Below are 115,343 nucleotides of genomic sequence, written 5' to 3'. Positions count from 1 at the left end.
GCAGCGATGCCGAATACACGGCCTGTACCTGATTCAAAGCAGCAAATGGAATGGCTGCAATCCCGCATTAAAGAAACGGCAAATGTCCGCGTTCTCCCGTATGGATCCATTACCATAAGGGAGCTTGGCCAGGAATTAACGGACTTTTCAGGTTTAAAAGAAGCTGGAGCGTTCGCTTTAACCGATGATGGTGTAGGGGTTCAATCAGCGGCACTCATGCTAGAGGCGATGAAAAAAGCAGCTGATTGCAATTTGGCCATTGTCGCCCATTGCGAGGAAAATACGTTAATCAACAAAGGCTGCGTTCACGAAGGCAATTTTTCAAAAAAACATGGCATAAACGGCATTCCTTCTGTTTGCGAATCGGTTCAGATTGCCCGTGATGTTTTGCTTGCTGAAGCAGCCGGATGCCATTACCATGTCTGCCATATCAGCACGAAAGAATCGGTCAGAACGGTACGAGATGCCAAGCGGGCGGGAATCAATGTCACCGCGGAAGTGACGCCACACCATTTATTATTATGTGAAGAGGATATTCCCGGCCTTGATGCCAATTACAAAATGAATCCGCCACTAAGAAGCCGTGAAGATCAGGCGGCACTAGTTGAAGGGCTTTTGGATGGAACGATCGATTTTATCGCCACCGATCATGCCCCGCATACAGTTGAAGAAAAAAGTGAAGGTATGCAGCTTGCTCCGTTTGGAATTGTCGGATTGGAAACAGCTTTTCCACTTCTCTATACAAATTTTGTTTTAAAAAACATCCTTACGCTTGAAGAGCTGATTACATTGCTGACAATAAAGCCCGCAGAGGCGTTTGGCCTGCCATATGGAAAATTGGACATCGGTGCGGCAGCGGACATTGTGCTGTTAAATTTGCAAGAAGAGCGCTCAATAAATCCGGATGAGTTTTTATCAAAAGGGAAAAATACTCCATTTTCTGGTTGGAAATGCAAAGGCTGGCCAGTTATGACCATTGTGGAAGGAAAAATTGTTTGGGAAGAAGGGTGTGCGTGCATATGAAAAGACAACTCATATTAGAAGATGGAACCACTTTTATCGGTAATGCGTTTGGCAGCGATACAGACACAATCGGGGAAGTTGTTTTTAACACCGGGATGACCGGTTACCAGGAAATTCTTTCTGACCCTTCTTATAGTGGGCAAATTGTCACGCTTACATATCCACTTATCGGAAATTACGGAATCAACCGCGATGATTTTGAATCGATCACACCTGCAGTAAAGGGGTTTGTGGTCAAAGAAACAGCTGATTTTCCGTCTAACTGGCGTTCGGATTTAACATTGGATGAATATTTTAAACGAAAAAGAATCCCCGGAATTTCGTGTATTGACACAAGAAAGTTGACAAGAATCATCCGCCAGCATGGAACACTGAAGGGAGCCATTTGCAGCATTGAGCGCGATGCAGCGGAAGTGGTTGAATCGCTGCGTAAAGAAAAACTGCCGACGAACCAGGTCAGCCAAGTGTCAACAAAAAATCCATATCCAAGCCCTGGACGCGGCAAGCGCGTTGTTCTCGTGGATTTTGGCATGAAGCACGGCATTTTACGCGAATTAAACAAGCGTGATTGTGATGTCATCGTTGTTCCTTATAATACAACCGCACAGGAAATCCTTGAGCTTCGTCCAGATGGAGTCATGCTTTCAAACGGACCTGGAGACCCAAAAGATGTTCCTGAAGGAATTGAAATGCTTCAAGGGATTTTAGGGAAGGTTCCATTGTTTGGTATCTGCCTTGGCCACCAGCTCTTTGCCTTGGCGTGCGGTGCGGAAACAGTAAAAATGAAATTCGGCCATCGCGGCTCCAACCATCCGGTTAAAGACTTGAAAACGGGGAAAGTGGCCATCACCGCACAAAACCATGGCTACACAGTTGAAACGGAATCGATTCACAATACAAGACTGGAAATTACCCATATTGCCATTAACGATGGTAGTGTGGAAGGATTAAAGCACTTGGATTACGAGGCATTTACAGTGCAATACCATCCGGAAGCATCGCCTGGACCGGAAGATGCCAATAACCTTTTTGATCAATTTATTGAAATGATGATTTCAGAAAAACAGGAGGTTCGTTAACATGCCAAAACGTACTGATATTCAAACCATCCTTGTCATTGGCTCAGGACCGATTGTGATCGGCCAGGCTGCCGAATTTGATTATGCCGGCGCTCAAGCATGCATCGCTCTCAGAGAAGAAGGCTACCGCGTCATTTTGGTTAACTCCAATCCGGCAACGATTATGACAGATACCGAGATTGCCGACGTTGTTTATATTGAACCGCTGACCCTTGATTTTGTTAGCCGGATTATTCGCAAAGAACGGCCGGATGCATTGCTTGCCACTCTCGGAGGACAAACAGGGTTAAACTTGGCTGTTCAATTGGCAGAATCCGGGGTGCTTGCAGAATGCGGCGTTGAAATTCTCGGTACGAAACTGTCCGCAATTGAAAAAGCAGAGGATCGGGAATTGTTCCGCGATTTAATGAATGAACTTGGAGAACCAGTTCCACCAAGCGCAATCATTCATCAGTTTGAAGAAGCTGAGCGTTTTGTCGCTGAAATTGGCTATCCGGTCATTGTCCGCCCCGCTTATACTCTTGGCGGTACAGGCGGCGGGATTTGCCACAACCACCAGGAGCTTGAGGAAATCGTCACGAGCGGGTTAAAGAATAGTCCTGTCCATCAATGTTTGCTTGAAAAAAGCATTGCCGGCTACAAAGAGATTGAGTATGAAGTGATGCGGGATTCAAATGATAACGCGATCGTCGTCTGTAATATGGAAAACATCGATCCTGTCGGAATTCATACTGGCGATTCGATCGTTGTTGCCCCGAGCCAGACGCTGAGTGATCGGGAATATCAGCTTCTTAGAAATGTCTCTTTAAAAATTATTCGTGCCCTCCAAATCGAAGGCGGTTGTAATGTTCAGCTGGCGCTTGATCCCGAAAGCTTTCATTATTACATCATCGAGGTAAATCCAAGGGTAAGCCGCTCATCCGCTCTCGCTTCAAAAGCGACCGGCTATCCAATTGCCAAACTCGCTGCGAAAATTGCAGTTGGTTTAACGCTTGATGAAATGCTGAACCCTGTTACAGGAAAAACGTATGCCAGCTTCGAACCAGCCCTTGATTATGTCGTAACAAAAATACCAAGATGGCCCTTTGATAAATTTGAATCTGGCAACCGTTCTCTTGGAACGCAGATGAAAGCAACGGGTGAAGTGATGGCGATTGGCCGCAACTTTGAAGAGTCATTGCTTAAAGCGATCCGCTCTCTTGAAGCAGGCGTCTATCATTTTGAACTCACTGGGTCAACGGAGATCGATGATCAGCTTTTGGAAAAGCGGATCAAAAAAGCGGGTGATGAGCGTCTGTTTTATATTGCAGAGGCGTTAAAGCGGGGAGTGACAATCGAAACGATTCATGAATGGAGCAAAATTGATCTGTTTTTCCTTCATAAATTTTCCGGATTGATCGAATTTGAAAAAACGCTGTACACCCACCCTTATGATGCAGAAATGTTGCAGGAAGCAAAACAAAAAGGGTTTGCCGATCGGAAAATCGCCGAGCTCTGGAACACAACGGAAAATGAAGTGTATAAATGGCGGAATGAAAAAGGAATTACCCCTGTTTACAAAATGGTAGACACATGCGCTTCCGAGTTCGAATCGGAAACTCCATACTATTACGGAACGTATGAGGAAGAGAACGAATCAGTCAAAACGGAGAAAAAGAGTGTCGTTGTGTTAGGGTCAGGGCCTATCCGCATCGGCCAGGGAATTGAATTTGACTATGCGACCGTTCATTCGGTTAAGGCGATTAAAGAAGCTGGATATGAAGCGATCATCATTAACAATAATCCCGAAACAGTTTCAACCGACTTCAGCATTTCCGATAAACTTTATTTCGAACCGCTGACAATCGAAGATGTAATGCAAATTATTGACCTTGAACAACCAGAGGGTGTCGTTGTCCAATTTGGTGGTCAAACAGCGATCAACTTGGCAGCCAAACTAGTTGAAAATGGGGTAAAGATTCTTGGCACAAGCCTTGAAGATGTCGACTGTGCAGAAGATCGGGATAAGTTTGAACAAGCACTAAAAGATCTGGATATTCCGATGCCGCTTGGCAAAACTGCTTTATCGGTCAACGAGGCGCTTGATATTGCTGAAGAGATTGGCTACCCGGTACTTGTCCGCCCATCCTATGTTCTTGGCGGAAGGGCCATGGAGATTGTTTATCGGAAGGAAGAGCTGTTGCATTATATGGAAAACGCGGTAAAAATCAATCCGGAACACCCTGTTTTGATTGACCGCTATTTAACCGGAAAAGAGATTGAAGTGGATGCGATTTGTGACGGTGTCAATGTGTTGATTCCAGGGATCATGGAGCATATTGAGCGCGCTGGTGTGCACTCCGGCGATTCAATTGCTGTGTACCCGCCGCAAACTTTATCAGAAAGAGTGATCCAGCAGCTTGTTAACTATACGGAAAAATTGGCAAAAGGGTTAAACATCATCGGATTGTTAAACATTCAATACGTCCTTTCAGATGAAAAGGTGTACGTCCTCGAAGTCAACCCGCGCTCGAGCCGGACGGTACCGTTTTTAAGTAAAATAACAAAGGTGCCAATGGCGAAAATTGCCACAAAAGCGATTTTAGGGGTACCGATGACCGCCCAAGGCTATACACCGGGACTTTTACCTGAAAAAGAAGGAGTATTTGTCAAAGTGCCAGTTTTCTCGTTCGCGAAACTGCGGGATGTTGATATAACGTTAGGTCCGGAAATGAAATCAACCGGTGAGGTAATGGGTAAGGACAGCACGCTTGAAAAAGCACTGTACAAAGGTCTTGTCGCCTCCGGAATGACGATCCAAAAGTTCGGCACGGTCCTATTTACCGTAGCCGATAAAGACAAGCAGGAAGTATTGCAGCTTGCGGGACGCTTTGCGGCAAACGGCTATCAGCTGATGGCGACGAGCGGAACAGCTGAAGCACTACGCGCGAGCGGTCTTCCCGTCACAGTGATTGGAAAAATCGGCGCGGATGGACGCACACTGATTGATGTGATCCATCAAGGAGAAGTCCAATTGATCATCAATACGCTGACAAAAGGAAAGCAGCCGGAGCGCGACGGTTTCCGAATCCGCCGCGAAGCTGTTGAAAATGGGATTCCATGCTTAACTTCTTTGGATACTGCTGACGCGATTTTAAAGGTCATTGAATCGATGAATTTTTCCGCCGAAGCAATGGGAGAAGATCGTGCAAATGAGGGGGCTGTGTTTGCTTGAAACGAAAAGAGATGTGTGAAATCATTAGCCAAAAGGAAATTGCCCGTGATATATACGAATTAACCGTCAAAGGCGAGCTCGTCCAAGGTATCGCAGCGCCCGGTCAGTTTGTTCATATTAAGGTGAGCAACGGGATTGATCCGCTTTTAAGGCGGCCGATCAGCATTTCGTCTTATGATGCAACCAAGTTGGAGCTTACGATGATTTATCGCAAAGAAGGCCGTGGTACTTCTTTGCTTGCAGCAAAGAAACCCGGTATGAAAATCGATGTTCTTGGACCGCTCGGCAATGGTTTTCCTGTCAAAGAAACTAGGCAAGGTGAAACAGCCTTGCTTGTCGGCGGAGGAATCGGTGTTCCCCCTTTGTTTGAGCTGTCCCGGCAGCTATCGGCAAAAGGAGTCAATGTCATCCATGTACTCGGTTTTCAAACGGTTTCAGCAGTTTTTTACGAAGAACAATTTTCGCGATATGGGGATGTGTATGTTGCGACCGTTGATGGAACCTATGGAATGAAAGGTTTTGTCACTGATGTCATCCAAAAGCATCAATTGAAATTCGATGTAGTGTATGCTTGTGGCCCTGTTGCCATGTTAAAGGCGTTGGAGAAACATTATCCTGATAAAAAGGTTTTCCTTTCATTGGAAGAACGAATGGGCTGCGGGATCGGGGCCTGCTTTGCTTGTGTTTGTAAAAAAGGAAATGACCCACAAGGAACGGGCTATCGAAAAGTTTGCAGCGATGGACCTGTTTTTCGCGCCGGGGAGGTTTTGATATGAGCCGATTGAATATAGAGCTGCCCGGATTAAATTTAAAAAACCCCGTTATGCCGGCCTCAGGTTGTTTTGGCTTCGGAAAAGAATTTAGCGAATTCTATGACTTAAGCATTCTTGGCGCGATCATGATTAAAGCGACCACACCAGAACCGCGTTTTGGAAATCCAACCCCTCGGGTTGCCGAAACCTCAGCAGGCATGCTAAATGCGATTGGCTTGCAAAACCCGGGCCTCGAAAAAGTTCTTTCGGATGAGCTCCCAAGGCTTGCGCAGTATGATGTGCCGATTATCGCAAATGTAGCCGGTTCGGTTGAGGAAGATTATGTGAAAGTAGCAAGGGAAATATCAACCGCGGCGAATGTTCATGCGCTTGAATTAAATATTTCTTGCCCGAATGTGAAAAAAGGTGGGATGGCTTTTGGAACGGTTCCTGAGGTGGCAAAACAACTGACGAAAAAAGTAAAAGATGTTTCCGAAGTACCTGTTTATGTAAAACTTTCACCGAATGTCTCGAATATTGTCGAGATGGCAAAGGCTGTTGAAGCAGGTGGAGCAGACGGGCTGACAATGATCAATACGCTTGTTGGCATGCGGCTTGACCTCAAAACCGGCAAGCCGATCTTAGCGAATCGGACAGGCGGCCTTTCGGGGCCAGCGATAAAGCCAGTCGCAATCCGGATGGTTTATGAAGTGAGCCAGGCTGTAAACCTGCCGATTATTGGCATGGGCGGCATTGAATCGGCTGCTGACGTTATGGAGTATTTTTATGCCGGAGCCAGCGCAGTTGCCGTCGGAACAGCCAATTTCGTTGATCCGTATGTTTGTCCGACAATCATTGAAGAGCTCCCGGAATTGCTCGATCAATTAGGCTATGAACACATCAATGAATGCATCGGAAGGAGCTGGAAGCAGAATGGACCACTCACTTATTATCGCGCTTGATTTTGCGGATCGAAAGGAAGTCCAAAAATTTCTAAAACTGTTTGGAAATGAGCAGCTTTTTCTTAAAGTTGGAATGGAGCTTTTTTATAAGGAAGGCCCCGCGATGATTGCCGCGCTAAAGGATGCGGGGCACCGCATTTTCCTTGATTTAAAACTGCATGATATTCCGAATACCGTAAGAAATGCGATGAGAAACCTTGCCCAGCTTGAATGCGATCTTGTCAATGTACATGCTGCCGGCGGAAAAGAAATGATGGCTGCGGCACTTGAAGGGTTGGCTGCGGGGACTGCAGGCGGCCGTAAACGACCACGATGCATCGCCGTCACCCAGTTAACAAGCACATCGGAACAGCAAATGCAGCATGAACAGCTTGTTTCGGTATCCTTAAAGGATTCCGTGCTGCACTATGCCGCTCTGGCAAATCAGGCCGGTTTGGATGGCGTTGTTTGTTCTGCTTGGGAAGCTGAAGCGATTCGGGCTCAGATTGGTAGCCGGTTTTATACCGTCACACCGGGCATTCGGCTCGGGACAGATGAGGTACAAGATCAGAAACGGGTTGCAACACCGCAGTTTGCCCGAAATGCGGGCGTAAGTGCGATCGTCGTGGGCCGCTCGATCACGAGAGCAATAGATCCGCTTGAGAGCTATACGAAATGGATGAAAATGTGGAGAGGGGAACTAGAATGAAAAAAACGATTGCTGAAAAACTGTTAGAAATCAATGCTGTTGCCTTAAGACCAAACGAACCGTTTACATGGACATCCGGCCTGCGCTCGCCGATTTATTGCGACAATCGGTTAACGTTATCCTATCCTGCCGTTAGAAGGCTGATTGCTGCCGGCTTAAAGGATTTAATCGTTGAGCATTTTCCGCAGGTCGAGGTTGTTGCCGGAACAGCTACTGCGGGAATCCCGCATGCTGCATGGGTAAGCGATCTTCTTGATTTGCCGATGGTATATGTCCGTTCAAAAGCGAAAGGGCATGGCAAAGGTAATCAAATTGAAGGGAAAATTGACAGCGGCCAAAAAGTGGTTGTAGTGGAGGACTTAATTTCTACAGGCGGAAGTGTGATCACAGCGGTTGAAGCCTTAAGGGAAGCGGGCTGTGAAGTGCTTGGTGCCGTATCGATTTTTACATATGGACTTGCAAAAGGCAACGAACTGCTTAATCAGGCTGGTATTCGTACAGCATCCCTCACCGATTTTCCTGCACTGGTTGAAAAGGCAATAGCAATGGGCTATATCACAGAGGAAGACCGATCCAGCCTCCAGGATTGGAGCACCGACCCGGGCAGTTGGAGCAAAAAATGGGAAAACGAAAAATGAAAGAAAAAATGGCTCCTTAAGGTGAACGTTCCTTATGGAGCCATTGTGGCCTTATGCCATATTTCTTAATGTCAAAACCATTTCTTCATCGGGTGTGACATAGATGGTTTGCTGGTTTTCGTAAATGACAAATCCGGGTTTTGCGCCGCTTGGTTTTTTAACAAAGCGCACTTTTGTATAATCGACAGGCACAGAGCTTGAGTTTCGCGCTTTGCTGTAATAAGCCGCAAGAATGGCTGCTTCTCTGAGCGTCTTTTCATCAGGCTCTTTACTGCGAATGACGACATGGGATCCGGGAATATCCTTCGTATGCAGCCAAATTTCGTCGCGGGCAGCAAGCTTATTTGTTAAATAATCATTTTGCTTGTTGTTTTTGCCCACGATGATTTCCGTACCGCTCGTTGAAAGAAAACGATCGAGAACCGGTTTGTGATTCTGGCCTTTTTTTCCGCTTCGATTTTTCCGTTCACGGATATACTTGCCTTCAACCAACTCTTCACGGATTTCTTCAAGATCTTTCGGCGATGCGGATTCAACTTGCTGGAGCAAATTGTCGAAATACGCCGCTTCTTCTTTGGCAAGGGCAATTTGTTCTTCAACAACGGACAAGGCGTTTTTTGCTTTTTGGTATTTTAAAAAATACTTTTGCGCATTTTCCGATGGCGTTTTCCTTGGGTCGAGCGGGATGACAACCGTTCCGCCGTGTTCATCGTAATAATCGACAACTTCGATTTCTTTCATCCCTTTTTGAACCGCATAAAGGTGGGCTGTTAAAAGTTCGCCAAATCGCTGATATTTATCAGCTTTCTCTGCTTCTTTCAACGTTTTTTCTAGCTTGATGATTTTTTTCTCGTTTTTTTCTTTTTCGTTTATAATAAACCGTTCCAAATCATGCCCCTGCTGCTTTACGCGGTCGCGTTCGGCTTTGCCAAAATAATAGCGGTCAAGCATTTCGCTTAAGGCAGGATATGTTTTGCTCTCCCCTTTTAAATGGGCGAGCGGGAAAAGATAAAACGCTTCTTTCCCGCTATATTCAATGATGGCAGGTGAGATTTCCATTTTTTTTATTTTGTCAACTAATTGGATAAACGACTTCGGTACGGTCGTTCGATTAGCCAACCCGCTTGTAAAAATTACTTCTTTTGCAAAAAGCGGCGAGACCCCTGCAAACGTATCGACAATCTGTTTGTCAAGTTTGCCGGCGTTAAAATCGAGCCATTTTAACACATCTTCTTCGCTAGCGGTAAAAGGATCTTGCTTATGCTGCTCCGGCGGAAATACATATGGCTGTCCCGGCAAAATTGCCCTGTGGCTGTTAAGGGCAAAGGAGATATGCTTGATGCTGTCTAGTATGATGCCACGCGTTTTATCAACAAGGACGATATTGCTGTGGCGCCCCATCACCTCAACAATCAGCTGTTTATAACTAAGATCGCCGATTTCGTTGCGGCCTTTAATTTCAAAAATAATGATTCGGTCGGTCCCTACCTGGTAAACATCCTCCAGCAAATATCCCTCTAAATGTTTCCTTAAAAGCATGCAAAACATGGGTGGTTCGTTCGGATTCTCATATGTTTCGCCAGTCAGCTGCACCCTTGCATAGCTTGGATGAGCCGAAAGCAGTAATTTATGATTTTTACCGTTGGCGCGAATAACGAAAATGATTTCGTTTTTATACGGCTGATGAACTTTGTTGATCCGGCCGCCTTTTAACACACTGGCCAGTTCAAAAACCATTGACCTCGTAAATAAACCATCAAATGACATGAATAACATCCTTTACTCTTCATAATGATTGGAAATCGTTTCCTCTTGGCTTACGAAAATAAAGCCCTCACTTTAAACTGATTCCATTTTTTAATCATAACAAAACGAAAGCTTCTAACATAGAAAACGGCTGTTTAAGCACTTCTCTGCTTATCTCAATCTAATATAGCATTTTTTTGGACGAGGCTGAATAAGCTTTCTTAGAGAATCTGTTGTTGAATTTAAAGGGGGAAGTGAAATGACCGGATGAAATATCATGAAATGGACCTAAATGAGGTTGAACAATCGCTCTCAACTAATTTTTCGTCTGGATTGACTGCCGATGAAGCGAAAAACCGAATCAAGCAGCATGGATACAATGAACTGGATGAAGGGGAAAAGCAATCAGCTTTGCTCTTATTTTTTAGTCAATTCAAAGATTTTATGGTTCTGGTTCTTCTTGCTGCCACATTAATCTCCGGCTTACTTGGGGAGTACATTGATGCGATTGCTATCATTGCCATCGTCATTTCGAATGGCTTCCTTGGTTTTTTTCAAGAAAGGAAAGCAGAAAAATCGCTTCAGGCTTTAAAGGAATTGTCTGCCCCTCAAGTTTCTGTTTTACGGGATGAGCAATGGATCAGAATTCCATCTAAAGAAGTCACGATCGGCGATATGCTGAAGTTTTCAAGCGGAGATCGGATCGGCGCAGATGTGCGCATTATCGAGGCGAAAAGTTTGGAGATCGAGGAGTCGGCTCTTACTGGAGAATCGGTGCCTGCAGCAAAGCATTCGGATCCGCTTTCTGCGAGTAATCCGGGAATTGGCGATATGGAAAACACCGCCTTTATGGGGACGATGGTAACAAGGGGAAGCGGGATCGGGGTCGTTGTTGCGACAGGAATGGACACGGCGATGGGGCAGATTGCCAACTTGCTGCAAAATGCCGAATCTGCCCAAACACCGTTGCAGCGCCGTCTCGAACAGCTAGGGAAAATTTTGATTGTTGCAGCCCTTTTGCTTACCGTTCTTGTCGTCGCCATTGGCGTATTTCAAGGGCAAGAGCTTTACACCATGTTTTTAGCAGGGGTTTCGCTTGCGGTTGCTGCTATCCCGGAAGGATTGCCAGCAATTGTAACCGTTGCATTGTCGCTCGGCGTTCAAAAAATGATCAAAAAAAATGCGATTGTCCGCAAACTGCCTGCCGTTGAAACGCTTGGCTGCGCTTCGGTTATTTGCTCGGATAAAACCGGGACAATGACGCAAAACAAAATGACTGTAACTCATTTATGGAGCGGCGGAAAAACGTGGACGGTTGACGGTGTCGGCTATGAGCCGGAAGGTCAATTTTACACGGAAGATGAGCCGATTCAAGTCAGGAATGAAAAAGCGCTGCAGCAAATGCTTATTTTTGGAATGATATGCAACCACTCTGAACTCAAATTTAATGAGGATGAAATCATTCTTGACGGTGATCCGACTGAAGGCGCGTTACTTGTGAGCGCGATGAAAGCAGGCTATGATCGACCGGCGTTATTGGAAGAGTTTACGATTTTAAATGAATTTCCGTTTGATTCAGCAAGGAAAATGATGAGCATGCATGTGAAAGACTCAAAAGGCCGGCATTTTATTGTGACCAAAGGTGCACCCGATGTTCTTTTGGGGGCATGTGAATCAATTCTCTGGGACGACCGCAGCCAATATTTCGGCAAGGAGCTGCAGACGAAGGTTCAAAATGCCATCAACGAACTTGCTTCTAAAGCACTCAGAACCATTGCGATCGCATTCAAGCCAGTTTCGCCAAATACGGTTATTTTAAGCGAAAAAGAGGCGGAACAAAATTTGACCTTTATCGGTATTCAAGGGATGATCGATCCGCCGAGGCCGGAGGTGAAGGCTGCTGTAAAAGAATGCAAGGAAGCGGGAATCAAAACAGTGATGATTACTGGCGACCATGTGATTACGGCAAAGGCAATCGCCAGTCAGCTGGGAATTTTAACAAGCAAAAGCATGGTGTTGGATGGTAAAGCATTGTCAGAGATGAGTGTGGATGAGCTTGAGGAAGTTGTTGACAATGTGTCGGTTTTTGCCCGGGTTTCACCAGAGCATAAACTAAAAATTGTTAAAGCGCTGCAAAATAAAGGGCATATCGTGGCGATGACAGGCGATGGCGTAAACGATGCTCCTGCAATTAAAGCAGCGGATATTGGTGTGGCAATGGGGATTACTGGCACCGATGTGGCCAAAGAGGCTTCTGCACTTGTTCTGCTGGACGACAATTTTGCCACGATTAAAGCCGCAATCAAAGAAGGGCGAAATATCTATGAAAACATTCGTAAATTTATTCGTTATTTGCTTGCATCCAATGTAGGCGAAATTTTAGTGATGCTATTTGCGATGATTCTTGGGCTTCCCCTGCCGCTTGTTCCGATTCAAATTCTGTGGGTGAACCTTGTAACAGACGGTCTGCCGGCGATGGCACTAGGGGTAGATCGCCCAGAGGAAAATGTAATGAAACGCAACCCGCGCAGTCCTAAGGAAGGCGTCTTTGCCAGAGGACTCGGCTGGAAGGTAGTGTCGCGGGGCATATTGATCGGCATTGTAACCTTAATGTCGTTTATGATTGTATATAAAAATGACCCAGCAAGACTGCAATATGCACAGACAGTTGCTTTTGCTGCGCTTGTTATGGCCCAATTGATTCATGTGTTTGACTGCCGCAGCGAAAAATCGGTACTGTCGAGAAATCCATTCGGAAATCTGTTTCTTGTTTGGTCCGTTATTTCATCGCTTGCGCTTATGCTTGTGGTGATCTATTTTCCACCGCTTCAGCCGATTTTTCATACGCTGCCGATTGCGCCAAGAGACTGGCTGCTGATCATTGGTTTATCCGCAATCCCAACTTTTTTACTTGCAGGGACATTTTTGGCAAGAAAAACAAAATAAACTATGTTATAATCCAAAAGGTAGTAGAGAAGACTCTATTACCTTTTTGTTTTTTCTTACATAGAAGATTTTTTTCATTGAAGATTGGATGTGCATGAGATGGTTATCAGTATGACAGGCTTTGGAAGAAGCAAGGCAGAATCTGGGCCTTTCTCTGTAAATGTTGAAATGAAAACGGTCAATCACCGCTTTTGCGAATTTAATTTCCGAATGCCCCGCCAGCTTATTAAAATAGAAGATAAAATGAAAAAAAAGCTAAACCAGCAGATCCGCCGCGGCCGTGTCGAAGTGTATGTTACGCTTGAAGGCGAAGGAACCGTTACCCGTAAGGTTCTGGCTGATTGGCAGTTAATCGATGAGTTTTACCAGTTTGTCCTTGAAGCAAAAAATAAATATGGGATCGAAGGACAAATCACCTTAAAGGAATTGCTGAGCCGAGAAGAACTTGTCCATATCGAAGAAAGTGAAGCAGAAAATGAAGAATTGGAAAATCTTGTCCTAAAGGCGGTTGAACAGGCCGCCAGCCAGCTCAAACAAATGAGAATTGCGGAAGGAACTGCGATGAAAAAAGATTTGGAATCGAATCTAGGCCAAATCCTTACTGTAGTCAGTCAGTTAAAAGAATCTGCTCCGCTCGTTGTTGAAGCGTATCAGGAGCGGTTAACGAAAAGGATGCAGGAGCTTCTTCAGGGGCAAGTGGATGAAGGGCGAATTTTAACGGAAGTCGCGGTATTTGCCGATAAAGCGGACATCAATGAAGAAGTGACAAGGCTGAACAGCCATATACAACAATTTTTCCAAACGCTTGACGTGAATGAACCGATCGGTCGGAAACTTGATTTTCTTGTACAGGAAATGAACCGGGAAGCAAACACCATTGGATCGAAAGCAAATGATGCTCTCATTGCAAAAAAAGTCGTGGAATTGAAAAGTTTGCTTGAGAAATTGAAAGAACAGATTCAAAATATAGAGTAGTGCCTGTTTAGAAACGGTTTGACACGGTCAAAATATGTTATTGATGATTGGAGGAGCATCATGTCAATTAAATTGATCAATATCGGCTATGGGAATATTGTTTCTGCCAATCGTATTATTTCCATTGTCAGTCCTGAATCTGCTCCGATTAAAAGGATCATCCAAGATGCTCGTGACCGGGGAGTATTAATTGACGCTACATATGGCAGGCGAACGCGTGCGGTCATTGTAATGGATAGTGACCATGTCATTCTCTCTGCGGTACAGCCGGAAACCGTTGCCGGCAGGCTTTCGGGCCGTGATGAAATTTTTGATGAAGGGTAGGATTTAACATGCAGGAAAAAGGACTGCTGATCGTCCTTTCCGGGCCGTCTGGCGTTGGGAAAGGTACAGTTCGTAAAGCAATTTTTTCACAGCCGGATACGGCGTTTGAATATTCTATTTCGATGACAACAAGAGCGCCCAGGGAAGGAGAAGTTCACGGAGTTGATTATTTTTTCAAATCGCGTGAGGAGTTTGAAGAATTAATTCAGCATGGGAAACTGCTTGAACATGCTGAGTATGTTGGTAATTACTACGGCACACCGATTGATTATGTCAAAGAAACCCTTGATTCCGGGAAAGATGTTTTTTTGGAAATTGAAGTGAAAGGTGCCCGGCAGGTTCGTTCGAAGTTTCCGGAAGGTTTGTTTATTTTCCTGGCACCACCAAGCCTATCCGAATTAAAAAACCGGATTGTAACGCGCGGCACAGAAACGGATGATCTGATTCATAACCGGATGCTGACAGCCAGGGAAGAAATTGAAATGATGAGCCTGTACGATTATGTGGTTGTCAATGATCAAGTGGAGCTTGCCTGCGAAAAAATTAAGGCGATTGTGACGGCCGAGCATTGTCGCAGGGAACGCGTCCAGCATCGTTATTTAAAATTATTGGAGGTTGAATAAATTGTTATATCCATCGATTGATTCATTGCTTGAAAGAATTGACTCAAAATATTCGCTTGTTTCGGTTGCCGCAAAACGCGCGCGCTCGATGCAGCAAACAAAAGACGAACGGCTGCCAAAGTATGTTTCCCACAAATGTGTCGGTAAAGCACTTGAAGAAATTTTCAAAGGCGAGCTCACCTACAACGTTGCGAAAAAACAGGAAGCCGGAGAGTAAGGATGTTAATGTGAAAGGTCTGACATTAGTGTCGGCCTTTTTTCTTCGCCTAAAAATAGTTAAGATGTAGGATGAAAAACGTGAAATTTTGTCGATTTTCAGAGATAATGAAAAGAAAGACCGTTTATCGATCAGAAGGACGGGGGACTGAAAGTGATAGCAAATAAAAAAATTTTATTAGGTGTTACCGGAGGAATTGCCGCCTATAAAGCCGCCGCGCTGACAAGCAAACTCGTTCAAGCGGGGGCAGAAGTAAAAGTCATTCTAAGCGAATCCGCTGTCAAATTTGTTGCACCGCTAACGTTTCAAGCTCTATCCCGCAATGATGTCTATGTCGATACGTTTGAGGAAAAAAATCCGCATGTCATTGCACATATTGATTTGGCAGATTGGCCTGATTTGGTAATCATTGCACCAGCAACAGCCAATACGATCGCAAAGCTTGCACATGGCTTGGCGGACAATATGTTGACAGCGACCATTTTGGCAACGAACGCCCCGATCTGGATTGCACCGGCGATGAATGTACATATGTATGACCATCCTGGCGTGAAGAAAAACCTTGCCGTTTTAGCGGAGTACGGCTACCGTTTTATTGAACCAAACGAAGGATTTCTTGCTTGCGGTTATATTGGCAAAGGCCGTCTTGAAGAACCGGAAAAAATCGTAACCTTGGTAGACCAATTTTTTCTAAAAGACGCAAAACCGCTATTCGGGAAGAAAATGGTGATTACAGCCGGGCCGACAAGAGAAAAAATTGATCCTGTCCGGTATATCTCCAACCATTCCACCGGAAAAATGGGCTATGCAATCGCCGAAGCGGCAAGGGATGCTGGCGCAGAGGTTGTGTTAATATCGGGTCCTGTTCAGCTTCAGCCGCCGGCCGGGGTCGAGCTAATTAACGTTGAATCCGCAGACGAGATGTACAGGGCTGTGTTTTCTGTTTTTGATTCAGCTGATGCGGTGATTAAGACAGCCGCCGTTGCCGATTATCGACCAAAGTTTGCCGCTGACAATAAATTGAAAAAACAAGCTGGCAAACGCGTGATCGAGCTTGAGCGAACAAAGGATATCCTATTTGAGCTTGGGCAGCGAAAAGACAAACAGCTTTTGATAGGCTTTGCAGCAGAGACGGAGAATGTCGCCGAATATGCCAAAAAGAAATTACACTCGAAAAATGCGGACATGATCGTGGCCAACAATGTTAAAACCGCGGGCGCAGGCTTTGGAACAGATACAAATATTGTTACATTTTATAAACGAAACGGAACAGAACAAAGCTTGCCGCTCATGACGAAGCGTCAAGTCGCTGAAACATTAATCGAGGAATTGGTCATGCTTTTAAAGGATAATAGACAATGAAAGTTGCAAGTGTGATCGTTGATGTACCCGCAAAACAAACGGATAAACCGTTTGATTATCTTATCCCAGATAAATGGAAAGAGATCATTAAACCTGGAGTAAGGGTGATTGTACCGTTTGGACCGAGAAAACTTCAAGGGTTTGTCGTTCAGATAAAAGCCGAATCAGAGTTTCAAAAACTACGAGAAATTGCTGAACCGATGGATTTGATGCCGGTATTGAACAAGGAATTGTTAGTACTTGGGGATTGGCTGACCGAACATACGCTTAGTTTTCAAATTTTGGCTTTTCAGGCAATGCTTCCGGCTGCGCTAAAGGCGAAATATGAAAAAGTAATCAGACTAGCTGCAGGTGTTTCTCCAGAAATGCTAGCAGATCCATTGCCATCTTTTTTTCGAAAAAATGGAAAGGTGGCATGGGAGGATGCATTAAAATCGAACCTTGCTGCCATGCTTCAAGTGGAAGTGACAAAAGCGCATCTTGAAGTTGTTTACGAGGTAAAAGAACGAGTAAAAAAGAAACAGCAAAAATATATTTATCCCTTGCTTCAAAAAAGCGAATTGGAAGCGATGGTAGCACAAATTCCTGCAAGGGCAGAAAAACAGCGGCAACTGTTAAACTTTTTTCTCGAACACCCACAGCCAATTGAGCCAAAAACTTTATATGCTCTTGCTGGGGTTTCCTCCTCAACTGTCAATGTGTTGATGAAAAAAAACATTCTTGGAGAGATCGAGCGGGAGGTTTATCGCGATCCATTCGCTGATCGGGAATTTAAAAGAACAAGCCCACTGCCGTTAACGCCAGATCAAAAAAAAGCGATGGCTCCGATTCTAGCTTCGATTGAAGAACAAAGGCATGAAGTATTTTTATTGTACGGTGTCACAGGAAGCGGTAAAACGGAGGTTTATTTGCAATCGATTCAGGCAGTGATAGAAAAAGGAAAAGAGGCAATTGTGCTCGTACCTGAAATTGCGCTAACGCCGCAAATGGTCACCCGATTCAAAGGCCGGTTTGGGGATAAAGTAGCTGTGCTGCACAGCGGTTTGTCTGCCGGTGAAAAATATGACGAATGGCGGAAGATTCAACGGAAAGAAGTAAAAGTGGCTGTAGGAGCGCGTTCTGCCATCTTTGCTCCATTTGAAAATCTCGGCATTATTATCATTGATGAAGAGCATGAGACAAGCTACAAACAAGAAGAAATGCCGCGCTACCATGCAAGGGATGTTGCGATTAAACGCGGCAACACGTACAATTGTCCAGTTGTTTTGGGAAGTGCGACCCCTGCGCTCGAATCGTTCGCGCGCGCCCAAAAAGGGGTTTATCATCTGCTGCCGCTGCCCAACCGGATGAATAATAAGGAGTTTCCGCCTGTTCAAATTGTGGATATGCGCGAAGAGCTGCGAGCAGGGAACCGCTCGATTTTTTCAAACGTATTGATGGAAAAGTTAAAAGAAAGACTTGAAAAAAAAGAGCAAACAGTTTTGTTTTTAAACAAGCGCGGTCATTCTTCGTTTGTGATGTGCAGGGATTGCGGCTATGTTGTGAATTGTCCAAACTGCGATATTTCATTAACGTATCATAGTAAAAGCGAACAAATGAAATGCCATTACTGCGGTTTTGAAGGCTGGGTGCCTGCGAATTGCCCTGAATGCGCAAGCGAACATATTCGCTATTTTGGTACGGGCACGCAAAAGGTAGAGGCAGAACTGGGCAAAGTTTTACCAGAAGCACGGGTCATTCGAATGGATGTTGATACAACTGGCCGGAAAGGTGCGCATGAACGCTTGCTTTCCGAGTTTCAGGAAGGAAAGGCAGATATCCTTCTTGGAACGCAAATGATCGCCAAAGGTCTCGATTTTCCGAATATCACCCTTGTTGGTGTTCTTTCCGCCGATACGATGCTTCACTTGCCGGATTTTCGCTCATCTGAAAAAACGTTCCAGCTGTTGACCCAGGTAAGCGGCAGAGCCGGACGGCACGAGTTGCCTGGTGAAGTGATTATCCAAACGTATACACCTGAGCATTACAGTGTGCAGCTGGCCGGGAAACAGGATTATGATTTATTTTATCAGCAGGAAATGCAAATGCGTAAACTTCATAAATATCCGCCCTTTTATTATATTTCATTGATTACGGTCAGCCATGAGCAATTGATGACCGCTGTGTCAGTTACGGAAAAAATAACGAATTTTATTCGCTCCAGACTGTCAGACCAAACCATTATTCTCGGCCCGGTTGCGTCGTCAATTTCACGGATCAATAATAGATATCGCTATCAATGTTTGATAAAATACAAACGGGAACCAGATCTGTCAAGAACGTTAAAACAGGTACTGGATGTCTATCAAAAAAATCCAATTCACGGATTGCAAGTTTCCGTTGATGTCAATCCGTTTATTTTACTGTAAGGCTGATTTAGAAAAAATAAAGTTGCTTGTTAAGATATGAACCATTTTTGGCGACAATAAAATCAATCATTTTATAATCATACATCATTGCCATTTGGCAAAGAATGCGTACTGGAGGAACGTTTTTTGGCGATACGAAAAATTGTTACTTATCCTGCTGAAATTCTAGAGCAGCCATGCAGGGAAGTAACGAAGTTTGATCGAAAACTTGGAAAACTATTGGATGATATGTACGACACGATGATTCAACATGATGGTGTTGGCTTGGCTGCACCGCAAATCGGTCTGGATCTTCAAATCGCAATTGTCGATATTGATGATGAAACTGGAACGATCGAAATGATCAATCCCAGAGTCCTTGAAACTTCCGGCAGTCAAACTGGACCAGAAGGCTGTTTAAGTTTTCCGGGAATATACGGAGAAGTGACTAGACCGAATAATGTAAAGATTGAAGCTTTCGACCGCCGCGGCCGGAAATATCAGTTGGAAGCGGAAGAATTCCTTGCAAGGGCGATTCAGCATGAAATCGATCACGTGAATGGAATTCTTTTTACAAGCCTTGTAACAAGGTATCTAACGGAAGAAGAGCTGGAAGGGCAGGACGTGGAACAATGACAAAAATCGTTTTTATGGGCACACCAGATTTTTCAGTCCCGATACTAAGGCAGTTACTTCAAGACGGCTATGAAGTCATTGCCGTTGTCACTCAGCCGGATCGACCGGTCGGCAGAAAAAAAACGATGACGCCGCCGCCGGTAAAAGTGGAAGCTGTTAACCAGGGGATTCCTGTCTATCAGCCGGAGAAAATTCGCCAACCCGAAGAACTGGAAAAGATCCTAGCACTAAAACCGGATTTAATCGTTACGGCAGCCTTTGGGCAAATCTTGCCTAAAGCGCTTCTGGAGGCGCCAACGTACGGATGCATAAATGTTCACGCCTCCCTGCTGCCTGAGTTGCGCGGCGGCGCGCCGATTCATTATGCCTTGATTCAGGGGAAAGAAAAAACGGGTATTACCATTATGTACATGGCGGAAAAGCTGGATGCCGGCGATATTTTAACCCAAATCGAGGTTCCAATAGCCGAGGAAGACAATGTGGGCAGTTTGCATGACAAATTAAGTGCTGCCGGGGCGGAACTGCTCTCTGAAACCTTGCCGAAGCTGCTTGCCGGAACGATTGAACCCATTGCGCAAGATGATACAAAAGCGACGTTTGCGGCAAATATAAAACGAGAGCAGGAGCGGATCGACTGGAGCAATACCGGTGAGCAAATTTATAATCATGTCCGCGGTTTGAACCCATGGCCCATTGCGTTCACGACTCTAAATGGCCAAGTGATCAAAATTTGGAGTGTGGAAAAAGTAGCAAATACACCAACAGATACACCAGGAACCATTATAAAAATTGCGAGCGATGGTTTTGTTGTGGGAGCAGGCAATGAAACAGCAATTAAAATTAAAGAACTTCAGCCAGCCGGGAAAAAGAAAATGACTGCTGAGGAATTTTTAAGAGGAACGGGCTCGAAACTTGCACCCGGAATGGCAGTTGGAGATCAGCATGCGTAAACAGGCCAAAAACGTCCGGGAAACAGCGCTAGAATTGCTTGAAGCAATTGAAAAAAATCAATCATACAGCAATTTGCTCCTCCATCACGCGATTGAAAAGAACCATTTGCCGGCAAAAGACATCGGTCTTTTGACAGAATTAACCTATGGAACCTTGCAGCGGAAGATGACATTGGACTACTATTTGCAGCCGTTTTTAAAAAAAGGGAAAAAAATCGAGAACTGGGTTCTTCAATTGTTGCGGCTTGCTGTCTATCAAATGGTCTATCTTGACAAAATACCGGATCGGGCCGCCATTTTTGAAGCGGTTGAAATCGCTAAAAAGCGCGGCCATAAAGGGATTGCCGCAATGGTGAACGGCGTTTTGCGGAGCATGCAGCGACAAGGGCTTCCTTCTGTTGAGAAAGTGGCTGATCCGCTTGTCCGCCTTTCACTTGAGACAAGCCATCCCGAATGGCTGATCCGCAGATGGGCAGAACAATTTGGCTTTGAAAAGACAAAAGAAATGGCGGAAGTCAATCTAACGGCACCAACACAAACGGCAAGGGTCAACACAGCGAAAACGACGAGGCAAGAATGCCTTGACCGCTTGGAAGCTGAGGGTTACATCGTCGAGAAAAGCCCGATCATTCCTGTTGCCATCCGCTCATTGAAAGGAAACCTCGCTGCATCGGCAGTTTTTAAAGAAGGATTGATTACCATTCAAGATGAAAGTTCCATGCTCGTTGCCTACGCTCTCGGCGCCGAGGAAAATGAAACGATTCTGGATGCGTGTGCTGCTCCTGGAGGGAAAAGCACTCATATTGCCGAAAAAATGCAAAATACAGGAAAGGTTGTCGCCCTTGATCTTCACGAACACAAGGTAAAGTTAATTAACGACAATGCCAGCAGACTTGGATTGATAAATATTCAACCGTTGACAATGGACAGCAAAAAGGGATCGGAACAGTTTGAGCGGGAATCCTTTGACCGCATTTTGCTTGATGCCCCGTGTTCAGGTTTAGGGGTTATGAGAAGAAAGCCGGACATGAAATATACAAAAAAAGAGAATGATCTATTCCAATTAAGCAAGATTCAAATAGAACTTTTGACAGCAGTTGCGCCATTGCTGAAAAAAGGCGGCGTTCTCGTATACAGCACATGCACGGTTGATCAACAAGAAAACGAGAACGTTGTCGCCTCTTTTTTAAAGGAGAACCCGGAATTTGCAGGTGATTTGCAATTTAAAAATCGGATGCCTGAGGCGATTCAACCGCTGATTCATGGCTTTGACCTGCAAATTTTCCCGCAGGATTTCAGTTCGGACGGATTTTATATCGCATGTTTACGAAAGAAGGTGTAACGAAAGTTGGAACCAATACAGACAACTGAGATCAATACAGAAACAGAAATAAAAAAACGATCAATTTATTCACTTAAAGCCGAAGAATTAAAGGAGTGGCTGAGTGAAAACGGCGAAAAACAGTTTCGCGCCGAACAACTATATGATTGGCTTTATAAAAAAAGAGTCTCCTCCTTTGATGAAATGAGCAATTTATCAAAACACTTGCGCGAGCTGCTTCATCGTGATTTTGAGATTACAACCTTAAAAACCATTATTAAACAGCAATCAGCCGATGGCACGATCAAATTTTTATTTGAACTGCATGACGGTTATTCGATTGAGACGGTTTTAATGCGTCACAATTACGGCAATTCTGTATGTGTAACCACTCAAGTTGGCTGCCGAATCGGCTGTACTTTTTGCGCCTCAACCCTAGGAGGATTAAAGCGGCATCTTGAAGCAGGTGAAATTGTTGCTCAAGTTGTTAATGTTCAGCAGGCGCTCGATGAAACCGATGAGCGTGTAAGCTCAGTGGTGATTATGGGAATCGGCGAGCCATTTGATAATTATGACAACATGCTATCCTTCTTAAAAATTATCAATGACGAGAAGGGCTTAAATATTGGGGCGCGTCATATTACAGTATCGACAAGCGGGATTATCCCGAAAATTTACCAATTTGCCGATGAAAATTTGCAAATCAATTTTGCCATTTCCCTCCATGCGCCAAATACAGAATTGCGTTCAAAACTCATGCCGATCAATAAAGCATATAAACTGGATGACTTAATGAAAGCAGTGCGGTATTATATCGATAAGACGGGACGAAGAATCAGCTTTGAGTACGGATTGTTTGGCGGTGTGAACGATCAGATTGAACACGCCGAGGAACTATCCCGTTTATTGAAGGGAATCAAATGCCATGTGAATCTGATCCCTGTCAACTACGTTCCTGAACGGAATTACGTAAGAACGCCAAGAAATCAAATATTTGCTTTTGAAAAAGCATTAAGAAAAAATGGTGTAAATGTAACCATTCGCCGGGAGCACGGTCATGATATCGACGCAGCATGCGGACAGCTTCGTGCAAAGGAGCGGAAGGAAGAAACGAGGTAACGAAAATGAATGCTGTTTTTTTGACAGATCAAGGAAAAGTTCGGCAGCACAATGAAGATTCCGGTGGTATATTTCAAAACCTTGACGGGCACCGCCTTGCCATCGTGGCTGATGGGATGGGCGGTCACCGTGCAGGTGATGTAGCCAGCGGTATGACGTTAAATGAATTGAAGTACCGGTGGGAAGTAGCAAAGGGCATTACAACCGCAGAAACTGCGGAAGCATGGTTGAAAGAAGAAATCCTTAAGGTGAATGAGCTGATTTTTGCCCACGCAAAAAACAATTCCGAATGCGATGGGATGGGAACCACCATTGTTGCTGCCATTGCGACGGAAAATTTTGCTACCGTGGCTAACATTGGGGACAGCCGCTGTTATTTATTGAATGAGTCGGGATTCAATCAAGTTACAGAAGACCATTCTCTTGTCAATGAGCTGGTACGGCATGGCCAAATCACGAAAGAGGATGCCGAGCATCATCCAAGAAAAAATGTCCTGCTTAGGGCGCTAGGCACAGAAGAAAAAGTGCAAATGGATATAAAAACGATCATGTTTGAAGAGGGTGATTGTTTATTGCTCTGTTCGGATGGATTGTCCAATAAAGTAAGCGAGCAAGAAATGATGGACATCCTATCAAGCGAGAATTCGCTTGAACAAAAAGCGCATACGCTTGTTTCCCTTGCCAATGAATATGGCGGTGAAGATAATATAACCTTGGCAATTGTAGCGTTTTCCGGTGACATTAAAGGTGATAAGCAATGATGATTGGAAGACGAATAAGCGGAAGGTATAAAATTTTAGATTTGATTGGCGGCGGCGGGATGGCCAATGTCTATTTGGCGCACGACATGATTCTTGACCGAAATGTTGCCGTTAAAATGCTCAGGCTTGATTTAACGAATGATGAAGAATTTATCCGCCGCTTTCGCAGGGAAGCACAGTCGGCCACAAGTTTGAACCATCCCAATATTGTCAATATTTACGATGTCGGCGAAGAGGACGATCTTTATTATATTGTCATGGAGCATGTAGATGGCCAAACATTGAAACAATACATACTGCAAAACTCTCCAGTGGGAGTGGAAAAAACGATCAATATTATGAGACAGCTGACTTCAGCGATCTCACATGCCCATCAAAATCACATTGTCCATCGTGACATTAAACCGCATAATATTTTAGTTGATGCAAACGGAACGGTGAAAATCACCGATTTTGGGATTGCCATGGCATTAAGTGCAACAAGTATAACCCAAACAAACTCCGTGCTCGGGTCGGTTCATTATTTGTCGCCAGAACAAGCTCGCGGCGGGATGGCCAACAAAAAGTCAGACATTTATTCATTGGGAATTGTCATGTTTGAGTTGTTGACAGGAAGGCTTCCATTTTCAGGTGAATCGGCGGTATCGATTGCTTTAAAACATCTGCAATCGGAAACGCCATCTGTCAGAAGGTGGAATCCTGCAATTCCGCAGAGTGTTGAAAATATTGTCTTAAAAGCAACAGCCAAGGATCCATTTCATCGCTACAATAGCGTGGATGAAATGGATGAAGACTTGCGGACAGCATTGGATCCGGAGCGATTGGATGAACCGAAATTTCAAATTCCGGTCGACGATGAAGCAACAAAAGCTATTCCTGTCATTACAAATGACCGGCCTTTGAAAAATCTGGATGAAACGATTGTCCATCATTCAGATAAGCAAGAACAAGAAAAGGGAAAAAAGGCAAAGAAAAAACGGAAAAAATGGCCGATTGTCCTTGTTTCGATTTTTGCTATTTTGGCACTTCTTGGGATTCTTACGGTAACGGTATTGCCAAGCATGCTCACACCGAAAGATGTGAAAATACCTGATGTAAGCGGAAAAAATTTCGATGATGCCGTTGCCCTGCTTGCGTCTAAAGGTTTTAAAATTGGGCAAACGAATAACATCACCGATGAAACCATTCCAAAAGGAAAAGTGATTCGGACAGACCCTAATGCGGGGGTGACGGCAAAAGAAGGATCTTCCATTGATATTTACACGAGCGCAGGCAAAGAGAAAATCGAACTTTCCGATTACAGAGGGCGCCAATACGATGATGTTTTCAAAATGTTGGAATCCCAAAAATATAAAGATATTAAAAAAACAGAGGTTTATAGTGACAGTGATCCGGGGACGATTACAGAACAAAATCCTCCTGCCGGAAAAAAGATTGTACCTGAATACACCGTTTTGGAATTTAAAGTAAGCAAGGGGCCGCCGAAAATTGCTTTAAAGGACTTAACAGAATATAGCTTAAAAGGTGTGCAGGATTACGCCAGTGCTTCGGGATTGTCGATTGATACGTCAAAGCAAGATTACAGTGATACGGTTCCAGAGGGAATGGTGATCTCGCAATCCCCTGCCCCAGGGACAGAGCTTCAAAAAGGGGATAAAGTAACGGTGACCATTTCAAAAGGAAAAGCACCAACCCCGCCGCAGAAAGTTGTGAAAGAATTAACGATTCCATACGATGCCCAGGCGGCACAAGGAAAGCCACAGGAGGTACAAATCTTTATCGAAGATATGAACCACAATTTGACTGAACCGACGGAAACAATTTACATTACCGAAACGATTAAAAAGACAATTGAGCTCCAGGTTCAAGATGGTGCAGAGGCTGGATACAGGGTTATGCGCGACGGCAAAGTGATTATCGATGAGACCGTTAACCCTGCAAATCCAAATCCTTAAGGTTGATGGTTGTTTCGGATTTGGAAAAACAATGAACCGAGGTGGCAGCGTTGGACTGCCCTTTCGGTATTCTTGAGGGGAGTGTGGTTATGCCCGAAGGGAAAATTATTAAAGCACTTAGCGGTTTTTACTATGTGTTTGACCGTGGAAAAGTGTACCAATGCCGCGGCAGAGGTGTATTTCGCAAGCAAAAGATCAGCCCGCTTGTCGGAGACAATGTTATTTTTCAAGCAGAAAATGAACAGGAAGGCTATATCCTCGAAATCAAGGAGAGAAAAAATGAATTACTCAGACCGCCAGTCGCCAATATTGATCAGGCGATCTTAATTTCTTCTGCGGTTGAGCCTGATTTCAGTACAGTACTGTTGGACCGTTTTTTAGTTCTTGTCGAATTTAATCACATCCAGCCGGTCATCTGCCTAACCAAAATGGATTTGCTTTCGGCAGAAGCAGAGGGAGTCATTAAGGCATATGCGAATCAATACGAAGCGATTGGCTATGAGGTTGTGCTTACTTCATCAGAAAAAGGGATGGGCATCGATCGTCTGCTGCCTTACTTGGATGGAAAAATATCGGTTTTTGCCGGGCAGTCGGGCGTCGGGAAGTCTTCGCTGCTAAATGCATTAAAGCCTGATCTAGCTTTGAAAACAAGTGATATTTCTACCCATCTTGGCCGAGGCAAACACACCACCAGACATGTCGAACTACTACCGGTCGGAAATGGCTTGGTGGCTGATACTCCTGGTTTTAGCAGTTTAGAATTGCTTGATATTGAAGCAGAACAGTTAAGTGCTTGCTTTCCCGAATTGCAAAAGGCAAGTGAACAGTGCAAATTTCGCGGCTGCCTCCATTTGAAAGAGCCGAAATGCGCAGTCAAAGCTGGGGTACAGACAGGTGATATCCAGCCTTACCGCTATGACCATTATCTTGATTTTTTAAGGGAAATTAAAGAGAGAAAGCCGAGGTACTAAAGTATGGTAAAAATTGCACCTTCTATCCTTTCAGCCGATTTTGCAAAATTAGGTGAGGAAATTGCAGACGTTGAAAAAGGGGGAGCGGATTTCATTCATGTTGACGTCATGGATGGTCATTTCGTCCCGAATATTACGATTGGCCCATTGGTCGTCGAAGCCATTCGCCCGATTACGAAGCTTCCGCTCGATGTTCACCTGATGATTGAAAACCCTGATCACTATATTGAAGCATTTGCCAAAGCGGGTGCTGATTATATTACCGTTCACGTGGAAGCCTGCCGGCATTTGCATCGAACCATTCACTATATCCGGTCTTTCGGTGTTAAGGCCGGAGTGGTACTAAACCCGGCGACGCCGGTTGATTCGCTTCAGCATGTCATCAGAGATGTGGATATGGTGTTGGTAATGTCCGTCAATCCAGGCTTTGGCGGTCAGAAGTTTATTCCAGAAATATTGACGAAAATTTACCAAGTAAAAGAAATGGCAAAAGAAAAGAATCCAGCACTTGAAATCGAGGTGGATGGCGGAGTAAATGCTATGACAGCAAAGCTCTGTGTTGAAGCGGGGGCAACCGTGCTCGTCGCTGGATCAGCGATATACAACGAAAAAGACCGCGCCGGGGCAATAGCTGCAATAAGGGGATAAGGTGAAACTTCAATCAATGGAGGAGTTTTTCCATCCCCCCTGATTGTTAGTTGAATCAATCGGACTTTTACAGGCAGTTATCCCCAACCTTGCTTCTTTGATTGCTTTACTCCTCGAGGTGGGGGTTTACTGCCCGTTATGCGGAATAAAAGCTGGCTTGCGGCCGGTTTTTTTTATTTCAAAATTGGAAGGGTGTCGACGTCATTGATTATTAATATTTTAGCAGGGGGCCCGCAGGAGCTTTTGCCAAATCTAGCTGAATATAATCAAAACGGCTGTTTATGGATTGGCGTCGATCGCGGTGTGTTCACATTAATTCAGAGGGGTATCCAGCCGCATATCGCGTTTGGTGATTTTGATTCGGTTTCACAAGAAGAACTGCGTGAAATTGAAGCAAAGGTATCCAAGCTCTGCCGGTTTAAGCCGGAAAAGGATGAAACAGATATGGAACTTGCGCTTAACTGGGCGCTTGATCAAGAGGCCGATAGAATTCAACTATTTGGCGCAACGGGCGGGAGGCTTGACCATTTTTTTGCAAATGTTCAGTTATTAACAAAACCGGTTTTATCTGGAATATCGAAAGAAGTTTTCATGATTGATCGATCCAATATCGTATTTTTAAAAGGACCTGGAAAGCATTCGTTAAAGAAAAACAGCCGATATCATTATGTTTCATTTGTTCCTGTAGGGGGGGCGGTTGAAGGATTAACGCTTGATGGATTCAAGTATCCATTAAATGACTGTCATATTCCGCTCGGTTCCACACTATGTATTAGTAACGAACTTATTAGCAATTGTGGTACTTTTTCGTTTTCAGAAGGCATATTATTAGTGATAAGAAGCAGTGATTCTTAAGCTTTCTTTCATTTAGGCTATGCTTTATTTGCTGTTGATTTCCGCTCCAGGCACTCTTTTCCGCTCTCATGGTTATAATGAGCAAAATCAACCACATAGCCATATTTTTAGTACTTATTTCTATTCTTTGAATATGCTGTGTAGGGGAACAAAAAAGTTTTCGAGCTTCGTTTGAGATGGTGAGGAGGGACAGTATGAAATTTTATACGATTAAACTGCCGCGATTTCTTGGTGGACTTGTCCGGGCGATGATAGGAGCATTTAAGAAAAACGAATAGAGCGCTTGGGCATCTGTTTGCCAGAGAGACAGACAACCTTTCAAAAATGATCATTTCGCACCCTTTAAGGGTGTTTTTTTTTTTGGAACCCTTTTGTTACCGCTCAATCAAAAACATTGGCAGTCCCTATGAATTGTCCAACATCTTTCATTAAAAAAGACATCCTTTTGATAGGATGTCTTTTGATACGCTTAGACGCGTTCTACTTTACCGGATCTTAGCGCTCTTGCGGAAACCCAAACACGCTTAGGTTTTCCATCAACTAGAATACGTACTTTTTGAAGGTTCGCACCCCATGTACGCTTATTGGCATTCATAGCGTGAGAACGTGAGTTGCCGCTTGTTGTTTTTTTACCTGTAACGACACATTTGCGTGGCATATCTTTTCCCTCCTTACAAACCAAAAGCTGTCATGCTTTAACTGACATGGAATCATCTGTTTAAAAAGAAAAATGGCTTTAACCATATTTTCTGTCCTAAAGATACCTTAATAATTTATCACACTCCTAAATAGTTTGCAATAGTTGAACACAAAGCTTTCAAGAAAAAAGCCTTGACATTGCACGAAGTTTCCTGCTGAATAGAAGCAGGCAAGTAGAGACTTTTAAAATTGAAGTGACTATAGTAAAATGGCTGTAACCAAGAAGCATTTTCCAAAGGGGGAACGATTCATGTCCATTGAGTTGCAAACAAAGTTCGGACAAATTGATATTTCAAATGAAGTGATTGCCACCATCGCCGGTGGTGCGGCAGTTGATTGTTATGGAATCGTCGGTATGGCTTCTAAGAATCAAATTAAAGATGGGCTTACAGAAATTTTGCGGAAAGAAAATTTTACTCGGGGTGTTATTGTTCGCCAGCAAAACGAGGAAGTACATATTGATATGTATATCATTGTCAGCTATGGAACAAAAATTTCGGAAGTTGCCCACAACGTTCAATCAAAGGTGAAATACACCCTCGACAAAACTGTCGGACTTGCCGTTGACTCGGTGAATATATACGTTCAGGGAGTTCGCGTGATGAACTCGTAGTGAGGAGGAAATTTTTGTGCCAATTACCGCACTTGATGGAAAACGTTTTGCAGAAATGGTTATAAAAGGAGCGAACCATTTAGCTGCCAATGCGCAGATGGTTGATGCATTAAACGTCTTTCCTGTTCCGGATGGAGACACTGGAACAAACATGAAATTATCGATTACTTCCGGTGCTAAGGAAGTGCAACAGAATGTACAGGAGCATATCGGTAAAGTGGGCGCCGCGCTTTCGAAAGGATTGCTGATGGGGGCTCGCGGAAATTCAGGCGTTATTCTATCCCAGCTTTTCCGTGGGTTTACAAAGTCAATTGAGAATAAACCGGTCATTTCCGCAAGCGAATTTGCACTTGCGTTTGAAGCGGGTGTGGAAACCGCTTATAAAGCGGTGATGAAGCCTGTAGAGGGTACCATTTTAACAGTAGCAAAAGATGCAGCGAAAAAAGGGATCCAGGCTTGTGAAAAAACAGATGATATTATCATCGTGATGGAAGAGGTTTTAAAAGAAGCAAAGGCTGCATTAAAGCGCACGCCTGAACTTTTGCCCGTTTTAAGGGAAGTGGGTGTCGTCGATAGCGGAGGCCAAGGTCTGGTTTTCGTTTATGAAGGGTTCCTGGCAGAATTAACAGGCGAGAAGCTCCCGGATTCCCCGGATACGATGCCGAAAATGGAGGAACTGATCAGCGCTGAACATCATAAAAACGTGCAAAGCCATATCCATACAGAAGATATTGTCTTTGGCTACTGTACTGAATTTATGGTCAAATTTGAAAAAGACAAAGCAGCCAAAAACCCTTTTAAAGAAGACACCTTCCGACAAGATCTGAGTAATCTGGGCGATTCTTTGCTGGTTGTTGCCGACGAAGAGCTTGTTAAAGTCCATGTTCACACAGAGGAGCCGGGAACAGCGTTAAGCTATGGGCAGCGCTATGGAAGCTTGATTCATATTAAAATTGAAAACATGCGCCAGCAGCATTCCAATATTGTCGGAGAGACGCAAACGCCGCTTGTAACGGAAACAAAAGCAATACTGAAAGAAAAACAGGAATACGGCATTGTTACAGTGTCAATGGGGTCGGGACTTGCCGAATTGTTTACAAGCATTGGTGCCCATAAGGTAATTGAAGGCGGTCAGACGATGAATCCGAGCACAGAAGAAATCGTGCAAGCCATCAAAGAAGTGAATGCGAAAAAAATCTTTATTTTACCGAACAATAAAAACATCATTATGGCTGCGGAACAGGCCGCTGAAGTTTCCGAAGAAGAAGTGTATATAATTCCGTCAAAGACGGTACCCCAAGGTCTTTCCGCTTTGCTCGCTTTTAACCCGGGTTCTTCAGCTGAGGCCAACCAATCTGCAATGATCACAGCCTTGAAGAATGTTAAATCCGGTCAAATCACTTTTGCGGTTCGTGATACAACAATAGATGGACTTGAAATTGAAAAAGGTGATTTTATGGGCATTGCAGAGGGCAAGATTGTTGTTAAAGGAAAAGAAAAAATCCAAACCGCCCAGGAATTGCTTTCTAAGATGATCGATGACGATTCAGAAATTGTAACCATCATCCAAGGTGAAGACGTTTCGGAAGAAGAAGTTCAGGAAATGGAACAGTTTGTTGCGGAGAACTTTGAAAACGTCGAAGTGGAATCTCACAATGGCAGGCAGCCGCTTTACTCATTTATCTTTTCAATCGAATAAGGAACAGCTAAAATAGAAGGGGGTAATCCCTTCTATTTTTATGCCTAAAATTTTTGGAAAAATTGTGTCAATCATATGTTTTGATAAATTAAACGTTTCATTGGGGGAAAAGATCGGTGAAATTTAAAAGCGTATTTGATATTATCGGACCGATTATGATTGGCCCTTCAAGCTCGCATACGGCTGGTGCAGCAAGAATCGGCCGAGTCGCAAGAAGCTTGTTTGGCCGGGAGCCAAAGTGGGCCAATATCTCTTTCTACGGCTCATTTGCCAAGACCTATAGGGGACATGGTACAGATGTGGCCATCATTGGCGGAATTTTAGATTTTGATACATTCGACGAGCGGATTATTGAATCAATTGCCATTGCCAAAGAGCGAGGAATCAAGCTGCAATTTATTGAAGAAGATGCTGTACCTGTGCACCCGAATACGGCAAGAGTGATGATCGGGGATGAAAATGGTGAACTCGAGCTTGTTGGGATCTCCATTGGCGGCGGTAAGGTTGAGATTATCGAATTAAATGGATTTGAATTAAAACTTTCCGGAAACCACCCGGCGATTTTGGTTGTTCATAATGATCGTTTTGGAGCAATTGCGGGAGTTTCCAATGTTTTGGCTAAATATGAAATCAACATTGGACATATGGAAGTTTCTCGTAAAGAAAAAGGCAAACTTGCCTTAATGACGATCGAAGTCGATCAAAATATTGACGGTCAAGTGTTGTTGGATATCGAGCAGCTTCCCCATGTGCTGAAGGTTACGAAAATCGTGGATTAATCGGCTCTCAAGCTCTTTATATCGTTTTTTTTACTTTGACCAACGTACCACAAGGGGGGAAAAAAGTGTTCCGTAATGTTGCAGAATTAGTCGAACAGGCGACGCTTCAAAATAAAAAAATTTCCGAGATTATGATTGAGCAGGAACTAGATGTTACCGGAAGATCCAGAGAAGAGATCCTGGCACTGATGGATCGTAATTTGAAAGTAATGGAAGAAGCAGTTGAACGCGGGATTAAAGGGGTGAGATCGCATTCCGGGTTAACAGGCGGGGATGCGGTTCTGTTGCAGCAATATATTGAAAAAGGCGACTTCTTATCCGGTGAAACCGTGCTTGATGCCGTTAGCAAGGCGGTTGCCACAAATGAGGTAAATGCGGCAATGGGGACAATTTGTGCAACGCCGACCGCCGGATCGGCAGGGGTTGTTCCGGGAACCTTGTTTGCTGTTCAGAAAAAGCTGCGGCCGACAAGGGAAGAAATGATTCGTTTTTTGTTTACAGCTGGTGCCTTTGGCTATGTGGTTGCAAACAATGCATCGATTTCCGGTGCAGCAGGCGGCTGTCAGGCAGAAGTTGGTTCAGCGGCCGGTATGGCAGCGGCTGCAATCGTTGAAATGGCCGGCGGCACGCCATCTCAATGTGCAGAGGCGATGGCAATTACCTTAAAGAATATGCTCGGCCTTGTATGCGATCCAGTTGCAGGACTTGTTGAGGTGCCTTGTGTAAAACGGAACGCGATGGGCGCTGCAAATGCGATGGTTGCAGCTGATATGGCCCTCGCCGGGATTAAAAGCAGAATCCCGTGCGACGAGGTGATTGAGGCCATGTACAAAATTGGCCAAACGATGCCGACAGCATTAAAAGAAACAGCGCAAGGAGGGTTGGCGGCAACTCCAACAGGTCGGGCATTAGAAGCGAAGATCTTTGGAATTCCGCTTCAGAAAAAGTGAATGAAAACCTTATGCAATCGGTGACTGTTATAAAGGGTATTGGCCAAGAAACAGCGGAGACGCTAGCCGAGATGAAAATTTCAACGGTACTCGATTTGCTTGAGTATTTCCCTTATCGTTTTGAAGATTATCGCTTAAAAGATTTGGCAGAAGTAGCCCACGAAGAAAAAGTAACGGTTGAAGGGAAGGTTCACAGTGAACCTTCTCTTGTCTATTACGGCAAAAAGAAATCGCGGCTGACGCTTCGCCTCCTTGTTGGGAAATACTTAATTCAAGTCGTGTTTTTTAACCAGCCGTATTTAAAATCAAAGCTTGAGATCAATCAGACGATTACCGTTACCGGCAAATGGGATCAGCACCGGCAGATGATTACCGGAAATGAACTGCAAATAGGAGAAAATCAAAAAAAGAACGATTTTGAGCCGGTTTATCTGCTAAAAGGGAAGCTCTCAATGAAGGGGATCCGCAAATTTATTCAGCTCGCTTTTCATCAGTTCGGTCATTTGATTGAAGAAACATTGCCGGAACCGCTTTTAAAAAAGTACCGCCTTTATCATCGCCGGGATGCTTTAAGAGCGATGCACTTTCCGCGCAATCAGGAAGATGTAAAGCAGGCGCGGAGAAGGTTTGTCTATGAGGAATTCCTCCTCTTCCAACTAAAAATGCAAGCATTAAGGAAGTTTGAGCGGGAACATTCCCCAGGGTTGACGCAAAAATACAATCTTATCCAAGTCAAAGCATTTATTCAATCCTTGCCATTCCCGCTTACAAATGCCCAAAAAAGGGTCGTTAATGAAATTCTGGCTGATTTAAAATCACCTTTTCGGATGAATCGCCTGCTGCAGGGGGATGTCGGATCCGGGAAAACAGTTGTTGCGGCAATTGGTCTTTATGCGAGTATCAGCGCGGGATTTCAAGGTGCATTAATGGTGCCAACTGAAATTTTGGCTGAGCAGCATGCTGCATCATTAAAAGCGTTGCTTGAGCCTTTTGATGTAACGTGCGAGCTGTTGACTAGTTCTGTTAAAGGAAAAAAACGCCGGGAGATTCTTCAACAGCTTGAACAAGGGGAGATTGATCTCCTGATTGGCACCCATGCGCTTATTCAAGATGAGGTTGTTTTTTCAAAGCTTGGTTTTGTCATCACAGATGAACAACACCGCTTTGGTGTGGAACAACGCCGAATATTAAGGGAAAAAGGAGAAAGTCCCGATGTCCTGTTCATGACCGCAACCCCGATCCCTCGAACGCTCGCGATTACGGTTTTTGGCGAAATGGATGTCTCGATTATTGACGAAATGCCGGCAGGAAGAAAAACAATTGAAACGTATTGGGCAAAACAAGAGATGCTCGACCGCGTTCTTGCTTTTATGGAAAAGGAATTAAGGAAAGGACGTCAAGGGTATGTGATCTGCCCGCTCATTGAGGAATCGGAGAAATTGGATGTGCAAAACGTGATCGATGTCTACAGCATGCTGACAACTTATTTTCAAAACCGGTTTAAAGTAGGGTTGATGCATGGCCGCCTAAGTGCGGAAGAGAAGGAAGCGGTTATGCGCGAATTTAGCAACAATGCCGTTCAGGTGCTCGTTTCAACAACGGTTGTCGAAGTGGGTGTGAATGTTCCAAATGCCACCATCATGGTTATTTACGATGCAGAGCGCTTTGGACTTTCCCAGCTTCACCAGCTTCGCGGCCGTGTCGGCCGTGGGAGTGAGCAATCGTTTTGTATTTTGCTTGCCAATCCGAAATCCGAAAACGGTAAAGAGCGGATGCAGATTATGACAGAAACGAACGATGGTTTTGTGTTAAGTGAAAAGGACTTGGAGCTTAGAGGACCGGGAGACTTTTTTGGAAAAAAACAAAGCGGGGTTCCGGAGTTTAAGGTAGCAGACATGGTCCATGATTACCGTGCACTTGAAACAGCCAGAAGCGATGCGGTATGGTTGATTCAATCAAAGGAATTTTGGCATGCCGCAGAATTTCAACCCCTGCGCATCCGACTCGAAGCGTCCGGAGTCTTAGAAGGAGAAAAACTTGATTAACAAATTGTTCCTTTGTTTTTAAAGTAATGGTTGCAATCTGGGGAGGTAGATTTTATACTACTATTAGTACCTAGTCATAAGATCTCGGATGGTGTTTTAATTGAGAATCGCAAAGAAGGAACGTCAGAAGCTATTAACATCTACTATAAAAGAAAATCCATTTATCACTGATGAAGAGCTGGCGGAAAAATTTGCGGTTAGTGTGCAAACAATCCGTCTTGACCGCCTGGAATTGTCGATTCCGGAATTGCGAGAGAGGATCAAAAATGTTGCGGAAAAGCGATTTGAAGATGAAGTCCGCTCGCTCCCGCTTGAAGAAGTCATCGGTGAAATTATTGATATGAATTTAGACAAAAGTGCAATTTCGATTTTTGACGTAAAAGAGGAGCATGTTTTTAAGCGAAATAAGATTGCCCGCGGGCATCATCTTTTTGCCCAAGCCAACTCCTTAGCTGTCGCTGTCATCAATGACGAATTAGCACTGACAGCCAAAGCGAACATTCAATTTATCCGATCTGTCAAACAAGATGAGCGCGTCATCGCAAAAGCAAAAGTAAGAAAAATCAATGCAGATCATGGCAGAACATTCGTTGATGTCCAAAGTTTCGTCAATAATGAACTTGTTTTTCAGGGAGAATTTGAAATGTATCGCTCGTAAACGAACATGACGGCTAGCATAAAGGCGGAAACCACTTTGTTAAGGGATGAACAATATGAAAATAGCAATTGATGCAATGGGCGGCGACCACGCCCCGAAAGAAATCGTGCTTGGCGCAATGAAAGCTGTGGAAACCTTCGCAGATTTACAGGTTGTCCTTGTCGGTGATGAAGCGAAAATTTATGAGCGTTTGCAAAAACATAACCGGATTACCGTCATCCATACCGATGAAGTCATTTTGGGTACGGATGAGCCGGTGCGGGCCGTGCGGCGGAAAAAGAATGCTTCAATGGTGCTCGCTGCCCGTCAGGTTGCAGACGGTTTGGCAGATGCCTGCATTTCTGCGGGGAACACAGGGGCGTTGATGGCGGCCGGACTTTTTGTTGTCGGACGGATTGAAGGAATTGAACGGCCGGCACTGGCGCCAACACTGCCAACAGTCGGCGGCGAAGGTTTTTTGCTGCTTGATGTCGGCGCAAATGCCGATGCCAAGCCAGAGCACTTGCTGCAATACGCAATTATGGGCTCGATCTACTGCAGCAAGGTAAGAGGAATTGAAAACCCGCGCATCGGACTTTTAAATATAGGGACAGAAGAGAAAAAAGGTAATGAATTAACAAAAGAAGCATTTAAGCTATTGAAAGAAGCCCCGATCCATTTCATTGGGAATGTCGAAGCGCGAGATCTGCTTGAGGGAGCAGCCGATGTGGTGGTAACGGACGGTTTCACAGGCAATATGGTGTTAAAAACAATTGAAGGAACTGCTTTATCGACGTTTAAAATGCTGAAATCGGCTTTAACCGGCAGTGTCAAAAGCAAATTGGCGGCAGCCGTACTAAAACCCGATCTCATTCGATTAAAATCCAAAATGGATTACTCGGAGTATGGCGGTGCAGGTTTGTTTGGACTGAAGGCGCCGGTTATTAAAGCGCACGGATCATCAAATGCCCAGGCGATATTCAGCGCCATTCGGCAAACAAGGGAAATGGTTGAAAAAGAAGTCATTAGCCAAATGAAGCTAACGATTGAAAAAGCAGGCAAACCAAGGGAATAATATACGTAAAAGAGGTGTTGAAATGGGAAAAATTGCTTTTGTCTTTCCGGGTCAAGGCTCCCAAACGGTAGGAATGGGGAAAAGTCTTGCTGAACATCATTCAGATGTACAAGCCTACTTTCACAAAGCGGACGAAACGTTAAAGACTCCGCTAAGCAAGCTAATCTTTGAAGGTCCACAGGAAGAACTAACATTGACGGAAAATGCACAGCCGGCATTGCTGACAACAAGCATTGCAGTGCTGGAATTTTTCCGGACGACAGGCATTCAGCCTGATTATGTTGCCGGACACAGTCTTGGGGAATATACAGCACTTGTTGCTGCTGGGGCACTTACTTTTGAGGAAGGGGTATACCTCGTTCGCCGTCGCGGTGAATTTATGGAAAAGGCTGTTCCGAATGGTGAAGGAACGATGGCAGCGGTACTCGGACTTGAGCGAGAACCATTAACGGAAGTTACTAGTGAAGTAACACAAAGTGGGTATCCAGTGCAGCTCGCCAATCTCAATTGCCCTGGTCAGATCGTTATTTCCGGATCGGCGAAGGGTGTTGAATTAGCAGGGGGAAAGGCAAAAGAAAGAGGGGCGAAACGGGTTATTCCTTTAGTTGTCAGCGGTCCGTTCCATTCTTCATTAATGAAACCGGCTGCCGCCCAATTGCAAGCAGAATTGGCTCAAATTGAAATGAAAAATGCAGCGATTCCAGTGGTTGCTAATGTTTCGGCGGAGCCGATGAGCGATGCGTCAGAAATCAAAGAAAAACTGATTGAACAGCTTTACTCACCTGTTTTATGGGAAGATTCAGTACGGAAGATGCTGGAATTGGGTGTCGATACGTTTATTGAAATTGGTCCGGGCAAAGTCCTTTCCGGATTAATAAAAAAAATCGATCGGAATGCGAAAACGTATTCTGTTTCAGATGAGGAAACCGCACACGCTGTCATCGAATCGTTGAAGGAGGAGAATCGATGAATTTAGAGGGAAAATCGGCACTTGTTACGGGTGCGTCAAGAGGAATCGGCCGGGAAATTGCCCTTGAGCTTGCCAGACAAGGGTCAGATGTGGCGGTCAACTTTGCCGGAAGTGAAGCAAAGGCAAATGAGGTTGTCGATGAAATCAAAGCAATGGGCAGACGCGCATTTGCGGTAAAATGCGATGTTTCGAATTCTGAAGAAGTTGCCTCCATGGTGAAAGAAACGATTGATCAGTTTGGAAAATTAGATATTCTGATCAACAATGCAGGGATTACAAAAGATAATCTTATCATGCGAATGAAAGAGGACGAGTGGGATGATGTTCTGAACATCAACCTGAAAGGGGTTTTCCTTTGCACAAAAGCAGTAACTAGACAGATGATGAAACAGCGCTCCGGCCGGATTATTAATGTGGCCTCAATCGTTGGGGTCAGCGGGAATCCAGGGCAGGCGAATTATGTTGCTGCTAAAGCGGGCGTGATCGGACTGACGAAAACAACAGCGAAAGAATTGGCCGCGAGAAATATAACGGTTAATGCCATTGCTCCCGGTTTTATTACAACCGATATGACCGATAAATTATCGGAAGAAGTAAAATCAGAAATGTTAAAGCAAATTCCTTTGGCCCGTTTTGGAGAACCTAAAGATATTGCCAAAGTTGCCGCATTTCTCGCCTCTCATGACAGCGCCTATATGACTGGCCAGACGCTTCATATTGACGGCGGCATGGTGATGTAAATTTAAATCCCGCCAAGAGATTTTTTTTGCAATACATTTATTATTTTCCTGAAATACTCTATAATAGCTTGAGGGGAGGTGAACAAGCATGGCAGATGTATTAGAACGTGTAACAAAGATTATCGTTGACCGTTTAGGTGTTGATGAATCGCAAGTAACACCTGAAGCTTCGTTTAAAGATGATCTTGGCGCCGATTCCCTTGATGTTGTTGAACTAGTAATGGAATTGGAAGATGAGTTCGATATGGAAATTTCTGACGATGATGCTGAAAAAATCACAACTGTTGGTGATGCTGTTAATTACATAAATAGCAAAAAGTAATCGCCTGAATTTCTTTGCAAAGCTCCGTTTTCAAACGGAGCTTTCTTCTGTATTATAAACAATGACGGATTTTAAATCGCTTTTAAGAAAAACTGCAAGGTGGAGACGATATGCGTAAAAAAGGAAGGGAACATGGCATGCACACGCATCATGCAAAGGAAATTTTATTTAAGAATTTCCAGCAATCCATTGGGATTTCGTTTGCCGATGAGAAGCTGCTAATACAAGCATTTACTCATTCATCCTATGTGAATGAGCATCGCAGAAAGCCATATGAAGATAATGAAAGGCTTGAATTTTTAGGGGATGCCGTCTTGGAACTAACCGTTTCCCAATTCCTTTTCAAAAAATATCCGATGATGAGTGAGGGAGAATTGACGAAGCTACGGGCTGCTGTCGTTTGTGAACCATCCCTTGTTTCATTTGCCCATGAACTTGGGTTTAGCCAATATATTTTGCTCGGCAAGGGTGAAGAGCTAACCGGTGGCAGAGAACGGCCGGCATTGCTAGCAGATGTGTTCGAGGCGTTTATTGGCGCGCTTTATTTGGATAAAGGAATTGAAAAGGTAACAGAATTTCTGGAAAAGGTCGTGTTTCCTAAAATTAATGCGGGTGCTTTTTCTCATGTGATGGATTTTAAAAGCCAGTTGCAAGAGCTTGTACAGCGAGACGGAATGGGTTCGCTGGAATACCGGGTTCTTCAAGAAAAAGGGCCGGCGCATAACCGCGAATTTGTTTCCCGTGTTTCTCTAAATGGAGAAGAACTTGGGGTCGGTACAGGCAAATCGAAAAAAGAGGCGGAACAGCACGCCGCCCAAAAAGCAATGGAGAAATTAAAAGAAAAGCCTGGCATATAATTAGCCGTTTCTTCCGTTGCAATGGCGGACGTAAAAGGTTTTGGAAAGATATCAACAAGGCCCGGTACGGGAGGCGATACCATGTTTTTAAAACGATTGGATGTTATTGGTTTTAAATCATTCGCTGAGCGGATCAGCGTCGATTTTGTCAAAGGGGTAACTGCCGTTGTCGGTCCGAACGGAAGCGGGAAAAGCAATATAACCGATGCGATTCGCTGGGTATTGGGCGAGCAGTCTGCAAAATCGCTAAGAGGCACAAAGATGGAAGACATTATTTTTGCCGGCAGCGATTCGCGCAAACCACTGAATTTTGCCGAAGTAACGCTGACATTGGACAATGAGGATCAAGGCCTTGCGATCGAATACAACGAAGTCAGTGTCACCCGAAGAGTGTTCCGTTCCGGTGAAAGTGAGTTTTTGATCAATAAACAACCATGCAGATTGAAAGATATTATTGAATTATTTATGGATTCTGGACTTGGCAGAGAAGCCTTTTCTATTATCAGCCAGGGGAAAGTCGAAGAAATTTTGAACAGCAAGGCAGAAGAACGCCGCACCATTTTTGAAGAAGCAGCCGGCGTCCTTAAGTACAAAAACCGCAAGAAAAAAGCAGAAGGAAAACTATCCGAAACCCAGGAGAACTTAAACAGGGTCAACGACATTCTGCACGAACTTGAAGGCCAAGTAGAGCCGTTGAAAATTCAGGCCTCAATTGCAAAAGATTATTTACAGAAGAAGGATGAGCTCGAGAAAATTGAAGTGGCACTGACAGTATATGAAATTGAAGACCTGCATCGTAAATGGGAACATCTGTCACAACAGCTTGAAGGCCATAAGCAGGAAGAAATCAAACTTTCTGCCGAACTGCAAAAACGGGAAGCACATATTGAAGAAACAAGGGACCATATAACGGCTCTTGACGAATCGATTCAAGATTTGCAAAATGTTCTTCTTCATGCGAGCGAAGAGCTCGAAAAATTGGAGGGCCGCAAAGAAGTACTCAAAGAACGGAAAAAGAACGCATCACAAAACAAAGCCCAGTTGGAGCAGGCGATCGCCGAATTAACTGAAAAAGTTGACTTTCTGACGGCAAAACGCATGGAACAGGCAGCTGACGTTGACCGGCTTCAGCAAGAAGCTGGCACGCTTCAAAAGGAATTAAAAGAAAAGCAAGAAAAACTTGCATTGTTCGCTGAAAACATTGACGATCAAATTGAGTTGTTAAAAAGTGAATATATTGAGAAATTAAATGAACAGGCGAGTGCCAACAACGAGTGGAAAAACATCGAACAACAGCTAGAATTGCAAGAACGCAAAAACGTGAAGCTTTCCGATGAGAATGGGAAATACCTCTCAAGCCGCGAACAAGTGACAGCAAAAAAAATGTCTATTCAGGCTGCCCTAACCGAAACACAGCAGCGAATAAACGAACAGGCACAAGTGTTTCGAAACCACCAGCACAAGCTGGAAACGGTAAAAACTAATTACGAGAAGCAAGAGACAACCTTGTATCAAGCCTATCAATTTCTTCAACAGGCCAAATCGCGCAAGGAAATGCTTGAGGAAATGGAAGAAGACTACTCTGGGTTTTTTCAAGGTGTCAAGGAAGTATTAAAAGCTCGTGGAAAGCAGCTGGCAGGGATTGAAGGGGCAGTCGCCGAACTGATCCAAGTGCCCAAAAAATTTGAAACAGCAATTGAAACAGCCTTGGGCGGTGCTTTGCAGCATATTGTTGTTGATTCGGAACAAAACGCGAGGAAGGCAATTCATTATTTAAAGCAACATTCTTTCGGTCGGGCGACTTTTTTACCAATGAATGTAATTAAAGGAAGAATAATGACACCGGCCCAGCTTGAATTGATTCAATCCCATCCAGCTTTTGTCGGAACAGGGGCAAACCTGATCAACTTTGCCGGCCAATATGCTGAAATCGTCAACAATTTGCTCGGCACTGTCGTGATTACAAAAGATTTAAAGGGAGCGAATGAACTAGCTAAGCTGCTGCAATACCGCGTGCGCCTCGTTACCCTTGACGGCGATGTAGTGAATCCTGGCGGTTCAATGACAGGTGGTGCTGTAAAGCAAAAAGCCTCATCACTTCTTTCAAGAAAAGGCGAGCTCGATGAACTAAAGGGCAAGCTAAAGGAAATGGAAGAGAAAACTGTTCAATTAGAAGAGTCAGTAAAATCATTGAAAGAACAAACCCGACAGCTGGAACAGCAGACGGAAACAGTAAGGAGGAGCGGTGAACAGCTTCGCCTGCAAGAACAAGCACTTAAAGGCGATCTTCGCGAAGTAGAAGTTGAAGAGAAAAATCTAAACGAACGCTTAATGATGTATGACCTCGAAAAACAGCAATTTTCCGAGGAAAAGCAAGAGTTGATGAAGCGCCGGCATCAGCTGGAAACCGCTCTGGAAACATACAAGGACGAGATTGCAAAGCTTGATGAACTGATTCGTAAGCTTTCGGAGCAGCGTACAAGCAATTTGACCTCCAAAGAAGTCTTGCTTGACGAGATCAACGAGCTGAAAATCGCTTTTGCAGCCAAAAAGGAACAATATACGCATGCAAGCGAGCGTTTGGAAATGATTCAAGCTGATCTTGGTGAAAGCGAACAAAAGCGGAAACAATACCAAGAAGATCTCGATTTATTGACATCCGAAATGGAAGGCAGCTCTTCCGGAGAAGAACAGTTGGAAGCTGCGGCGAAAAGAAAGCAGCGCGATAAAGAAGAAACAATCAAGCTGATTGCCGCAAGAAGGAAGGAAAGGCTGGAGTTGCAAACACTCCTCGAGGATGCCGAGCTTGAGGCAAAAGAGTTTAAACGGCAGCATAAGTATATGACGGAAGTTCTTCAAGACGAAGAAGTGAAACTGAACCGTCTTGATGTTGAACTGGAAAACCGTCTCGGCCATTTGCGCGAGGAATATTTACTGTCATTTGAAGGGGCGAAGGAACAATTTCCATTACAGCTCCCTGTTGAGGAAGCGCGCAAAAAGGTAAAATTAATTAAGCTCTCAATTGATGAGCTAGGCAATGTCAACCTTGGGGCGATTGAAGAATACGAACGCATTTCCGAACGATACGCATTTCTTCTAGAGCAAAAAAACGATCTTCAGGAAGCAAAAGATACCCTTTATGATGTGATTGGAGAAATGGATACTGAGATGAAAAAGCGGTTCGAACACACCTTTCGCGGGATTCGCTCCCATTTTGAGCCAGTATTCCGCGCCCTTTTCGGCGGCGGGCGCGCCGATTTGCAGTTGACAGACCCAGATGATCTGCTAAACACTGGTGTGGAAATTGTTGCTCAGCCGCCGGGAAAAAAGCTGCAAAATCTTGGGCTGCTTTCAGGTGGGGAACGGGCTTTAACGGCTATTGCTTTGCTTTTTTCCATTCTAAAAGTCCGCCCTGTGCCTTTCTGTATTTTAGATGAAGTGGAAGCCGCTCTCGATGAAGCCAATGTGTACCGCTTCAGCCAATATTTAAAACGGTACAGCTCAGAAACACAATTTATCGTTATTACACACCGAAAGGGAACAATGGAAGAAGCTGATGTTCTGTATGGGGTGACAATGCAGGAATCAGGTGTTTCGAAATTGGTATCTGTTCGGCTTGAAGATACAAAAGAACTGATTGAATCTTAAGAAAGGATGGTGTGCCAATGAGTTTTTTTAAAAAATTAAAAGATAAAATCACAAAGCAGACCGATGCCGTCACGGAAAAATTTAAAACGGGTTTAACGAAAACGCGGGATAATTTTTCAGGAAAGGTCAATGCCCTTGTTGCCCGTTATCGTAAAGTAGATGAGGAGTTTTTTGAAGAGCTGGAGGAAATTTTAATCCAGGCGGACGTTGGCTTTGACACAGTGATGAAATTGATCGATGAACTAAAGCGGGAAGTCAAGCTCCGCAATATTCAGGATCCGAAAGAAGTTCAAAGCGTCATTTCCGAAAAACTTGTGGATATTTACAACAGCGGCGGAGAGGATTCTCCTGAATTGAATCTTCAAGAAGAAGGCTTAACGGTCATTTTATTTGTCGGCGTCAATGGGGTCGGAAAAACGACAACGATTGGAAAGCTCGCTCATAAGTTGAAAACGGAAGGCAAATCGGTGCTGCTCGCTGCAGGTGATACGTTCCGCGCTGGTGCAATCGAACAGCTGGAAGTATGGGGAGAGCGGGTCGGTGTCGATGTAATTAAGCAGGCCGAAGGATCAGATCCGGCCGCAGTTATGTACGATGCAATCCAGGCAGCTAAATCACGGCAAGTGGACATTTTGATTTGCGATACGGCAGGAAGACTGCAAAACAAAGTAAACTTAATGAAAGAGCTGGAAAAAGTGAAACGGGTGATCGAGCGAGAAGTGCCGGGAGCCCCGCATGAAGTCATGCTCGTCCTTGATGCGACAACAGGCCAGAACGCCTTGATTCAGGCAAAAACATTTAAAGAAGCAACAAATGTCAGCGGAATTGTTTTATCAAAGCTGGATGGCACCGCAAAAGGCGGCATCGTGCTTGCGATCCGCAATGAATTGAAAATTCCTGTTAAATTTGTCGGACTTGGAGAAAAAATGGATGACCTTCAAGCATTTGATGCTGAAAAGTATGTATATGGGCTGTTCGCCGATCAAGTAGAAGAAGCAACGGAGTAAGACGTTGCAATGCTTCTGTAAAGATATTATCTTGACAGATTGAAAATCCGTGTGTAAACTACATTTGTAAAGGCTTTTCACTTAACAAGGAGGGATGTGCATGCTTGAAAAAACAACGAGAATGAATTATTTGTATGATTTTTACTATTCGTTGTTAACCCCAAAGCAGCAAAGCTATATGTCTCTCTATTATTTAGATGATTATTCTCTCGGTGAAATTGCGGAAGAGTACGACATCAGCCGGCAGGCGGTGTATGATAATATTAAGCGCACAGAAGCAATGCTTGAGGAATATGAGGAAAAGCTGCTGTTATTTCAAAAATTTCAAGAGCGCAGCAAGCTGTTGGCAAAAGCCAAGGAGTTGCTGTATGAGGAATCCCCTGCTAAGCAGGCTTTATTGGACGTTATTGCCGAGCTTGAGAAATTAGATTAGGAGGCGGCATGCATGGCATTTGAAGGTTTAGCCGACCGACTGCAAAGCACCATACAAAAAATCCGTGGCAAAGGAAAAGTGAACGAATCAGACGTTAAAGAAATGATGAGGGAAGTTCGGCTTGCCCTTTTAGAAGCCGATGTAAACTTCAAAGTCGTCAAAGACTTTGTGAAAAAAGTAAGCGAGCGGGCTGTCGGCCAAGAAGTAGTAAAAAGCTTAACCCCTGGCCAGCAGGTAATAAAAATTGTTAACGAAGAACTAACGGCGCTGATGGGCGGGGAACAAAGCAAAATTGCCGTATCAACAAGGCCGCCAACTGTCATCATGATGGTGGGTCTGCAAGGGGCAGGTAAAACGACCACTACTGGAAAACTCGCAAATCTGCTTCGTAAAAAATACAACCGCAGCCCATTGCTTGTCGCTGCCGATATATACCGCCCGGCTGCGATAAAACAGCTTCAGACACTTGGTAAGCAGCTCAGCATGCCAGTGTTTTCCTTAGGAGATCAAGTAAGCCCGGTTGAAATCGCCAAACAGGCGATTGCCAAGGCAAAGGAAGATCATAACGATTATGTATTAATCGATACCGCCGGCCGCCTTCACGTGGATGAAGCCTTAATGAACGAGCTTAAGGAAATAAAAGAGCTGACAAAGCCTGATGAGATTTTCCTTGTCGTTGATGCGATGACGGGGCAGGATGCTGTAAACGTTGCCCAAAGCTTTAATGAGCAGCTCGGTTTGACTGGGGTTGTTTTAACAAAGCTTGACGGAGACACCCGCGGCGGTGCAGCACTTTCAATTCGCGCCGTAACCGAAACGCCAATCAAGTTTGTCGGTCTTGGCGAAAAAATGGATGCACTTGAACCATTCCATCCCGAGCGAATGGCATCACGGATCCTCGGCATGGGTGACGTGCTTACTTTGATTGAAAAGGCACAGGCGAGTGTTGACGAGGAAAAAGCGAAAGAGCTTGAGCAAAAAATGCGGACAGCAACGTTTACGCTTGATGATTTCCTCGATCAGCTCGGACAAGTTCGCAACCTCGGTCCGCTCGATGAGCTGTTAAAAATGATGCCTGGTGCAAATAAAATTAAGGGCTTGAACAATGTTCAAATTGACGAGAAGCAAATTGCCCATGTTGAAGCCATCATTCGTTCAATGACAAAAGAAGAAAAGACCCACCCGGAAATCATCAATTCAGGTCGCAAACGGCGGATTGCCAAGGGGAGCGGAAGAACTGTCCCCGAAGTAAACCGGCTGTTAAAGCAATTTGACGACATGAAGAAGATGATGAAACAAATGGCGGGCTTTCAGCAAAAAGGCAAAGGAAAGAAAAAAGGCGGCTTTAAATTCCCGTTCAATCCTTTTTAGGCTTGTAAAGAAAAAAGACTTTACAAACGATTGAAAAATTGGTATTATACTAACTTGTGTGAAACTATTCGGAGGTGCTTTTTTAAAATGGCAGTAAAAATTCGTTTAAAACGTATGGGAGCTAAAAAATCTCCTTTTTATCGTATTGTAGTAGCAGATTCTCGTTCTCCGCGCGATGGACGTTTCATTGAAACAGTAGGAACGTACAATCCGGTTGCTAAGCCGGCTGCATTGGAAATAAACGAAGAGCTTGCACTAAAATGGCTGCAAAATGGTGCAAAACCATCTGACACGGTTCGCAACCTTTTCTCTAGCCAAGGCATCATGGAGAAATTCCATAATGCAAAATTAAGCAAGTAATGATACGAACATGAAAGAATTAATCGAAACGATTGTCAAGCCCCTCGTTGATTTCCCAGAGGACGTTCATGTAGAGGCCGTGGAAGATGACATTAGTGTAACCTATCAGCTTTCGGTCAACAAGATGGATATGGGCAAAGTCATTGGAAAGCAGGGGCGGGTTGCAAAAGCGATACGAACTGTTGTCTACGCAGCGGGATCATCACAACAAAAAAAGATTTATCTTGAAATCGGTGAATAGCTTTTTGCATCTAGATAAAGGGAGGGATCACACCCTCCCTTTTTGCTAACTTCTTTTTTAGCTTACCAAAATCTTCGAATCATTGAGGGGAGCGCTAGAAGGCAATGAAAATACTGCAAACGGTTGTGGTGAAACAAATTTTAACCGAAGCCAGCAAGCAGAAATTGCTCGAAAAATACTTTGCCAGAAGGCTGCAACTGCAAAAAGAAACCGAACAATTGCAGTTTGAACTGAAACGGTTGGAAAAAACAAAAAAATTCCAATCAAGCGCCTTAAAAATCCATTTTGAAAAAGAAATGAAAAAGCGCCAGGAAAAAGACAAGTTACTTGAGTTTCAAATTGAACAATTACATATGCTACCAATAGGCAGTGAATTGAAGGAGAAAGAAGTCAAAGCTCTTGTAGATGTGGAGATCGGCGACCGCTGGGATGAACGATTGGGTCAAGTTTCGATCATTATCAAAGATGGCATCGTTGAGGATATACGATAGAGGTGATAGAGAAGTGGAAAAATGGTTCAATGTCGGCAAAATTGTCAACACCCAAGGAATTAAAGGAGAAGTGCGCGTCATTTCGACAACCGATTTTCCAGAAGAACGCTACAAAAAAGGAAACCGGTTATCACTGTTTTTGCCAAACTCGCAGCAGCCGACTGAATTAACGGTTAAAAGCCACCGTAAACATAAAAATTTTGATTTGCTGCTATTTGAAGGATATGAAAATATTAATGAGGTTGAAAAATTTCGCAACGGCCTTCTCAAAGTACCTGAAACCCAGCTGAGTGATTTGCAGGAAGGTGAGTTTTATTTTCATGAAATTATCGGCTGCCTTGTTTGTACAAAAGATGGAGTAGAAATAGGGAAGGTAAGCGAGATTTTAACCCCTGGTGCAAACGATGTCTGGGTCGTAAAAGGAAAAAACGGTAAAGAGCATCTAATTCCTTATATTGAGGATGTCGTCAAAAAAGTTGACACAAAAGAGAAAATCATATTGATTCACCCAATCGAAGGGCTGCTGTCATGATGCAAATTGATGTGCTGACTCTCTTTCCGGGAATGTTCTCCGGTGTCTTTGGCGAATCGATTTTAAAGAAGGCCCAAGAAAAATCAGCGGTGAACTTGCAAGTGGTTAATTTTCGTGATTTTGCCGATAACAAGCACAAAACCGTCGATGATTATCCTTATGGCGGCGGAGCAGGTATGGTATTGAAGCCGCAGCCGATTTTTGATGCGGTTGCCGCCTTGAAAGAGAAAGCGAAGACAAGCCGGCCACGGGTACTATTGCTTTGTCCGCAAGGGGAACAGCACACGCAAAAAAAGGCAGAGGAGCTATCAAGGGAAGACCACTTGATTTTTATTTGCGGTCATTATGAAGGGTATGATGAAAGAATTCGCACCCATCTGGTCACAGATGAGATTTCAATTGGAGATTATGTGTTAACTGGCGGGGAATTGGCGGCGATGGTCGTGATTGACAGTGTTGTCCGGCTGTTGCCTGAGGTTTTAGGAAACGCTGAATCCCATCAGCAAGATTCGTATAGTACCGGACTGCTGGAACATCCCCATTATACAAGACCTGTCGATTTCCGCGGGTTGAAGGTGCCGGAAATATTAATCTCCGGAAATCATAAGCTAATTGAAGAGTGGAGAATGAAAGAGGCGCTCAAAAGGACGTTTGCACGCCGCCCTGATTTACTTGAAAAAATGGAGCTGACGAATCAACAATCAAAATGGCTGGAAGAAATCAAAAAAGAACTGGAGTAGTAGTTGCAGCCCAGCTTCCGGTATGTTATGATATTTCTTGTGGCTTAAACTTGAACTAGTTTTAAGTCTGATAACGATGTTCCGCTGCCCTTTTTAAAGAAAGCGAGGCAAGAGCATCTGTTGGAAGGAGTTGAAAACGATGCAAAAAATTATTGAAGAAATCACAAAAGAACAACTTCGTTCGGATCTTCCGGCGTTCCGTCCTGGTGACACTGTACGTGTTCACGTAAAAGTTATCGAGGGTACACGCGAGCGGATTCAGGTTTTCGAAGGTGTTGTGATTAAGCGTCGTGGTGGTGGAATCAGCGAAACTTTTACAGTACGTAAAGTTTCTTATGGTGTAGGCGTTGAGCGTACATTCCCTGTGCACACTCCAAAAATTGCGAAGCTAGAAGTGATCCGCCGCGGTAAAGTCCGCCGTGCGAAACTTTACTACTTGCGCAACTTGCGCGGTAAAAAAGCTCGTATTAAAGAAATTCGCTAATGAAAAAATGAAAAGAGCTTGCACTGCAAGCTCTTTTTCTGTACATAGAACCTGCCGATTTTTCAATAATAAGTATGTTTGCAGCAATCAATTTGTTTCCGAAATAAAAACAAATTATTAAAGTTTGATTAAAAAGCTATTCCCATCGTGTTTATTCAATCGTTGTTATGTAAAATAAACAGTGAAACTATTTTTTTTGCGAAGATTGGTGGGGAACAGAATGACAAAGAAGAAAAATGAGCTGTGGGAATGGACAAAGGCATTATTGATTGCTGTCGTGTTGGCAGGAGTCATCCGATACTTCCTCTTTGCTCCAATAGTGGTTGATGGGCTGTCGATGATGCCGACACTGCATGATCAAGATCGAATGATTGTCAATAAATTGAGTTATGAAATTGGAAAACCAAAACGATTTGATATTATCGTTTTTCATGCGCCGGAGGGCAAAGACTATATTAAAAGGGTCATTGGTTTGCCCGGCGACCGGATCGAATACAAAAATGACACTCTTTACGTAAACGGAAAGGCTTATAAAGAACCTTATTTAGATCAGTACAAAAAACAAGTTGTGGATGGACCGCTAACGGATCCTTTCACTTTGAAAGAAAAAATCGGCCGCGACACTGTTCCGCAGGGTCAATTGTTTGTGATGGGCGACAATCGCCGCTTCAGCAAGGACAGCCGCCATATTGGTACGATTCCATTAAGCAAAGTCATTGGGAAAGCAAGTGTCGTGTATTGGCCGCTAAAAGATGCACGAATCGTAAAATTGAACTAAGTTTGGAGGTGGCAGCTTTGACGATCCAATGGTTTCCCGGCCACATGGCCAAGGCTCGCAGAGAGGTCACGGAAAAGTTAAAGTTGGTTGATATTATATTTGAATTGGTTGATGCAAGAATCCCCTATTCCTCGAGAAATCCGATGATCGACGAAATCATTCAGCATAAGCCGCGGCTTGTGCTCCTGAATAAAGCGGATATGGCGGATAAAGACGAAACAAAAAAGTGGCTTCGTTTTTTTGCTGACGAAGGGGTTTCGGCACTTGCAATCAATGCACAGGCAGGTGAAGGGCTGCGCGAAATCGTTCAAGCTTCCAATCAGCTTTTAAGCGAAAAATTTGCGCGTTTAAAAGCAAAGGGTGTAAAGCCGAGAGCGATCCGAGCCATGATTATCGGGATCCCGAATGTCGGAAAATCAACATTGATTAACCGCCTTGCCAAAAAAAATATCGCCAAAACAGGAAATACTCCAGGGGTCACAAAAGCACAAGCATGGATCAAAGTTGGCAAGGAACTGGAACTTTTGGACACGCCGGGAATTCTTTGGCCAAAATTTGAAGATCAGGAAGTCGGCTTGAAACTGGCAGTTACCGGAGCCATAAAAGATACGATTCTCAATTTGCAGGATTTGGCTGTCTTTTCGTTGCGGTTTCTGGAAAAAGCCTATCCAGAGCGCTTAAAAGAGCGATATGGACTGGAAGCCATTCCGGAAGATCTCGTGGTGCTGTTCGACCATATCGGCAAGCTAAGAGGCTGTTTAATGGGCGGAGGGACGATTGATTACGATAAGGTAGCTGAGCTTGTCGTAAGGGAAATTCGTGGGGAAAAGTTTGGCTCGCTAACGTTTGAAAGCCCGGAATATTTCCAATCGGACGAAACAGCCGATCATTGATTCATTGCTCTCCCTTCTGGAGGGCTTTATTTTTTTAAACGATTACCGATAAAAACGGAAAGAAGGTGAAAATGAGATGAAATGGACAATTGCCCAAGTAGAGAAAGAGCTGACTGCAATAAAGGATCCAAACCATTCCTTTTTTGCTGAAATTGAGAAGGATGAACGAAAAGGAGTTCAGCTGCTTGTGACTCGTTGGAAAAAAGAATGGCAAAAGCAACAGCACTTGCAAGCGAAATTCATTGAAATGAAGCGTTACGAAACGAAATGCCGGGCAGAAGGGTTCCGTTCGATTGCCGGAGTGGATGAAGTCGGCCGTGGGCCGCTTGCGGGACCTGTTGTAGCTGCAGCAGTCATTCTCCCGGAGAATTTTTCTTTGCCGGGGATTGACGATTCAAAAAAATTATTTGAGCAAAAGCGTGAAGAATACGCAGCAATTATCCGTAAACAAGCAGAAGCTGTAAGTGTTTCCTTTATCGAGCCAGCTGTTATTGATGCAATCAATATTTATCAGGCAACCAAAAAAGCGATGGCATCCGCGATCGCATCATTGGCAACCCAGCCGGACTTTTTACTGATCGATGCAATGAAATTGGATACGCCATACCCTTCTGAATCGATTGTTAAAGGGGACGCAAAAAGTATATCCATTGCAGCTGCATCCATTATTGCCAAAGTGGCAAGGGATCATTACATGAAACAACTCAGCAGGCAATATCCGGAATACGGCTTTGAGCAAAATATGGGGTATGGAACGAAAGAACATCTTCAAGCGATTAATCTGTTTGGGATTACCCCAGAACACCGTAAAAGCTTTGCGCCGATAAAAGAAATGTACATAAAGGTGTAAAAAGGAGGCGCCGAAATGAATCCACTGCAACTTTTAAAAACATTAACCAAATCTGGAACAACTGCGCCTTTAGGTGAAACAGCATTCCGTCCCGGCCAGATTGTTTTTGGAAAAGTAGTTTCTCTTTTTCCGAATCAAGTGGCAGAGGTAAAGATCGGATCGCAAAAATTAATTGCAAAACTTGAGGTGCCATTAGCCATAAACGACCAATACTGGTTTCAGGTTCAGCAAGGAGAGGGCGAAATCCACTTGAAAATTGCCGCGCAGGATAGCAGCAACCTTTCAGACAAACTGCCTTCAGATTTGCTCCTCAAGCAATTAGGCATTGCTGCTACTAAAGAAAGCAGAATGCTTTTGGAATATGCTGTCCAAAACCGTCTGTCGATTTCAAAAGAATGGCTGCATCTGGGAACAAGCTGGCTGAGAAATTTGCCGGATCAAGCCGCAGGGCTGGAAACAATGAAAAGGATGCTGGAAAAAGATTTCCCCCTAACAAAAACTGTTTTTACTGCTTTGGTGAGTGCAACAAACACCGAGCATATTCGCTCATTGATGGAACGGCTTGTGGATTTAGTAAAAACCAGTACATCACAAAGCGAATTGAGCGGAAATTTGCTTGCCGTGCTGAATAATCTGCTCGGGAAGGAAGAAGATTTGACGTCTTTTCAGCCTTCCCAACCAGATTGGAGAAATAGCGAAGCGGTTGGGCGGCATCTGAAGCAGCTCATGAATACAATCGGGTTAAATTATGAAAGCGAGCTTATACAAAAAGGAAATGACATTGGAAAGGAAGCAGACCAGTCATCGTTAAAACCATTGCTTCTCAAGTATTTAAATGAAAATCCAACCCCTGAGCAAAAACAGGCGGCGGAACAGCTACTTAGTCGGATCACAGCCCTCCAGTTGCTTTCAAGCGACAATGGAGTATTGCAGCAGTTCGTAGCCCAAATCCCGCTGTCTTTTCCCCAGTTTACAACAGAAGCAACGATCCAATGGAACGGGCGGAAACAAGCAGATGGGAAAATCGACCCCAATTATTGCCGGATTCTTTTTTACTTGGAATTAGAGACAATTGGCGATACGATTATTGACGTGCAGATTCAAAACCGGATCATGACCCTTGAGATAATGAATGAGCGTACTGATTTAAAAGAGATATCAAGCTCTTTGATCCATTCCTTAAAAGATCAATTGCGACGGCTGGATTATCACCTTTCTTCTTATTCCTTTTCGGTGCCCTCAGAAAAACAAGTGATTACCGAAAATTTGAAAAATTTGGCTATTCCGGCGATACACCATACCATTCGGGGGGTGGATCTCCGTATATGAGTGAAAAACGAAAATCCAAAAGGTTGGAGGCTGTGGCGCTTTCCTATCAGCAGCATGTTCACGATGCCCCTAAAGTAATTGCAAAAGGAAAAGGCAAAATGGCTGAAACCATTATTGAAAAAGCGAAGCAAAATCAAATACCAATCCAGGAGGATCCGTCACTCGTCCAGCTTCTGGCAGAGCTCAATCTAAATCAAAGCATACCTGAGGAATTATACCAGGCAGTCGCAGAAATATTTGCATTTATTTACCAAACAGATCGAAAAGCAGCAACTGCAGATCAAAAAAAGGATGACCGAACATAGTGTAAAAATTTTTTGATAAATAGGATTTTTTCGCATAATGATGGACAAAGTATGCAGCTTTATATAAAATGAAAGCGCAGTCTATAAAAGAAAGAGTCATCAAGGAGGATGGGAAATGAATATCCACGAGTATCAAGGAAAAGAAATCCTCAGAAAATACGGGGTTGCTGTTCCAAACGGAAAAGTCGCATTTACAGTGGAAGAAGCGGTTGAAGCGGCAAAAGAGCTAGGGACAGAGGTTTGTGTCGTCAAAGCGCAAATTCACGCTGGCGGCAGGGGAAAAGCCGGCGGTGTTAAAGTAGCAAAAAACCTTGAAGAAGTGCGTACATATGCAAATGGAATTTTAGGAAAAACATTGGTCACGCATCAGACAGGTCCAGAAGGAAAAGAAGTAAAACGATTATTGATTGAAGAAGGCTGCGATATTCAGAAAGAATACTATGTTGGTTTAGTGCTGGATCGTTCCACTTCCCGTGTCGTTTTAATGGCATCGGAAGAGGGAGGAACAGAAATTGAGGAAGTTGCAGCGAAATCTCCGGAGAAAATTTTTAAAGAAGAAATTGACCCTGTGCTTGGCTTAATGCCGTATCAGGCGCGCCGGATTGCGTTTAATATTCATATTCCAAAAGAATTCGTCAATCAAGCTGTGAAATTTATGATGGGCCTCTACAAAGTGTATGTTGACAAGGATTGTTCCATTGCTGAAATCAACCCGCTCGTTGTGACAGGGGATGGGAAGGTAATGGCCTTGGACGCAAAGCTGAATTTTGATTCCAATGCGCTGTACCGTCAGAAAGATGTTGTTGGGTACCGTGATCTTGAAGAAGAAGATCCAAAAGAAATCGAAGCATCAAAATATGATCTAAGTTATATTTCGCTTGATGGCAACATTGGCTGTATGGTTAACGGTGCAGGTCTCGCGATGGCGACGATGGATATCGTAAAGCACTATGGCGGCGACCCAGCAAACTTCCTGGATGTTGGCGGCGGTGCAACGGCAGAAAAAGTAACCGAAGCATTCAAAATTATCCTTTCAGACCCAAATGTAAAAGGGATTTTTGTCAATATTTTCGGCGGTATCATGAAATGCGACATCATCGCCGAGGGAGTTGTGGAGGCTGCCAAACAAGTCAGCCTGGAAGTACCGCTTGTTGTTCGTTTAGAAGGAACGAATGTTGAACTCGGCAAAAAGATTCTAAATGAATCAGGACTAAATATCATTGCTGCCCAGTCCATGGCTGATGGCGCACAAAAAATTGTATCATTGGTAGGGTAAAGGATGACTGCAGGCATCGTTTCGAGACATCACTGGATATTTGGAGGGGAATCAAGTGAGCGTATTTATTAATAAAGACACAAAAGTAATTGTTCAAGGAATAACAGGTTCAACTGCCCTTTTTCATACAAAACAAATGCTTGAATATGGCACGCAAATTGTCGGCGGGACATCTCCCGGCAAAGGCGGAATGGAAGTAGAAGGGGTTCCTGTATTTAACACCGTTAAGGAAGCGGTAGAAGCAACAGGGGCAAATGCCTCGGTTATTTATGTTCCAGCGCCGTTTGCCGCTGACGCAATCGTTGAAGCAGTTGATGCAGAACTGGATTTAACAATCTGCATTACCGAGCATATTCCTGTTCTTGACATGGTCAAAGTTAAGCGGTACATGGAAGGGAAAAAGACGAGGCTGATTGGACCAAACTGTCCTGGCGTGATTTCACCAGAAGAGTGCAAAATTGGCATCATGCCTGGCTATATTCACAAGAAAGGCCATGTAGGGGTAGTATCCCGTTCCGGTACTTTGACGTATGAAGCCGTACACCAGCTATCTCAAGCAGGCATCGGACAGTCAAGTGCAGTGGGCATTGGCGGCGATCCTGTGAATGGCACAAACTTTATCGATGTCTTAAAGGCATTTAATGAGGATCCGGAGACTTATGCCGTTATCATGATTGGCGAAATCGGCGGTACGGCTGAAGAAGATGCGGCGAAGTGGATCCAAGCCAATATGACAAAGCCGGTAGTCGGCTTTATCGGCGGACGCACGGCGCCTCCTGGAAAACGGATGGGACATGCTGGTGCAATTATTTCCGGAGGGAAAGGAACGGCTGATGAAAAGATCCGCGTCATGAATGAATGTGGCATTCGAACAGCCGATACGCCTTCTGTCATGGGTGAAACATTGATCGAGGTGCTGAAAGAAAAAGGCTTGTACGAAAAGTGCAAGACACATTAAACATAAATGAAAGTGTCCCCTCTCCTTAACATACATGGGGGGGCTCTTTCCCCTTTTAAAAATATGGCTAATGGAGGTTTACAATGGATGAATTTAAAAAAAGACTGATTCAACTGCTACATTATCCGAACGTCACATGGAACGCGGTTTACCAAATCTTGAAAAAAGATCCGACACTCAGTACACTGCACTACTTGCGTCCGCAAGATTTCAAGAAAAATACCTCTTCCACTAAGTTAAACTCCTTCAAGAATATCGAATTCGACCGCTATTCTGACCTCATTCATGAACAAATCCGCCAGTATAAAACAAATGAAATTCAGGTCATTTCCTTTTTTGATCCACAATATCCCGCTATTTTAAAAGAAATCTACCAGCCTCCGTGGGCTCTTTTTGCAAAAGGTGATATATCTCTTTTGAATAGGGAGCCAAAGCTTGCCGTTGTGGGCTCGAGGCAGGCAACACAGTATGGCAAGAGAGCCATCCGCCTGTTGCTGCCCCATTTAATTGAAAAAGGAATTGTAATTGTCAGCGGACTGGCAAAAGGAGTGGATGCGCTGGCCCATGAGTGTACGATTGAAAATGGGGGGAAAACGGTTGCAGTAATTGCTGGGGGATTGTATCATATTTATCCGAAAGACAATGTGGAACTGGCATCAAAAATGATGCAAAACCATCTCGTACTTTCGGAATATCCGCCAGATACGAAACCGGAGAAATGGCATTTTCCGAGCCGTAATCGAATCATCAGCGGACTTTCTGCCGGCACGTTATTAATAGAGGCAAAACAAAAAAGCGGCTCATTAATTACCGCCAACTATGCAGTAAATGAAGGCCGTGAAGTTTTTTCTCTCCCGGGAAGCATTTTTAATCCGTTTTCGCATGGTACGAATTCCTTGATTCAACAAGGGGCAAAGCTTGTAACAACACCGGAAGATATATTAGAAGAACTTCATTTTCAAAAATAGTTTTAAGCTGATTTTTCCCTGAAATGGGTAATTTTTTTGAAAAAGTAGTTGAAATGATTGTTAAAATGTTATACATTTTCCAACAGATATTCAAAAAAACACGTCGTTTTTTAAAGAGAAAGCATTAATACCATTTGACAAGAAATTTTATATGTTCAATAATAGTGGATAATTTATAAGATGAAAGAGTATAATTCTTTAAAAATTGGATGATAAAGTGTGGATATAGAATTCATGAGGATTTGGGATTTTGGCTATCGATTCTTTTCGCCAAGCATACAGGCTGATTAAAAAGAATTTTTGTCAAAAAGCTGCATATTCTCTTTAAGCAGCAGCACCTTGTGGTGAAATGCTTGTAAATTTCTGCTATCCCTCTTAAGGAGGATGACTGGATGTCAGATTTTCTTGTAATCGTTGAGTCACCGGCTAAGGCGAAAACGATTGAACGATATCTTGGAAAAAAATATAAAGTGAAAGCATCCATGGGGCATGTCCGCGATTTACCGCGAAGCCAAACGGGTGTTGATGTAGAAAACAATTATCAACCTAAATATATTACGATTAGAGGAAAGGGACCTGTTTTAAAAGAATTAAAAACAGCGGCAAAAAAGGCGAAAAAAGTATACCTGGCAGCCGACCCTGACAGGGAAGGGGAAGCCATTGCCTGGCATTTAGCACACAGCCTTGATGTAGATATTCAATCGGACTGCCGCGTTGTATTTAATGAAATCACAAAGGATGCCATTAAGGAGTCATTTAAACACCCAAGACCGATCAATATGGATCTTGTCGACGCACAGCAAGCACGGAGAATTCTGGATCGACTTGTCGGCTACAATATATCTCCATTGCTATGGAAAAAAGTAAAAAAAGGATTAAGTGCCGGTCGGGTACAATCGGTCGCAGTCCGGTTGATTATTGACCGTGAACAAGAAATTAAGGCGTTTATTCCAGAAGAATATTGGACGATTGATGGAGAATTCCTTAGAAATGGGAATCAATTTACCGCTAGTTTTTATGGAATAAATAATGAAAAAATCGATTTAAACTCAGAAGAAGACGTAAAACGCGTTCTTAACGAAATGAAAGACAATCAATTCACCGTCTCCTCTGTAACGAAAAAAGAGCGGAGACGAAACCCGGCTCCGCCTTTTACGACGTCATCGTTGCAGCAGGAAGCAGCAAGAAAGCTAAATTTCCGTGCAAGAAAAACGATGATGCTGGCACAGCAGCTCTATGAAGGGATCGAGCTCGGAAAAGAGGGTACAGTTGGTCTGATTACGTATATGAGAACGGACTCCACCCGGATTTCTGAGGTAGCTCAATCAGAAGCCGCGAATTATATTAAAATGGCTTTTGGTGATAGCTATTTAAAAGAAGAGCAGCGCAAGGAGAAAAAAGCAGCCAATGCTCAGGACGCACATGAGGCGATTCGACCATCCAGCACATACCGGGATCCCAACAGTGTAAAAGAATTTTTATCAAAGGATCAATTCCGTTTGTACAAACTAATTTGGGATCGATTTTTGGCTAGTCAGATGGCACAGGCCGTTATGGATACAATGACGGTTGATTTACACAATGGGCCTGTGCAGTTCCGCGCAACCGGCTCGAAAGTGAAATTTCCCGGATTTATGAAATTGTATGTGGAAGGTTCAGATGACCAGATTGAGGAAAAGGAGAAAATGCTGCCTGATCTGCAAGAAGGGGATCAGGTCATGAAAAAAGAAATTGAACCAAAGCAGCACTTTACACAACCGCCGCCAAGGTATACGGAAGCGCGGCTTGTCAAAACGCTTGAGGAATTAGGGATCGGGCGGCCATCCACATACGCTCCTACCTTGGATACGATTCAAAAACGGGGATATGTAAACCTCGATAATAAACGATTTGTACCAACTGAGCTCGGGGAAATTGTGATTGAGTTGATGATGGAATTTTTCCCTGATATATTGGATGTAGAATTCACAGCAAAAATGGAACAGGACTTGGATGATGTAGAAGACGGCAAAATTCATTGGGTGGAAATCATTGATGAATTTTATCAGGAATTTTCCAAGCATCTTACAATCGCAGAAAAAGAAATGCAATCAGTTGAGATCAAGGATGAGCCGGCTGGAGAAGATTGCGAACTATGTGGGAGTCCAATGGTTTTTAAAATGGGGCGATACGGGAAATTTATGGCATGCAGCAATTTTCCTGAATGCCGGAACACAAAACCGATTGTTAAAGAAATCGGCGTGACATGCCCGAAATGCAAAGAAGGGCAAATCATCGAAAGAAAGAGCAAGAAGAAACGGATTTTCTATGGCTGTACCCGTTACCCTGAATGTGACTTTCTTTCATGGGATAAGCCATTGCCAAGAAGCTGTCCAAAATGTGATTCCTTACTGGTCGAAAAGAAGCTGAAAAAAGGTGTACAGGTGCAGTGCACAGAATGTGACTATAAAGAAGAACCACAAAATTAAGGGTGAGCCCTGTGCTCACTCTTTTCAGCTAATCAGAATTTATATCCATAAATTCTGAACGCATAAGGGCAACTACGCCTCTGTCTTCGCTAAAGGCTCGCCAATCGGCGAGTTTTCTTTATTTGTGTGCTGACAAATGATTCTATTGTGACTCAGTTTCCTTGAATTCGTTAAAAATTTGCTTGGAAAGCGAAGCCTTTTGTTGAACGAAAGCCTGTTTTTAGGCAAAAATGGACATTGGCAAGGGAAAAGGGTAAAATAAAGCGGCAATGTGATGTTGGAGGTAATAAAATGAGCGATTTAACAATAAATGTAATTGGTGCGGGATTGGCCGGAAGTGAAGCAGCCTGGCAGATTGCAAAAAGAGGCATTAAGGTTCGGCTTTTCGAAATGCGTCCTGTCAAGCAGACACCGGCGCATCATACAGATAAATTTGCTGAGCTCGTTTGCAGCAATTCTTTACGGGCAAATACATTAACAAATGCAGTTGGAGTATTAAAGGAAGAAATGCGCAAGCTTGATTCGGTCATTATGGCTTCAGCCGATGCCTGCTCAGTTCCCGCTGGTGGAGCTCTGGCGGTTGATCGCCATGAATTTGCGGCAAGAGTTACTTCAATGGTGAAAAATCATGAAAATGTTACGGTTGTTAACGAGGAAGTAATAGATCTCCCGGAAGGACCGACAGTTATTGCGACAGGCCCGCTGACAAGTCCGGCTCTCTCTGCCCGGCTAAAGGAATTGACCGGCGAAGAATATTTGTATTTCTATGATGCGGCTGCGCCGATCATTGAAAAAGACAGCATTAATATGGAAAAAGTATACTTAAAGTCGCGTTATGATAAAGGGGAAGCAGCTTATTTAAATTGCCCAATGACGGAAGAAGAATTTGATCGCTTTTATGAGGCGCTTGTATCGGCAGAGACAGTGCCATTAAAAGAATTCGAAAAAGAAATCTTCTTTGAAGGCTGTATGCCGATTGAAGTGATGGCTGCCCGTGGCAAAAAGACAATGCTCTTCGGCCCATTGAAACCAGTTGGTTTGGAAGATCCAAAAACGGGAAAGCGACCTTTTGCAGTTGTTCAGCTTCGTCAAGATGATGCTGCTGGAACACTGTTTAACATTGTCGGGTTTCAAACCCATTTAAAATGGGGAGCGCAAAAAGAAGTCATTCAACTGATCCCCGGGCTTGAAAATGCGGAGATCATCCGCTATGGGGTTATGCATCGCAATACATTTATCAATTCGCCGAAGGTATTAAAAGCAACCTATCAATTCCGCGATCGCGAAGATTTATTTTTCGCCGGACAAATGACAGGTGTTGAAGGGTACGTCGAATCGGCAGCTAGTGGTTTAGTTGCCGGGCTTAACGCAGCCCGCCTTGTTCTTGGGGAAAGTCCGCTTGTTTTCCCTGCTGAAACGGCAATCGGCAGCATGGCCAGATATATTACGACAACCAATGCGTCCAGTTTTCAGCCGATGAATGCAAATTTTGGGTTGTTTCCAGAATTACCTGTTAAAATTAAAAATAAGCAAGAGCGAAACTTACAGCATGCAACAAGAGCATTGGAAACAATTCAGAACTTTGTGAAGGTTTTGTAAAATTTATTGCTTTTTGCTCAATAAATATGATAAGATTTAGTAGCCTTTTGCGAGGTGGCGGGATTGGCAAATGTGAACGTTTTAGTAAAGTTGTTTGTTGAATATTTACAAATGGAGAAAAATTCCGCACAATATACAATTGAACATTATCAATATGAAATCAGTGAATTCCTTATGTTCATGTCTGAACAAGGAATTGAGGATGTTTGTAGTGTTCAATACTTGGATGCGAGACTCTATTTAACTGTGCTGTATGAACGAAAGCTTGCGAGAAAAACGGTTGCAAAAAAAATTTCATCTTTGCGTAGTTTTTATAAGTTTTTGCTGCGTGAAAAATACGTTGAAGAAAATCCGTTTGCCCTTGTAACCATTCCAAAAGCTGAAAAAAGATTGCCTGAGTTTTTCTATGAAAATGAGCTCCAGCAATTATTTCAGGCTTGCGAAACCCAAACCCCGTTGGGCCAGCGGAATAAAGCTTTGCTTGAATTGTTATATGCTACTGGAATGCGGGTAAGCGAATGCTGCCAACTGAAGTTAAAGGATGTTGACTTCTTTTTATCGACAGTATTGGTTCACGGAAAAGGCCAAAAAGAGCGCTATGTCCCCTTTGGAAGACAGGCAAAGGACGCTTTGGAACAGTACATAAATTGCGGCAGAAAAAAGCTGATGACCGGAAATACGGTGCACGACCAATTGTTTGTCAATTACCGGGGCGGCAGTTTGTCGACAAGGGGTGTCAGGAAGATTTTAGATGGGATCATTGAAAAATCTGCTTTAAATAGTCATATACACCCGCATATGTTGCGGCATTCATTTGCAACCCATTTGCTGAATAACGGAGCTGACCTCCGATCAGTACAAGAACTGCTAGGGCATGCATTTTTAACATCGACTCAAATATACACGCATGTAACAAACGAACATCTCCGCAAAACCTATATGGCACACCATCCTCGGGCATAACGGAACAAATGTCCAAAAGGATATTGTTGGAGCATAATTGGCCTAAAACGAATGGTCCAACTAGATTGAAATTTCATTGTTTGCCTTGTATAAAATCAAAAGAAACGCCTAGGAGGATTCCGCGATGTCAGAATTTCATGCGACGACGATTTTTGCCATCCACCACAATGGAGAATGTGCAATGGCTGGCGATGGGCAAGTAACCTTTGGAAATGCAGTTGTAATGAAACATACAGCAAAGAAGGTAAGAAAAATCTTCAACGGCCGAGTTTTAGCCGGGTTTGCCGGCTCTGTGGCAGATGCCTTTACCCTTTTTGAAATGTTTGAGGGTAAATTGGAAGAATACAATGGGAATCTGCAGAGGGCTGCTGTTGAATTAGCTAAACAATGGCGAAGCGACAAAGTGTTGCGAAAACTAGAAGCCATGCTAATTGTCATGAATCAGGAAGCATTGCTCCTTGTATCCGGAACGGGTGAAGTAATTGAGCCAGACGACGGCATACTTGCTATTGGCTCTGGCGGCAACTATGCATTAGCAGCGGGGCGCGCAATGAAGCAGAATGCAGGCGGGCATTTGTCTGCCAAAGAAATTGCCCGAGCATCTTTGGAAATTGCCGCAGACATTTGCGTCTACACAAACCACAATATTATTGTTGAACAGCTATAAATAGGAAGGAGTCGAGAATGGATGGCAAATTCAACGAATCTAACTCCACGACAAATTGTTGAGAGGCTTGATCAATATATAATTGGCCAAAAAGATGCGAAGAAGGCAGTTGCTGTTGCATTGCGAAATCGCTATCGCCGGGGGCTTCTTGAGGAAAAGCTCCGCGATGAAGTCATCCCGAAGAATATTCTGATGATTGGACCGACTGGTGTTGGGAAAACAGAAATTGCCCGAAGGATTGCGAAACTCGTAAATGCTCCTTTCGTAAAAGTGGAAGCGACGAAATTTACGGAAGTCGGTTATGTTGGCCGTGACGTCGAGTCAATGGTACGCGATTTAGTGGAAACATCGATCCGGTTAGTGAAAGAGGAAAAAATGCTAAGCGTTAAAGAACGGGCAGAAGAAAGCGCCAACCAACGCCTTGTTGATTTACTTGTTCCATCCGCAAAGAAACAAAACAATTATAAAAATCCGCTCGAAATGCTTTTCGGAGGCGGGGGACAAAATGAAACAGAAACAGACCATTCTGAAGATTTTTCGATTGCGGAGAAACGGAAAGTGGTAAAAGAGCAACTCGCTCTTGGCCAATTGGAAGATAAGCTCGTTACCGTGGAAGTAGAGGAACAGGCACCATCGATGTTTGATATGCTCCAAGGTTCAGGCATGGAGCAGATGGGGATGAATATGCAGGACGCCCTTAGCAACTTGCTGCCAAAACGTCATAAACGCCGGAAAGTCACTGTTCGCGAAGCAAGAAAGATATTAACAAACGAGGAAGCGCAAAAGCTGATTGACATGGATGAAGTGACGCAGGAAGCAGTGTACCGAGCTGAGCAGTCCGGCATCATTTTTATCGATGAAATTGATAAGATTGCCAGCAAAAACTCGGGCGGCTCATCTGCGGATGTCTCCCGTGAAGGGGTGCAACGCGACATCCTCCCGGTTGTAGAAGGGTCGACAATTGTCACGAAGTATGGCTCTGTGAAAACGGATCATATTTTGTTTATTGCTGCCGGTGCTTTTCATATGGCAAAACCATCGGATTTGATTCCGGAGCTTCAAGGTCGTTTTCCAATTCGTGTCGAATTAACGAAACTGACAGTGGACGACTTTTTCAAAATTTTAATCGAGCCGGATAATGCATTAATTAAACAATATCAGGCATTATTGGCAACAGAAGGTATACAAATTGAATTTTCTGACGATGCTATTCGTAGGATTGCAGAAGTAGCATTTGAAGTAAATCAAAACACGGATAATATTGGCGCAAGGCGTTTGCACACGATCCTTGAAAAACTGTTGGAAGATCTTTCGTTCGAAGCCCCGGATATTTCAATGGAAAAAGTATTGATTACGCCGCAATATGTAGATGAAAAGCTTGGAGCGATCTCGAAAAATAGGGATTTAAGCCAGTTTATTCTATAATGAACCGTGTTTTATACGAGGGTTCCAGGGGAAAAGGAAATCGGTATACCGACTTTTTTGCGGAATCATGGAGTGGAAATGTAGGTTTAGAGTTGCAATTACAGGAGGAAGAAGTACATGGATTTATTAGCAAAAACAAGAAAAATTAATGCGTTGCTGCAAAAAGCGGCAGGAAAACCGGTAAATTTCAAGGAGATGGCGGAAACATTAAGCGAAGTGATTGAAGCAAATGTTTTTGTTGTCAGCCGCCGTGGTAAACTATTAGGTTTTGCGATCAACCAGCAGATCGAAAATGAGCGAATGAAAAAAATGCTGGAAGATCGTCAATTTCCAGAAGAGTACACGAATGGACTGTTTAATATTAAAGAAACATCGCCAAACTTGGATGTGGAGAGCGAATATACTGCCTTTCCTGTTGAGAACAAAGATTTGTTCCGCGAAGGATTGACAACGATTGTGCCGATTATTGGAGGCGGTGAACGTCTTGGTACACTTATTTTAGCTCGATTGCAAGAAAAGTTTCATGATGATGATTTAATCCTTGGTGAATACGGGGCTACCGTTGTCGGAATGGAGATTCTTAGGGAGAAAGCAGAGGAAATAGAAGAAGAGGCAAGAAGCAAGGCTGTAGTACAAATGGCCATCAGCTCTCTATCTTACAGCGAGTTGGAAGCAATCGAGCATATTTTTGAAGAATTAAACGGCCAGGAAGGGCTTTTAGTTGCTTCGAAAATCGCTGATCGAGTTGGAATTACCCGTTCCGTTATTGTCAATGCGCTAAGAAAGCTTGAAAGCGCTGGTGTTATTGAATCCCGTTCCCTTGGAATGAAAGGAACGTATATTAAAGTACTAAATGATAAATTCCTTGTAGAACTTGATAAACTACGGGCAAATTAACAAAAAAAGAATGCAGCGGTCTTATCCGCTGCATTCTTTTTTAGCTAATCAGAATTTATATGGATAAATTCTGAACGCATAAATTCAACTACGCCTCTGTCTTCGTCCAAAGGACTCGCCAGTCGGCGAGTTTTCATTTATTGCTATATAGGCCAGTGGGGAATTTGTCGAAAGGAGTGAGCGAAGTTAGGGATTTCTCTTGTTTACTCGACAATTCCAAAATAGTAAGTTACCCTGTCTATACAAGAAAATAGGTATTTTGACTGATAAAATTTAATCTAATCAACATAGACAGAGAATTACATTTTCATTACAATAGAAAAGAGATTGATAAATTTAGAGCATTTTCTACAAAATTTTTCATTTTTTTTACTTTGTTGAAAGAGGTGTATCACTTGAATTTATTTTCAAATACGATTACATCATTGAATCAGGCACTCAATTACGCTTCATTAAAACAAAAAGTCATTTCCCAAAATATCGCAAATGTTGATACGCCAAATTATAAAGCGAAAGATGTCAGCTTCAAAGAAATGCTGCAAAATCAACTCGAATCCGATATCAGTACATACAAAACAGACCCGCGTCACTTGGACTTTACCACCAATCCGTCTAATCAGCCGGGAGTCGTAACAAAGCAAAACGTTCAATACAACAACAATGGCAATAGTGTTGATATGGATCAGCAAATGTCAGACTTGGCTACGAATCAAATCTACTATGATGCGCTTGTTGAACAGCTGAACGGTAAATTTTCTGCATTGCAGAGCGTTATTCGAGGGGGCAAATAATCATGACCATTTTTCAAAGTTTAAATACATCTGCCTCAGCATTAACAGCACAGCGGCTTAGAATGGATGTTATTTCTTCAAATATGGCAAATGCTGATACAACCCGGGCAAAGCTTGTTAACGGCAAATGGCAACCGTATCAAAGAAAGATGGTCGTCCTTCAGCCGAAAGAAGGCGGGTTCTCATCCTATCTTCAAACTGCAATTAACGGTGGGACAAATGCAGCTGGAGGTGGTGTCATGGTGTCCAAAATTGTCGAAGACGCAAAGACACCATATAAAATGGTTTATGATCCTGAAAACCCGGATGCGAATCAAGACGGCTATGTTCAGCTTCCAAACGTAGATCCGCTTCGCGAAATGACAGATTTAATCAGTGCAACCCGCTCATACGAAGCAAATGTTACTGTTTTGAATGCATCAAAAGGAATGTTGATGAAGGCCCTTGAAATCGGGAAATAGTAAAGGAGATTTATAAATGAGCCAAATTTCTTTTCCATCCGTGCAGCAAGTTTTCACACCTGCTGCTGGAGGTGTGAAAACTGCTTCTACTACACCTTTCGAAGCACAGAAAAATTTTGCGTCCGTCTTAAAAGAATCAATTAATAATCTTAATCAGTCGCAGAATACTGCCGACCAATTGACACAAAAGCTGATCAACGGGGAAAATGTTGACCTTCACCAAGTATTGATTGCCAGTCAGAAAGCAAACATTACTTTGCAGGCAACCGTTGAAGTTCGCAACAAAGCAATTGAAGCCTATCAAGAAATAATGAGAATGCAAGTTTAATGGCATTTACAGGATTATAATGATAGCGGTTATCCACTGCTGAGAGCGAAACAGACAGAATAACCGGGGGAAAAACATGAAAGAAACAATCAATAAATATGTAAGCAAGCTAAAAACCTTCTGGTCGGGCAGATCGAAAAAACAAAAACGGATATACATGGGTTCAATCCTTTTACTTGCTGTGCTGATTGCCGCCGTCTCTTTTTTTGCCACAAGAACGACTCTTGTCCCTTTATATAGCAATCTTTCACCTTCTGAAGCGGGTACAATCAAACAAAGTTTGGATGCCAAAGGTGTAAAATCCGAAGTTGCCGACGGCGGGACAACAATCAAAGTGCCAAGCGATGTCGTTGATAATCTTAAAGTGCAGCTCGCTGCTGAAGGGCTTCCAAAGTCAGGACAAATTGATTATTCCTTCTTTAGCAAAAATGCAAGCTTGGGGACAACAGACAATGAATTTAATGTCATTAAGCTTGATGCGATGCAGACAGAGCTTGCCAATTTAATGAAAGGTATCGATGGGGTACAGGATGCCAAGGTAATGATCAACCTTCCTGATAAAGGGATTTTTGTCAATGACAAAGGTGAACAGGCATCTGCATCCATTGTTTTAACCGTTAAGCCCGGTTACCAGTTTAGTAATGAGCAAATCAAGGGACTCTATCAGCTAGTCTCAAAAAGTGTTCCCAACCTTCCTACTAATAATATCGTCATCATGAACCAATTTTTTGAGTATTACGATCTAAATAATCAGCAAAATTCAACGGGAACCGGCTCAACTTTTGCAAATCAGAGCGAAATTAAAAAGCAGATCGAGCGCGATATCCAGCGTCAAGTTCAAACCATGCTTGGCACGTTAATGGGGCAGGACAAAGTCGTAGTCTCTGTGTCGGCTGATATTGATTTTACCCAAGAAAAGCGGGAAGAAAACCTTGTTGAGCCTGTTGATAAAAAAAATATGAAGGGGATTGCGATTAGCGCCCAAAACATTAAAGAAACCTTTACGGGAAATGGAAGCCAGGCTGGTGGAACACCGCAATCACAAACAGCGACAGATCCGCTCGGTTCGAATTATCTCGCTGGCAGCAGCGGTAATGGTGATTATCAAAAAACAGACGACAAAGTCAATTACGAAGTCAACCGCATCCGCAGACAGATTGTTGAGAGCCCGTACAAAATCAGGGATTTAGGCATTCAAGTAATGGTTGAACCGCCAAAACCGAATGATCCAAAATCATTGCCGCAATCCAGGGTCAATGACATTTCCAATATTTTAGGAACCATTGTCAGAACAACCATTGATAAAAGCAGTACTGGAAAGCCTTTAACCAATCAGGATTTGAAAAACAGGATCGTTGTCTCAGTTCAGCCGTTTAATGGAAAAATGAATACAGCACCGCAAGCGCAAACGTCAATTCCGTGGTGGGTTTACCTTATTGGGGGAGTATTGCTCGCCGCTGTTATTCTCTTGCTTATTTTGTTCTTGCGAGCAAGAAAGAAACGAAACGAGGAGAAGGATATGGCGGTTGAATCAACTGAACCTGTATTTATTCCAGATGTAAACCAGGAACAGGAAACTGAAAGCACGTTGAGGCAAAAACAATTAGAAAAAATGGCAAAAGAACACCCGGAAGATTTTGCAAAACTATTGCGCTCCTGGATTGCTGAAGATTAGGTTTTAGGAGGAAAGAAGATTTATGGCAAGGAAAGAACAGAAGGAGTTATCTGGAAAACAAAAAGCGGCCATCCTCCTTATTTCTCTTGGACCCGATGTTTCAGCGAATGTTTACAAGCATCTTAGTGAAGAAGAAATCGAGAAACTGACATTGGAAATATCCGGAGTGAAAAAAGTTGATGCTATGGCAAAAGAAGAAATTCTTGAGGAATTTCATAATATTGCTTTGGCGCAAGATTATATTTCCCAGGGCGGAATTGGCTACGCAAAATCGATTCTTGAAAAGGCTCTCGGGCCCGAGCAGGCAGCCGTGATCATCAATCGGCTGACCTCCTCTCTTCAAGTTCGCCCATTCGATTTCGCCCGTAAAGCTGATCCGGCACAAATTCTTAATTTTATTCAAAATGAACATCCGCAGACGATTGCCTTAATTTTATCGTATCTTGATGCAGCGCAGGCTGGTCAGATTTTATCGGAACTCCCGCAGGAAATGCAGGCAGACATCGCGAGAAGAATTGCCGTGATGGACAGCACCTCACCGGATATTATCAATGAGGTTGAACAAATCCTTGAGCGGAAGCTTTCGGCTACGGTAACTCAGGATTACACTCATACAGGCGGGATTGAAGCGGTTGTCGAAGTCTTAAATGGTGTTGATCGATCAACAGAACGAACGATCCTGGATGCTTTGGAAATTCAAGATCCGGAACTGGCCGAAGAAATAAAGAAACGAATGTTTGTCTTTGAGGATATTGTTACCCTTGACAACCGGGCCATCCAGCGCGTTATCAGAGACTGTGACAATGAAGACTTGATGTTGTCGCTGAAAGTGTCAAGCGACGAAGTGAAGGAAATTGTCTTTAAGAATATGTCACAGCGGATGGTCGAAACCTTTAAAGAAGAAATGGAATTTATGGGTCCGGTTCGATTGCGCGATGTTGAAGAGGCACAGTCCCGGATTGTGTCCATTATTCGCCGGTTGGAGGATGCGGGGGAAATCGTCATTGCCCGTGGTGGAGGAGATGATATCATTGTCTAGATTAATTAAATCCCAGTGGATGGTTGCAGAAACAAAAGGGAAAAAAGTCATTTCAATTAAATCCTTTCAATCACAGTTTGAGGAAAACCCTTCAGAAGTATTAAGGCAAATGGATGCACAGCATGATGCCATTTTGGAAAAAGCAAAACAGGAAGCTGCACTCATTGTTGCTGAAGCAACCGAGAAAGCACAAGCGATCCGTGAACAAATTGCACTCGATCAGCAGGCCTGGGAGGAAGAAAAGCAGTTGCTAGTTGAAATGGCTCGGGAAAAAGGGTATCAAGAAGGGATTGCTTTAGGGAAAGAACAAGGCTGTCAGGAATGGCAGCAAATCATTATAGAAGCAAAAGAGGTCGTTAAACAAGCAAAACAAGAATATCAATCGAAAATCGCTTTAGCTGAAAAAACGATTCTTCATTTAGGAATGAAAACTGCAGAGCGGATAATTGGTACGAAGCTGGAGGAAACCGAAGAAACTTTTTTAGCGATCGTTAAGAGAACGTTAAATGAGGCAAAGGAATACCGCGAAATTCAACTCCATGTTTGTCCAAGCCACTACGGATTTCTAGTAGCACAAAAAGAAGAACTGATGACGGTTTTTCCAAAGGAAACTGATTTGTATATTTATCCGGATGAAAAGCTGTCAGCCGGAAGCTGCATTATCGAATCCGTCAATGGAAGAATTGACGCTGCAATTGATAGTCAACTGGATGAAATTAAGACAAAACTGCTTGATTTGTTGGACGGTGAAACCGGGTGAGGGCGGCTGACTTGCTTGACCATATCGATCGACTTGATACTTTTAGACGGTTTGGTCGGGTGAAAAGAGTAGTCGGTTTAATGATCGAATCGCAAGGACCGGCAAGCTCCATCGGCGATGTTTGTTATATCCATGTAGGTACAGCAAAAAAGCGAAAGATCCAAGCAGAGGTGGTCGGCTTTAAAGACGAGTTTGTAATTTTAATGCCCTATACCTCCATTCAAGAAATATCACCTGGTTGCTTAGTCGAGACGACAATGAAGCCGCTCGAAGTAAAAGTAGGTCAGAAGTTAATCGGCAGTGTAATTGACTCTTTAGGCCAGCCGCTTGATGGCTCGCTACTGCCAAAAGGACTGATGCCGGTAAAGACCGAGCAAGCGCCCCCCAACCCAATGCAGCGTCCTCCAATTACTGAGACGATCGAAGTTGGCGTTCGCATGATTGATAGTTTGCTAACGGTCGGAAACGGACAAAGAGTTGGCATCTTTGCTGGCAGCGGAGTTGGAAAAAGTACCTTGCTCGGAATGATCGCCCGTAATACGAAAGCGGATTTGAATGTGATTGCGTTGATTGGTGAGCGTGGCCGGGAAGTTCGGGAGTTTATTGAACGCGATCTAGGCGAAGAGGGATTGAAACGATCCGTTGTCGTTGTTGCAACCTCTGATCAGCCGGCCTTGATGCGGATAAAAGGAGCGTTTACAGCAACCGCAGTCGCTGAGTATTTTCGCGACAAAGGACTGAATGTCATGTTGATGATGGATTCCGTAACAAGGGTAGCAATGGCACAGCGGGAAGTCGGTCTTGCAGTTGGCGAGCCGCCGACAACAAAAGGATATACACCATCCGTGTTTGCAATCTTGCCAAAGCTTTTGGAACGAACGGGAAGAAATACTTTCGGCTCCATAACGGCTTTTTATACGGTACTTGTCGATGGGGACGACATGAACGAACCAATTGCTGATACAGTCCGCGGCATTTTGGATGGCCATTTTGTTTTGGACAGAGAGCTTGCCAATAAAGGACAATATCCAGCCATTAATGTCCTTAAAAGTATTAGCCGGATAATGAATAATATCGTCGCAACAGAGCATGCCCGGGCGGCCGAGCGATTACGAGAACAGTTTAGCACATATATCAATTCCGCTGACTTGATCAACATTGGTGCATATAAAAAAGGTTCATCGAAGGAAATTGATGAAGCGATCGCCATCTACCCGGAAATATTGTCCTTTATGAAACAAATGACGAATGAAAAAGTTTCGATGGAGGAATCCGTTAACCGATTACTTCAGCTTATGAAAGAAAGGGAATAAACAGTGGTATATCAATTCAGATTTGATAAAATCCTTCATATTAAAGAAACCGAAAAAGATGCAGCGATGGCAGAATACAGTGGTGCTGTCCGAAAATTTGAAGAAGCCGCCAATAAACTGTATGAATTATTGAAAAAAAAAGAAGATATGGAGCTCTACCAATCTGCAAAGTTGTTGAACGGACTGACTGTCTCTGAAATCCGCCATCATCAGCAATTTATTGGGAATTTGCAAAAAAGTATTGATTTTTACCAAAAAATGGTTATGAATGCTCGTGCCCGTATGAATCTGTTTCAAGAAAAACTGATGGAAAAAAACGTTGAAGTGAAAAAGTACGAGAGAATCAGAGAAAAAGACTTTCTTCACTATCAGGAAGAGGAAAAGTTTGCTGAAGGAAGGCAAATGGATGAGATCTCGATTCAACAATACATGAATCGGGGGAATTAAAATGGTGAAAAAACAAATGAACAATGAAGTAACCGAAAACGAAATCGAACAAAAAAAACCGTTTCAGTGGTTTGTTTTTGTGATTCTGATTCCTCTTTTGTTTGCGATTGCAGTAGCGCTTATTGTTTCGACTTTTGCCGGCATTAACGTCTTTAGCGCCGCAAAAGATTTAAGCGGTAAATTGCCTTTTGTTAGCAGTGTTTTTCCTAAAAATGCTCCAAGCACTGCAAATAAAAAAGCAGCGAACGACCTTATCAGTTTACAGGCTCAAGTTAAAGACGATGAAGCGAAAATTTCCCAACTGCAGGCAAAATTGCAAAGCAAGGATCAGGAAATTCAGAAGGCACAGCTTGAAAACAATCGACTTCAGCAGCAAATAGACAGCTTGAATGCAAGCCAAAAAGAAAGTAAGCGGGCGCTTTCCGATCTGGTGACAACCTATGAAACAATGTCACCGAAAAAGGCAGCTCCCATTATCGCGAAAATGACCGATGCTGAAGCACTGAAAATTTTATCAAGCGTTAAGCCTGAGATTCTTGCAAGTATCATGGAGAATATGGATCCTGCCCAGGCAGCAAGATTTACCGAACGATTGACGAATCAGAACGCTGCAAGTCAAAAAAGCACACCATAGATTTTCAGCTGACGAAAACGAAGAAAAGGGGGTGAATCTATGGTAGTTTCAGGGCTCGGATTGAGTGGAACCAAGGTAGCCGGTTCAACAGCCGTAGCTAACACCAATCCGGTTAAAAACTTCAGTCAAATCATACTATCTGCTTTAGGCAGCCAGCCTCCGCAGTCAAAAGGAAACAATGCCCAATTGGATATTCAAGGACAGTCCAAAGCTTCCGGTCTTCTTGCTTACTTAAATCTAGCGGACTTGAATACTATTCCTGGTGGGGGTGAACTGCTTCAACAGCTGTTTGCAAATCCCAACGCCGATTTATTGCAAATGGCCAAGGATTTCCTCGGAATAAATGAGCAGAAATGGACTGAAATTCTTGCACGTTTTGGCGCTGAGCCAAAAGAGAAGGCTGCGGACGGAGTTGATCTGCTCGAAGCTATTTTGGCCGGCCTTGCCGCGATGCCTGCCAATCAGCTGCTTTCAGCTTTAAATGAAAATACTCAGCTGATTGTCAAAACGGCAAAGCTAATGGATTTATTGGCAGCTGCAGAAAAAAATGGAACAGAGTTACCATCACTTCCATCTTTTTTGGAAAAAATTACCGAAAAAATCCAAAATTTTCCAGCGATTGATCCAGCTGAAAGAAGGAAGCAATACCTTCAGCAAACGTTTTCCAAAACAGCAGAGATGATCAATCAAGCGTCTGGAGCAGATTCTAAAACAGTGAGTTTGGATCAAAAAACCGGAAAGGTACAACCGGATTGGAATGGAAATCCTTTCGGAGCTTCCGTTTTGATAAAGCCGCAATTAACTTTAGCGCAGGCGGGTTTGCCAACTAAACCGATCTCTGCTGATGATTTGCAACAGCAATTCCAAGCAATCTTGGCGAAAAGCCAGTTTTTAAAAAAAGATGGTCTGCAAAAATTATTCATTAAACTTTATCCTGAGCAATTGGGTTCCGTAAGAATCGAACTGACGCAAAAGGATCAGATCATCGTTGCAAAAATCCTTACTTCAACCAATTTAGCGAAGGATGCACTTGAATCAAATGTAAATGGTTTGAAGCAGGCATTTGCCGCCCAGAACATTCCGATTGACCGCATTGAAATTGCTCAGCAGGCTTCGTTTCCTGAGCGTTCGCTGAAAGAGGGACATGAACAGGGAGACAATCAGCCACAGCAAGATCGGCAAAATCAGCAACAACGAGAAACTAGTGAAGAAGAAGATGGGTTTACCCTCTCGCTTGAGACAGCCTTATTAAATATGAAAGTGTAGGGATCGTGATGGCAACTACAATTGATTCTAGCTATTTGTTAACTAGCACACAAAACCAACCAAAAAAAACGGGATCAAGCTCGCTTGGCAAGGACGATTTTTTAAAAATCCTCATGACTCAATTACAAAACCAAGATCCGCTTAATCCATTGCAAGATAAGGATTTTATTGCACAAATGGCCACTTTTTCTACCCTGGAACAAATGACGAATTTGGGTGCAACAATGGATAAGTTTGTAAAGCAAAATCAGCTTCTCGAAGCTTCGGCTCTGATTGGAAAAACGGTTACCTATCAGAACGACCAGCAGCAAGAACAATCAGCCCGTATTAAATCTGTTTCTGTCAAGGATGGAAACGTTCTTTATCAATTGGATGATGCGGATAAAACAACAGTGGCAGCGGCTCAAATTACAAAAATTGAATGACCCATTGGATGTGATGAAATGGAAAGTGCTCGTGCTCATGCGGTTGCCTCTTCATTAATACCGGCACGTTGTCAGCCGGTTCAAAAAAAGCAGCCAATGAAACCATCTTTTTCACAACACTTGAATTCGGCTATACGGCCATTGGATACAAATCTGGTTGTCAGCAAACATGCGATGGAACGGCTTCAGCAGCGAAACATCCAAATTAGCGGAGATTGCTGGGCGAGAATTGAAGAAAAGGTTTCCGAAGCAAAAAAGATGGGCGTAAACGATTCTCTCGTTTTAGTCCGGGATGCAGCTTTGATCGTGAGTGCCAAAAATCAAACTGTTATTACAGCTTTGGATCGAAAAGAAGCGAATGCACAAATTTTTACGAATATAAATGGCACGATTGTGCTTGATTAATCAAATGGCTGGACCGTTAATCGGAAGCCTTAAGCTGTGGATTGACAGAAGCAGCGTAAACAGAAGGGAGAAAATAAAATGCTTCGTTCAATGTATTCTGGTATTAGCGGAATGAAAAACTTCCAGACAAAGCTGGATGTCATCGGCAACAATATTGCAAATGTCAATACATATGGGTTTAAAAAGGGACGTGTTACATTTAAAGATGCAATGAATCAAACGATTGCCGGAGCGAGTGCTGCCCAAAATAACCGTGGCGGAAAAAACCCAATGCAGGTTGGCCTTGGCTCGACGATTGCAAGTATTGACTCTGTGCAAACCCAGTCGAGTTTTCAAACGACCGGAAGAGCTCTTGATTTAGCAGTTTCCGGGGATGGTTATTTTATTGTGAAGCAAGGAAATGCCCAATATTTTACCCGTGCGGGAAATTTCTACCTTGATAATAATGGTACGCTCGTAAATGCGGATGGGATGAAAGTTCAATCCATTGAGAACGGGATTCTCAAAGATATCACCGTAAATGTAAATGCGGTTTTACCTGCAAAGCAGACGACGGCCATTACAATGGCTGGGAATTTGCCTCTTGATGCTAAAGGAGATACGAAACTTGTACAGCAAATTCAAGTTGTTGATGATTCAGGAACAGCTCATACCCTTGATATGACGATTAAATCGGTTAATCCGGCAACCGGTAATTGGGATGTATCGTTTACAGATAATACTCTTGACGATCCAGCCGGTAGTAGTGTCAATCAGCCAATCACGATCAATCCAAACAACCCGGCTGCTGACACTGCGGTTACATTGCAAGTCAATGACGGTACAGGAAAACCAAAGGCACTAACTGTGAATTTTTCGCAAAAAAATCTTACGATGACATCCGGGAGCATTGATGCCCAGGCAACAACGGACGGCAATTTACAAGGTTCGCTTGAAAGTTTCAATATCGGTTCGGATGGAGTGATTAACGGCGTGTTTTCGAACGGCTCTGTTCTTTCATTGGGACAACTTGCGCTTGCAAAATTCAGCAATCCGTCAGGGCTTGATAATGCCGGCGGAAATTTATTCCGCCAATCGGTAAACTCGGGAGTGGCCAATATCAATACGCCGGGCAACGGGCGCGGAACGATCGCAGCCGGCTCGCTTGAAATGTCGAATGTCGATTTATCAGAAGAATTCACCGAAATGATCGTTGCTCAGCGCGGCTTCCAGGCAAACACGAAAATCATCACAACTTCTGATGAAATTTTACAAGAGTTAGTAAACTTAAAACGATAAGTTAAGGGAGGAAGGGTTATAATTTTTTATAACCTTGCGAATAGCTGTGATTAAAGTAACGCGCTTAAATGGGAAATCATTTTGTTTAAATGCTATTTATATTGAAACGATTGAGGCCTTCCCGGATACAACGATTACGCTTGCCAATGGCAGAAAGTATGTTGTAAAGGAGACAGAAGAGGAGGCAATTCGATTGGTTACGCAGTTCTACCAATCGATTAACCTTCTCGGACATCTTCAATCGGAGGAGGAAGAACATTTTGAATAAAAAACTTGTCCAAACGATGACGCTGATCTTGCTGGTTATTGCCTTAATCGGCACAGGGGCAGTCGTTTATATCACGAAATACAGTGGCCAAAACAGCAAAGGTCCAACGATTGATGATGTTTTAAAATATTCGGTAGACGTTTCTGAAATTACGACAAATTTGGCTAGCGATAATTATGCAAAGATGGCGTTTAAAATTCAGACGGATAGCAAGAAAGCTAAAGATGAGCTGACGAAACGCGATTTTCAAGTCCGGAATATTATAATTGAAGAACTTTCTGAAAAAAAAGCGAAAGATCTTCAAGGAAAAGCAGGTAAATTGCAGCTGCAAGATGCCTTAAAGACAAAAATCAACAAAGTGATGCAGGATGGAAAAGTTGTTCAGGTATATATAACTGAATCCCTCCTTCAATAAAAAATAGTTTAGTTTACTAAGATGGGGAGGTGAGGAGGCTTGGCTGGAGAAGTACTGTCCCAAAGCGAAATCGATGCACTGTTGTCCGCCTTATCAACGGGTGAAATGGATGCCGATGAGTTAAAGAAAGAGCAGGCGGAAAAAAAGGTGCGGGTTTATGATTTTAAACGGGCACTAAGGTTTTCGAAAGATCAAATTCGAAGCCTAACGAGAATTCACGAAAATTTTGCTAGATTGTTAACGACATTTTTTTCTGCCCAGCTTCGGACATATGTACAAATTACCGTAGCTTCGGCCGATCAAATTCCGTATGAGGAATTTATACGATCGATTCCGAAAATGACCATCTTGAATGTTTTCGAAGTACCTCCATTAGAGGGCAGAATTATAATGGAAGTCAACCCGAATATAGCGTATGCCATGCTTGACCGGATGTTGGGCGGCCGTGGATCAAGTCTTAATAAGGTAGACACGTTGACAGAAATTGAAACAAAAATCATGTCCAATACGTTTGAAAGAGCGATCGAAAATTTACGGGAAGCATGGTCTGCATTATGTGAAATTGATCCGCTCTTAACCGATTTCGAAGTAAATCCGCAATTTTTGCAAATGGTCTCGCCAAATGAAACAGTTGTGGTAATTTCTTTAAACACGGTTATCGGAGAAACGAGCGGGATGATTAATATTTGCATTCCGCACGTTGTTCTTGAACCAATCATTCCAAGACTTTCCGTCCATTATTGGATGCAGGCAGAGAAAAAAGAAAGAGAACCAAAGCAAATGGCTGCAATTGAAAAAAGTATCCAAAGTGCGGAAGTTCCGATTAGTGTAGAACTCGGCCGTTCGGATATCTCGATTCACGATTTCTTGATGCTGGATACTGGCGATGTCATTGAATTGAATCAAGGGATTGATCAGCCGCTGATGATCAAAATTGGCGGAATTCCTAAATTCATTGGCCAGCCTGGGAAATCAAGCAAAAAATTGGCCATTCAAGTCTTGGATATTTTGAAAGGGGGAGACGGAGATGATGAGCGATGACATGCTCTCTCAGGATGAAATAGATGCCCTGTTAAGGGGAACAGGGGACGATGACTTTCAGGAAGACTTCGGGCTAGATGGGAATGAAATCCAAGACGATTTTCTCACACCAATGGAAAAAGATGCATTGGGTGAGATCGGGAATATTTCTTTTGGCAGTTCCGCTACAGCATTGTCAACCTTATTAAATCAAAAAGTGGAAATTACCACACCAAACGTCTTAATTGTTCTCCGGAAAAATTTAAGTGAGGAATTTCCGCATCCATATGTTGGCATTCAAGTGGGTTATACCGAAGGATTTTCAGGCAGCAACTTGCTGATTATCCAACAAAGTGACGCAGCCATCATTGCCGATCTCATGTTAGGCGGCGATGGAACAGCACCAAACGATCTTATGGGGGAAATCCAGCTAAGTGCGGTGCAAGAGGCAATGAATCAAATGATGGGTTCTGCCGCAACATCGATGTCAACGGTTTTTAATAAACGGGTGGATATATCTCCGCCGACAATAAATATTTTGGATGTATCGCAAGGAGAAGGAACCGATCAGCTTCCAGATGAGGAACAGCTTGTCAAAATTTCATTCAGGTTAAAGGTTGGTTCCTTGATTGATTCAACAATCATGCAGCTATTGCCGCTTCATTTTGCGAAACAACTTGTGTTTGAGTTGATGAATCCAGGGCAAGTTGCGGAAACAATGGCCAGCGCCTACCAGGCTTTTGGTAAAGATGAATCGTTTTCTTCGAATGGATCTGAGCCGAAAAAGTCTAAGGAAGCAGCAATGGAAGCGAATGCTGGATTTGATTATGGAACAGAGAATAGCTTTCAAAATCAGCAGTCGAATCAAGCGCAAGTGAATCAAACTTACAATCAGGCAGCCGCATATGCAAATCCAAATTCAGCACCGCAGCATTTGGGATCCGGATTTCAAGGTGCTGCACAGCCAACGATTCAGCCTGCGGTTTTCTCTGATTTCGAATCGCAGCATGCTGCAAATGTGGAAACGAAAAACCTCGATATGTTATTGGATATTCCGTTACAAGTAACAGTTGAGCTTGGGAGAACGAAACGCTCCGTTAAAGAAATATTAGAACTTTCAACTGGCTCCATAATTGAATTGGACAAGCTGGCGGGTGAACCAGTTGATGTTTTGGTCAACAACCGGCTGGTAGCCAAAGGTGAGGTCGTGGTCATTGATGAAAACTTCGGTGTACGGGTTACAGATATTATCAGCCAGAGCGACCGAATCAAGAAATTACGATAATTCAGGAGGATGAACCAATGGCACATAAAATATTGATTGTGGATGATGCCGCATTTATGCGAATGATGATTAAGGATATTTTAACGAAAAATGGCTACGAAGTTGTCGGCGAAGCTGCCGACGGCGTTCAAGCAATTGAAAAATACAAAGAAACCTCCCCGGATTTAATTACAATGGATATTACCATGCCGGAAATGGACGGGATTACGGCATTGAAAGAAATAAAAAAAATCAATCCAACCGCCAAAATCATTATGTGTTCGGCAATGGGACAGCAGGCGATGGTGATTGATGCAATTCAAGCAGGGGCGAAGGATTTCATTGTTAAACCATTCCAGGCTGACCGTGTGCTTGAAGCAATTTCTAAAACTTTAGGATAAATTTATCCCGCATTAGCGGGCAGTAAGTCCCCCATTGGTTGAAGTTTCACTTTATTAAAAATTAGAGGTGCAGCGCCTTGTTAAACATTCAAAAATGGTTAAAAGTAGCGCTTATTGTGATCATTACTCTGCTTGGTCCGCAACCAGCGGCTCAAGCAGAGCAATTGAACAACAGTGTAAAAGACTGCTTTCAAAATCCGAATAAATGCCAGGATCAGAACTTTTCTCCAACGAAACAACCGGTTCAAAAGGGATCAGCCACCACAGCCGCAACAGTGGGAATTACAATATGGGATTTTGTGAGAATGATCTTTGCGACGATTTTCGTTGTCGCGCTGCTGTATTTTTTATTGAAATTTATCAATAAGCGGAGCAAGTCGTTCAAATCAACACAGCTTGTCGAAAACCTCGGCGGAACCTCGCTCGGGGCAAATCGATCCGTACAAATCGTCAAAATTGGCAGCGGACTTTTTATTGTTGGAGTTGGAGAAAATGTCCAGATGCTGAAAGAGATTGATAATGTCCAAGAGCGTAAGGAAATTCTTGCAGAATACAACAACAAGATGGAACAGCTTGTCCAACCAAGCGATATTGTGACAAAGCTATTTGAAAGAACAAAAAACTGGCAGCCGCAAAAGGCAAAGAGTCTTCCGTTTTCTTCCTTATTAAAGACCCAGCTGGAAGAAATGGCAAACGGAAGAAAAAAGCTTTTTGAAGAAATGGAAAAGAAGGGGTCAGACGAACAATGAGCCAATTTGTGGACTTTTTTAGCAGCAGTTCCCCCGCAAATGTTTCAACATCGGTAAAGCTGCTGCTGCTCTTAACGGTGTTGTCGCTTGCCCCGAGCATTTTAATCTTAATGACAGCATTTACGAGGATTGTCATCGTTCTTTCCTTTGTCAGAACGGCGCTTGCTACCCAGCAAATGCCGCCTAACCAAGTGATCGTCGGCCTATCATTGTTTTTAACATTTTTTATTATGGCACCGACGTTTCAAGAGGTAAATAAAACGGCACTTACCCCTTTATTTAATGAAAAAATAACACTCGAACAGGCATATGATCGTGCTGCCGTTCCGTTCAAAGACTTTATGAGCGCTCATACGAGACAGAAAGATCTTGCTTTATTTCTTGATTATTCCAAAGCGCCTAAACCGAAATCAATTCAAGATATTCCGCTGACCACATTGGTGCCGGCATTTGCCATCAGCGAATTGAAAACAGCTTTTCAAATGGGTTTTATGATTTTTATTCCTTTTTTGGTCATTGATATGATCGTTGCTAGCGTGCTCATGTCAATGGGAATGGTCATGTTGCCGCCGGTAATGATTTCTTTGCCGTTTAAAATCCTTTTGTTTGTGATGGTGGATGGATGGTATTTAGTCGTTAAATCTTTATTAGATAGTTTTTAAGCAGGTGAAGTGATGAGTGCAGAAACAATAATTTCAATTGCTGAAAGAGGGATCTATACTATATTAATGGTTAGCGGACCGCTGCTCGTGTTATCTTTAGTCATCGGTTTGATCATCAGCATTTTTCAGGCAACAACGCAAATTCAGGAACAAACGCTCGCATTTGTCCCGAAAATTGTCGCGGTGCTTTTAGGACTTATCTTCTTTGGTCCATGGATGCTCAGTCATATGCTTTCGTATGCGAGCGAAATTTTTTCGAATTTAACGAGATTTGTAGGATGAAAAAATGAATGATTTACTTCCAAAGTTTCCGGCATTTCTCTTAATTTTCGTCAGGGTTACATCCTTTTTTGTAATGATGCCGCTGTTTTCGTACCGGACAATTCCGACTGTCCATAAATTGGGCATGGGGTTTTTCTTATCATGGCTAATGTTTTATTCAATTGAGCCGCCCGTTTTCGAAATCAACGGAACCTATTTTCTGCTGATCATGAAAGAGGCGCTCGTTGGTGTCCTGGTTGGTTTTACTGCATATGTGATTTTATCAGCGATCCAAATTGCTGGCGGGCTGATTGATTTTCAAATGGGTTTTTCGATTGCAAACGTGATTGATCCGCAAAACGGTACGCAAAGCCCACTGTTGGGACAGTATTTGTATACATTCGCCTTATTGCTGTTGCTATCTTTTAACGGTCATCATCTATTGATCGATGGAATATACAACAGCTACCGCTTCATCCCTATCGACCAGCCGTGGCTGCCGCTAGGCAATGCAAATGTGGTGAACTATATTGTCAAATCGTTCAGCACAATGTTTCTTGTTGCCTTTCAAATGTCTTTGCCGGTTGTTGGGAGCTTGTTCTTAGTTGACGTAGCACTTGGAATTGTCGCAAGAACAGTTCCACAGCTAAATATCTTTGTTGTCGGCTTGCCGGTGAAAATGGTTGTTGGTTTCATTGTTATCATCACGGTTTTGGGTGCACTGCTTGCCCTTGTCTCCCATTTAGTGGAGACAGTACTTTACACAATGCGGGACTTGATGCAGCTTTTTGGGGGTTCATAAATGAAGCTTTTGTCGCTTGATTTGCAATTTTTCTCGGGAGAAAAAACAGAAAAAGCTACGCCTAAAAAACGTCAAGAAGCGCGAAAAAAAGGGCAGACTGCAAAAAGCCAGGATATCAATACGGCGGTTGTTCTGTTGGCAGTTTTTTTCTATTTCCTGTTTGCCGGCAGCTATTTACGAAACGGGATTTTTTCTTTGTTTAAAAGTTCCTTTCAAGATTTTTTGCTGATGGATGCCACAGAAGGCAATGTAAAAGTTATTTTCCTGCGAATTTTAAAGGAACTCGCCCTTTATGTCGGACCGATCCTGTTAGTTGTGATGATTGCCGGTGTGGCTGCCAATTTTCTTCAAGTCGGCTTTCTTTTTACGAGCGAAGCAATACAGCCGAAGCTTGAAAAAATAAATCCGATCAGCGGGTTTAAACGGATTTTTTCAATTAGGGCGATTGTGGAGCTGTTAAAGTCCATTTTAAAAATAGGTTTTGTAGGGATTGTAACCTTCACGGTGTTATGGAAAAGAATGGATGAAATTTTGATTTTGTCACAAAAGCCAATTGGAACGGCTCTTGCAACATTAGGGAGTTTAACACTGCAAATGGGTTTGTTTGCCTCCGGAGCATTGTTGTTTTTAGCCATATTGGATTTTCTTTATCAAAAATATGATTTTGAAAAAAGCATTCGAATGTCAAAACAGGATATTAAAGATGAATACAAAAATTCTGAAGGTGATCCGCAAATAAAATCGCGCATCAAACAAAGACAGCGGGAAATGGCAATGCGGCGCATGATGCAAGAAGTGCCGAAAGCGGATGTTGTGATCACAAATCCAACTCATTTTGCGGTTGCAATCAAATATGATGAAACAAAAAGGGAAGCACCGTTCGTTGTTGCAAAGGGAGTTGACTTTACCGCGCAGAAAATAAAACTTATTGCAAAGGAAAATGAAGTCATCACGGTTGAAAACCGTCCATTAGCAAGGGCACTCTATAGTCAAACCGAAATTGGCGATACGATTCCGGAAGAATTTTTCAAAGCGGTAGCCGAAATCCTTGCCTTCGTCTATCGAACAAAAAACAAACTATAATTTTTTTATAGAGGATGTTAAAAAAACTGTAATCAGCAGGGAAAAGGAGGGAAGCCAATGTCGGTAAGAGACATGTCAGTGTTGTTAAGTGTTATTTTGATCGTAGCCATGTTAATTATCCCGTTCCCTACCTGGCTTCTTAGTATCCTAATCATTTTAAATATTACATTAGCATTATTGGTTTTGCTCATTTCCATGAATATGACCGAACCGCTCCAATTTTCTGTATTTCCGTCCTTGTTGCTGCTGTTGACGTTATACCGGCTCGGATTAAACGTATCAACAACAAGGGCTATTTTATCGAAGGGAGATGCAGGCGGTGTCGTTGAAACGTTTGGAACTTTCGTTGTCGGTGGCAACATCATCGTTGGACTTGTACTTTTCACGATACTAATTATTATTCAATTCATCGTAATCACAAAAGGGTCGGAACGTGTTTCTGAGGTTGCCGCCCGCTTTACGCTTGATGCCATGCCCGGAAAACAAATGAGCATCGATGCGGATTTAAATGCAGGAATGATTACGGAGCAAGAGGCGCGGCAGCGACGCGAAAAGGTTGGCAAAGAAGCCGATTTTTATGGTGCAATGGATGGTGCAAGTAAATTTGTCAAAGGCGATGCCATTGCAAGCATCATTATCGTTTTAATTAACCTTACCGTCGGGATCGTGATGGGAATGGTACAGCAAGGAATGGGGATTGCCCAAGCAGCCCAGCATTTCTCCTTGTTGACAGTCGGTGACGGAATTGTCAGTCAAATTCCCGCGTTGCTGATTTCAACCGCAACAGGGATTGTGGTTACAAGAGCTGCTTCGGACGGTAATCTTGGCAAAGATATTACTTCGCAGCTGCTGGCTTATCCAAAAATGCTCTATATCGCGGGAGGTACGATTTTCCTGCTTGGATTGTTTACCCCGATTAATGATGTGCTGACGATTCCAGTTGCCGGAGCGCTTGCATTTGGCGGTTATATGTTTTCTAAAATGCCGGAAGAGAAAAGTCAGCTCGAACAAATGGAAGAAGTATTGGAAGCAGATGAGCTGAAAAGTCCTGAAAGTGTAATTAGTCTGATCAATGTCGATCCAATTGAGTTCGAATTTGGCTATGGTCTGATCCCTCTGGCAGACGCCAATCAAGGAGGCGACTTGCTCGATAGAATTGTCATGATTCGCCGTCAGCTTGCAATTGAACTGGGAATCGTGATCCCGGTTGTCAGAATCCGTGATAATATTCAGCTTCAGCCAAATGAGTACCGTTTAAAGATTAAAGGGAATGAAATGGCCAAGGGTGAGCTGCTTTTGGATCATTATTTAGCAATGAGCCCGGGAATCGAAGACGATTCAGTTGAAGGAATTGATACAATCGAGCCTTCATTCGGACTGCCAGCGAAATGGATTACGGAGGAAATGAAGGAACGGGCAGAAATTTTTGGCTATACCGTCGTTGATCCTCCTTCCGTTGTCTCGACACATATAACGGAAGTCATCAAGACAAATGCACATGAATTAGTAGGACGTCAGGAAACAAAACAATTGATCGATCATGTTAAGGAAACCTATCCGATTCTCGTGGAGGAAGTAACTCCGGCTCCACTGTCTGTCGGTGATGTGCAAAAAGTTCTGGCAAAGCTTTTAAAAGAAAATGTTTCCATACGCAATTTGCCTGTAATCTTTGAAACGCTTGCTGATTTTGGAAAAATCACAAGCGATACCGATGTTCTCGGAGAATATGTGCGTCAGGCTTTAGCAAGACAAATCACGCTTCAATATGTCTCCGGGAATGAAACGTTAAAGGTAGCTACTTTATCAGGAAAAATTGAAAAAACAATTGCCGATGCGATTCAACAAACCGAACACGGCAATTATTTATCGCTGAACCCGGATATTTCCCAGAGAATATTGGAATCGATTGCTGCCCAGGTTGAACAATTTTCGATGGTGGAGCAAACGCCGATTATTCTTTGTTCGCCTGCAGTAAGAATGTATGTAAGGCAATTGACGGAGCGCTATTTTCCAAAAGTGCCGATCCTCTCGTATAATGAATTGGAAGCAAATGTTGAAGTACAAAGCGTCGGGGTGGTGAATTTCGATTGAAGGTAAAAAAGTTTACTGCTGAATCAATGGCGGAGGCAATGAAAATGGTTCGGAATGATCTTGGGAATGAGGCGGTTATTTTAAATTCCAGGATGGTTTTTCAGGGAGGATTCTTTGGTTTTTTCCGAAAGAAAAACGTTGAGGTTATTGCAGCGGTCGATCCGCAAGTAGGACCGAATGTAATGCCGGTGTATAAGGAAAAACCGAAAAAGGCACTGACGTCTGTCTCACAAAATGGGCAACTCGATGGCAGGAAAGGCGGAAAACAAAAAGATTCCCCACCAAGCGGGATCCCATCAGATGAATTACTGAAAGAAATTTTATCCGTAAAAAATCTGCTCAAGCAATCCACATTGGATGGATCCGGGGCGGTAAGCGCATATCCTCAGCCAATTCAAAAGCTGGTACGGCTTATGAACGAGCAGGAATTTTCAGCATCTTTGATAGAAAAATTCACAGCCGAGCTATTGGATCAATGGTTTAAACGGACGGAACAAAGTCCGGAACAAGAAATGCGTGCCTATCTAAAAAGGGGAATACAGGAATTTCTTTTCTTAGTCCCGTTTGGTGGGATTACATTTACAAAAAAATTTGTCAATGTGATTGGACCAACGGGGGTTGGAAAGACGACAACTTTGGCAAAGATCGCTGCTGACTGCGTTTTAAATCATCAAAAAAAAGTGGCTTTTATCACAACAGATACGTATCGAATTGCCGCCATTGAACAGTTAAAAACGTACGCGCAAATTTTAAATGTCCCCATTGAGGTATGCTACAATTTGGCTGATTTCCAGCAAGCGGCCGCTAAATTTGCCGACTATGATGTTATATTAATTGATACGGCGGGCAGAAACTTCCGAAATAAAAAATATGTGGAAGATTTAGTACAAGTCATTGATTTTAATCATGAGATGGAAACCTTTCTTGTGCTGGCTTTAACCGCAAAACAAAAAGATATGGAAGAAATTTACGAACAATTTTCGGGAATTACGATTGACCGGTTTATTTTTACAAAAGCCGATGAGACAAGTATATATGGCTCCATCCTCAATATGATTGAAAAATACAAAATTGGTGCCGCCTATGTTACAACCGGGCAAAATGTTCCAGATGACATGGTGATAGCGAGTCCGGAAACGATTACAAATTTATTCCTAGGGGTCAAATAAAATGAAAGACCAGGCAGAAGGCTTGCGCGTAAAGCTGCGGAGACAGGTAAGCGGTGGCAGTACAAAGGCGATTGCCGTTGTAAGCGGCAAAGGCGGTGTAGGCAAGTCGAATTTTTCATTAAACTTTGCCATCTCATTAACGAAACGTCGATATAAAGTACTGTTATTTGACATGGATGTGGGAATGGGCAATCTCGACATTTTGATGGGGAAATCTTCTGAAAGAACGATTGTTGATTATTTAAGAGGAACGGCAAGGTTAAGCGAGATTGTTACAGAAGGTCCACAAGGGCTTAAATATGTTGGCGGCGGTACAGGGTTAAGCCAGCTTGTTCAACTGGATCGGTTAGGAATGCTTTCCGAAGAATTGGACACCTTCCTGGAAGAGTATGACTACCTGATCTTTGACATGGGAGCCGGAGCGAATGAAGACACATTGAACTTTCTCTTGTCTGTGCACGAAATTTTTGTCATAACCACTCCGGAGCCGACATCAATAATGGATGCATATGCCATGATGAAGTATTTGCATTTATTGGATTCCAAGATCCCGTTTTATCTCGTGGCAAACCGTGCTCAATCGGTGAAAGAAGGAAAGGAGACGATTGACCGGCTTGCGGATGTACTGCGAAAATTTCTGCAGCGGGAATCAAGGGCACTTGGAATTCTGCCCGATGATCGTTCGGTTCAAAAAGCTGTATTAAGGCAAGTCCCATTTGTGTTGGATAATCCAAGGTCAGCTGCTTCTGCAGCGCTAGAGGGAGTTGTAAACCGTTACCTATCTAAACAATTTCAAGAAACCGCTCAAATGAAATCCGATACATTTGTTTCGAAGTTAAAGAAAATTCTTTTTGCGAGGTAGAACATCATCATGGAAAAAGTTAAAGTTCTCGTTGCGGATGATTCGGCATTCATGCGAAAACTTATTCAAGAAATTCTTTTAGCTTCAGATCAGATTGAGATAGCGGGTACGGCCCGAAATGGGAAGGACGTTATCGAAAAGGTAAAAAAATTAAAGCCGGATGTTGTCACGATGGATATTGAAATGCCTGTATTAAATGGGATTGAGGCTTTAAGAATTATTATGGAGGAGGACCCGGTTCCAGTTGTCATGCTTTCAAGTGCAACGCAAACAGGAGCAGAAAATACAATGCTAGCGATGCAATATGGCGCAGTTGATTTTATTGCAAAGCCATCAGGCCCGATCTCGCTAGATCTGCAAACAATCGAAAAGAAAATCGTTGAAAAAGTGCTCGAAGCGAGCAAGGCAAACCTTAAATGTTTGGTATGTCAGAAGCCAGAGGAAAATCTTCTATCCTCTCAATTGCTAAAAAGTAGTAAAATAGAACTAGCAAAGACCAGTTCTATACGGCAGGATGGATTGACATGGGAAGCGGCAGCGAAAAAAATTATCTGCATTGGTACGTCTACGGGCGGACCGAGAAGCTCTCCAAGCAGTCTTGACAAAATTGCCGGCATCGCTTAATGCGCCGATTGTGATTGTCCAGCATATGCCGCCCGGTTTTACAAAATCTCTTGCCAACCGGCTTGATTCTCTGGCAGAGATTAACGTAAAAGAGGCGGAAGATGGTGAAGTATTGCAGAACGGTACAGCCTATATTGCTCCTGGCGGCTACCATTTGCTTGTCAAAAGGATGAGTGCCGGGCTTATAGTAAAGCTCGAGCAAACCGAACTGCGCAATGGGCATCGCCCCTCTGTTGATATTCTGTTTGAATCAATCAGCCTTTTGGATGACTATGCAAAAGTGGCGGTGATTATGACAGGAATGGGATCAGATGGCACCCAAGGCTTGATTGCACTAGCCAAGGGAGGCAAGGTAAAAGCGATTGCGGAATCGGAAGAAAGCTCGATTGTATTTGGGATGCCGAAAGCGGCAATTTCAACAATGTTGGTTGATGAAATACAGAGTGTCGAAACTATTGCAAGAACAATTTTGAAATATGTTTAATGCCGAGGGGTGAATGTCACATGGATATGGGGCAATATTTAGAAGTTTTTATTGAAGAGAGTAAAGAACATATACAGGCGTGCAATGAACATTTATTGGAATTGGAAAAAAATCCAAAAGATTTGTCGATTGTCAATGAAATTTTTCGATCTGCCCATACTTTAAAAGGAATGTCTGCCACAATGGGCTATGAAGATCTTGCCAATTTGACACACCAAATGGAAAACATCCTTGATGCGATCCGGCAATCAAAGTTATCTGTTTCAGCTGAATTAATAGATATTGTATTTCTTGCAATTGATCATCTTGAAGAAATGGTTCAGTCCATTTCCGAAGGCGGAGATGGAAAAAGTGATGTTATCGAAGTAATTAGCCAATTGAAGCGGATCGAAAAAGGAAATCTGTCCATTATTTCTAGTGCAGAAAAGGAGGTTGCAGCCGCCGCTGTTGCAGAAGTGGCCAATCGACCTTCCAAAACCGTATACGATGAGTTTGAATATACAGTTCTGCAGCAATCGGCTGAACAAGGATTTGATACATACGAAATTACCGTTTCCTTAAGAGAGGATTGCCTTTTAAAAGCAGCTAGAGTGTTTATGGTATTTGAAGCACTTGAAAGCACAGGTGAAATTATTAAGAGCACTCCCCCAGTTGAACAACTTGAAGAAGAACAGTTTGACAACGAATTTACGATTACGCTCGTGTCAACTGAAAAAAAGGAAACAATTCAAAACCAAATCGAGCGTATTTCTGAGATTGAGAAAGTGGAAATTTCCCAGCTATCTGCAGCAGAAATCCGGCCGCTTATTTATCATGAAAGCGAACCAGAACGAGAACCTGAGCCAGAACGTACACTTGAAAAAGTTGACCAGCCGGAAACAGCAGCGGAAACGGAACATTATGATGGGAAAAAGCAATCAGCGAAAACGGCTGCGAGCAATAAGACGATTCGGGTAAATATCGAACGGCTAGACATTCTAATGAATCTGTTTGAAGAGCTCGTTATTGACCGCGGCCGTCTTGAACAAATATCCCGTGATTTGAATAATCAGGAACTTCACGAGACAGTTGAAAGAATGTCCCGAATTTCCGGAGACTTGCAAAATATTATTTTGAATATGCGCATGGTCCCAGTGGAAACCGTTTTTAACCGGTTCCCACGAATGGTTCGGCAATTGGCGAGAGATTTAAACAAAAAGATCCATTTGGAAATCGTCGGAGCAGAAACGGAACTTGATCGAACGGTCATTGATGAAATTGGCGATCCGCTTGTCCATTTATTGCGAAACGCGCTCGATCATGGGATCGAAACGCCAGATGTGCGTAAAGCACAGGGAAAACCGGAAGAAGGAAAGGTCATTCTAAAAGCTTACCATAGTGGCAACCATGTCTTTATTGAAATTGAAGATGATGGTGCGGGAATTAGCCGGGAAAAAGTACTTGAAAAAGCAATTGCCAAAAAAATAATACCTCCACAGGCAGCAGCAGGATTAACCGATCAGCAGGTGTTTGAATTGATTTTTGCATCCGGTTTTTCAACCGCTGAGAAAATATCAGACATTTCCGGCCGGGGCGTCGGATTGGATGTCGTAAAAAACACAATCGAATCTCTTGGCGGTTCAGTGACGATTGATTCTGTTATCGGAAAAGGTTCTATATTCTCTATTCAGCTGCCGCTGACATTATCGATTATTTCCGTCATGCTTGTTGGCATTCAAAAGGAAAAGTATGCGATTCCGCTTTCTTCTATTATTGAGACAGCCATTATTAAGGAAGAAGACATTTTGAACGCCCATAACCAAAAGGTCATTGATTTCCGCGGTAAAGTTGTTCCGCTCCTTTTCTTAAAGGATCTCTTTGAAGTTCCTGTTTCCAAAGAAACAAGCGGCCTTCATTCGGTTGTCATTGTCCGTAAAGGGGATAAAATGGCTGGCCTTGTTGTCGATTCTTTTATTGGACAGCAAGAAATTGTCCTAAAGTCGCTCGGCAACTATTTAGCCAATGTCTTTGCCATTTCCGGAGCCACTATTCTCGGCGATGGACAAGTCGCCTTAATCGTCGACTGCAATGCCCTAATTAAATAAGTTTTCGAACGAAAAAACGGAACATGACTGGAGTGAAGAGAAATGACAGTGACGCTTACACAGGAATTAAAGATTATTGTCTTTCAATTAAAAGAGAAAGAATACGCCATCCCTGTTGAACAAGTTCGTTCAATTGAAAAAGTTCAGCATATTACCCGGGTGCCCGGAGTTTCATCCTATATTAAAGGCGTCATTAATCTCCGCGGGCTCGTGACGCCAATTGTTGATCTCCGCAACCGATTTGGACTCGAAGAAAGCGATTATTCGGATCATACTCGAATCATTATCGCAGTTATTGGGGATGTTGAAGTCGGGCTGGTTGTTGACGCGGCCAATGATGTGTTAGATATTTCAAGAGATGCAATCGAACCGCCTCCAGAAATCGTTGGAGGAAAAGAAGCGGAGTATATTAATGGAGTTGTCAAAATTGAAAAAAGGCTGCTCATCTTGCTGGATCTTGAAAAAGTGATGAACATAGACCAAATTAAATAGAAAGCGCGAGGTACTTGGCGATGACATTTCTACAGCATTTTACCTCTTTGCATCTTGATATTTTGCGGGAAATCGGAAATATCGGGGCAGGCAACGCGGCAACCGCTTTATCAAAGCTCCTAAATAAAAAAATAGACATGAAAGTACCAAAAGTAGAGATTGTCAGTTTCGATGAGATGGTTGAAATGGCAGGGGGAGCAGAAAATATTGTTGCAAGTGTATTTTTGCGCATCGAAGGGGATGCATCTGGCAGCATGTTTTTTGTGCTGCCGCTGCCACAGGCAGAGCATTATGTCCAGAAGATGACAGGGGACACCGATTTCTCCTTTGAAACACCGCCTTATAATGAGATGGGGCTTTCCGCTTTGCAGGAGCTTGGCAATATTTTAAGTGGATCCTACTTAACGGCGTTGTCAGACTTTACAAACTTATCGCTTTATCCGTCTGTTCCAGGAATTGGAATCGATATGGTGGGCGCTATTATCAGCTTCGGCCTGATCGAACATTCCCAAGTATGCGACTTTGCGATCGTTATTGATACTGCCCTAAACGAAGAGGATGCTTCATTTCCTGAATGGCTGCGCGGCCATTTCTTTTTACTCCCGGATCCGGATTCATTTTCCATTCTTTTTCATTCCTTAGGGGTTGCGGCAAATGAATGATGAAATCCAGATTGCAAAGGTTGGCATCGCCGATATGAAGCTCGTTAGGCATCCGTATCACATCCGTACCTCTGGCTTGGGCTCTTGTGTCGGTGTTGTGATTTACGACCTTGATCGGAAAATGGCTGGTCTTGCCCATGTCATGCTTCCTGAATCATCTCTGGCAAAGACCCCGGAGTTTAATCCGGCGAAATATGCCGATACTGCCATAAAAGAGCTTGTACGACATTTGCTCTCACAGGGAGCAAGGCGTGAAACCTTAAGAGCAAAAATTGCCGGGGGAGCACAAATGTTTCAATTCGCGTCAACAAATGAAATCATGAGAATCGGCCCCAGAAATGTAGAAGCAGTCAAGAAGGAACTTAACAATCTCAATATCCTGTTGGTTAGTGAGGATGTCGGAGGAAATAGTGGCAGAACCATCGAATTCAATCCAGATAATGGCAAACTACATATCAAAACAGTTAATAAGGGAACGAAGGAAATTTGACAAACGAAAAGATCGATTTTGTACGGTAGTGAGGTCATGATTGGGTGATCCAACTGGTGGAGGTGTGGAATCATGGTACAGACATCCATAACAGAAGAACAATTGAATTGGGAGAAATGGATACAAGAGCGAAACCCGGCTGCTGGGAATTTCCTTGTGAAAAAATATTTGCCGCTCGTCAGCTACCATGTTCAGCGAATTTCTGTAGGGCTCCCGAAAAATGTGTCAAAGGATGAGCTGCGCAGCTTCGGGCTGATGGGCTTGTTTGATGCGTTGGAAAAATTCGACCACACACGCGAGTTGAAATTTGATACATACGCTTCATTTCGCATTCGTGGCGCAATGATTGACGGGTTGAGGAAAGAGGACTGGCTGCCAAGAGGCACAAGGGATAAGGCGAAAAAAATTGAAGCTGCATACGAAAAACTTGAACAGCAAAAGATGGGTAATGTGAGTGCAGCTGATATCGCCAAGGAACTGAACATGACCGAGGAAGAAGTATATGCTGCGACTTCGGAACAATTTTTCGCCAATGTTCTTTCAATTGATGAAAATTGGACTGAACAAGAAGAAAAAGAAGGCTTCACCTTTGTTTTACGGGACGACAATGTGCAAACTCCCGAACAAAAGCTAGTAAAAGACGAACTGTTGCAGGAATTGGTGGTGAACATAAGCAAACTGAGCGAAAAAGAGCAACTGGTAATCAGCTTGTTTTATCTTGAAGAACTCACACTTACCGAGATTGGTCAAGTATTGAACCTGTCCACGTCTAGAATTTCGCAAATTCATTCCAAGGCACTGTTTAAATTACGGCACTTACTTGAGAAACTTATTTTGTAAAATTGATATCCTTTTGATTTTTTAGGCAAAATTCCTAGTTTTATGCGGATAGAGGGATAATATGACTACATTTCTGTTACTGATCAGCCTTTTGTTAAACGGTGTTGCGATTTTTTCAATCATTTTATTATTTACCCGTCAAAATCGATTCCTTGAGGTTGAGAAAAAGCAAGAAAACATGATTAAAGAAATGGAAGAATTGATTTCTTCTTATTTATTTGAAATGAAGGAAGAGAATGAGGCCTTCCTAAGCAAGTTTCAAGCAACTGGCACTCCAATTCTTCGTGCAACCAATCCAGCTGCAAATGTGAACAAAACAACTCTAGCAGAGAAAACGAACCAAGAGGTAAAAATGGACAATGAGCCGGACAGCGACTGGAAGGAAAAAGCAGCGGGGGCATTGAAAAATCAAGCGGTAAAAGCCTATCAAAAATCCTCAAGGAAAGAGGCTTCAAGCAAGGAAACGCTTTCTGAACAAGTTTCTGTCAAGGGAATGGACACTAAAGCTGTTCATATAGGAGCTGAAAAGACGTCCCCTTCATCTCCTGATGATATTTATCGTGATTTATTTGTGAACCAAGTCATGATCTTACAAAACCAAGGTCTTTCAATCGCTGAAATTGCCAAAAAGCTTAATAAGGGCAAAACAGAAATCGAGCTGCTGCTAAAATTTTCTCAAAGTCGCCAACATTAACTTGATTGTCGAAAAAACATATGCTATATTATGAAATGGTGTTAAAACACACGCTCACGGATTTAGACAGTTGGTGCTGTTCGTGACAGTTTCTGTCTAAAAATGAACTGAGCGGAGGATAATAAAACCTAGGAGGAAAAAACATGTCAGTTATTTCAATGAAGCAATTGCTTGAAGCTGGTGTACACTTCGGGCACCAAACGCGCCGCTGGAACCCTAAAATGAAGAAATATATCTTCACTGAGCGCAACGGCATTTATATTATCGATCTTCAAAAAACAGTTAAAAAAGTGGAAGAAGCTTATAACTGGGTAAAAGAGCTTGCTGCTAACGGCGGAACATTCCTTTTCGTTGGTACAAAGAAACAAGCGCAGGATTCCGTAAAAGAAGAAGCAATCCGTTCGGGTATGTTTTATGTGAACCAACGTTGGTTGGGTGGAACATTAACAAACTTTGAAACCATTCAAAAGCGCATTGGCCGTCTGAAAGATATTGAAAGAATGGCTGAAGATGGAACATTTGATGTTCTTCCGAAAAAAGAAGTTGTTCAATTGAAGAAAGAGCAAGAGCGTCTTGAAAAATTCCTTGGCGGAATCAAAGACATGAAGCAGCTTCCGGATGCCCTTTTCATTATCGACCCTCGCAAAGAGCGCATCGCTGTAGCTGAAGCTCGCAAGTTAAATATTCCGATCGTCGGCATCGTTGATACAAACTGTGATCCAGATGAAATCGATGTTGTTATTCCTGCAAACGATGATGCAATCCGCGCAGTAAAACTTTTAACAGGCAAAATGGCAGATGCTATCTTAGAAGCGAAGCAAGGCGAAGAAACAGTAGCTGCAGCTGAATAATGAACAACATAAAAAGGTGATAAGAGGGAGCACCCTTTATCACCTTTTTTTAAAGCTATGCTATTTCAACATTGCTTTAATAGAAATGTTTAGATTAGTCTTACTAGGCAAAGATATGAATACATAGAATAAAAGGAGGATGTTTACAATATGGCAATTACTGCACAAATGGTAAAAGAACTACGTGAAAAGACAGGCGCAGGGATGCTTGACTGCAAAAAAGCGCTGCAAGAAACGAATGGAGATATGGAAAAAGCAATTGATTTTCTTCGTGAAAAAGGGATTGCAAAAGCTGCGAAAAAAGCGGATCGGGTTGCTGCAGAAGGTACAGCATATGTTTTAACAGAAGGAAACGATGCTGTTATTCTTGAGGTAAACGCTGAAACAGACTTTGTTGCAAAAAACGAAGGGTTCCAAACATTAGTTAAAGAACTGGCTAACCATCTTTTGAAAAACAAGCCTGCTAATCTTGACGAGGCACTGGCACAAACTATGGAAAACGGTGCTACGGTAAGCGATCATATTACTGCGGCAATTTCCAAAATAGGTGAAAAGATTTCGCTTCGCCGCTTCGCAGTAAAAACAAAAACCGATCAGGATGCATTTGGTGCATACCTGCACCTAGGCGGACGCATTGGCGTTTTAACGGTTCTTGAAGGATCAACAAATGCAGATGCCGCAAAAGATGTTGCAATGCATATTGCTGCATTAAACCCAAAATATGTATCTCGTGATGAGGTTTCCCAAGAGGAAGTTGAACACGAACGCCAAGTGTTAACTCAGCAGGCTCTAAATGAAGGAAAACCAGAAAAAATCGTTGGAAAAATGGTTGAAGGCCGTTTAAGCAAATATTTTGAAGAAGTGTGTGTGCTTGATCAGGCATTTGTTAAAAACCCTGACCAAAAAATTCGCCAATTTGTTGAATCAACAGGTGGAAAACTTCGTGAATTTGTCCGTTATGAAGTAGGGGAAGGCATTGAAAAACGCGAAGAAAACTTTGCGGAAGAAGTTATGAACCAAATTAAAAAATAATGGTAAATCGATTTTTGCCATCCAATCAGATGGCACAATAATGTTTTGCTAGAAAATAGGTTTCAATAGGGGACACGGTGTGTTCCCTATTTTTCGAAGTGAAAATTAACTGAAAACAACTTGGAGGTTCAAATGAACAGCCCTAAATACAAACGCGTTGTGTTGAAATTAAGCGGAGAGGCGCTTGCAGGAGAGACAGGTTTTGGGATTAACCCGGCAGTCATAAAATCAATCGCAGGCCAAGTAAAAGAAATTGCGGAATTAGGTGTTGAGGTTGCAGTCGTTGTCGGCGGCGGAAACATATGGCGGGGCAAAATCGGCGGCGAGATGGGCATGGATCGGGCAACTGCTGATTATATGGGAATGCTTGCTACTGTCATGAACTCATTAGCCCTGCAGGACAGTTTGGAACAGCTCGGAATTGAAACTCGTGTACAGACATCGATTGAAATGCGCCAAGTTGCGGAACCATATATCAGACGCCGGGCCATTCGGCATCTTGAGAAAAAACGGGTGGTTATCTTTGCAGCCGGGACAGGGAACCCGTACTTCTCCACAGATACAACTGCAGCATTAAGGGCTGCGGAAATTGAAGCAGAAGTGATCTTGATGGCAAAAAATAATGTTGACGGAGTCTATTCTGCTGATCCCCGCGTTGATCAAAATGCAACGAAGTACGATGAATTGTCCTATCTTGATGTAATTAAGGAAGGGTTAGCGGTAATGGATTCAACCGCATCATCTTTATGTATGGATAACGATATACCATTAATTGTGTTCTCGATCATGGAACAAGGGAATATCAAACGTGTCATTACAGGTGAAAAAATCGGAACAATTGTAAGGGGGAAATAAACATGCCAAAACAAGTAATCTCCACTGCGAAAGAAAAAATGACAAAAGCGATTCAAGCCTATACCAGGGAATTGGCAACCATTCGTGCCGGACGCGCAAGTGCTTCGTTGCTTGATCGTGTCACGGTTGATTATTATGGTGCGCCTACCCCCGTAAACCAGCTGGCAGGGATCTCAACACCTGAAGCAAGGCTGCTTGTAATCCAGCCATACGATAAATCGATTCTAGGCGAGATCGAGAAGGCGATTCTTAAATCCGATTTAGGGTTGAATCCGTCAAATGATGGTTCTATCATCCGGATTGCCATTCCACAGTTAACAGAAGAACGCCGCAAAGAGTTGGTAAAGGTTGTAAAAAAGGAATCAGAGGAAGCGAAAATTGCCATCCGCAACATCCGCCGGGAGGCCAATGATGATTTTAAAAAGCTTGAAAAAAATGGTGAAATTACGGAGGATGAGCTCCGCGGATACAGTGACGATATCCAGAAACTGACCGACGAGCATATTCATAAAGTTGAACAAATCACGAAAGAGAAAGAAAAAGAAATAATGGAAGTCTAAAATGTTCAAAGTGTTTTCTGAAGGGGACCCTCTTTTTAGGGGGTTTTTTCACTTTCTATACACACTGTTTTTTGAATGGATCAATGCTTATGTGCCCTACTTTTTAATACATATGTTCTTTAGTAGAGATATCTTATTGCTTTTTTGGTATGATAGTTTCATGCGGGAATTTCCAACAGGAGAAATAATGAAAACTTGCTGATTGGCGAGTCCTTTGGACGAAGATAGAATAAGTTGTAGAGAATGATCGATTTTCGGGGGATACTTGATCAACTTTTTTGAGGAGCCATGTTATGTTAAATAGAATAAAGCGATGGAAGAATCAAAAACCTGCTTCCACACTCCGAGACAGAGTAGAACAAATAAAGAAATTGCCAATTCCTGAACATGTGGCGATCATTATGGACGGAAATGGCAGATGGGCAAAAAAACGTGCTTTACCACGGATTGCCGGCCATCATGAAGGAATGAAGGTTGTCCGAAAAACGACGAAGCTGGCGAACGAATTGGGTGTAAAAACCTTGACTTTGTATGCTTTTTCAACTGAGAATTGGAAACGTCCAAAAAACGAAGTTGAATACTTAATGAAGCTGCCTGAAGAGTTTTTAGGTACCTTTCTTCCTGAACTCATTGAGGAAAATGTGCAAGTGAAAATGATGGGATATAAGGAAAGATTGCCGGTACATACGTTAAGAGCAATTCAAAAGGCAATGGACGATACGAAAGATAACAATGGGCTGGTGTTGAACTTTGCGCTCAATTATGGCAGCAGGGCAGAAATACTTGATGCCGTTAAACGAGTCTTAAACGATTGCCAAAGTGGTATAATGGAGATAGATCAATTGAATGAATCCGCTTTTTCGTCCTATTTAATGACGTCAGACATGGCAGATCCTGACCTCCTTATTCGTACAAGCGGTGAAATTCGTTTAAGCAATTTTATGCTCTGGCAGCTTGCTTACAGTGAATTTTGGTTTACCGATGTATTGTGGCCGGATTTTAGCGAAGAACACTTTCTTGAAGCCATTGAGGGATTCCAAAGCAGGCAGCGCCGTTTTGGCGGGATATGAAACATTTCCATTCGGTAGGGGGATTGGTTTTCCAAACGGGGGATCAATCACGCATTTGAACATAAAGGTGTTGAACTTGTAGATGAAGCAAAGAGTCATAACAGGAGTTGTTGCCGCGGCACTCTTTTTGCCAATCGTGTACGCGGGCGGCTTTCCTTTTATTTTACTAACATATGTACTGGCAACCGTCGGTTTATATGAATTATTCAAAATGAGGAAACTAAGTATTTATTCAATCCCGGGCATATTATCGATCCTCATGCTTTGGTTGCTTTTGTTTCCGCCGCAGTACGGTAAGATTATCGCCACATTTCCCTACTCGAAAACAGAGCTTGGCATTGCAATTGTTTTGTTGCTGTTAACGTATACGGTTATTACGAAAAATCTTTTTACGTTTGAAGATGTCTCGTTTCTCATTCTGTCCGTGCTGTATGTTGGAATTGGTTTTTATTTTTTCATTGAGACACGCCAAGCCGGGGGGCTGGTCTATCTGTTTTATTCTGTGTTCGTTATTTGGGCAACGGACTCTGGCGCTTATTTTATCGGCAAAGCGTATGGCAAAAAAAAGCTATGGCCTGATATCAGTCCGAATAAAACAGTTGGAGGATTTATTGGGGGGATTTTTAGCGCTTTGGTTGTTGCGCTATTGTTTAGCTTATTTACCGACATGAACGTTTCCGTATTATCATTAATGGGCATTACAATCGTTCTCTCTGTTTTTGGTCAAATTGGCGATTTGGTTGAATCGGCACTAAAACGCCATTTTGCCGTTAAAGATTCCGGAACGATCCTGCCGGGGCACGGCGGTATTCTTGACCGGTTTGACAGCCTGTTATTTGTTTGGCCGCTGCTGCATTTCTTTCATTTATTTTAGTAGTGGGTCGCATAAACAATAAAAAGATCATTATAGGGCTTCTACGCAGGGAGTTGACATTTGTTGAAAAAAATAAGTTTACTGGGGGCAACGGGTTCCATTGGCACCCAGACATTGGATATTATTCGTGAACATCCGCAAGAATACCGACTTGTAGCGATGTCAATTGGGAAAAATATATCTTTGGCGCGAAAAATCATTCACGAGTTTCAACCTGAAATTGTTTCTGTCCAAGGAAAACAGGAATATGATAAACTAAAGGCAGAATTTCTTGATACAAAGGTCGTGTACGGGGATGATGGCCAAGTTGAAATTGCCGTATACGACAATGCCGAAATTTTGGTTAACGCTGTTCTTGGAAGCGTTGGTCTTAACCCGACACTCCAAGCCATTGAATCGGGGAAAACAATTGCATTGGCGAATAAAGAAACGCTCGTGACAGCAGGACATTTGGTCATGGAAGCAGCAAAAAAAAGCAATGTTGCCATCCTTCCGGTTGATAGCGAACACTCTGCCATTTTCCAAGCATTACAAGGGGAAAATCAGAAGAACATTGAACGGCTTCTCATTACTGCATCCGGTGGCAGTTTTCGCGATCGCCGCCGTGAGGAATTAGAGAATGTAACAGTTCAAGAAGCGCTTAATCATCCGAACTGGTCAATGGGGGCAAAAATCACGATTGATTCCGCAACAATGATGAACAAGGGATTAGAAGTGATCGAAGCGCACTGGCTTTTTGATATTCCGTATGAAAAAATCAATGTGCTTCTCCATAAAGAAAGTATTGTTCATTCAATGGTTGAATTTCACGACAGCAGTATCATTGCCCAATTGGGTTCACCGGATATGAGAGTACCCATTCAGTTTGCTCTTTCGTATCCGGACCGCATGCCGCTTCCATCTGCGAAGCGATTGAATTTGTCCAGTATCGGACAGCTTCATTTTCAGGAGATGGATTTTGATCGTTTCCGCTGCTTGCGTTTTGCATACGAAGCAGGAAAAATCGGCGGAACAATGCCAACTGTGTTGAATGCGGCAAATGAAGTTGCCGTCGCTGCTTTTTTGGAAGGTAAAATTGCTTTTCTGGAGATTGAAGCGATCATTGAGAAGGCGTTAGGCGCCCATCAATCTATTGAGAATCCCGGTCTTGCGGCGATACAAGAAGTTGACAAAGAAACAAGACAGTATGTACGTACACTTCTATAAAAAAAGGTGGTTGGATCTTTGAGTACAGTTATTGCCTTTATTGTTATCTTTGGCGCACTTGTCTTCTTTCATGAATTAGGACATTTAATTTTTGCAAAAAGGGCAGGGATTTTATGCCGTGAATTTGCTATCGGTTTTGGTCCAAAGGTATTTTCAACCAAAAAAGGGGAAACGACCTATACGCTTAGGCTGCTGCCGCTCGGCGGATTTGTCCGAATGGCAGGCGAGGATCCTGAAATGGTGGAAATTAAACCGGGATATCGGATTGGACTGCTCTTGAATGAAAACGAGCAAGTAACAAAAATTATTTTGAATCATAAAGAGAAATTCCCGAATTGCCGGGTTATCGAAGTCGAACAGGCAGATATTGAAAAAAAACTTTTCATCAAAGGGTATCCCGATGATGAGTCAGAAAATTTGCATACCTTCCCGGTACATCCGGCTGCCGTGATTGTTGAAAATGGGGTGGAAACGCAAATTGCTCCACTTGATCGGCAATTTTCTTCAAAAACGCTCGGTCAGCGGACAATGGCTATTTTTGCTGGTCCGATGATGAACTTTATACTGGCGTTTGTCGTTTTCATCGTAATCGCACTATTTCAAGGCGTCCCAACAAATGATCCGAAACTTGGTGAAATCACACCTGATGGAGCGGCAAAAGCTGCCGGCTTAAAACAGGGGGACGTCGTTCAGAGCATAAATGGTTCAGAAGTTACCAGTTGGTCTGATGTGGTCGAGATTATTCGCCGCAATCCCGATAAACCGCTTAAGTTTCTAGTTGACCGGAGCGGAAAAGACATGGAAATCAGTGTAACTCCAATTGAGAAAACAATTGAGGGCAAGAAAACAGGGATTATCGGCGTTTACAGTCCGGTTGAAAAGTCGCCAGTCCAAGCGATTTCCTCCGGTTTTCAGCAAACGTATTTTTGGACAAAACAAATTTTTGTCATGCTGGGGAAATTGGTAACCGGCCAATTTTCAATCAATATGCTTTCAGGCCCTGTTGGTATTTATGTGTCAACGGATACGGTCGCCAAATCGGGTATTTTTAATCTGTTAAGATGGGGTTCGATCTTGAGCATCAACCTCGGGATTATGAATTTATTGCCGATTCCGGCGCTAGATGGCGGCAGGCTGATGTTTTTTGCCGTCGAAGCATTAAGAGGCAAGCCAATTGATAAGCAAAAAGAAGGAATGGTTCATTTTATTGGGTTTGCGCTATTAATGTTATTAATGCTCGTTGTTACATGGAATGATATTCAAAGGTTTTTCTTGTAAATTGTTTTGAAACAGTGATGCCCCTGTTATTCAAACGGGGGCTTTTTAAAAAGGTATATTAAAGCTTCTTTAAAAAAGCAATGTTGATGCAGACGAGGTGTAGTTAAATGAGACAAAGCAGGACACTGATACCGACTTTAAGGGAAATTCCAGCAGATGCGGAAATTAAAAGCCATCAGCTTCTCCTTAAAGCGGGATTTATTCGGCAAAATTCCAGCGGTGTATACAGTTATATGCCGCTTGGCAGAAAAGTGTTACAAAAAATTGAAGCAATTGTGAGAGAAGAAATGGACAAGGCCGGAGCAGTTGAAATGCTTATGCCAGCCTTGCAACAAGCGGAACTGTGGCAGGAATCGGGGCGCTGGTATACATACGGTCCAGAGTTAATGCGTCTAAAAGACCGGAATCAGCGGGAATTTGCTCTTGGTGCCACGCACGAAGAAGTGATTACAAGCCTTGTGCGTGATGAAGTAAAATCGTACAAACGGCTGCCACTTACGTTGTATCAAATTCAGACAAAGTTTCGTGATGAAAAACGTCCGCGATTTGGTCTCTTACGAGGACGAGAGTTCGTTATGAAAGATGCGTACTCGTTTCACTCCAATACGGAAAGCCTTGATGAAGTCTATCAGGCACTTTTCGAAGCGTATTCCAATGTGTTTCGCCGCTGCCAATTGAACTTTCGTGCTGTTATTGCGGATTCGGGCGCAATGGGCGGAAAAGATACACATGAATTCATGGTTCTCTCGGATATTGGGGAAGATACAATCGCTTATTCCGACACTTCTGATTATGCAGCGAACATTGAAATGGCTCCAGTCATCATGGAATACACAAAACGCGATGAAGCCGACAAAGAACTTGAAAAAGTTTTAACTGAGAATAAAAAATCAATTGATGAAGTATCAGAGTTTTTAACGGTATCACCGAACCAATGCGTCAAATCGCTGCTGTTTAAAATCGATGAGCAATATGTCCTTGTGCTTGTGCGCGGCGATCATGAAGTTAACGACATTAAACTAAAAAATTTATTCAATGCAGGGATTGTAGAGCTTGCAAGCCAAGAAGAAACGAAAGAAATCCTATCCTGCCCGGTTGGCTCACTAGGTCCGATAGGTGTCAGCCATGTCGAAATTGTTGCCGATCATGCCGTTAAAGCAATTGTGAACGGTGTATGTGGAGCGAATGAGGAAAACTACCATTACATCAATGTCGTTCCGGAACGCGATTTTTCTGTCAGCCAATATGCTGATTTACGGTTTATTCAAGAGGGTGACCCTTCACCGGATGGCCAAGGGACGATTTTATTTGCCAAAGGAATTGAAGTCGGCCATGTATTTAAACTGGGAACACGTTATAGCGAGGCGATGAATGCTACGTATCTTGATGAAACTGGCAAATCGCGACCAATGATAATGGGCTGCTACGGAATTGGCGTATCGAGGACGCTTACTGCTGTTGCAGAACAATACAATGATGAAAACGGTCTTGTCTGGCCGGCAAACCTGGCTCCATACCAAGTGCATGTGATTGCGGTCAATATGAAAGATGAGGAACAAGTCAAGCTTGCGGAATCGATCTATACTGATTTACTTGAAAAACATTATGAAGTATTGTTCGATGACCGCAATGAACGAGCAGGTGTTAAATTTGCCGATTCCGACTTAATCGGACTGCCGCTTCGGATTACAGTTGGGAAAAAAGCTTCAGAAGGAATGGTTGAAGTAAAGGTTCGCAAAACAGGTGAAACCTTTGAAGTTCATTATGAAGACTTGTTTGCAAAAGTGACCAGCTTACTCTATACGCTTTAAAAAGAAGGTACCGGTTTTCCGGTACCTTATTTTTCTATGCAGAACTTGTCGAACCAACACGAAACTGACAAATTCCTGTGGTATAATTGATTTTTGTAAAGAAAACTCGCTGATTGGGGAGCCTTTTGCGGTTCAAGAGGCGTAGTAGTCCTTATGCGTTAAAAGTTTATAGATATAAATTCTGATTAGCGAACAAAAGCAAATTCGAAAGATGGGAGGAGAATTATGGTTGATGATGCCTCACAGAAAAGAGAGCTGTTCCGAATTTTGCTTCAACATATCAAGGTAACAGAAAATGCTGTTGTTGGCTTTTTTCAAAATGCTGAAATGGATCATGTCCAAGTCGCCAAGAATGAAGCAAAATGGCATTTTCGCTTTACATTTGAGAGAATCTTGCCCTATCAAGTATATGCACATTTTGTTTCGCAGCTTGAAAAAACGTTCTCGCACATTGCTGTGATATCTTATGAGATTCGTGTTGCAGACCAGACGATTACTCCGGAAATCGTGCTGGAATACTGGAATAGCTGTATTCAGCAAATTGATGGCATTGCACCCCCGCTTTTAAAACTGTTAAATGAACAGCTTCCAACCGTCAATGGCAACAAGCTGTTGATTCGGGTTCGCAATGATGCCGAAGGATTGGCACTTAAGCGAAAATACGGAAACGTAATTGCTGCAATTTATCAGGATGTTGGTTTTCCGGCACTGGCCATTGAGACTGAAATCAAACAAGATGAAAAAAATGAAGAGTATGAAAAATTCCTGCAAGCAAAACGGAAGGAAGACCAAGAACGCGGATTTATGGCAATGATTGAAATGCAAAAGAAAGAAGCAGAGAAAGAAGATGTCGGAGCAGCAGCTGAAGGTCCGCTCTCAATCGGACTTACGATTAAAGAAGATACGGAGATTCGCAGTCTGATCGATATTGTTGATGAAGAAAGAAGGATTGCGATACAGGGTTACATTTTTGACGCTGAAATGAAAGAGCTTCGCAGCGGACGAAGCTTGCTGACCTTTAAAATGACCGATTACACAAGCTCAATCATTGTAAAAATGTTTTCCCGCGACAAAGAAGACGCCGCAAGTTTCCAGCGTGTGAAAAAAGGCATGTGGGTGAAAGCAAGAGGAAGCATCCAAAATGACACCTTTGTCCGCGATTTAATAATGATCGCGAACGATATCAATGAGGTAAGACCGGTTGAACGAAAGGATACAGCGCCGGAGAATGAAAAGCGGGTTGAGCTTCATCTTCATACCCCAATGAGCCAAATGGATGCAGTGACACCGGTGAAACAGTTGGTGGCACAAGCGAAAAAATGGGGACACAAGGCAATCGCGATTACGGACCACGCCGTTGCCCAATCATTCCCGGAAGCATACAGTGAAGGGAAAAAGAACGACATCAAAATTTTGTATGGCGTGGAGGCAAACCTTGTTGATGACGGCGTTCCAATCGCCTACAATGAAGCGCATCGTCTGCTCGCCGATGATACGTATGTCGTTTTTGACGTGGAAACAACAGGACTTTCCGCTGTTTATAATACAATTATTGAACTTGCGGCGGTAAAGATCCGCGGCGGGGAAATAATTGACCGGTTTGAATCATTTGCAAACCCACACCATCGCCTTTCCGCAACAACCATTAATTTAACCGGAATCACCGATGAGATGGTACAAACGGCTCCGGAAGTTGCCGAGGTACTAGAGCGATTTTACAAGTGGACAGAAGATGCCGTTCTCGTTGCCCATAACGCATCTTTTGATATGGGCTTCTTAAATGTCGGCTACCAAAAAATCGGTTTAGGAAAGGCGAAAAATCCTGTAATCGATACACTTGAGCTCGGCCGCTTTCTTTATCCGGAAATGAAGAACCACCGCTTAAATACGCTTGCGAAAAAATTTGATATTGAATTAACCCAGCATCACCGGGCGATTTACGATGCAGAAGCAACAGGCTTTTTGCTGATAAAAATGTTGAAAGACGCTGAGGAAAAAGGGATTCGTTATCATGACGAATTGAACAGCCATACAGGCGAAGGAACAGCATATCAGCGGGCAAGACCATACCATTGTACATTGCTCGCCCAAAATGAAGTCGGTTTAAAAAATTTGTTTAAGCTAGTTTCCATTGCCCATATTGAATATTTTTACCGCGTACCAAGAATTCCGAGATCCGTTTTGCAAAAATATCGGGAAGGCATCATTGTTGGCTCAGGTTGTGATAAAGGGGAAGTTTTTGAAGGAATGATGCAGAAATCTCCTGAAGAAGTGGAGGCCTTTGCCGGTTTTTACGATTATCTTGAAGTGATGCCGAAGCCTGTGTACGCGCCACTGATTGAAATGGAATTGATTCGCGATGAAAAGGCGTTGGAAGAAATCATCGGCAATATTGTGAAGCTCGGTGACAAACTGGGTATCCCAGTTGTCGCTACCGGCAATGTTCACTATTTAAATGAAACGGATAAAATCTACCGAAAAATTCTTGTTCATTCGCAAGGAGGAGCGAATCCGCTAAACCGCCACCAACTCCCGGACGTTCATTTTCGGACAACGAATGAAATGCTTGCAGAATTTCAGTTTTTAGGTGCTGAAAAAGCAAAGGAAATCGTTGTGACAAATACGAATAAAGTTGCAGATATGGTTGATTTTATCAAGCCGATTAAAGATGATTTGTATACGCCAAGAATCGAGGGCGCTGAGGATGAAATGCGGCAAATGAGCTATGCAATGGCCCATAAAATCTATGGTGACCCGCTTCCGGAAATTGTTGAAGCCCGGCTTGAAAAAGAATTAAAGAGTATTATCGGCCACGGATTTGCGGTAATCTACTTAATTGCTCATAAATTGGTGAAGAAATCTCTTGATGACGGCTATCTCGTCGGCTCAAGGGGATCGGTTGGTTCTTCGCTTGTTGCGACAATGACCGAAATAACGGAGGTAAATCCGCTTCCGCCGCATTATGTTTGCCCGGCTTGCAAGCATTCCGAATTTTTTAATGATGGGTCTGTGGGTTCCGGCTTTGACCTTCCAGACAAAAATTGCCCGGTCTGCGGTGAAAAATACCGCAAAGACGGCCACGATATTCCATTTGAAACCTTCCTTGGCTTCAAGGGAGACAAGGTACCTGACATTGATTTGAATTTTTCCGGGGAATATCAGCCGAGGGCGCATAACTATACAAAGGTATTGTTTGGTGAGGAGTATGTTTACCGTGCCGGGACGATTGGCACTGTTGCCGACAAGACTGCCTATGGGTATGTAAAAGCTTACCAGCAGGATCACAATTTGCATTTGCGCGGAGCAGAAATTGACCGCCTTGCCTCCGGCTGTACGGGGGTAAAAAGAACGACAGGGCAGCATCCAGGAGGAATTATTGTTGTCCCGGATTATATGGATATTTATGATTTTTCACCAATCCAATATCCAGCTGATGATCGAAATTCTGAATGGCGGACAACGCATTTTGACTTCCATTCGATCCATGACAACGTTTTAAAGCTTGATATTCTCGGGCACGATGATCCAACCGTGATTCGAATGCTGCAGGATTTAAGCGGAATGGACCCAAAAACCATTCCGACCGATGACCCGGAAGTAATGAAAATTTTTAGTGCAACAGAATCGCTTGGGGTCACCGAAGAGCAAATTATGTGCAAAACGGGTACACTGGGTATCCCAGAATTTGGAACACGGTTTGTCCGGCAAATGCTTGAGGACACAAGGCCGACAACTTTCTCGGAATTGGTGCAGATTTCAGGTCTTTCGCACGGTACTGACGTATGGCTTGGCAACGCTCAGGAACTCATCCAAAACCAAATCTGTACGCTAAGTGAAGTGATCGGCTGCCGTGACGATATTATGGTTTATTTGATTTATCAGGGACTTGAACCCTCATTTGCTTTTAAAATCATGGAATCAGTCCGTAAAGGAAAAGGCTTAACAGAAGAAATGGAAGCAGAAATGCGCAAAAATGAAGTACCAGAATGGTACATCGATTCCTGCAAAAAAATAAAATATATGTTTCCTAAGGCGCACGCTGCTGCGTATGTGCTGATGGCTGTTCGCATTGCTTATTTTAAGGTGCATCACCCATTGCTTTATTATGCAGCCTATTTCACTGTTCGTGCTGAAGATTTTGATGTTGAAGCAATGGCGAACGGTTCTGCAGCAATTCGAGCGAAAATTGAAGAAATCAATGCAAAGGGCTTGGACGCCTCTAACAAGGAAAAGAGTTTATTAACGGTTCTGGAACTTGCGCTTGAAATGACGGAGCGGGGCTATTCGTTCCAGAAAATAAATTTATATAAATCGGCTTCATCCGAATTTATTATTGATGGGAACACTTTAATACCGCCTTTTAATGCCATTCCAGGGCTTGGAACCAACGCAGCAATTAATATTGTGAATGCCCGCAAAGATGGCGAGTTTTTATCAAAAGAAGATTTGCAGCAGCGAGGGAAAGTGTCCAAAACGATACTCGAATACTTAGATAAACAAGGCTGTTTGGCAGACTTACCAGAACAAAACCAGCTTTCGCTCTTCTAGTTCATCAGTGCCAGACCGCATTTCATTTGCATCTATAGTATGGTTATGGTATAGTTTTATTGGAAATACTAAGAAATACTCTCGTATTCAAGAGTGGGGAAACCCACTCTTTCGTATTGTGTGCACTTATTTCTAAAAAACGTCCTATGTTAACACGGATAAATTCGTGAAAAGGAGGTTATGGAGCATGAGCAAAGTAACGGAAATCGTCGAAGAACTGACGAAACCGATTGTCACGGAACTTGATCTTGAATTGGTGGAAGTCGAATACGTAAAAGAAGGCAAGAACTGGTTTCTTCGCGTTTATATCGATAAAGATACCGGTGTTGACATTGAAGAGTGCGGTTTAGTTAGCGAAAAACTCAGTGAAAAATTGGATGAACTCGACCCGATTCCGCACAACTATTTTCTTGAAGTGTCCTCCCCAGGGGCTGAACGGCCATTGAAAAAGGCGAACGACTATGAAAAGGCCATAGGCAAGCAAATCCTTGTGAAAACATACGAACCGATCGATGGTGAAAAAGTTTTTGAAGGCAAATTGCTAACGTTTGACGGAGCTACGGTATCGCTTGAAGTAAAGATCAAAACAAGAAAGAAAACAGTTGAAATTCCGTATGAGAAAGTTGCCAGCGCCCGGTTGGCAATCAGCTTTTCCTAAAGGAATGTACTAATCCTTTTTAATGTCTGTTAAGTAAAGTTGAAATAAACAGCAACTTAAGTCATACCTGGAAAATTGAATAAGAAATGAAGGGGGATACAATCCATGAGCAGCGAATTATTAGATGCTCTTACATTGCTGGAAAAAGAAAAAGGTATTTCCAGAGATGTTTTAATTGAAGCAATTGAAGCAGCACTTGTGTCGGCATATCGCCGTAATTTTAACCAAGCACAAAATGTGCGAATTGATCTTAATCTGCAAACAGGCTCGATGCGTGTTTTTGCCAGAAAAGAAGTTGTCGATCAAGTTTTTGATCCACGATTGGAAATTTCACTAGAGGAAGCAAGAACTATTAATCCGAATTATCAAGTAGAAGATGTTGTTGAACTTGAAGTCACGCCAAAGAATTTTGGCCGAATTGCGGCTCAAACTGCTAAACAAGTTGTCACCCAACGTGTAAGAGAAGCAGAAAGAGGGATTATTTATTCCGAATTTATTGACCGTGAAGAAGATATTATGACAGGAATCGTTCAGCGAATTGATTCCAAATTTATATATGTCAGTCTAGGAAAAATTGAGGCAATTCTCCCGGTCAATGAGCAAATGCCGAACGAACGCTATCAGCCGCACGATCGCATTAAGGTGTTTATAACAAAGGTTGAAAAAACAACAAAAGGTCCGCAAATTTTTGTTTCAAGAACACATCCTGGGCTATTAAAACGCTTATTTGAGATCGAAGTTCCTGAAATATATGATGGTACAGTAGAAATTAAATCAGTGGCACGTGAAGCTGGCGACCGTTCAAAGATTTCCGTTCATTCCGATAATCCGGAAGTGGATCCAGTCGGTTCATGTGTAGGCCCAAAAGGCTCAAGGGTACAGGCGATTGTTAATGAACTAAAAGGGGAAAAGATCGATATCGTAAAATGGTCCGATGATCCAGTCGTATTTGTAGCTAACTCGCTTAGCCCATCGAAAGTATTGGATGTGATCGTCAATGAAGCTGAAAAAGCTACAACGGTGATCGTGCCTGACTACCAGCTATCCCTGGCAATTGGAAAACGTGGCCAAAATGCCCGGCTAGCGGCGAAATTAACCGGTTGGAAAATCGACATTAAATCGGAAACAGAAGCACGCGAATTAGGAATCTATCCAAGAGAAGAGACCATCAAACTCTTTGAAGACGATACCGATTTCGGCTTTGATGATACAGAAGATGAAGTGGAATAACCGTAAGGGGGAATGATCGTGAACACTCGAAGAAAAGTTCCAATGCGCAAATGTGTGGCAACCGGTGAAATGAAACCGAAAAAAGAACTCGTTCGCATCGTTCGTTCCAAGGAAGGGGAAGTCTCAATCGATCTGACTGGAAAAAAATCCGGCAGGGGGGCATACCTTTCGAAAGAGAAGGAAGCAGTTGAATTAGCCAAGAAAAAAAATATTTTAGCGAATCATTTACAAGTTCCGATCGATGACAAGTTATATGATGAGCTGGTAGAGCTAATCGAGAAGGAGAACCGACTATCCTAATGAAGGAACAAAAATGGATGTCACTACTTGGTTTAGCCAATCGAGCACGGAAAATCATTTCGGGTGAGGAGCTGGCCTTGAAAGAAATTCGAAGTGGTAAAGCGAAACTTGTTTTACTTTCTAAAGATGCATCGATCAATACAGCGAAAAAAATCACTGATAAATGTAATTCATACAAAGTTCCATTGAAACTTGTTGAAAATCGCCATCTTCTTGGTCAAGCAATTGGAAAAGAAGCCCGCGTTGTTGTAGCTATAATGGATAATGGATTTGCAAAAAAAATGATCACGTTGCTCGATTAATTCTAGCGGGGGTGAAAGTATGAGCAAAACGCGTGTATATGAATATGCGAAAAAACACAATATTTCAAGTAAAGATGTAATAGCAAAGCTGAAAGATATGAATATAGAGGTTTCCAATCATATGACAACCATTGAAGATGGTGTAATCGAAAAGCTTGATGCTATTTTTGTAAAAAAAGATCAAAAACAACAGCAAAAGCAGCAGAGGTCTGGTGCGCATCGCCCTGGAGGCAATAAATCGCCAAGACCGCAGCAAAAGCCTCAAATTCAGCCGAAAACGGCACCAAAGGCATTCGAAGATGACGATGACAAGACTATTCCGGCTAAAGTAAAACCAAAAGTTGTCCCACCAAAAAACAAAGAAGGAAAAAAACACGACCAAGAATATCAGTCGAAAGAAAATAAAGCTTTCAGTAAAGGGAAATCTAAAGCTAAACCTGGACAACAAAATCGCCACCAGCACAATAATAAAAAACCTAATCAGACAGTACAGCAAACGCCGCCACCGAAAAAGAAGGAAAAAGAGCTTCCGGCAAAAATTACGTTTAGTGAATCTCTAACAGTGGCAGAACTGGCAAAGAAGCTACACCGTGAACCGTCTGAAATTATTAAAAAGTTGTTCTTGCTAGGTGTAATGGCAACGATCAACCAAGCTTTGGATAAGGATGCTATTGAATTGATTGCCGGAGAGTACGGGGTTGCAGTAGAAGAAGAAATCAAAATCGATGAAACCGATTTGGAAGTTTATTTCACCGAGGATGCACCTGAAGATCTTGTTGAAAGACCGTCAGTCGTTACGATCATGGGCCACGTTGACCATGGAAAAACGACTTTACTGGATTCAATTCGCAACACAAAAGTGACCGAAGGGGAAGCTGGTGGAATCACCCAACATATCGGAGCCTATCAGGTTGTTGAAAATGGGAAAAAGATTACGTTCCTTGACACACCAGGACATGCCGCTTTTACGACGATGCGTGCTCGCGGTGCCAAAATCACTGATATTACCATTCTGGTTGTCGCTGCTGACGATGGAGTCATGCCGCAAACGGTTGAAGCCATCAACCATGCAAAGGCTGCGGAAGTTCCAATAATTGTCGCTGTCAATAAAATGGACAAAGAAGCAGCCAACGCAGACCGTGTTATGCAGGAATTGACAGAACACGGGCTTGTTGCGGAAGCATGGGGTGGAGATACGATTTTCGTTCCGCTATCAGCTAAAACGGGTGAAGGGATCGACAATTTGCTTGAAATGATTTTACTTGTCAGCGAAGTGGAAGAATACAAGGCCAATCCGAAGCGAAACGCCGTCGGTACGGTAATTGAAGCCCAGTTGGATAAAGGGCGCGGGTCGGTTGCGACATTGCTGGTGCAAAACGGAACATTGCGAATTGGCGATCCAATTGTTGTCGGTAATACGTATGGACGCGTGCGGGCGATGGTTAACGATGTCGGACGCCGCGTGAAAGAAGCAGGTCCGTCAACGCCTGTCGAGATTACCGGTTTGAATGATGTACCACAAGCGGGCGATCGCTTTGTCGTCTTTGATGATGAAAAAACAGCCCGGCAAATCGGTGAAGCTCGCGCCCAACAAGCGCTCGCTGCCCATCGCGGTGAAAAATCCCGCGTAAGCTTGGAAAACTTGTTTGAACAATTGAAGCAAGGTGAAATGAAGGATTTAAATGTCATCATTAAAGCAGACGTTCAAGGTTCCGCTGAAGCTGTTGCAGCCTCCTTGCAAAAAATTGAAGTGGAAGGCGTCAACATCAAAATCATTCATACAGCTGTAGGCGCAATTAATGAATCAGATATTACACTTGCAGCCGCTTCAAATGCAATTGTTATAGGATTTAATGTTCGTCCGGATGCAAATGCCAAGCGTGCAGCCGAAGCGGAAAAAGTAGATGTCCGCTTGCACCGTATCATTTACAAAGTAATTGAAGAAATTGAAGCAGCAATGAAGGGAATGCTTGATCCGGAATACGAAGAGAAAATCATTGGTCAGGCAGAGGTTCGCCAAACGTTTAAAGTTTCTAAAATTGGTACCATCGCTGGCTGTTATGTGACGGATGGAAAAATAACCCGCGATAGCGGTGTTCGCTTAATCCGCGACGGTGTCGTTATTTTTGAAGGTGAAATTGACGACCTAAAACGCTTTAAAGATGATGCAAAAGAAGTCGCACAAGGCTATGAATGCGGAATCACGATTAAAAACTTCAATGATGTCAAAGAAGGCGATATTATTGAAGCATATATTATGGAAGAAGTAGAGCGGAAATGATGATTGGCGCTGCCATATGTGAATGCATTATTTACGACGCCCATTCGTTAAAAGAAAAACGGGCTGTCTTGCAAAGAATCATTACGCGCCTTAAACAAAGATATAATGTTTCCGTTTCGGAAATGGATCACCAGGATGTTTGGCAACGAACAAAAATTGGAATAGCAGTGATTGGCTTAAGTCGCGTTCCGATCGAAAAAGAGCTCCACCATGCATTAAACTTGATTGATTCATTTCCCGAAATCGAAAGAACGATCACCGACATCGAATGGTTGTAAACAAAGAGGTGAAAGATCATGAGCCATAGAGCAAACCGCGTTGGAGAGCAAATGAAGAAAGAATTGAGCGATATCATCGGCCGGAAGATAAAAGACCCAAGAATTGGCTTTGTAACGGTTACAGATGTTCAAGTGACCGGAGACCTTCAACAGGCAAAGGTTTTTATATCGGTTTTAGGTGATGAGGAACAAAGGGAAAATACGCTAAAAGGCCTTGCAAAAGCAAAAGGCTTTATCCGTACAGAAATGGGACAGCGCATCCGCCTTCGCAAAACACCGGAAATCATCTTTGAATTCGATGAATCAATCGATTACGGGAATCGGATTGAATCTCTTCTCCATCAATTGCATGCCCAGGATGAGAATCCGAATGATTGAGAAGAGAAAATGGATAGACAGCAAATGTCTATCCATTTTTTGGTGGTCTAGGAAATTATATATTTGTACATCGTCCCAAGGGACTTGCCGACTTACCAGTCAGCGAGTGTTCATTTGAATTTTAAAAAAAATGGGGGTGAAGGCAATGGAAGGCATTTTGCCTTTATACAAACCAGCGGGATTGACCTCGCATGATTGTGTTTTTAAACTGCGCAAAATTTTAAAAACAAAGAAAGTCGGCCACACGGGAACCCTTGATCCGGACGTGACGGGAGTTCTTCCCATCTGCATCGGCAGAGCAACAAAGGTGGCAGAGTACATTACCGATGCCGGAAAAGCCTACATCGGAGAAGTGACCATTGGTTTTTCGACAACAACCGAAGATGCCTCAGGTGAGATCGTCGAACAAAAAGCCGTTGACCGTATGATTCCAAATGAAGAAATAGCAGCGGTATTCGCGTCGTTAACCGGGGAAATTGAACAAACACCACCGATGTATTCCGCTGTGAAAGTCAATGGCAAACGTCTATATGAATATGCCCGCCAAGGAATAGAGGTGGAGCGGCCGACCAGAAAAGTGAAGATTTATAAGCTGGAGTTGCTTAGTGATGAATGGATAGCTGAAGGGGATACACTTAAATTTAGCTTTAGCGTGGATTGCAGCAAAGGAACGTATATTCGAACATTGGCTGTGATGATTGGTGAAAAGCTTGGATTTCCTGCACATATGTCAAAATTACAAAGAATTCGGTCTGCATCTTTTACACTGGATGATTGCCTGACATTAGAAGAAGTAGCGGAAAAAATGGAAAAAGGGGAAATGGAACAATGGTTACTTCCACTTGAAAGAGCACTTTCTCATTTGCCGAAATATGCAATTAATGATAAAGTAGCAGAGAAAGTGAAAAATGGCGCACTTTTACGGGTTCCTGATGAACTTGAAAAGACAGAAGGTCCGATTGCAGTCGAAACGGCAGATGGCGGTGTTCTTGCGATATACGCCCGCCACCCGCAAAAACAGGGGATCTTAAAACCGGTAAAAGTATTGCGCAACGAACAAGATTGATAGAGGGAAGATAGAGAGTGGTGAGTACCATCGTGGAAATAAAAAGACTTGAATACCCGCCTGAAATAAAAAAAAACGACTTACCGCCATTGGTGTTGGCTCTTGGTTATTTTGACGGTGTTCATCTCGGCCACCAAGAAGTCATTCGAAAAGCAAAAGATATTGCTGTTCAAAAGGGATTTAAATCTGCCGTGATGACATTTGATCCGCACCCTTCGGTCGTTTTAGGTAAAGCGGAACAGCATGTTCAGTTTATCACGCCCATTCGTGACAAAATTCGCTTGATTGAGCAGTTGGAAATCGACTTTTTATTTATCGTTGATTTCACAGAAGCTTTTGCGAATCTTTTGCCGCAGGAATTTGTCGATCAGTACATCATCGGCTTGAATGCAAAGCATGCAGTAGCGGGGTTTGACTTTACGTATGGAAGAATGGGGCAGGGTACAATGGAAACCTTGCCGTTTCATTCACGAAACGAATTTACCTTTTCCGTTGTTCCAAAGTTCGAAAGTGGCGGGAAAAAAATCAGTTCGACATGGATCCGTACATATTTAAAGGAAGGAAAAACCGACCAACTGCCATTGCTTCTTGGCCGTTATTATACGACGAAGGGAACTGTTGTCCATGGAGATAAACGCGGTCGAACGATCGGATTCCCAACAGCAAATATCGAATTGCTGGATGATTACATTCTTCCGCCGGTTGGAGTTTACGCTGTTCGGTTAAAGATAGACGGTGAATGGTACAGAGGGGTTTGCAACATCGGCTTTAAGCCGACTTTTTACCGCGAGCTAAGCCCAAAACCATCAATTGAAGTACATCTTTTCGATTTTCAGGCTGATATTTACGGTAAACAAGTGGAAATTGAATGGCATAATTATTTGCGCAAAGAACAAAAATTTTCCGGAATTGAAGAGCTTGTCGCCCAAATTGAAAGAGACAAACAAGCAGCAATTGACTACTTTACTAGCGGTTTCTGATCGTTTGGCTAAGATCTAATAAAATTCAATGCTGATTTGCTCGTTCTAGTTGATTATGCGGCAACCCGTAAGCTATTTTATCTGCATCTTTGTCTAAAATTGCTCTTTAATTGTGAAATATCCGGTTTTAGCTTGCTTTTTGGCGGAAAACATTGTATTCTTATTAACGTATTCGAAATGAACCTTTGCTTGGCAAGTCGAGTCACCGACGCTTGCTCAGTAACAGGCGATTTAAATTAGGCTAAACAGCATTGCTGATTATGCCCCAATAGGAGGTGAAACAGGATGGCAATCACACAAGAACGTAAGAATGAATTGATTAATGAGTTCAAAACTCATGAAAACGACACTGGATCTGCTGAGGTACAAATCGCTGTCCTTACAGAATCAATCAACAATTTGAATGAGCACTTGCGCATTCATAAAAAGGATCACCATTCGCGCCGCGGTCTATTGAAGATGGTTGGTAAACGCCGTAATTTGTTAACGTATTTACGTAACAAAGATGTTCAGCGCTACCGCGAATTAATCAATAAGCTTGGTCTACGTCGATAATCAACTGAAGCGGGAATTTTCCCGCTTTTTTATTAGCTTTCAGAATCAGAAATCTTTTATACATACTATAGTTAATATAAATTGGGGTATACTTTAAATAAAAATTTCATTACAACAGCCGCAATCCGGCTTTTTCATAAAAGTTCGATGATACGAGTGAACTTATCTGTTTTCGCATCATCCTCTAAGTGATTTGGGATAGAGAGGGGTAAAAAATATATGGATCAAACGAAACACCACTATTCAATTGATTGGGCAGGCAGAAAGCTGACCGTCGAAATTGGACAATTGGCAAAGCAAGCAAACGGCGCTGTCATGGTTCGATATGGTGATACAGCTGTGTTAAGTACTGCAACGGCATCAAAGGAACCGAAAAACGTAGATTTCTTTCCGCTAACTGTTAACTATGAAGAACGGTTATACGCAGTCGGGAAAATCCCTGGAGGTTTTATCAAGCGGGAAGGCCGACCAAGTGAGAAAGCAATCCTTGCAAGCCGCCTAATCGACCGCCCAATTCGTCCGCTTTTTGCTGATGGTTTCCGCAACGACGTTCAAGTCGTCAGCATCGTAATGAGTGTGGATCAGGACTGTTCCACAGAAATGGCGGCAATGTTTGGTTCATCGCTGGCACTAAGCGTATCAGATATACCGTTTGAGGGGCCAATTGCCGGAGTAATCGTTGGCCGGGTGAACAATGAATTTGTGATCAATCCGACGGTTGAGCAAGCTGACCAAAGTGATATTCATTTAACGGTTGCGGGGACAAAAGA

The 115,343-nt window shown here is 43.1% G+C and carries 113 protein-coding genes and 2 pseudogenes (2 of these 115 cut by a window edge); 113 read left to right on the top strand and 2 right to left on the bottom strand.

Annotation, left to right across the window (positions count from 1 at the left end; all coding sequences use genetic code 11):
• From ACQYAD_RS05915 to pyrE, 7 genes and pseudogenes are all read left to right on the top strand, one after another.
• On the top strand, nucleotides 1-1,023 hold the 3' portion of the coding sequence (locus ACQYAD_RS05915; protein WP_430236326.1) for a dihydroorotase. It extends 264 nt beyond the left edge of the window; 1,023 of the gene's 1,287 nt are visible here — the last part of the coding sequence; its start codon lies off the left edge, out of view; its stop codon occupies nucleotides 1,021-1,023.
• A pseudogene (locus ACQYAD_RS05910) lies at nucleotides 1,020-2,161 on the top strand (carbamoyl phosphate synthase small subunit). Before ACQYAD_RS05915 ends, ACQYAD_RS05910 begins: the two are co-directional and overlap by 4 nt.
• Nucleotides 2,104-5,316: a carbamoyl-phosphate synthase large subunit gene (carB, locus tag ACQYAD_RS05905; protein WP_430236324.1), complete on the top strand. Its 3,213-nt coding sequence runs from the start codon at nucleotides 2,104-2,106 to the stop codon at nucleotides 5,314-5,316. Before ACQYAD_RS05910 ends, carB begins: the two are co-directional and overlap by 58 nt.
• An 11-nt stretch (nucleotides 5,317-5,327) precedes the next feature.
• A complete protein-coding gene (locus tag ACQYAD_RS05900; protein ID WP_430237209.1) occupies nucleotides 5,328-6,092 on the top strand; it encodes a dihydroorotate dehydrogenase electron transfer subunit in 765 nt (254 codons plus the stop codon).
• On the top strand, nucleotides 6,089-7,030 hold the full coding sequence (locus tag ACQYAD_RS05895; RefSeq protein ID WP_430236323.1) for a dihydroorotate dehydrogenase: 942 nt from the start codon (nucleotides 6,089-6,091) through the stop codon (nucleotides 7,028-7,030). The genes ACQYAD_RS05900 and ACQYAD_RS05895 overlap by 4 nt, the downstream gene beginning before the upstream one ends.
• Nucleotides 7,002-7,718 carry an orotidine-5'-phosphate decarboxylase gene (pyrF, locus tag ACQYAD_RS05890; RefSeq protein ID WP_430236322.1) on the top strand — a complete coding sequence of 239 codons (717 nt, stop codon included), beginning with the start codon at nucleotides 7,002-7,004 and terminating at the stop codon, nucleotides 7,716-7,718. The genes ACQYAD_RS05895 and pyrF overlap by 29 nt, the downstream gene beginning before the upstream one ends.
• Nucleotides 7,715-8,356, top strand: a complete 642-nt coding sequence (pyrE, locus tag ACQYAD_RS05885; RefSeq protein ID WP_430236321.1) for an orotate phosphoribosyltransferase — start codon at nucleotides 7,715-7,717, stop codon at nucleotides 8,354-8,356. The genes pyrF and pyrE overlap by 4 nt, the downstream gene beginning before the upstream one ends.
• 51 nt (nucleotides 8,357-8,407) lie before the next feature.
• Here pyrE and ACQYAD_RS05880 read toward each other — a convergent pair whose 3' ends face one another.
• Nucleotides 8,408-10,123: an Rqc2 family fibronectin-binding protein gene (locus ACQYAD_RS05880; protein WP_430236319.1), complete on the bottom strand. Its 1,716-nt coding sequence runs from the start codon at nucleotides 10,121-10,123 to the stop codon at nucleotides 8,408-8,410.
• A 246-nt stretch (nucleotides 10,124-10,369) separates the two neighbouring features.
• Between ACQYAD_RS05880 and ACQYAD_RS05875 the strand changes: the two genes are divergently transcribed.
• From ACQYAD_RS05875 to spoVM, 17 genes are all read left to right on the top strand, one after another.
• Nucleotides 10,370-13,048 carry a cation-translocating P-type ATPase gene (locus ACQYAD_RS05875; protein WP_430236318.1) on the top strand — a complete coding sequence of 893 codons (2,679 nt, stop codon included), beginning with the start codon at nucleotides 10,370-10,372 and terminating at the stop codon, nucleotides 13,046-13,048.
• Nucleotides 13,049-13,147: 99 nt separating this feature from the next.
• On the top strand, nucleotides 13,148-14,023 hold the full coding sequence (locus ACQYAD_RS05870; protein ID WP_430236317.1) for a YicC/YloC family endoribonuclease: 876 nt from the start codon (nucleotides 13,148-13,150) through the stop codon (nucleotides 14,021-14,023).
• Between the two features lie 60 nt (nucleotides 14,024-14,083).
• Nucleotides 14,084-14,347, top strand: coding sequence for an extracellular matrix/biofilm regulator RemA (remA, locus tag ACQYAD_RS05865; protein ID WP_430236315.1), 264 nt, complete (start codon nucleotides 14,084-14,086; stop codon nucleotides 14,345-14,347).
• An 8-nt stretch (nucleotides 14,348-14,355) separates the two neighbouring features.
• Nucleotides 14,356-14,970 (top strand): guanylate kinase, encoded by a 615-nt coding sequence (gene gmk / locus ACQYAD_RS05860; RefSeq protein WP_430236313.1) that lies wholly within the window; start codon nucleotides 14,356-14,358, stop codon nucleotides 14,968-14,970.
• A gap of 1 nt (nucleotide 14,971) precedes the next feature.
• Nucleotides 14,972-15,187, top strand: coding sequence for a DNA-directed RNA polymerase subunit omega (gene rpoZ, locus ACQYAD_RS05855; protein WP_430237206.1), 216 nt, complete (start codon nucleotides 14,972-14,974; stop codon nucleotides 15,185-15,187).
• 153 nt (nucleotides 15,188-15,340) lie between these two features.
• Entirely contained in the window at nucleotides 15,341-16,549 is a 1,209-nt protein-coding gene (coaBC, locus tag ACQYAD_RS05850) for a bifunctional phosphopantothenoylcysteine decarboxylase/phosphopantothenate--cysteine ligase CoaBC (protein ID WP_430236312.1), read from the top strand.
• Nucleotides 16,546-18,957, top strand: coding sequence for a primosomal protein N' (gene priA, locus ACQYAD_RS05845; protein ID WP_430236310.1), 2,412 nt, complete (start codon nucleotides 16,546-16,548; stop codon nucleotides 18,955-18,957). Before coaBC ends, priA begins: the two co-directional genes overlap by 4 nt.
• Nucleotides 18,958-19,083: 126 nt before the next feature.
• Nucleotides 19,084-19,572 (top strand): peptide deformylase, encoded by a 489-nt coding sequence (gene def, locus ACQYAD_RS05840; protein ID WP_430236309.1) that lies wholly within the window; start codon nucleotides 19,084-19,086, stop codon nucleotides 19,570-19,572.
• Nucleotides 19,569-20,522: a methionyl-tRNA formyltransferase gene (gene fmt, locus ACQYAD_RS05835; RefSeq protein ID WP_430236307.1), complete on the top strand. Its 954-nt coding sequence runs from the start codon at nucleotides 19,569-19,571 to the stop codon at nucleotides 20,520-20,522. The genes def and fmt overlap by 4 nt, the downstream gene beginning before the upstream one ends.
• Entirely contained in the window at nucleotides 20,515-21,864 is a 1,350-nt protein-coding gene (gene rsmB, locus ACQYAD_RS05830; protein WP_430236306.1) for a 16S rRNA (cytosine(967)-C(5))-methyltransferase RsmB, read from the top strand. Before fmt ends, rsmB begins: the two co-directional genes overlap by 8 nt.
• Before the next feature lie 6 nt (nucleotides 21,865-21,870).
• Nucleotides 21,871-22,962 carry a 23S rRNA (adenine(2503)-C(2))-methyltransferase RlmN gene (rlmN, locus tag ACQYAD_RS05825; protein ID WP_430236305.1) on the top strand — a complete coding sequence of 364 codons (1,092 nt, stop codon included), beginning with the start codon at nucleotides 21,871-21,873 and terminating at the stop codon, nucleotides 22,960-22,962.
• A gap of 5 nt (nucleotides 22,963-22,967) precedes the next feature.
• A complete protein-coding gene (locus ACQYAD_RS05820; protein WP_430236303.1) occupies nucleotides 22,968-23,723 on the top strand; it encodes a Stp1/IreP family PP2C-type Ser/Thr phosphatase in 756 nt (251 codons plus the stop codon).
• On the top strand, nucleotides 23,720-25,678 hold the full coding sequence (pknB, locus tag ACQYAD_RS05815; RefSeq protein ID WP_430236301.1) for a Stk1 family PASTA domain-containing Ser/Thr kinase: 1,959 nt from the start codon (nucleotides 23,720-23,722) through the stop codon (nucleotides 25,676-25,678). The genes ACQYAD_RS05820 and pknB overlap by 4 nt, the downstream gene beginning before the upstream one ends.
• Before the next feature lie 89 nt (nucleotides 25,679-25,767).
• A complete protein-coding gene (gene rsgA, locus ACQYAD_RS05810; RefSeq protein WP_430236299.1) occupies nucleotides 25,768-26,649 on the top strand; it encodes a ribosome small subunit-dependent GTPase A in 882 nt (293 codons plus the stop codon).
• 3 nt (nucleotides 26,650-26,652) lie between these two features.
• Nucleotides 26,653-27,297, top strand: coding sequence for a ribulose-phosphate 3-epimerase (gene rpe / locus ACQYAD_RS05805; protein ID WP_430236298.1), 645 nt, complete (start codon nucleotides 26,653-26,655; stop codon nucleotides 27,295-27,297).
• A gap of 204 nt (nucleotides 27,298-27,501) precedes the next feature.
• Nucleotides 27,502-28,152: a thiamine diphosphokinase gene (locus ACQYAD_RS05800; protein ID WP_430236296.1), complete on the top strand. Its 651-nt coding sequence runs from the start codon at nucleotides 27,502-27,504 to the stop codon at nucleotides 28,150-28,152.
• A gap of 194 nt (nucleotides 28,153-28,346) precedes the next feature.
• On the top strand, nucleotides 28,347-28,430 hold the full coding sequence (gene spoVM / locus ACQYAD_RS05795) for a stage V sporulation protein SpoVM (RefSeq protein ID WP_007087787.1): 84 nt from the start codon (nucleotides 28,347-28,349) through the stop codon (nucleotides 28,428-28,430).
• A 191-nt stretch (nucleotides 28,431-28,621) separates the two neighbouring features.
• On the opposite strand, the gene rpmB is transcribed toward spoVM, so the two are convergent.
• Complete coding sequence (gene rpmB, locus ACQYAD_RS05790) at nucleotides 28,622-28,810, bottom strand: 50S ribosomal protein L28 (RefSeq protein ID WP_430236294.1); 189 nt, start codon at nucleotides 28,808-28,810, stop codon at nucleotides 28,622-28,624.
• A 291-nt stretch (nucleotides 28,811-29,101) separates the two neighbouring features.
• On the opposite strand from rpmB, the gene ACQYAD_RS05785 reads away from it, so the two are divergent.
• The 89 genes and pseudogenes from ACQYAD_RS05785 to pnp form a co-directional block, all read left to right on the top strand.
• On the top strand, nucleotides 29,102-29,464 hold the full coding sequence (locus ACQYAD_RS05785) for an Asp23/Gls24 family envelope stress response protein (protein WP_430236293.1): 363 nt from the start codon (nucleotides 29,102-29,104) through the stop codon (nucleotides 29,462-29,464).
• A 16-nt stretch (nucleotides 29,465-29,480) separates the two neighbouring features.
• Nucleotides 29,481-31,163 (top strand): DAK2 domain-containing protein, encoded by a 1,683-nt coding sequence (locus ACQYAD_RS05780; RefSeq protein WP_430236291.1) that lies wholly within the window; start codon nucleotides 29,481-29,483, stop codon nucleotides 31,161-31,163.
• A 116-nt stretch (nucleotides 31,164-31,279) separates the two neighbouring features.
• Nucleotides 31,280-31,942, top strand: a complete 663-nt coding sequence (sdaAB, locus tag ACQYAD_RS05775; protein WP_430236289.1) for an L-serine ammonia-lyase, iron-sulfur-dependent subunit beta — start codon at nucleotides 31,280-31,282, stop codon at nucleotides 31,940-31,942.
• A gap of 65 nt (nucleotides 31,943-32,007) precedes the next feature.
• On the top strand, nucleotides 32,008-32,892 hold the full coding sequence (gene sdaAA / locus ACQYAD_RS05770; RefSeq protein ID WP_430236287.1) for an L-serine ammonia-lyase, iron-sulfur-dependent, subunit alpha: 885 nt from the start codon (nucleotides 32,008-32,010) through the stop codon (nucleotides 32,890-32,892).
• Nucleotides 32,889-34,937, top strand: coding sequence for an ATP-dependent DNA helicase RecG (gene recG / locus ACQYAD_RS05765; protein WP_430236285.1), 2,049 nt, complete (start codon nucleotides 32,889-32,891; stop codon nucleotides 34,935-34,937). The genes sdaAA and recG overlap by 4 nt, the downstream gene beginning before the upstream one ends.
• 100 nt (nucleotides 34,938-35,037) lie before the next feature.
• The gene (gene fapR / locus ACQYAD_RS05760) at nucleotides 35,038-35,595 is read left to right on the top strand and encodes a transcription factor FapR (protein ID WP_430236284.1); all 558 of its coding nucleotides are present in this window, start codon (nucleotides 35,038-35,040) and stop codon (nucleotides 35,593-35,595) included.
• 55 nt (nucleotides 35,596-35,650) lie between these two features.
• Nucleotides 35,651-36,649 carry a phosphate acyltransferase PlsX gene (gene plsX, locus ACQYAD_RS05755; protein ID WP_430236282.1) on the top strand — a complete coding sequence of 333 codons (999 nt, stop codon included), beginning with the start codon at nucleotides 35,651-35,653 and terminating at the stop codon, nucleotides 36,647-36,649.
• Between the two features lie 22 nt (nucleotides 36,650-36,671).
• Complete coding sequence (gene fabD / locus ACQYAD_RS05750; protein ID WP_430236280.1) at nucleotides 36,672-37,619, top strand: ACP S-malonyltransferase; 948 nt, start codon at nucleotides 36,672-36,674, stop codon at nucleotides 37,617-37,619.
• A complete protein-coding gene (gene fabG / locus ACQYAD_RS05745) occupies nucleotides 37,616-38,359 on the top strand; it encodes a 3-oxoacyl-[acyl-carrier-protein] reductase (RefSeq protein ID WP_430236278.1) in 744 nt (247 codons plus the stop codon). The genes fabD and fabG overlap by 4 nt, the downstream gene beginning before the upstream one ends.
• An 88-nt stretch (nucleotides 38,360-38,447) precedes the next feature.
• A complete protein-coding gene (locus ACQYAD_RS05740; protein ID WP_430236276.1) occupies nucleotides 38,448-38,681 on the top strand; it encodes an acyl carrier protein in 234 nt (77 codons plus the stop codon).
• Nucleotides 38,682-38,791: 110 nt separating this feature from the next.
• Nucleotides 38,792-39,538 carry a ribonuclease III gene (gene rnc, locus ACQYAD_RS05735; RefSeq protein WP_430236275.1) on the top strand — a complete coding sequence of 249 codons (747 nt, stop codon included), beginning with the start codon at nucleotides 38,792-38,794 and terminating at the stop codon, nucleotides 39,536-39,538.
• A gap of 81 nt (nucleotides 39,539-39,619) precedes the next feature.
• Nucleotides 39,620-43,186, top strand: a complete 3,567-nt coding sequence (smc, locus tag ACQYAD_RS05730; protein ID WP_430236273.1) for a chromosome segregation protein SMC — start codon at nucleotides 39,620-39,622, stop codon at nucleotides 43,184-43,186.
• Between the two features lie 17 nt (nucleotides 43,187-43,203).
• On the top strand, nucleotides 43,204-44,193 hold the full coding sequence (ftsY, locus tag ACQYAD_RS05725) for a signal recognition particle-docking protein FtsY (protein ID WP_430236271.1): 990 nt from the start codon (nucleotides 43,204-43,206) through the stop codon (nucleotides 44,191-44,193).
• A gap of 100 nt (nucleotides 44,194-44,293) precedes the next feature.
• A complete protein-coding gene (locus ACQYAD_RS05720) occupies nucleotides 44,294-44,626 on the top strand; it encodes a putative DNA-binding protein (protein ID WP_430236269.1) in 333 nt (110 codons plus the stop codon).
• A gap of 12 nt (nucleotides 44,627-44,638) precedes the next feature.
• Nucleotides 44,639-45,997, top strand: coding sequence for a signal recognition particle protein (gene ffh / locus ACQYAD_RS05715; protein WP_430236267.1), 1,359 nt, complete (start codon nucleotides 44,639-44,641; stop codon nucleotides 45,995-45,997).
• A gap of 87 nt (nucleotides 45,998-46,084) precedes the next feature.
• Nucleotides 46,085-46,357 carry a 30S ribosomal protein S16 gene (gene rpsP / locus ACQYAD_RS05710; RefSeq protein WP_430236266.1) on the top strand — a complete coding sequence of 91 codons (273 nt, stop codon included), beginning with the start codon at nucleotides 46,085-46,087 and terminating at the stop codon, nucleotides 46,355-46,357.
• 10 nt (nucleotides 46,358-46,367) lie between these two features.
• Complete coding sequence (locus ACQYAD_RS05705; RefSeq protein ID WP_430236264.1) at nucleotides 46,368-46,598, top strand: KH domain-containing protein; 231 nt, start codon at nucleotides 46,368-46,370, stop codon at nucleotides 46,596-46,598.
• A 104-nt stretch (nucleotides 46,599-46,702) separates the two neighbouring features.
• Complete coding sequence (locus tag ACQYAD_RS05700) at nucleotides 46,703-47,089, top strand: YlqD family protein (RefSeq protein WP_430236263.1); 387 nt, start codon at nucleotides 46,703-46,705, stop codon at nucleotides 47,087-47,089.
• A 13-nt stretch (nucleotides 47,090-47,102) separates the two neighbouring features.
• Nucleotides 47,103-47,621: a ribosome maturation factor RimM gene (gene rimM / locus ACQYAD_RS05695; RefSeq protein ID WP_430236261.1), complete on the top strand. Its 519-nt coding sequence runs from the start codon at nucleotides 47,103-47,105 to the stop codon at nucleotides 47,619-47,621.
• Nucleotides 47,621-48,361 (top strand): tRNA (guanosine(37)-N1)-methyltransferase TrmD, encoded by a 741-nt coding sequence (trmD, locus tag ACQYAD_RS05690; RefSeq protein ID WP_430237204.1) that lies wholly within the window; start codon nucleotides 47,621-47,623, stop codon nucleotides 48,359-48,361. The genes rimM and trmD overlap by 1 nt, the downstream gene beginning before the upstream one ends.
• Nucleotides 48,362-48,500: 139 nt before the next feature.
• Nucleotides 48,501-48,845: a 50S ribosomal protein L19 gene (gene rplS / locus ACQYAD_RS05685; RefSeq protein ID WP_430236260.1), complete on the top strand. Its 345-nt coding sequence runs from the start codon at nucleotides 48,501-48,503 to the stop codon at nucleotides 48,843-48,845.
• A gap of 220 nt (nucleotides 48,846-49,065) precedes the next feature.
• Nucleotides 49,066-49,623, top strand: a complete 558-nt coding sequence (lepB, locus tag ACQYAD_RS05680) for a signal peptidase I (RefSeq protein WP_430236258.1) — start codon at nucleotides 49,066-49,068, stop codon at nucleotides 49,621-49,623.
• Nucleotides 49,624-49,640: 17 nt separating this feature from the next.
• On the top strand, nucleotides 49,641-50,516 hold the full coding sequence (gene ylqF / locus ACQYAD_RS05675; RefSeq protein WP_430236256.1) for a ribosome biogenesis GTPase YlqF: 876 nt from the start codon (nucleotides 49,641-49,643) through the stop codon (nucleotides 50,514-50,516).
• 76 nt (nucleotides 50,517-50,592) lie between these two features.
• Nucleotides 50,593-51,366 (top strand): ribonuclease HII, encoded by a 774-nt coding sequence (locus tag ACQYAD_RS05670; RefSeq protein WP_430236255.1) that lies wholly within the window; start codon nucleotides 50,593-50,595, stop codon nucleotides 51,364-51,366.
• Nucleotides 51,367-51,381: 15 nt separating this feature from the next.
• Complete coding sequence (locus ACQYAD_RS05665; protein WP_430236253.1) at nucleotides 51,382-52,695, top strand: hypothetical protein; 1,314 nt, start codon at nucleotides 51,382-51,384, stop codon at nucleotides 52,693-52,695.
• Nucleotides 52,692-53,000: an EscU/YscU/HrcU family type III secretion system export apparatus switch protein gene (locus ACQYAD_RS05660; RefSeq protein WP_430236252.1), complete on the top strand. Its 309-nt coding sequence runs from the start codon at nucleotides 52,692-52,694 to the stop codon at nucleotides 52,998-53,000. The genes ACQYAD_RS05665 and ACQYAD_RS05660 overlap by 4 nt, the downstream gene beginning before the upstream one ends.
• Before the next feature lie 115 nt (nucleotides 53,001-53,115).
• Complete coding sequence (gene sucC, locus ACQYAD_RS05655; protein WP_430236251.1) at nucleotides 53,116-54,276, top strand: ADP-forming succinate--CoA ligase subunit beta; 1,161 nt, start codon at nucleotides 53,116-53,118, stop codon at nucleotides 54,274-54,276.
• A 55-nt stretch (nucleotides 54,277-54,331) separates the two neighbouring features.
• Nucleotides 54,332-55,234, top strand: a complete 903-nt coding sequence (gene sucD, locus ACQYAD_RS05650) for a succinate--CoA ligase subunit alpha (protein ID WP_430236249.1) — start codon at nucleotides 54,332-54,334, stop codon at nucleotides 55,232-55,234.
• A gap of 83 nt (nucleotides 55,235-55,317) precedes the next feature.
• Nucleotides 55,318-56,202, top strand: coding sequence for a DNA-processing protein DprA (gene dprA, locus ACQYAD_RS05645; protein WP_430236247.1), 885 nt, complete (start codon nucleotides 55,318-55,320; stop codon nucleotides 56,200-56,202).
• A gap of 392 nt (nucleotides 56,203-56,594) precedes the next feature.
• Nucleotides 56,595-58,670, top strand: coding sequence for a type I DNA topoisomerase (gene topA, locus ACQYAD_RS05640; RefSeq protein WP_430236245.1), 2,076 nt, complete (start codon nucleotides 56,595-56,597; stop codon nucleotides 58,668-58,670).
• Between the two features lie 291 nt (nucleotides 58,671-58,961).
• Nucleotides 58,962-60,269: an FADH(2)-oxidizing methylenetetrahydrofolate--tRNA-(uracil(54)-C(5))-methyltransferase TrmFO gene (gene trmFO / locus ACQYAD_RS05635; RefSeq protein WP_430236244.1), complete on the top strand. Its 1,308-nt coding sequence runs from the start codon at nucleotides 58,962-58,964 to the stop codon at nucleotides 60,267-60,269.
• Between the two features lie 63 nt (nucleotides 60,270-60,332).
• A complete protein-coding gene (xerC, locus tag ACQYAD_RS05630) occupies nucleotides 60,333-61,232 on the top strand; it encodes a tyrosine recombinase XerC (RefSeq protein WP_430236243.1) in 900 nt (299 codons plus the stop codon).
• A 124-nt stretch (nucleotides 61,233-61,356) separates the two neighbouring features.
• Entirely contained in the window at nucleotides 61,357-61,899 is a 543-nt protein-coding gene (gene hslV, locus ACQYAD_RS05625; protein ID WP_430236242.1) for an ATP-dependent protease subunit HslV, read from the top strand.
• A 21-nt stretch (nucleotides 61,900-61,920) separates the two neighbouring features.
• Nucleotides 61,921-63,324: an HslU--HslV peptidase ATPase subunit gene (hslU, locus tag ACQYAD_RS05620; RefSeq protein ID WP_430236240.1), complete on the top strand. Its 1,404-nt coding sequence runs from the start codon at nucleotides 61,921-61,923 to the stop codon at nucleotides 63,322-63,324.
• Nucleotides 63,325-63,441: 117 nt separating this feature from the next.
• On the top strand, nucleotides 63,442-64,221 hold the full coding sequence (gene codY / locus ACQYAD_RS05615) for a GTP-sensing pleiotropic transcriptional regulator CodY (RefSeq protein WP_430236239.1): 780 nt from the start codon (nucleotides 63,442-63,444) through the stop codon (nucleotides 64,219-64,221).
• Nucleotides 64,222-64,616: 395 nt separating this feature from the next.
• Complete coding sequence (gene flgB, locus ACQYAD_RS05610) at nucleotides 64,617-65,012, top strand: flagellar basal body rod protein FlgB (protein ID WP_430236237.1); 396 nt, start codon at nucleotides 64,617-64,619, stop codon at nucleotides 65,010-65,012.
• Nucleotides 65,013-65,014: 2 nt separating this feature from the next.
• A complete protein-coding gene (gene flgC, locus ACQYAD_RS05605; RefSeq protein WP_430236236.1) occupies nucleotides 65,015-65,473 on the top strand; it encodes a flagellar basal body rod protein FlgC in 459 nt (152 codons plus the stop codon).
• Nucleotides 65,474-65,489: 16 nt separating this feature from the next.
• Nucleotides 65,490-65,801 (top strand): flagellar hook-basal body complex protein FliE, encoded by a 312-nt coding sequence (fliE, locus tag ACQYAD_RS05600; protein WP_430236235.1) that lies wholly within the window; start codon nucleotides 65,490-65,492, stop codon nucleotides 65,799-65,801.
• A 76-nt stretch (nucleotides 65,802-65,877) separates the two neighbouring features.
• A complete protein-coding gene (fliF, locus tag ACQYAD_RS05595; RefSeq protein WP_430236233.1) occupies nucleotides 65,878-67,476 on the top strand; it encodes a flagellar basal-body MS-ring/collar protein FliF in 1,599 nt (532 codons plus the stop codon).
• A gap of 22 nt (nucleotides 67,477-67,498) precedes the next feature.
• Nucleotides 67,499-68,515 (top strand): flagellar motor switch protein FliG, encoded by a 1,017-nt coding sequence (fliG, locus tag ACQYAD_RS05590; protein WP_430236232.1) that lies wholly within the window; start codon nucleotides 67,499-67,501, stop codon nucleotides 68,513-68,515.
• The gene (gene fliH, locus ACQYAD_RS05585) at nucleotides 68,508-69,275 is read left to right on the top strand and encodes a flagellar assembly protein FliH (protein ID WP_430236231.1); all 768 of its coding nucleotides are present in this window, start codon (nucleotides 68,508-68,510) and stop codon (nucleotides 69,273-69,275) included. Before fliG ends, fliH begins: the two co-directional genes overlap by 8 nt.
• Nucleotides 69,272-70,588 carry a flagellar protein export ATPase FliI gene (gene fliI / locus ACQYAD_RS05580; RefSeq protein ID WP_430236230.1) on the top strand — a complete coding sequence of 439 codons (1,317 nt, stop codon included), beginning with the start codon at nucleotides 69,272-69,274 and terminating at the stop codon, nucleotides 70,586-70,588. The genes fliH and fliI overlap by 4 nt, the downstream gene beginning before the upstream one ends.
• Before the next feature lie 3 nt (nucleotides 70,589-70,591).
• Complete coding sequence (gene fliJ / locus ACQYAD_RS05575; protein ID WP_430236229.1) at nucleotides 70,592-71,035, top strand: flagellar export protein FliJ; 444 nt, start codon at nucleotides 70,592-70,594, stop codon at nucleotides 71,033-71,035.
• Between the two features lies 1 nt (nucleotide 71,036).
• Nucleotides 71,037-71,669, top strand: coding sequence for a MotE family protein (locus ACQYAD_RS05570; protein WP_430236228.1), 633 nt, complete (start codon nucleotides 71,037-71,039; stop codon nucleotides 71,667-71,669).
• A 39-nt stretch (nucleotides 71,670-71,708) separates the two neighbouring features.
• Entirely contained in the window at nucleotides 71,709-72,935 is a 1,227-nt protein-coding gene (locus ACQYAD_RS05565) for a flagellar hook-length control protein FliK (RefSeq protein WP_430236226.1), read from the top strand.
• A gap of 8 nt (nucleotides 72,936-72,943) precedes the next feature.
• Complete coding sequence (flgD, locus tag ACQYAD_RS05560; protein WP_430236225.1) at nucleotides 72,944-73,360, top strand: flagellar hook assembly protein FlgD; 417 nt, start codon at nucleotides 72,944-72,946, stop codon at nucleotides 73,358-73,360.
• 96 nt (nucleotides 73,361-73,456) lie between these two features.
• Nucleotides 73,457-73,765, top strand: coding sequence for a TIGR02530 family flagellar biosynthesis protein (locus ACQYAD_RS05555; RefSeq protein WP_430237201.1), 309 nt, complete (start codon nucleotides 73,457-73,459; stop codon nucleotides 73,763-73,765).
• Nucleotides 73,766-73,843: 78 nt separating this feature from the next.
• On the top strand, nucleotides 73,844-75,043 hold the full coding sequence (locus ACQYAD_RS05550; RefSeq protein ID WP_430236223.1) for a flagellar hook protein FlgE: 1,200 nt from the start codon (nucleotides 73,844-73,846) through the stop codon (nucleotides 75,041-75,043).
• Nucleotides 75,044-75,089: 46 nt separating this feature from the next.
• Nucleotides 75,090-75,311 carry a flagellar FlbD family protein gene (locus ACQYAD_RS05545; RefSeq protein WP_430236222.1) on the top strand — a complete coding sequence of 74 codons (222 nt, stop codon included), beginning with the start codon at nucleotides 75,090-75,092 and terminating at the stop codon, nucleotides 75,309-75,311.
• Nucleotides 75,301-75,726 (top strand): flagellar basal body-associated protein FliL, encoded by a 426-nt coding sequence (gene fliL / locus ACQYAD_RS05540; RefSeq protein ID WP_430237199.1) that lies wholly within the window; start codon nucleotides 75,301-75,303, stop codon nucleotides 75,724-75,726. The genes ACQYAD_RS05545 and fliL overlap by 11 nt, the downstream gene beginning before the upstream one ends.
• 39 nt (nucleotides 75,727-75,765) lie before the next feature.
• Complete coding sequence (gene fliM / locus ACQYAD_RS05535; protein ID WP_430236220.1) at nucleotides 75,766-76,767, top strand: flagellar motor switch protein FliM; 1,002 nt, start codon at nucleotides 75,766-75,768, stop codon at nucleotides 76,765-76,767.
• Nucleotides 76,754-78,031 carry a flagellar motor switch phosphatase FliY gene (fliY, locus tag ACQYAD_RS05530; protein ID WP_430236219.1) on the top strand — a complete coding sequence of 426 codons (1,278 nt, stop codon included), beginning with the start codon at nucleotides 76,754-76,756 and terminating at the stop codon, nucleotides 78,029-78,031. Before fliM ends, fliY begins: the two co-directional genes overlap by 14 nt.
• Before the next feature lie 17 nt (nucleotides 78,032-78,048).
• Nucleotides 78,049-78,411 (top strand): response regulator, encoded by a 363-nt coding sequence (locus ACQYAD_RS05525; RefSeq protein ID WP_430236217.1) that lies wholly within the window; start codon nucleotides 78,049-78,051, stop codon nucleotides 78,409-78,411.
• A 77-nt stretch (nucleotides 78,412-78,488) separates the two neighbouring features.
• The gene (locus ACQYAD_RS05520; RefSeq protein ID WP_430236216.1) at nucleotides 78,489-79,160 is read left to right on the top strand and encodes a flagellar biosynthetic protein FliO; all 672 of its coding nucleotides are present in this window, start codon (nucleotides 78,489-78,491) and stop codon (nucleotides 79,158-79,160) included.
• Nucleotides 79,157-79,822, top strand: coding sequence for a flagellar type III secretion system pore protein FliP (gene fliP / locus ACQYAD_RS05515; protein ID WP_430236214.1), 666 nt, complete (start codon nucleotides 79,157-79,159; stop codon nucleotides 79,820-79,822). The genes ACQYAD_RS05520 and fliP overlap by 4 nt, the downstream gene beginning before the upstream one ends.
• A gap of 12 nt (nucleotides 79,823-79,834) precedes the next feature.
• Complete coding sequence (gene fliQ / locus ACQYAD_RS05510; RefSeq protein WP_430236213.1) at nucleotides 79,835-80,104, top strand: flagellar biosynthesis protein FliQ; 270 nt, start codon at nucleotides 79,835-79,837, stop codon at nucleotides 80,102-80,104.
• A 4-nt stretch (nucleotides 80,105-80,108) separates the two neighbouring features.
• A complete protein-coding gene (fliR, locus tag ACQYAD_RS05505; protein WP_430236212.1) occupies nucleotides 80,109-80,885 on the top strand; it encodes a flagellar biosynthetic protein FliR in 777 nt (258 codons plus the stop codon).
• Nucleotides 80,886-81,968 carry a flagellar biosynthesis protein FlhB gene (gene flhB, locus ACQYAD_RS05500; RefSeq protein ID WP_430236211.1) on the top strand — a complete coding sequence of 361 codons (1,083 nt, stop codon included), beginning with the start codon at nucleotides 80,886-80,888 and terminating at the stop codon, nucleotides 81,966-81,968.
• A 57-nt stretch (nucleotides 81,969-82,025) separates the two neighbouring features.
• The gene (gene flhA / locus ACQYAD_RS05495) at nucleotides 82,026-84,059 is read left to right on the top strand and encodes a flagellar biosynthesis protein FlhA (RefSeq protein ID WP_430236210.1); all 2,034 of its coding nucleotides are present in this window, start codon (nucleotides 82,026-82,028) and stop codon (nucleotides 84,057-84,059) included.
• Nucleotides 84,056-85,228: a flagellar biosynthesis protein FlhF gene (flhF, locus tag ACQYAD_RS05490; RefSeq protein WP_430236209.1), complete on the top strand. Its 1,173-nt coding sequence runs from the start codon at nucleotides 84,056-84,058 to the stop codon at nucleotides 85,226-85,228. Before flhA ends, flhF begins: the two co-directional genes overlap by 4 nt.
• A gap of 1 nt (nucleotide 85,229) precedes the next feature.
• Complete coding sequence (locus ACQYAD_RS05485; RefSeq protein WP_430236207.1) at nucleotides 85,230-86,090, top strand: MinD/ParA family protein; 861 nt, start codon at nucleotides 85,230-85,232, stop codon at nucleotides 86,088-86,090.
• A 9-nt stretch (nucleotides 86,091-86,099) separates the two neighbouring features.
• Nucleotides 86,100-87,198, top strand: a pseudogene (locus ACQYAD_RS05480) (protein-glutamate methylesterase/protein-glutamine glutaminase).
• A 20-nt stretch (nucleotides 87,199-87,218) separates the two neighbouring features.
• Nucleotides 87,219-89,282, top strand: a complete 2,064-nt coding sequence (locus tag ACQYAD_RS05475) for a chemotaxis protein CheW (RefSeq protein WP_430236206.1) — start codon at nucleotides 87,219-87,221, stop codon at nucleotides 89,280-89,282.
• A gap of 42 nt (nucleotides 89,283-89,324) precedes the next feature.
• A complete protein-coding gene (locus ACQYAD_RS05470; RefSeq protein ID WP_430236205.1) occupies nucleotides 89,325-89,774 on the top strand; it encodes a chemotaxis protein CheW in 450 nt (149 codons plus the stop codon).
• A gap of 20 nt (nucleotides 89,775-89,794) precedes the next feature.
• Nucleotides 89,795-90,436, top strand: a complete 642-nt coding sequence (locus ACQYAD_RS05465; protein ID WP_430236204.1) for a chemotaxis protein CheC — start codon at nucleotides 89,795-89,797, stop codon at nucleotides 90,434-90,436.
• The gene (locus tag ACQYAD_RS05460) at nucleotides 90,429-90,926 is read left to right on the top strand and encodes a chemotaxis protein CheD (RefSeq protein WP_430236203.1); all 498 of its coding nucleotides are present in this window, start codon (nucleotides 90,429-90,431) and stop codon (nucleotides 90,924-90,926) included. The genes ACQYAD_RS05465 and ACQYAD_RS05460 overlap by 8 nt, the downstream gene beginning before the upstream one ends.
• Nucleotides 90,927-90,998: 72 nt before the next feature.
• Complete coding sequence (locus tag ACQYAD_RS05455; protein WP_430236202.1) at nucleotides 90,999-91,766, top strand: FliA/WhiG family RNA polymerase sigma factor; 768 nt, start codon at nucleotides 90,999-91,001, stop codon at nucleotides 91,764-91,766.
• Between the two features lie 61 nt (nucleotides 91,767-91,827).
• Nucleotides 91,828-92,460 (top strand): hypothetical protein, encoded by a 633-nt coding sequence (locus ACQYAD_RS05450; protein ID WP_430236201.1) that lies wholly within the window; start codon nucleotides 91,828-91,830, stop codon nucleotides 92,458-92,460.
• A 143-nt stretch (nucleotides 92,461-92,603) separates the two neighbouring features.
• Nucleotides 92,604-93,311 (top strand): 30S ribosomal protein S2, encoded by a 708-nt coding sequence (gene rpsB / locus ACQYAD_RS05445; RefSeq protein ID WP_430236199.1) that lies wholly within the window; start codon nucleotides 92,604-92,606, stop codon nucleotides 93,309-93,311.
• A gap of 150 nt (nucleotides 93,312-93,461) precedes the next feature.
• The gene (gene tsf, locus ACQYAD_RS05440) at nucleotides 93,462-94,343 is read left to right on the top strand and encodes a translation elongation factor Ts (protein WP_430236198.1); all 882 of its coding nucleotides are present in this window, start codon (nucleotides 93,462-93,464) and stop codon (nucleotides 94,341-94,343) included.
• A gap of 132 nt (nucleotides 94,344-94,475) precedes the next feature.
• Nucleotides 94,476-95,198 (top strand): UMP kinase, encoded by a 723-nt coding sequence (gene pyrH, locus ACQYAD_RS05435; protein ID WP_430236197.1) that lies wholly within the window; start codon nucleotides 94,476-94,478, stop codon nucleotides 95,196-95,198.
• Between the two features lie 2 nt (nucleotides 95,199-95,200).
• Entirely contained in the window at nucleotides 95,201-95,758 is a 558-nt protein-coding gene (gene frr / locus ACQYAD_RS05430; protein WP_430236196.1) for a ribosome recycling factor, read from the top strand.
• Nucleotides 95,759-96,051: 293 nt separating this feature from the next.
• Nucleotides 96,052-96,828, top strand: coding sequence for an isoprenyl transferase (locus tag ACQYAD_RS05425; protein WP_430236194.1), 777 nt, complete (start codon nucleotides 96,052-96,054; stop codon nucleotides 96,826-96,828).
• A gap of 82 nt (nucleotides 96,829-96,910) precedes the next feature.
• A complete protein-coding gene (locus ACQYAD_RS05420; RefSeq protein ID WP_430236192.1) occupies nucleotides 96,911-97,702 on the top strand; it encodes a phosphatidate cytidylyltransferase in 792 nt (263 codons plus the stop codon).
• 63 nt (nucleotides 97,703-97,765) lie between these two features.
• On the top strand, nucleotides 97,766-98,908 hold the full coding sequence (dxr, locus tag ACQYAD_RS05415) for a 1-deoxy-D-xylulose-5-phosphate reductoisomerase (protein WP_430236190.1): 1,143 nt from the start codon (nucleotides 97,766-97,768) through the stop codon (nucleotides 98,906-98,908).
• A gap of 18 nt (nucleotides 98,909-98,926) precedes the next feature.
• Nucleotides 98,927-100,186: an RIP metalloprotease RseP gene (gene rseP / locus ACQYAD_RS05410; RefSeq protein ID WP_430236188.1), complete on the top strand. Its 1,260-nt coding sequence runs from the start codon at nucleotides 98,927-98,929 to the stop codon at nucleotides 100,184-100,186.
• Nucleotides 100,187-100,293: 107 nt separating this feature from the next.
• On the top strand, nucleotides 100,294-101,997 hold the full coding sequence (locus ACQYAD_RS05405) for a proline--tRNA ligase (RefSeq protein WP_430236187.1): 1,704 nt from the start codon (nucleotides 100,294-100,296) through the stop codon (nucleotides 101,995-101,997).
• 225 nt (nucleotides 101,998-102,222) lie between these two features.
• Nucleotides 102,223-106,545 (top strand): PolC-type DNA polymerase III, encoded by a 4,323-nt coding sequence (locus ACQYAD_RS05400; protein WP_430236185.1) that lies wholly within the window; start codon nucleotides 102,223-102,225, stop codon nucleotides 106,543-106,545.
• A gap of 187 nt (nucleotides 106,546-106,732) precedes the next feature.
• A complete protein-coding gene (gene rimP, locus ACQYAD_RS05395; protein ID WP_430236184.1) occupies nucleotides 106,733-107,203 on the top strand; it encodes a ribosome maturation factor RimP in 471 nt (156 codons plus the stop codon).
• A gap of 105 nt (nucleotides 107,204-107,308) precedes the next feature.
• A complete protein-coding gene (gene nusA, locus ACQYAD_RS05390) occupies nucleotides 107,309-108,433 on the top strand; it encodes a transcription termination factor NusA (RefSeq protein WP_430236183.1) in 1,125 nt (374 codons plus the stop codon).
• Nucleotides 108,434-108,451: 18 nt separating this feature from the next.
• Nucleotides 108,452-108,733, top strand: coding sequence for an RNase P modulator RnpM (gene rnpM, locus ACQYAD_RS05385; protein WP_430236182.1), 282 nt, complete (start codon nucleotides 108,452-108,454; stop codon nucleotides 108,731-108,733).
• Nucleotides 108,733-109,035 carry a YlxQ family RNA-binding protein gene (locus ACQYAD_RS05380; protein ID WP_430236181.1) on the top strand — a complete coding sequence of 101 codons (303 nt, stop codon included), beginning with the start codon at nucleotides 108,733-108,735 and terminating at the stop codon, nucleotides 109,033-109,035. The genes rnpM and ACQYAD_RS05380 overlap by 1 nt, the downstream gene beginning before the upstream one ends.
• Before the next feature lie 19 nt (nucleotides 109,036-109,054).
• A complete protein-coding gene (gene infB / locus ACQYAD_RS05375) occupies nucleotides 109,055-111,316 on the top strand; it encodes a translation initiation factor IF-2 (RefSeq protein ID WP_430236180.1) in 2,262 nt (753 codons plus the stop codon).
• Nucleotides 111,316-111,594 carry a DUF503 domain-containing protein gene (locus ACQYAD_RS05370; protein WP_430237197.1) on the top strand — a complete coding sequence of 93 codons (279 nt, stop codon included), beginning with the start codon at nucleotides 111,316-111,318 and terminating at the stop codon, nucleotides 111,592-111,594. Before infB ends, ACQYAD_RS05370 begins: the two co-directional genes overlap by 1 nt.
• Before the next feature lie 18 nt (nucleotides 111,595-111,612).
• Entirely contained in the window at nucleotides 111,613-111,972 is a 360-nt protein-coding gene (gene rbfA / locus ACQYAD_RS05365) for a 30S ribosome-binding factor RbfA (RefSeq protein ID WP_430236179.1), read from the top strand.
• 145 nt (nucleotides 111,973-112,117) lie between these two features.
• Nucleotides 112,118-113,038 carry a tRNA pseudouridine(55) synthase TruB gene (gene truB, locus ACQYAD_RS05360; RefSeq protein ID WP_430236178.1) on the top strand — a complete coding sequence of 307 codons (921 nt, stop codon included), beginning with the start codon at nucleotides 112,118-112,120 and terminating at the stop codon, nucleotides 113,036-113,038.
• A gap of 17 nt (nucleotides 113,039-113,055) precedes the next feature.
• Nucleotides 113,056-114,018, top strand: coding sequence for a bifunctional riboflavin kinase/FAD synthetase (ribF, locus tag ACQYAD_RS05355; protein WP_430236176.1), 963 nt, complete (start codon nucleotides 113,056-113,058; stop codon nucleotides 114,016-114,018).
• 285 nt (nucleotides 114,019-114,303) lie between these two features.
• Nucleotides 114,304-114,573, top strand: a complete 270-nt coding sequence (gene rpsO / locus ACQYAD_RS05350) for a 30S ribosomal protein S15 (RefSeq protein WP_430236175.1) — start codon at nucleotides 114,304-114,306, stop codon at nucleotides 114,571-114,573.
• 219 nt (nucleotides 114,574-114,792) lie between these two features.
• Nucleotides 114,793-115,343, top strand: partial view of a polyribonucleotide nucleotidyltransferase gene (pnp, locus tag ACQYAD_RS05345; RefSeq protein WP_430236174.1) — the 5' end (the start) only. The gene runs 1,570 nt beyond the window's last position; 551 of the gene's 2,121 nt are visible here — the first part of the coding sequence; it begins with the start codon at nucleotides 114,793-114,795; its stop codon lies beyond the right edge, outside the window.

This window comes from Neobacillus sp. SM06, from assembly GCF_050496765.1.
Classification (GTDB): domain Bacteria; phylum Bacillota; class Bacilli; order Bacillales; family Cytobacillaceae; genus JAEVLT01.
This window is presented reverse-complemented; position numbering and strand designations above follow the sequence as displayed.

Bases quoted from the DNA above. Each gene is read 5' to 3' on its own strand.
- carB (WP_430236324.1), top strand. From the start codon at position 2,104: ATGCCAAAACGTACTGATATTCAAACCATCCTTGTCATTGGCTCAGGA.
- ACQYAD_RS05900 (WP_430237209.1), top strand. From the start codon at position 5,328: ATGTGTGAAATCATTAGCCAAAAGGAAATTGCCCGTGATATATACGAA.
- ACQYAD_RS05895 (WP_430236323.1), top strand. From the start codon at position 6,089: ATGAGCCGATTGAATATAGAGCTGCCCGGATTAAATTTAAAAAACCCC.
- pyrF (WP_430236322.1), top strand. From the start codon at position 7,002: ATGGACCACTCACTTATTATCGCGCTTGATTTTGCGGATCGAAAGGAA.
- pyrE (WP_430236321.1), top strand. From the start codon at position 7,715: ATGAAAAAAACGATTGCTGAAAAACTGTTAGAAATCAATGCTGTTGCC.
- ACQYAD_RS05880 (WP_430236319.1), bottom strand. From the start codon at position 10,123: ATGTCATTTGATGGTTTATTTACGAGGTCAATGGTTTTTGAACTGGCC.
- ACQYAD_RS05875 (WP_430236318.1), top strand. From the start codon at position 10,370: ATGAAATATCATGAAATGGACCTAAATGAGGTTGAACAATCGCTCTCA.
- ACQYAD_RS05870 (WP_430236317.1), top strand. From the start codon at position 13,148: ATGGTTATCAGTATGACAGGCTTTGGAAGAAGCAAGGCAGAATCTGGG.
- remA (WP_430236315.1), top strand. From the start codon at position 14,084: ATGTCAATTAAATTGATCAATATCGGCTATGGGAATATTGTTTCTGCC.
- gmk (WP_430236313.1), top strand. From the start codon at position 14,356: ATGCAGGAAAAAGGACTGCTGATCGTCCTTTCCGGGCCGTCTGGCGTT.
- priA (WP_430236310.1), top strand. From the start codon at position 16,546: ATGAAAGTTGCAAGTGTGATCGTTGATGTACCCGCAAAACAAACGGAT.
- fmt (WP_430236307.1), top strand. From the start codon at position 19,569: ATGACAAAAATCGTTTTTATGGGCACACCAGATTTTTCAGTCCCGATA.
- rsmB (WP_430236306.1), top strand. From the start codon at position 20,515: ATGCGTAAACAGGCCAAAAACGTCCGGGAAACAGCGCTAGAATTGCTT.
- ACQYAD_RS05820 (WP_430236303.1), top strand. From the start codon at position 22,968: ATGAATGCTGTTTTTTTGACAGATCAAGGAAAAGTTCGGCAGCACAAT.
- pknB (WP_430236301.1), top strand. From the start codon at position 23,720: ATGATGATTGGAAGACGAATAAGCGGAAGGTATAAAATTTTAGATTTG.
- rsgA (WP_430236299.1), top strand. From the start codon at position 25,768: ATGCCCGAAGGGAAAATTATTAAAGCACTTAGCGGTTTTTACTATGTG.
- rpe (WP_430236298.1), top strand. From the start codon at position 26,653: ATGGTAAAAATTGCACCTTCTATCCTTTCAGCCGATTTTGCAAAATTA.
- spoVM (WP_007087787.1), top strand. From the start codon at position 28,347: ATGAAATTTTATACGATTAAACTGCCGCGATTTCTTGGTGGACTTGTC.
- rpmB (WP_430236294.1), bottom strand. From the start codon at position 28,810: ATGCCACGCAAATGTGTCGTTACAGGTAAAAAAACAACAAGCGGCAAC.
- ACQYAD_RS05785 (WP_430236293.1), top strand. From the start codon at position 29,102: ATGTCCATTGAGTTGCAAACAAAGTTCGGACAAATTGATATTTCAAAT.
- plsX (WP_430236282.1), top strand. From the start codon at position 35,651: ATGAAAATAGCAATTGATGCAATGGGCGGCGACCACGCCCCGAAAGAA.
- fabD (WP_430236280.1), top strand. From the start codon at position 36,672: ATGGGAAAAATTGCTTTTGTCTTTCCGGGTCAAGGCTCCCAAACGGTA.
- fabG (WP_430236278.1), top strand. From the start codon at position 37,616: ATGAATTTAGAGGGAAAATCGGCACTTGTTACGGGTGCGTCAAGAGGA.
- ACQYAD_RS05740 (WP_430236276.1), top strand. From the start codon at position 38,448: ATGGCAGATGTATTAGAACGTGTAACAAAGATTATCGTTGACCGTTTA.
- rnc (WP_430236275.1), top strand. From the start codon at position 38,792: ATGCGTAAAAAAGGAAGGGAACATGGCATGCACACGCATCATGCAAAG.
- smc (WP_430236273.1), top strand. From the start codon at position 39,620: ATGTTTTTAAAACGATTGGATGTTATTGGTTTTAAATCATTCGCTGAG.
- ftsY (WP_430236271.1), top strand. From the start codon at position 43,204: ATGAGTTTTTTTAAAAAATTAAAAGATAAAATCACAAAGCAGACCGAT.
- ACQYAD_RS05720 (WP_430236269.1), top strand. From the start codon at position 44,294: ATGCTTGAAAAAACAACGAGAATGAATTATTTGTATGATTTTTACTAT.
- ffh (WP_430236267.1), top strand. From the start codon at position 44,639: ATGGCATTTGAAGGTTTAGCCGACCGACTGCAAAGCACCATACAAAAA.
- rpsP (WP_430236266.1), top strand. From the start codon at position 46,085: ATGGCAGTAAAAATTCGTTTAAAACGTATGGGAGCTAAAAAATCTCCT.
- ACQYAD_RS05705 (WP_430236264.1), top strand. From the start codon at position 46,368: ATGAAAGAATTAATCGAAACGATTGTCAAGCCCCTCGTTGATTTCCCA.
- ACQYAD_RS05700 (WP_430236263.1), top strand. From the start codon at position 46,703: ATGAAAATACTGCAAACGGTTGTGGTGAAACAAATTTTAACCGAAGCC.
- trmD (WP_430237204.1), top strand. From the start codon at position 47,621: ATGCAAATTGATGTGCTGACTCTCTTTCCGGGAATGTTCTCCGGTGTC.
- rplS (WP_430236260.1), top strand. From the start codon at position 48,501: ATGCAAAAAATTATTGAAGAAATCACAAAAGAACAACTTCGTTCGGAT.
- lepB (WP_430236258.1), top strand. From the start codon at position 49,066: ATGACAAAGAAGAAAAATGAGCTGTGGGAATGGACAAAGGCATTATTG.
- ACQYAD_RS05670 (WP_430236255.1), top strand. From the start codon at position 50,593: ATGAAATGGACAATTGCCCAAGTAGAGAAAGAGCTGACTGCAATAAAG.
- ACQYAD_RS05665 (WP_430236253.1), top strand. From the start codon at position 51,382: ATGAATCCACTGCAACTTTTAAAAACATTAACCAAATCTGGAACAACT.
- ACQYAD_RS05660 (WP_430236252.1), top strand. From the start codon at position 52,692: ATGAGTGAAAAACGAAAATCCAAAAGGTTGGAGGCTGTGGCGCTTTCC.
- sucC (WP_430236251.1), top strand. From the start codon at position 53,116: ATGAATATCCACGAGTATCAAGGAAAAGAAATCCTCAGAAAATACGGG.
- dprA (WP_430236247.1), top strand. From the start codon at position 55,318: ATGGATGAATTTAAAAAAAGACTGATTCAACTGCTACATTATCCGAAC.
- topA (WP_430236245.1), top strand. From the start codon at position 56,595: ATGTCAGATTTTCTTGTAATCGTTGAGTCACCGGCTAAGGCGAAAACG.
- trmFO (WP_430236244.1), top strand. From the start codon at position 58,962: ATGAGCGATTTAACAATAAATGTAATTGGTGCGGGATTGGCCGGAAGT.
- hslV (WP_430236242.1), top strand. From the start codon at position 61,357: ATGTCAGAATTTCATGCGACGACGATTTTTGCCATCCACCACAATGGA.
- hslU (WP_430236240.1), top strand. From the start codon at position 61,921: ATGGCAAATTCAACGAATCTAACTCCACGACAAATTGTTGAGAGGCTT.
- codY (WP_430236239.1), top strand. From the start codon at position 63,442: ATGGATTTATTAGCAAAAACAAGAAAAATTAATGCGTTGCTGCAAAAA.
- flgC (WP_430236236.1), top strand. From the start codon at position 65,015: ATGACCATTTTTCAAAGTTTAAATACATCTGCCTCAGCATTAACAGCA.
- fliE (WP_430236235.1), top strand. From the start codon at position 65,490: ATGAGCCAAATTTCTTTTCCATCCGTGCAGCAAGTTTTCACACCTGCT.
- fliF (WP_430236233.1), top strand. From the start codon at position 65,878: ATGAAAGAAACAATCAATAAATATGTAAGCAAGCTAAAAACCTTCTGG.
- fliG (WP_430236232.1), top strand. From the start codon at position 67,499: ATGGCAAGGAAAGAACAGAAGGAGTTATCTGGAAAACAAAAAGCGGCC.
- ACQYAD_RS05570 (WP_430236228.1), top strand. From the start codon at position 71,037: ATGGTGAAAAAACAAATGAACAATGAAGTAACCGAAAACGAAATCGAA.
- ACQYAD_RS05565 (WP_430236226.1), top strand. From the start codon at position 71,709: ATGGTAGTTTCAGGGCTCGGATTGAGTGGAACCAAGGTAGCCGGTTCA.
- flgD (WP_430236225.1), top strand. From the start codon at position 72,944: ATGGCAACTACAATTGATTCTAGCTATTTGTTAACTAGCACACAAAAC.
- ACQYAD_RS05555 (WP_430237201.1), top strand. From the start codon at position 73,457: ATGAAACCATCTTTTTCACAACACTTGAATTCGGCTATACGGCCATTG.
- ACQYAD_RS05550 (WP_430236223.1), top strand. From the start codon at position 73,844: ATGCTTCGTTCAATGTATTCTGGTATTAGCGGAATGAAAAACTTCCAG.
- fliY (WP_430236219.1), top strand. From the start codon at position 76,754: ATGATGAGCGATGACATGCTCTCTCAGGATGAAATAGATGCCCTGTTA.
- ACQYAD_RS05525 (WP_430236217.1), top strand. From the start codon at position 78,049: ATGGCACATAAAATATTGATTGTGGATGATGCCGCATTTATGCGAATG.
- fliP (WP_430236214.1), top strand. From the start codon at position 79,157: ATGAGCCAATTTGTGGACTTTTTTAGCAGCAGTTCCCCCGCAAATGTT.
- fliQ (WP_430236213.1), top strand. From the start codon at position 79,835: ATGAGTGCAGAAACAATAATTTCAATTGCTGAAAGAGGGATCTATACT.
- fliR (WP_430236212.1), top strand. From the start codon at position 80,109: ATGAATGATTTACTTCCAAAGTTTCCGGCATTTCTCTTAATTTTCGTC.
- flhB (WP_430236211.1), top strand. From the start codon at position 80,886: ATGAAGCTTTTGTCGCTTGATTTGCAATTTTTCTCGGGAGAAAAAACA.
- flhA (WP_430236210.1), top strand. From the start codon at position 82,026: ATGTCGGTAAGAGACATGTCAGTGTTGTTAAGTGTTATTTTGATCGTA.
- ACQYAD_RS05485 (WP_430236207.1), top strand. From the start codon at position 85,230: ATGAAAGACCAGGCAGAAGGCTTGCGCGTAAAGCTGCGGAGACAGGTA.
- ACQYAD_RS05475 (WP_430236206.1), top strand. From the start codon at position 87,219: ATGGATATGGGGCAATATTTAGAAGTTTTTATTGAAGAGAGTAAAGAA.
- ACQYAD_RS05470 (WP_430236205.1), top strand. From the start codon at position 89,325: ATGACAGTGACGCTTACACAGGAATTAAAGATTATTGTCTTTCAATTA.
- ACQYAD_RS05465 (WP_430236204.1), top strand. From the start codon at position 89,795: ATGACATTTCTACAGCATTTTACCTCTTTGCATCTTGATATTTTGCGG.
- ACQYAD_RS05460 (WP_430236203.1), top strand. From the start codon at position 90,429: ATGAATGATGAAATCCAGATTGCAAAGGTTGGCATCGCCGATATGAAG.
- ACQYAD_RS05455 (WP_430236202.1), top strand. From the start codon at position 90,999: ATGGTACAGACATCCATAACAGAAGAACAATTGAATTGGGAGAAATGG.
- ACQYAD_RS05450 (WP_430236201.1), top strand. From the start codon at position 91,828: ATGACTACATTTCTGTTACTGATCAGCCTTTTGTTAAACGGTGTTGCG.
- rpsB (WP_430236199.1), top strand. From the start codon at position 92,604: ATGTCAGTTATTTCAATGAAGCAATTGCTTGAAGCTGGTGTACACTTC.
- tsf (WP_430236198.1), top strand. From the start codon at position 93,462: ATGGCAATTACTGCACAAATGGTAAAAGAACTACGTGAAAAGACAGGC.
- pyrH (WP_430236197.1), top strand. From the start codon at position 94,476: ATGAACAGCCCTAAATACAAACGCGTTGTGTTGAAATTAAGCGGAGAG.
- frr (WP_430236196.1), top strand. From the start codon at position 95,201: ATGCCAAAACAAGTAATCTCCACTGCGAAAGAAAAAATGACAAAAGCG.
- ACQYAD_RS05425 (WP_430236194.1), top strand. From the start codon at position 96,052: ATGTTAAATAGAATAAAGCGATGGAAGAATCAAAAACCTGCTTCCACA.
- ACQYAD_RS05420 (WP_430236192.1), top strand. From the start codon at position 96,911: ATGAAGCAAAGAGTCATAACAGGAGTTGTTGCCGCGGCACTCTTTTTG.
- ACQYAD_RS05405 (WP_430236187.1), top strand. From the start codon at position 100,294: ATGAGACAAAGCAGGACACTGATACCGACTTTAAGGGAAATTCCAGCA.
- ACQYAD_RS05400 (WP_430236185.1), top strand. From the start codon at position 102,223: ATGGTTGATGATGCCTCACAGAAAAGAGAGCTGTTCCGAATTTTGCTT.
- rimP (WP_430236184.1), top strand. From the start codon at position 106,733: ATGAGCAAAGTAACGGAAATCGTCGAAGAACTGACGAAACCGATTGTC.
- nusA (WP_430236183.1), top strand. From the start codon at position 107,309: ATGAGCAGCGAATTATTAGATGCTCTTACATTGCTGGAAAAAGAAAAA.
- ACQYAD_RS05380 (WP_430236181.1), top strand. From the start codon at position 108,733: ATGAAGGAACAAAAATGGATGTCACTACTTGGTTTAGCCAATCGAGCA.
- infB (WP_430236180.1), top strand. From the start codon at position 109,055: ATGAGCAAAACGCGTGTATATGAATATGCGAAAAAACACAATATTTCA.
- ACQYAD_RS05370 (WP_430237197.1), top strand. From the start codon at position 111,316: ATGATTGGCGCTGCCATATGTGAATGCATTATTTACGACGCCCATTCG.
- rbfA (WP_430236179.1), top strand. From the start codon at position 111,613: ATGAGCCATAGAGCAAACCGCGTTGGAGAGCAAATGAAGAAAGAATTG.
- truB (WP_430236178.1), top strand. From the start codon at position 112,118: ATGGAAGGCATTTTGCCTTTATACAAACCAGCGGGATTGACCTCGCAT.
- rpsO (WP_430236175.1), top strand. From the start codon at position 114,304: ATGGCAATCACACAAGAACGTAAGAATGAATTGATTAATGAGTTCAAA.